This window comes from Mesorhizobium sp. Root695 (genome assembly GCF_001428185.1).
In the GTDB taxonomy this organism is placed as follows: Bacteria; Pseudomonadota; Alphaproteobacteria; order Rhizobiales; family Rhizobiaceae; genus Mesorhizobium.
In genome coordinates this window covers 449,215-563,625 of sequence record NZ_LMHO01000001.1, presented here as the reverse complement: position 1 = coordinate 563,625, position 114,411 = coordinate 449,215, and the positions used below count along the sequence as shown (strand labels likewise).

Genomic DNA, 114,411 nt, shown 5'->3' with positions numbered 1-114,411 from the left:
GAATCCTTGCCGAAGAGGGCGAGGACGAAGTCCATCAGCCCGAGATTCAAGGCGACGAAGGCAGTTACGACCAGCAGGCCGGCACCGATCAGGAAGATCACCCGGCGATAGCGCCGTGACAGAAGTTTGCTCATGGCAAGAAGCGCCACCAGCGCCAGAACCGCCGGTATCGAGGCCATCGAAGTGGCGGAATGCGAGACGACCAGCACATAGGCCGACAGCAGCACGACGGGCACCGCCAGGATGAGACTCAGCCGGCCGCGCCGGTAAAAGGCAAGGAAGACAAAGCAGAAATAGATGCCGAGAGAGCCGACAAAGCCGATCTGGTTCTTGGAGGCGAAGGCTCCGACGAAGTTGACGGTGCCGTCGAGAACATCCTCGGAATAGTTTCCGACCTTCAGCGAATAGATGAGGACGACGAATATCCCGACCAGGGCGCCTATGGTCAATGTGCGCACGCTGACGGTGCGCGCAGCTACGTAAGCGCAGGCGATATGGGAAAAATACTGGATCGAAGTCCTCGCGGTGACGCCGGGCGCCTGCGACCAGAAAACCGAGAAGCAGACATAGGCCGCAAACAGCAGCGGCAGCCAGGCGCTGGACAGCCGCCGCAGGAACCGCCGGTAATCGACCAGGATGAGCGGAAGCCAGACCGCATAATAGGCCAGGATCAGCACCTGGCCGAAAATGACCGAATAGGAAAACGCCCAGATCGAGACGGCTACGGCAAAGGCGCCATAGACCGAGTTCTTCTCGGGATCGATCAGCAGGGACTTTGGAATCTTCATCTCAGAGTCCCGCCGACACGACCCAGGGCCGGCAAGCCATGATCCGGCCGGAATTTTCGCAAACATGGGCGTGCAATAAACCGCGTCTCCATTGTGCAGTGCAATATAACCTATCGCGCCCGGCGCTCAATGGCAAATTCGGTCACCTTGTCTTACAGCGAGGCATCTGCGGAGAGATCAGCCACGTCCGAGACGCTACCACAGGGCTCCGCCGGTGATCTGTATGTTTTCCATAGTGATGCCCTTGGCCAGATCAGAGCACAGGAAGACCGCCAGAGCGGCGATCTCCTGAGGCTGCAGCATGCGCTGCTGCGGATTGCCCCTGGCGATCTCGGCCATCGCCTCCTCAGGCGTGCGCCCCTTGCCCTCGCGCTCGACGACCTGCGCCACATTGCGGCGCATCAGTTCGGTCTCGACCCAGGTCGGGCTGATCATGACGCAGGTGACGCCGTGCGCCGCCCCTTCCAGCGCCACGCAGCGTGTGAGGCCGAGAAGTCCGGCCTTGGACGCGCAGTAGGCAGGGTTGTCCTTCCAGCCGACCGAGGCGGCGGTTGAGCCGATATTGACGATGCGGCCCCAGCCGCGCTCGATCATGCTCGGCAGCACGGCACGCGTGACGCGGAAGGCGCCGGTCAGATTGGTGTCGACGATCTTGTCCCACAGCGCGTCGGAATGCCCGCAGACCGGCTGCTCGGCCGTGGTGCCGGCGGCGTTGACCAGAATGTCGGCGGGGCCGATGGCCGCTTCGGCGTCCGCCGCGAAACGGTTGGTGACGTCGCTGTCGCGCACGTCGAGGTGAGCGGCGTGGACCCTGGTTCCGTGGGCTGCAAGAGCCGCACGCACGCGCTCGATCTCGTCCGCACCGGGATAGTAGGCGGCATCTGATCTGTCGGAGCCGACCGGCGCGATGTAGGAGCCGACGGCAACGTTGGCGCCGGCCTCAGCCAGCGCAGTCGCAATGGCAAAGCCCATACCCGAGAAACCGCCGGTGACGATGGCACTGCGGCCGGAAAGGGTGTTCATGGCGCACGGTCTCCGCTTCGTTCCGGGCAGGCAATCAGGCCTTACCGGATTTGGCAATCACACCGGCGCAGGCTCGATCGACAGCGATTCATGGTTCCTAAAGCGGTTTGCCAAGCCATTCGCGATAGAAGCCTTCGAGGTCGGGCTCGAAATCGTGGACTATGGGATAGCCGGGTGCCGCCGCTTCCACCTCATGCAGCGTGCCGCACTGCGGACAGATGAATTCGCGGATTTCCATCCATTCGGGATCGGGGAGATCGCTGTTCGGATAGATCTCGCGCAAAGCCTCCTCGGTGTTGCGCACGTTAATCGCGGCGTTGAGCTTCCAGTTCTTGCGATAGTCGCCGAAGGAATGGCCGCATTCGCAACGGGTGATGCGCTCATCGCCGCTCTGGCAGATGAACAGATGGTCGGAGACCGGCAGCAGGATCGGGTCCTTCCAGGCGACACGGTCCTGATAGACGGCGACCATCTTGAAGAAGCGGTCATCGTCCTTGTAGGCGCTCATGATGCGCCTTGTCTGCGGCCAAGGCAGCTTGCCGGCGGCCAGATCGCCCAGGACTTCCTTGCTGTACGAGGTCATGGCTTTGCTCCCGGCATGAAGATCGATCTGGCGTCGACGTTCCAGAACTCGCTGAATTCCCTGGTGAAGCGCGACGACAGCTTGATTGCGCTGGCGTACATTTTCTTCACCTCTGGGGCGAAGTCGGCCTTTTCGACGCGGCCACGCTCCTTGGCGATCCAGTCCGCCACCGGTATCGCCTTGGCCAGGCGTTGCTTGCGCATCTCAGCGCGACGTTCGACCGTGGCGTCGATATCGGCAACGGGATAGCCGTCTTCATCGTCCTTCAGCACGATGCCGAAAACCTGGTCCGCCGCTTGCCGGGTGAGAAAACCGTTCTCGACATCCCAGGCCGTCTTGATCGGATCGCGCTCCAGCACGTCGCCATAGCCGCCGCCGCCATTGTAGGAATGGCTGAAGATATCGCCGGATTTGTGCGGCGAGGTGATGTAGGGGCCCTCGACCACAACATGGTCGCCGCCGATGTTCTTCTCGTAGTCGGAGACATGCGGGTCGATGCCGGGCGCATGCGCTAGCGGTTCGCCTTTTGCCGCCAGTTCGTGAATGTTGGAATTGCGCACCGCGCGATGCTTCTGGCAGGTCGGCGCGGGATAACCGCCGCACATGCCGCCATTGTCGAACACCCTGGAAGAGTGCTCCGAGGTATGGAGCCGCAGATGCGACGTGTTGTTGACCAGCCAGGTTGAGACGAAGGAACAGCCGCCGCGATATTTGCCGGCGCCGCCGGAATTGGGCATGATCGAGCGGCCGATATAGACCATCGGCATCGACTGTTCCCAGACCTCGATGTTGCCCATGTCGGATTCCGGGTTCCAGCCGACATAAGCGGTGTCGAGACCATCCTTGATGGCGAGCGCGCCGGAACCGGCGGCGGCGCATTCGAAATGCGCCATGCCGAACGGCGTGCCGTACTGGCTTTCGCCACCCATCTCGATCATCGGGCTGTTGACCTGGCCGACAAAGGCTTCCTCGACATAGCCGCGCGCCACGAAGCTGCGCGACAAAAGCCGCTGGAACACGCCATAGGCCGGCAGAAGCAGCGCCCATGAGGTGGCGGTGGCTACCATCTCGTTGTCGGGGTTGGTCCAGGTGCCGTGCGGCAGTTTCAGTTCGGTCGCCATCCAGGCACCGTCATTGACCAGCCCTTCGAAATTCATGTGCTGGGTCAGCGTCACGAACATGCCGCCATCCATGCCGGCCGGCGTGCAGTTCATCGAATGGTAGCCCCAGGGCTGCGTGCCCTCGAAGTCCATGGTGATCTTGCCGTCGGTGGTGATCTCCATCTCGATGGGGATGTTGTAGAGCCAGTCGGGATCGCCGAGCAGCTGGAAGCCGGGCTTTCCCGCCGTGACGTGGCCGTAGAAAGTGTGGCCGCGATAGATGCCGGGCACGGTGAGCTGGCGGGTGCGGGCGAGCTGGGCGCGGCGGCCTTCCTCGATGAACTCCTTCGACACCTTCATCCAGTAGTCGAGGCCGATCTCCGAGATCAGCTGCTTGACGCTTTCGCGCATATCGATGCAGGAGGCGACCTTGGCCTTCTCGTCGAGCACCCAATAGATCGGCATGCGCAGATTGCGCTCGCAGCGGATGACGTAGTCGCGGCGGATCTCATCGTTCTCGCCGATCTTCTCGGCACAGACGAACAGGCCTTCGGTGAAGCGCTCCTGTGCCAGGCACACGTCACCGCCCGGCGTGATGCCGCCGGCTTCCAGCTCGTGGCAGACAGCGCCGGCCCAGCCGACAAGTGTGTCCTCATGGAAGATCGGCACGACGTCCATCACGTCGGGCACCTGCACGGTGCCGATGAAGGCGTCGTTATTGGCGAAGATGTCGCCCTCGCGGATGCGCGGGTTGTCCTCGTAGCCGTTCTTGATCATCCATTTGATGAAGCGGCTCATCGTATGGACATGCACCATGATGCCGTTGGAGAGCGCGATGGCGTCGCCCTCGGGCGTATAGATGGCGACCACCATTTCGCCGACCTCGCGCACGCCGGGCGAGGCCGAGATGCGGCGGGCCATTTCGCGTGCCGAGACGCAATAGGCGCGCAGCTTGGTGTGCAGGGTCTCGAATTTCAGCGGATCCTGGTTGCGCAGCGTGAGTTCCGTGATGCCGTCATAGCAGCCGGTCTCTTCCATCAGCCGCTCGGAATCGAGCAGTCTTTCGCGAAGGCGCAGGGCCGAAGCAGGTTTGTCCAACATGGCGATCGCCCTCTCAAGCATGGGTGTAGTGCAGCAGCGTCCATTCATCGACATGGACGCGGTCCTGCGGATGAACGACGAGCGTGGTGGCGGGATGTTCGATGATGGCCGGGCCGATCACTTCGTGGCCGGGCTGCAGCAAATCCATCTCGTAGAGATTGGCCTTGTGCCAACGCCCACCAATATAGGCCTCGCGCACACCCTTGTGGGCGGCTGCCGGATTGGAGGCGCCGAGCGGCCGCTTGAGCAGCACCGGCTTGACCTTGTCGGCGGTGGCGATCAGCCCGAGTTCGGCGATGGTGAAGCCGGCCTCGCCATAACGCGACACGCGATGGTTGACTTTGGCATAAACCGCCTCGAATTCGTCGATGACTTTGCGCATGTCGTCGGCTGAGCTGACTTCGGCAAGCGGCGCCATGACTTCGACATCCTCGAGTTGGCCGGTGTAGCGCATCATCAGGAACGGCACCGTCTTGATCTTCTCACGCGCATGGCCGTCGGCGATCATCTCGTCGACCGCGGCCTTGGTCAGATCGTTCCACACTGTCGTCACCTTCGCGCCGAAAGCGGCCAGTGTGGTCTCGTCAGCGCGCGAGGGGATGTCGTGCTGCGTGGAGACGGAATGACGGCGCATGAAGTCCGCCGTGGTGCAGCCGAAGGCGGAGAAAGCAGCAGCGAACTGGAAGGTGATGATGTCCTTGAAGCCGATGCCCCTGGAGCAACCGGCCAGATGCAGCGGACCGGAACCGCCATAAGACAGCAGCGTGAATTCGGAGGGGTGGATGCCTTGGCCCGAGATGACGCGGCGCAGCGCGTTGTTGGCATCGGACTCCAGCATGTCGATCATGCCTTCTGCGGCTTCCTCCAGTCCGACGCCCAATATGTCGGAGCATTTCTCCTGGAAGGCGCGGCGCGCCTTTTCGATCTGCAGCACGACCTTGCCGCCCAGGAAATAATGCGGGTTCAGGCGACCGAGAATGGCGTCGCAGTCGGCGATGGTGGGTTCGGTGCCGCCACGATCGAAACAGATTGGGCCAGGATCAGAGCCGGCGCTTTCCGGTCCGAGGCTGACCTTCTTGGTCAACGGATCGACCTTGAGGATCATGCCGGCGCCGGCGCCAATGGTGTCGAGATGCAGCGTCGGCACGTTGAGCTTGAAACGGTCCATCAGCGGCTCGTTCTCGATCCGCGTCTGGCCGCGCGTGATGACCCCCATATCGAAGGAGGTGCCGCCCATGTCCGAGCAGATCAGCGAATCATTGCCGATCAGTTTGCCGACATACGCAGCACCCAGGATGCCGCCGATCGGGCCGGAGATCATGGTTTCATGCAGGCGCGGATGGTTGATCGAGGTCAGGCCGCCGAAGGAGAGCAGCGTCTGCACGCCATATTTGAAGCCGTACTTCTTCGAGACGTCCTCGATACCCCTAAGCTGCTTGCGGCCACGCGAGGTGGCGTAAGCTTCGATCAGCACCGAGTTCAGCCGCGACTGCTCGCGGATGACCGGCCGGACCTCATGGCTGGTGTAGACGATGATGTCGGCGCCGGCCTTCTCGACCTCCTCGCGGCAGATCTCGGCGATGCGCTTCTCGTGCACCGGATTGACGTGCGAGAAGATGGTCATGATGCAGATCGCCTCGACCTTGTCGGCGATCAGTTTTTTCGCGGCGGCGGAGACCTCGTGTTCGTAGAGCGGCAGCACGATGTCGCCGAACTGGTCGATGCGCTCGGTCACGCCATGGGTGCGGCGGCGCGGCACCAGCGGATCGGGATGATGGTGGGTGACCGCATGAAGCCGGTCGGCATAGGAATAGTCGGCCCAGGCCTGCAGGCCGCGGCCCATCAGGATCATGTCCTCGAGGCCCTTGGTGGTGATCAGGCCGAGCCGGCGGCCAGTGCGCGACAACAGCGTGTTGAGCATGCCGGTGCCCGAATAGAGCACGACGTTGACGCCTGAGAACAGCGATTCCAGCGAGATGCCCCAGGCATCCGCGGCATCCTCGGCCGAGGCCAGGAAACCCTCGGCTTCGTTCTTCGGCGTGGTCGCCGATTTGCCGATCTTGAAGTGGCCGTCCTGATCGACAAGGATCGTGTCGGTCATGGTGCCGCCGGCGTCGATACCGATGACGATTGGATTGCCAATGATTGGACTGGTCAGGTTTGGCTGGGTCACGGTCGCCTCGGATCTGGTCTAGGTTGACGCAAGGCTAGATTCATTGGGCGGCCTCGCGCCATATGCCTAAAGACACAATGACGGTTGGGCTGAGATCGCCGAGAAAAGGGAATGCGCATGGGGACCATCTGGGCGCCGCTCGCCAACGCGATCGCCGCAATCGGCACGGACAGGCATGTCGACTGCCTGATCGATCTGATCGGCGCCGACATCGAGCACGACCTCGTAACGGTGACGCGCTACTCGGCGACGCAAACGCCAGAGTTCATCAAGCACCGGCGCTTCTCTGACGAGATGGTCCGGCGCTATCTCGACAACTACTATGTCTTCGACCCGTTCTATGCCTCGTGGCGGCGCGAGCGAAGGCTGGGCATCATGCCGCTGAAACGGCTTGCCGACGACGAAGCCAAGCGCGGCCAGTACATTGCCGGCTTCCTGGCGCAGTCGGAGATTTGCGACGAAGTCGGCATCATGCTTGCCGACGGCGGCGACTGGTGCCTCGGCATCTTCCTCGACCGCTCGATCACTTCGTTCAAGGAGAGTGAGATCGCGCTGCTGGATGAGCGGCTGCCGGTGTTCGAGGCGTTGCATGCGCTCGACATCAAGGCGCGCGGAACCGAATTCTCCCGCACATCGGCGCCGACAGGCCCCGGCGCCTCGCCCCGGCAGGAGCCGACCATCCCAGCCAGCCTGTGGCCGGAGCTGTCGCTGCGCGAGCGGGAACTTGTCCAGCTGATCCTTGCCGGCCATCCGACGGCGAACATCGCCGAGCGTCTCGGCATTACAGTCGGCACCGTCAAGAACCATCGCCGGCGCATCTACGAGAAGCTCGACATCACCACGGAGCGGGAATTGTTTTTGCAGTTCTTCCAGCACCTGGTGGATCGCTAGCCGGGGTTCACGCGACCATCCGATTCACGACTCTTTCCCGTGGCAGATTACAGCTCGTCCTCCCAATTGGCCCCGCCATAGAACACGCGGAAAATCACCACTTGGTCGGATTCCACGGTAAAGGTCACCGTCACACGGCGCTCGAAACCGATGACCCGAAGCCCCGGCCGCAGATCGTCACGGCGTGTTCCTCGCTCCGATGCGTGGTCAAGCCCCCGGCAATGGGCTTCGATCCGCTCGATGTAGCGCATTGCCGTGGCGTTGCCGGCGGCCGACGCGATGGTGTCGTATATCCAACGCAAGTCCGCTAGCGCTTCCGGCGACAGAACAACATGCCGACGCTTCACACATCCCCCTTGAGACGGGCAGCGTGATGAGCGCGGATACTGTCAAAACCCTGGTCGGCTGGGATCACTCGGGAAGGATCCGCCTTCCATCTGTCATAGGTCGGCACGACTTCCTCGCGTAGCCAGCGCTCTACGGCAGCGTCGCGCTCTTGCAGGGCGCGAAGCCCGGCGCGGATCACTTCGCTGCTGGTCGCGTAGGTTCCCGTTTTCACGAGATGATCGATGAAAGCAGCCTGCTCTGCTGGCAGGCTGAAGGTGCGTTTTTCGGTAGCGGCCATGATTTCTCCTACAACGTCGGTGTGATTATATCATACCGACGCGGAGTCGCACCTGAAATCTGACGCCGTGATCCGGCGAGGATGCCGACATGCTTGCTTGAGGGTGTTGCTTTCACCGCAATCCGGCATTCGGCTCAAGAGTGAAATGACCTGAATGCAGGCTTCAAAATTCCTCTTGCGGAACGCCGCCGTCCCGGCTTAGTCTCGACTTCGCACTGAAAATGAAATTTAATTCCATTTGTGTGATGCCCGCAAGACAGTGCAGTGCCCCAGGAAAAACAACCCACCGCAATCGACTGAGAAAATATTTGATATATCATCTACCAGAATGGAAATAGCTGACATGGTCCAGCAGACATCGATCCAGCCATCGGCGCCCTGGTTGCGGCTCGACGTCGACGATTCGGACTGGAACGACGCCGAGGTTTCGAGCCTGGTGCGCTGGTATCACCAGATGCTGCTCATCCGCCGTTTCGAGGAAAAAGTGCTCGACCTCGCCAATGCCGGGCTGGTGCATGGTCCGGCACATGCCAGCATCGGCCAGGAGGCGACGGCGGTCGGGGCGATGTCCGTGCTCGGCACCGGCGACCGCATCAACGGCACCCACCGCGCCCATCACCAGGTGCTGGCCAAGCTGGTCAACGCACAGACGCCAGGCGGTTTCGATCCCCTTCACGACGCCTTCAACCCCGACATGCAGGGCTCGGTTCGCGGCCTGATGGCCGAGATCATGGGTCTCACCGCAGGCTACTGCGGTGGCCGTGGCGGCTCGATGCATATGCGCGACGACGCCTCGGGGATTCCTGGCACCAGCGCCATTATCGGCGGCAACCTGCCGCACGCGGCCGGCTACGCGCTCGCCGACAAGCTGCTCGGCACCGGTAACATCTCGGTCGCCTTCTTCGGCGACGGCACGATGATGGCGGGGCCGGCCTATGAGGCGATGAACATCGCCGCGCTCTACCGACTGCCGGTGATCTTTTTCGCCGAAAACAATCTCTATGCCGTCTCGACACACATCAACGAGCAGACGCGCGAGACGCGACTGGCCTCGCGTGGGCCGATGCTTGGCTTTCGCGGCATCGAATGCGACGGCATGGATGTGGTGGCGGTTCACCATGCCATGCGCGAGGCGCGCCGGACGATCGAGGAGGACGGAGGCCCGGTGCTGGTCGAGGCGCTCTGCTACCGGTTTTTACATCAGAGCGGCGCCCGCCCAGGCAGCGAATTCGGCTACCGCACGCGCGCCGAGGAAGACGCCTGGAAAGCGCGTGACCCGCTTACCACCATGGCGGCTCGCCTGAAGACGATGGGCATTTTGAACGCTTCCGACCTCGGCACACTCGACCAGCGCGTCATGGAGGTGGTCAACAGCGCCGCCGATTCCTTGACCGAGATGAGCGGCAACGCGCCGCGCATTCCGGACCATCTGTGGCCGAACCCAAGCGACGTCGACAACCAGATCCGCGGCGATCTTTCCGAACTCAGGGATAAGCGTTTCCTCGAGATCGAGGATGTTCCGCCGGCCGAGACCAAGCCGGTCAAATTCATGGTTGCCGCGTCCGAGGTGATTGCCCGCGCCATGGAGCAGGACCCGCGCATCATCATCATGGGCGAGGATGTGCATCGGTTGCGCGGCGGCGTTTCAGGCGCCACCAAGGGCGCGCTGGAGCGCTGGCCGGAGCGTGTGCTGGCGATGCCGATCGCCGAGAACGGTTTTGTCGGCGTGGCGCTGGGTGCAGCGCTTTGCGGTCTGCGGCCGATCGTCGAGATCATGTTCGGCGACTTCTGCCTGGTTGCCGCCGACCAGCTGTTCAACGCGGTCAGCAAGGTGCGCCACATGTTCGGCGGCGGTTTCCCGGTGCCGATCGTGGTCAGGGTCCGCGTCTCGCCGCACACCGGCTACGGTTCGCAGCATTCGGGCGATCCGTCCGGACTGTTTGCCCTATTTCCCGGCTGGCGCATCGTCGCACCGACGACGCCCTTCGACTATATCGGCCTGATGAATTCAGCGCTGAAATGCGACGATCCGGTCGTCGTTATCGAGCATGTCGAACTGTTCCCGAGCGAGGGGCCTGTGCCTGCGGATGACCGCGACTATTGCGTGCGGCTCGGCAAGGCGAAGATCGTCAGGGCGGGCAGCGCCTGCACCTTGCTCACCAGCGCCAGCATGGTTGCCAGCGCCAGCCAGGTGGTCGAGGAAACCGGCATCGACGCCGAGATCATCGACCTGCGCAGCCTTGACCCGACCGGGCTAGACTGGCCGCTGGTGGAAGCCTCTATCCGCAAGACCAACCGGGTGGCCGTCGTCGAACAGGTGCAGCGTGGACTGTCGCTTGGCGGACGACTGACACAGGAGATTCAGGATCGCGTGTTCGACTATCTCGATCACGAGATCCTGCATGTGACGGGAAGCCTCTCGGCTCCCGTCGTATCGGCCCCGCTCAACCGCGCCGCACTGGGCGGCGCTGAAAAGCTCAAGGCCGCGCTTCAATCCCTCACTGCCGTGGGTGGATAGAGCGAACGCATTGCCACAAAGATCCGACAAGAAAATGGGAGAACTGACATGACCATCCTACCGAGAAACAAGACCAGGGCGACGATGCTGGCTGCCGTGCTGCTGGCCACCAGCGCCTTCTGGGCGCCGGCCACGTTCGCGCAGGACAGCAAGCCGCTGGTCATCGCGCGCAATATCGACCTCAACTCGCTCGATCCGCACCGCGCCTTCTGCGACACCTGCCAGATCTACAATTCCAGCGTCTATGAATCGCTGCTGACGCTGGACAAGGACAACAAGCTGATCCCGCTGCTCGCCTCGAAGTGGGAAGGCAATGCCGACCAGACCAGCTTCACCTTCACGCTCGACCCGGCCGCCAAATTCTCGGACGGTTCGCCGGTCGAGGCCAAGGACGTCAAATGGTCCTGGGAGCGGCTGAAGAACCTCAAGGGCAGCGCCTCGTTCCTGATGGACAATGTGGCTTCGATCGAGACCCCGGACGCGCATACGGTCGTCGTCAAGATGGTCGCGCCGAGCTCCGAATTCCTCAACATCGCGGCGGCGCCCTACGCAGCGGTCGTCAACAGCAAGGTCGCTTCCGAAGCCGGCGCCAAGGCCGATGCGGACGCCTCGACCACGGACAATGCCGAGGCCTGGTTCCTGGCGCATTCGGCCGGTAGCGCGCCCTTCGTGCTGAAGTCCTATGAGCCCAATTCGGAACTGCGGCTGGCGCGAAATGACAAATACTGGCGCACGGCGCCGGCGCTGAGCGAAGTCGTCATCCGCCAGACCAAGGACGCGGTGGCGCAGGCGCAGATGCTGCAGAGCGGCACCGCCGACATCGCCATGCAGATCGACCCGGACACGGCCAAGACGATGACCGGCAGCGACGTCAAGATCGAGACCGTGCCGTCTTACAACTTCATCTATGTGGCGCTGTCGCCCGGCGCCAAGGCCAACAAGGTGCCCCTGACGCCCGAAGTGCGCGAGGCGATCTCGCTCGGCCTCGACCGTCCGAGTATCCTGGACTTCACCATTGGCTCCGAGGGCCAGTTGATCAGCGCGCCGATTCCGCTTGGCTTCCCCGGCGGCTCGGGCTTCGAGGCGCAGCCCTATGACGTCGCCAAGGCAAAGGAACTTCTGGCCAAGGCCGGCCATGCCGACGGTTTTGAGATGGAAGCTGCCTTCCCGGGCATGAACGTCTACGGCGTCGATCTCTCGCTGTTGATGCAGAAGGTCCAGCAGGATCTGGCCAAGATCAACATCAAGCTCGACCTGCAACCGATCCCCTTCGCCAACTGGCGCGAACGCGTCAATGGCGACGGCATCCCGATGACGGCGGTGTTCTACGCGCCGGACTATTACGGCACGTCGCAATACATCGATTATTTCGCCATGACCAAGGGCAGCCCGTGGTCGCGCCGCGCCGGCGCGGAGCGCGACCCGTCGGTGCTCAATCCGAAGGAAGCTGATATCTACAAGGCAGCCCTTGCGGCAAGCGGCGACGAGGCCGCCAAGCTGTGGCACCAGGCCGGCGAGGAGATGATCAAGGACAGGATCATCCTGCCGCTGATCAGCCCGAACCTGATCCTGGCCTACAAGTCGGACGTCAAGGGCGTGCGCTACAGCGCCTGCTGCAACCTGCCGCTGGCGGAGCTTAGCCACTGAGCGAAAAGATGCGGGAGGCGGCCAGCCGTCTCCCGCATCCTCATCCTGGACGATCAGCAAATCCTGTTCTTTCAGCACCAAAACAAATATATGATATATCAATACGGAGACCTCGCTATGCCTTCCCTGATCAACTCCAAGGACCAGTTGCTGCGCGAGCGTGCGGCCTCGGTCATTCCGGGCGGCATGTGGGGACACATGGCAACGCGCTATCTCGGCTCCGCCTATCCGCAGTTCTTCGAGCGCGCCGACGGCTGCCGGGTCTGGGACGTCGATGGGCGCGAATACATCGACCTGATGTGTAGCTGGGGTCCCAACATTCTCGGCCATCATCACCAGGCGGTCGAAGCCGCAGCCGAGCGGCAGCGTCGCCTCGGCGATGCGATGAACGGCCCGGGCGAGGTACTGGTCGAGCTTGCGGAGTTGCTGGTCAACACCGTCGCGCATGCCGACTGGGCGATGTTGCAGAAGAACGGCACCGACGCCACCACGGCCTGCGTGACGATCGCGCGTGCCGGTACCGGCCGGCGCAAGGTTCTGGTGGCGCGCGGCTCCTATCATGGCGCGGTGCCGTGGTGCACGCCATCACTGGCCGGCGTCACCGCCGAGGACCGCGCCCATCTGATCCATTTCGACTACAATGACGTTGCCGGCCTGGAGGCCGCCGTCGAGCAGGCCGGAGATGATCTTGCAGCGGTCGTCGTCACCGCCTTCCGGCACGACATCGCCCGCGACCAGGAATTGCCGACCGCCGCCTTCGCCAAACGGGCGCGCGAACTCACCACCGCCGCCGACGCAGCACTGATCGTCGACGATGTCAGGGCCGGTTTCCGCATCGATCTCGCCGGCAGCTGGGAGCCGCTCGGCGTACGGCCGGACCTGTCCGCCTTCTCGAAGGCGATCGCCAATGGCTATCCGCTTGCCGCGATCACCGGCACCGACCGGTTCCGCGAGGCCGCGACCAAGGTCTATTTGACGGGGTCGTTCTGGTATGGCGCCGTCGCCATGGCCGCCGCGATCGCCACCATCAACACGCTGCGCGATACCGATGCGATTGCCCGCATGACGCAGGCCGGCGACAGACTGCGCTCAGGCCTCGATGCGGCAGCGAAGAAGCATGGCCTGTCGCTGCGCCAGACCGGTCCGGCGTCGATGCCGATGGTGCTTTTCGATGGCGATACAGAGTTCAAGCTGGCGAGCGCCTTCTGCTCGGCGGCGTTGCGCGAAGGCGCCTATTTCCATCCCCGGCACAACATGTTCCTGAGCGCCGCGCACACCGAAAAAGACATCGATCTCGCCCTGCAGGCTGCCGATGCCGGCATGGTCGCAGCCGCGCAGGTGGCGTGACCGGCGCATGCGGAGGAGGGAAGAAATTCGCTCAGCCGGCGGCCGACACCAGTCGGCCGTTCTGCGCCGCGCGGCGCAGTTCCTCGGGCGTGACCGCACCGTCGTTCAACCGTTCGAGAACCTTGACCAGCAGGCGGCCGCCTTCGATCATGTCCTGCTGAATGCCCTTGCGCACGCCGTTCTCGTCGCGCGCCCGCAGCGCATCGAGGATGTCGAGGTGCCGGTGGCGGCCGTCATAGGTCGGCCTCGCATGCGGGTATTGATAGTTCACCAGCGGTCCGTTGCGCAGCCAGATGCCTTCGATGATCGCCAGCAGCTCCGGCATTTGCGCCGCCTGGTAAATCGAGTGATGGAATTCCCAATTGTCACGGACGGCTTCGAACCAGCGGCCATTGTCCTCGTCGGCGATCAGCCTGTCATGCACGGCCGCCAGGCGGTCGATCTCACGCGGCTCGATGCGGGTCGTCGCCGCGGCACCCGCCATGCCTTCGAGATGCAGCCGGATGCTGCGCAGCTCCAGATACTGGGCCAGCGACAGCTGGGCGACGGTGATCGAGCGGCCGGCCTCCATCTCCAGGCCTTTCTCGCGCACCAGCTGCATCAGCGCCTCGCGCACCGGCGTCTCAGACACCTGAAGGCTGGCGGCGAGGTCGCGGATCTTGAAGCGATGGCCCGGCCAGAAACGGCCTTCCATCATGGCGCGGCGAAGCTCCTCATAGACACGCGTCGTCAAATTGTCGCGCGCGATCGGCGCGATAGAAGCAGTCACATCCGCACTCCGTTCTTGCAACAGCGCAGGCGTCGCCTGCGTCGCGTGGGCTGTGTATATGATACCACGAATGGCCTGACCACCGACATGAGACGAGCAGCCCAGAAACGGCCAGCCATGAGACGGGCCGCATGACCGCGTCGATGCCTTCCCTGCTGTTCGGCGCCATTGCCGACGATCTGACCGGCGGCACCGAGCTGGCGTCGATGCTGGTGGCGCGCGGCATTCCGACGGGATGCACGGTCGGACTGAACGCCCCGATCCCATCAGGCAATCTTGCCCATGTGATCCTGCTGAAGACCCGCGTCATCGCGGCCAGCGATGCGGTGCGTCAGGTGCTCGAAGCGGCTGACCGGCTGGTCGAAGCGGGCGCGCGGCAGATCTTCTTCAAATACTGCGCCACCTTCGATTCGACACCCGCCGGCAATATCGGCCCCTGTGCCGAGGCGCTGCTCGAACGGCTCGGCGGCGGCGTGACGCTGTTCACACCGGCACTGTGTGAAACCGGCCGCACCGTCTATCAGGGGCATATGTTCGGTGGCGTCCAGTTGCTGGGTGAATCGCCCAAGCGCTTCGATCCGCTGACGCCGATGACCGATTCCAATCTGGTTCGTGTGCTGCAGGCGCAAAGCAAGGGCAAGGTCGGGCTGGTGCCGTACCTGGTCGTAGATTCCGGCGCTGAAACTATACGCAACGCCGTGCGCCAGCAGACCGCGCGAGGCGAGACGCTGCTGCTCACCGACACGATCCGCGAGCGCGACCTGGCGGCGATCGCGGAAGCCGCCTTCGACCTGCCGCTGATGACCGGCAATTCGTCAGTCGCAGCGCATCTGCCGCCGGCCTGGCTGATGCATGGATTGCTGAATTCAGGCGATCTCCTTGCCGCCAGCCTGCCGGCCATCGAAGGGCCAGCGGCGGTGCTGGCCGGCAGCGTCGCCGACCGCACCATCGAGCAGCTCGAACGCTTCGCTGAGAATAACCCATTGCTGACAATCGACCTTGCCAACGCCTTTGCTGGCGCCGATGTCGTGGCCGAAGCACGTGCCTTCGCCCGGAGGCATTTGCCCGGTGCGATGATCGCGATTGCCACGACCGCTCCACAGGCGACGGTCGAAGCCCTGCAGCAGGCACACGGTCGCGATGTGGTAGCGGCGAAGGCAGAAGAGATACTGGCCGGGATTGCAGAGATCCTGGTGCGCGAACTCGGCGTGCGCCGGCTGGTCGTCGCGGGCGGCGAGACCGCCGGTTCGGTGGTCAAGGCGCTCGGCATCGACCGGATCGCCATGGGCGCCTATGAAGGCCCCGGACTGTCGCGCGCCGTCGCCCACCTCCCCGGCCTGCCATCTGACCCACTGGCGCTGATGCTGAAATCGGGAAAGCTCGGCGGCCCCGACATCTTCACCGAAGTTTTGCAAGACATGAAACGCCCGAGCACTATTGCGCCGGCAATCGACACATGGCCCCCTTCAAGGGCCACGACAGGGAAAGTATCGTGATGGATACCGAGACCGCTCGCGCCCGGCTGATCGCCGCGACTGAGACGCTGGACGCCAGCGGGATGAATGTCGGCACCACCGGCAACATCAGCGTACGCACGACAAGCGGCATGCTGATCACGCCGACGGGAATAGCCACGAGCGCTTTGCGGCCGGAGCAGATGGTGGCGATGCAGTTCGATGGATCCTGGGGGGGCGCATTCCGGCCGTCGAGCGAATGGGAGATGCATGCCGAGATCTACAAGGCTTTTCCAGAGGCCGACGCCGTCGTGCATGCCCATCCCGACCATTGCGTGGCGCTGTCGTGCCTGCGCGAGCCGCTGCCGCTGTTCCACTACATGGTGGCGGGCTTCGGCGGCGATGATGTGCGCTGCTCGGACTATGCGCTGTTCGCGTCAAGCGAACTGGCCAGGGTTGCCGTCGTGGCGCTCAAGGGCCGCACGGCCTGCCTGCTCGCCAATCATGGCATGATCGCCTTCGGCGGCGATCTCGACACGGCGCTCGTCCGCACCGTCAAGCTGGAAACCCTGGCGCGGCAGTATCTTCTGGCGCGCAGCGCCGGCACGCCGGTGCTGATCGAGGGCACCGAGCTCGCCGCCATTCGCGGGCGCTACAAGAATTACGGCCAGCAGAAGTAGTGCATGTCGCCCAAAGATGCGCAGCGGTCTTGGGAGAACGATATGCACCGCAAACGACAGCGGCCTGCTCAGTCGACCTGCAGGTGCGACACGAACTTGCTGTTGAGGTAGCTCTCCAGCGCATCGGCGCCGCCCTCGGTGCCATTGCCGGAATCGTTGATGCCGCCGAACGGCACCTCCGGCAGGGCCAGGCCATAATGGTTGATCGACACCATGCCGCTGGCGATGCCGGACGACATCTTTGCCGCGCTCGCCGCCGAGCGGGTGAAGCCATAGGCGGCAAGGCCGTAGTTCAGCCGGTTGGCTTCGGCCAGCGCTTCATCCAGTCCATTGACCGGGGTCATCATCGCCAGCGGGCCGAACGGCTCCTCGTTCATGGCGCGGGCGTCGGTCGACACACCCGACAGGATGGTCGGCTCGAAGAAATAGCCTGAATTGCCGATGCGCTTGCCGCCGATGACGAGTTCCGCACCTTTCTGCACGGCGTCGTGGACCAGTTCCTCCATCGCCTGCACGCGGCGCGGGTTTGCGAGCGGTCCCATGGTCGTGCCTTTGGCAAGACCGTCACCGACCTTGATCTGGCGCGTCGCCTCGGCGAAGCGGCCGACGAAATCGTCATAGATCGCATGATCGACAAGAAAGCGCGTCGGCGCGACGCAAATCTGGCCAGCATTGCGGAATTTGGATGCAACCATCGAGCGCGCGGCGCGGTCGAGATCGGCGTCGGGCAGGACGATCACTGGTGCGTGGCCGCCGAGCTCCATCGTCGCCCGCTTCATGTGCAGTCCGGCCAGAGACGCCAGTTGCTTGCCGACCGGCGTGGAGCCGGTGAACGAGATCTTGCGGATCACCGGATGCGGAATGAGATAGGTGGAGATTTCGGACGGCGTGCCATAGACGAGGTTCAAGACACCGTCGGGCAGGCCGGCATCGACGAAGGCGCGCACCAGTTCGGCGGGCGAGGCCGGTGTTTCCTCCGGTCCCTTGATGATGATCGAGCAGCCGGCGGCAATTGCGGCCGACAATTTGCGCACCGCCTGGTTGAGTGGAAAGTTCCACGGTGTGAAGGCGGCCACAGGGCCGACAGGTTCCTTGACCACCGACTGGCTGACACCCTCAAGACGCGCCGGCACGATGCGGCCATAGGAACGTCGCGCCTCCTCGGCGAACCACTCGATGATGTCGGCGGCGGCAAAGGCCTCCATGCGCGATTCGGCGATCGGCTTGCCCTGTTCCAGCGTCATCAGCGTGGCGATGTGCTCGTTGCGCTCGCGCAGGATGATGGCGGCCTTGCGCATCAGCTTGGAGCGGTCGAAGGGCGAGACGCGCCGCCAGGCCTCGAACCCTTTGGCGGCGGCAGCGAGCGCCTCGTCGAGATCGTCGATACCAGCATGAGCGAGCGAGCCGAGTTCGGCCTCCGTGGACGGATTGACGATCGCCATGGTGCGGCCGTCTCGGGCCGGGCGCCACGCGCCGTGGATGTGCAGCAGCACGTTCTTGTACATGTCAGACTCCCTGTAGATCAGGCGGGGATAGGCTCGGCGGCCGGCGTATAGACGCCGACGGCCCCAGTGCCGATCAGTTGGTCGATGGTCTCGGCGCTGTAGCCGAGTACGTCGGCCAGCACGGATTGCGTGTCCTGTCCCAGCATCGGCGGCGCGGTGAAGTCGGCGGTCAACTGCGCGGCCAGCCCCTGTGCCGGGCGCACCATGGCGACGGAGCCGAGATGCGGATGCGGCAAGGTCTGGACGAGGCCACGCTCGCGCACGTTGGGGCTGTCGAAGACTTCCGGTATCGACTTGACCGTGCCGGCCGGCACGCTGGCGGCGGCACAGGCTGCCATCCAGTGGTCGCGCGTCCTGGCCTTGAAGACGGCGGCAAGCTGCGGGATCAGCGCCTCGCGGTTGGTGGCACGCGCCCCTGCCTTGATGAAGCGCGGATCCTTGGCCAGATCTGGCAAGTCCACAACCTGCACGCACAGCGCCGCGAACTGGCGGTCGTTGCCTACGGCCAGAGCGAAGCCGCCATCGGAGGCATCGAATATCTGATAGGGAACAACCGTCGGATGGGCATTGCCGTAGCGGGCGACCTCGCGCCCGGTGTTGAGGTAACCGCTGCCGACATTGATCAGCAGGCTGAGCGCGCAGTCGATCAGCGACAGGTCGAGGAACTGACCCTTGCCGGTCGTCGCGCGCTCGTATAGCGCTGCCAGGATCGACTGCGTGGCGACCATGCCGCAGACGATGTCGGTGATGGCGACGCCGACACGCATCGGTTCGCCATCGCTCTCGCCGGTGATGGCCATCAGGCCGCTTTCGGCCTGCATGACGAAATCATAGCCGGGCCGTCCGGCATCGGGGCCGGTCTGGCCGTAGCCGGAGATCGAGCAGTAGATCAGGCCCGGATTTGAGGCACTGAGTTCCTTAAAACCGACGCCAAGGCGATCGGCGGTGCCGGAGCGGAAATTCTCGACGACGATGTCGGCCTTGGCCGCAAGTTCGCGCACGATCGCCAACCCCTCAGAGCTCTTCATGTCGAGTGCAATGCTCTGCTTGCCGCGATTGGCGCAGAGATAGTAGGTCGAGACACCCTTGTAGCTCGGTACCGACCACGCCCTGGTGTCGTCGCCGCCGTCAATGTTCTCGATCTTCCAGACCTCGGCGCCGAGGTCAGCAAGGCTCATCGTCGCCCATGGACCGGCGAGCACACGCGAGAGATCGAGAACCTTGATGCCTTCGAGCGGCAGGCGCTCGTGGCCTGCCGCACCGGCATTTCTGGGTTGGTTTTCGGTCAAATCAGAATCCTTCACGGGTAATTCGGCTGTTGTCTCGCAGGGTTGTCAGACAGCCCTGAAAGTGTTGACCGGCTCCGGAAAATGACAGGCGACGCGATGCGGACCACCAGCCGGATCGAGCGGTGGTTCGACGGCAGCGCAGATCGCCTGGGCCTTGAAGCAGCGCGTGCGGAAGCGACAGCCGGATGGCGGGTTGAGCGGGCTCGGCACATCGCCAGTCAGCACGATCCGCTCGCGCTTGCGCTCCTTCTCGGGGTTGGCGAGCGGCACAGCCGACAGCAGCGCCTGGGTATAGGGGTGCAGCGGCCTGGAATAGAGTTCGGCCGCGGGCGCGATCTCGACGATCTTGCCGAGATACATCACCGCGACCTGATGCGAGATGTGACGCACGACCGAGAGGTCATGGGCGATGAACAGATAGGATGTGCCGAAGGACTGCTGGATATCCTTGAGCAAGTTGAGCACGCCGGCCTGCACCGAAACGTCGAGGGCCGAAACCGGCTCGTCGAGGATCACCACTTGCGGGTTCAGCGCAAGCGCCCGGGCGATAACCACCCGCTGGCGCTGGCCGCCGGACAGTTCGTGCGGATAGCGCTTGCCATGCTCAGGATTGAGCCGCACCAGTTCGAGCAGTTCGGCGACGCGCGCGCGGCGGTCGGCCGCCGACATTTCGCTCATGCGCAGCGGCTCGGCGATGTTGTCGGCAATGCACATGCGCGGATGCAGCGACCCGTACGGATCCTGGAAGACCAGCTGGATGTAGCGCCGCATCAGGCGCATGTCCTCGTGGTTGAGGGCGAGCAGGTTCCGGCCACGGAACCAGCTTTCGCCGCTGGTTGGCTCGATCAGCCGCATCAGGCAGCGCCCGAGGGTCGACTTGCCGCAACCGGATTCACCGACTAGGCCCAGCGTTTCGCCAGGTGCTACGTCGAACGAGACATCGGCGACCGCACGGACATGGGCAACGGCGCGGTCGAAGACGAGGCCGCCGCGAACTGGAAAGTCCTTGACGAGATGGCGAACCGACAATGCCGGCGCCGGTTTGGTTTCTGCCTGGAGTTGCTCCGCTGCGCTCATGGGGCCACGCTTGCACTGTCCAGACTTGCCGCCGCCATCGAGGCGCTGTGGAAGGGCGGCAAGGTCGTCGCGAAATGACAGGCCGAAAACCGGCCGCCTATATCGTGCAGCGGCGGATCCTCGGTCCGGCAGCGTGCCTCGGCATAGATGCAGCGCGGATGGAAGGCGCAGCCGCCCGGCAAGCGCCCAAGTGCGGGCGGCGAGCCGTCGATCGAAAACAGCCGCTCGCGGCTTTCCTCAAGGTTGGGGATCGAGGCGATGAGGCCACGCGTGTAGGGGTGGCGCGGATCGGCGAACAGCTCAGACACGCCAGCCTGTTCGACGACGCGGCCGGAATAGACGACCGCGACGCGGTCGGCATGACCGGCAACGACGCCGAGATCATGGGTGATCAGCACCAGGCCAAGGCCGAGCCGCTCCTGGAGCGAGCGCAACACCGACAGAATCTGCGCCTGCACGGTGACATCGAGCGCCGTGGTCGGCTCGTCGGCGATCAACAGGTCGGGATCGTTGGCGACGGCCATGGCGATCACGGCGCGCTGGCGCATGCCGCCGGAGAATTCATGCGGATACTGGTTGACCCGGCGCTCCGGCTGCGGGATCGCCACCAGATGGAGCAATTCCACGGCGCGCGCCATCGCCTGTTTGCGCGTCACGCGCTGATGCAGCCTGACCGCCTCGGCGATCTGCGCGCCGACGGTCATCACCGGGTTGAGTGAGGACAGCGGGTCCTGAAAAATCATAGCGATGCGCGCGCCCCTGATCTTGCGCATCTCGCGTGACGATTTGCCGACCAGTTCGTCGCCGTTGAAGCGGACCGAGCCGGTGACCACCGCGTTCTTGGAGGTTAGGCCGAGCGCGGCGAGCATGCCGACGGACTTGCCCGAGCCGGACTCGCCGACAATGCCGACCACCTCGCCCTTGGCGACATCGAGGTCGATGCCGCGCACCGCCTCGAACTGATCGCCCGCCCGCCGGAACCCGACCCGCAGGCCGCGTATGGACAGCAGCGGCTCGCGGTCAATGGCGCTGTTGATCGCGCCCGGTCGCGCCGAAGATATCTGTGCGCTCATCGCCTAGTCCGACCTTGGATCGAGAATGTCGCGCAAGCCGTCGCCGATGAAGTTGAAGCCGAGCACGATGGTGAGGATGGCGACGCCGGGACCGAAGGCGATCCACCACTGATAGAAATGGACGGCGCCATCGGAGATCATCGAGCCCCATTCGGGCGTCGGCGGCGTGGCGCCGAGACCGATGAAGCTGAGCGATGCGGCAAGCAGCACGACCTGGCCGAGATCCATGGTCGCGCTGATCAGCACGGGGGTCCAGCAAAGCGGCAATATGTGCGTGAACAGCACGCGGCGCGGCCTGGCGCCGGCGGCGATGGCCGCCTCGACATGCTCGCGCTCCTTCACCTCCAGCACCTGCGCCCGCATCAGGCGGGCATAGACCGGCCACCAGACCAGCACCATGGCGACGGCCGCGTTGCCGAGGCCCGGCCCGAGCGAGGCCGCGACGGCCATGGCCAGCAGCATCGGCGGGAACGACAGGGTCACGTCGACAAGCCGCATGATCGCTGCACCGGTCAGGCCGCCGACGAAGCCGGAGATCGCACCGAGCAGCGAGCCTATAACGACGGCCGAGACGACGACCAGAACCGCGATCGGCAGCGAATGCGCCGCCCCGTGCAAGGTGCGGGCCAGCACATCGCGGCCGAGCGCATCGGTGCCCAGCCAGTGCGCCCAGCTCGGCGGCTGCAGCCGGCGCGTCACCATTTCGAGCGGATCGAACTGCACGACCAGATTGGCGAACACGGTCATGAACAGCCAGAACAGGATGACGACCGTGCCGATGACCAAAGGCGCGGTCAGCCATTCGGGAACAGCGTCGGAACGGGATTTGGTTGCGACCGCCGACATCAGCTCAATCTCACGCGCGGATTGGCCACGACATAGAGTATGTCGGTGATGAGGTTGGTGACCAGGAAGGCCAGACCGCCGACGATGGTGACGCCGATGATTGCCGGGAAGTCGAGCGCGCGGGCCGCCTCGACGGCATAGGAGCCCATGCCGGGCCAGGAAAAGATGGTTTCGGTCAGCACCGCGCCGGTGATCAGATAGGCGAAGGAATAGCCGATGACGGTCAGGGTCGGCACCATCGTGTTGCGCAACGCGTGGACAATGACGACGCGAAATTCGCTCGCCCCCTTGGCGCGCGCGGTGAGCACGAACTCGCGGCTCATGACGTCCAGCATGTTGGCGCGCACCAGCCGCGATATGGTGCCCGAAACCGTCCAGCCGAGGACGAAAGCCGGCAGCAGCAGGTGCCAGAGTGCGTCCTTAAAGACGGTCCAGTCGCCAGCCAGCAGCGAATCGATGGTCAGGAAGCCGGTGATGCCGGGCGGCAATGCCAGCCGGGCATCAACCCTGCCCGGCCCCGGCAGCCAGTTCAGCATGACCGAGAAAATGAACAACAGGCTGAGCCCCGACCAGAACACCGGCAGCGACGAGCCGAACAGGGCGAACAGCCGCGCGCCGTGGTCGATCAGGCTGTTGCGGAAATAGGCGGCCAACACGCCAAGCACGATGCCAAGCGTGGTGCCGAAGATCATCGCGGCGAAAACCAGTTCGAGCGTTGCCGGCAAGCGGTAGAGAATGTCGGTGCCGACATTGCGCTTGGTGATGAAGGAGGTGCCGAGATCGCCGCTGAGCAGATTACTGAGATATATCATATAGCGTTCCGGCAAAGGGCGATCGAGACCCCAACGCGCCTTGGCCGCGGCGACCACCTCCGGGTTGCTCATCTGCTGTTCGGCGACAATGGCGGTCAACGGATCGCCCTTGGTCACCGTGGTGATCAGGAAGGCGATCGTGACGATGCCGAGCACCAGAAACGGCATTGCGATAAGCCGGCGCAAAATATAGCGAGACACGTGGCTACCTTCACAAGGAGGGGCTTCGTAAGATGGCACAAGGCGCTGGGACATGCCATCTATGCAAGCATATTGACAGTCCGCGAAAGCCGCTGTCAATATTAATGGAATTTAATTTCATTTTTCGACCAGACACGACAGACCGTGCCGGCGGCACCGGCCCGACAGGCGGACGACGACGCCAGAAAGACCCAGCGTGCGCAAGCGAGCGACCAGGGACGAGACGGAACTTGGAGGCGAAGGCGCGCAGCTTTCGTCGTCGCTGGTGCGCGGGCTCGACATCCTGCGCGCCTTCCGGCCGGGCGACGCCTCGCTCGGCAACCAGGACATCATTGCCCGCACCGGCCTGCCCAAAGCCACGGTTTCGCGCATCACCTATACTCTGAGCGCGCTCGGCTATCTCCTCTACGACAAGGATCTCGGCCGCTACAGCCTGGGGCCGGCCACCGTGGCGCTCGGCTATTCAGCGCTCAGCTCCAGCGCCGTCGTTCACGTCGCCAGGCCGCTGATGCAGCCGCTGGCCGACCTGACCGGTGCGGCGGTGGCGCTCGGCACGCGCGACAGCCTCAACATGGTCTATCTGGCCAATTGCCGGTCGGAGAGCCTTGTTACGCTGCGGCTCAATCCCGGCTCCTATCTGCCGATCTGGAAGACATCGATGGGGCTGGCCTATGCGGCGGCCCTTTCACCCCAGGAGCGCGCCGGCCTTGTGCGGGCTTTGCAGGAGGCGGAGCCGGACAAGGCAGCGATGATCCATGCTGCGATCGACGATGCGATCGCCCAATATGCGCGCCAGGGCTACGTGACGTCGTTCGGCGCCTGGCACAGCTACATCCATGCGGTCGGCGTGCCGTTTCGCCCGCGTGACGGCTCGCCGCTTGTTGCCGTCACCTGCGGCGGCATCGGCGAGATCATCACCGAGGACCGCGCGCATGCCGAAATCGGACCGGCGCTGGTGGCGATGGTGAAAGCGCTGGGCAGTGTGCTCGAGGGAAATCCCGTGTGATCCCGGCACGGGATTGGCCCAGACGATCGGCCTGCATGCCGGCTTGAACTTGCCTGGCGGTGACCGCACAGTCGCCGCCGATGGTATGGTGGCCGTGCGTCGCCATCGTCCATCGGGTTCAGGTGACGGGGGAAATCAGATGCCGATGAATTTTGCAGGACGATTCAGCGATCGGGCGGCGGTCATCACCGGCGGCGCATCGGGCATCGGTTTGGCGGTGGCTCAGAGGATTGTCGAAGAGGGCGGACGGGTTTCGGTCTGGGATCGCGATCCTGCCCAGATCGAACAGGCCAAGGCCGTCATTCCGGGACTGCACGGCGTGGCGGTGGACGTTGCCGATGCGGCGGGGGTTGAAAATGCCGCCGCACGGACGATCGAAGCGCTTGGCGGTGTCGATATCCTGGTCACCAGTGCGGCGATCACCGGCCCCAACATGACGACCTGGAACTATTCGAGCGAGGATTGGCAGAAGGTCATCGACATCAACATCAACGGCGTCTTCTACTGCAACAAGGCGCTCGTGCCGCACATGCTCGAGCGCAACTATGGCCGCATCGTCAACATCGCCTCGATTGCCGGCAAGGAAGGCAATCCCAACGCCTCCGCCTACAGCACGTCCAAGGCCGCGGTGATCGGCCTGACCAAGTCGCTCGGCAAGGAACTGGCCAAGACCAAGGTGACGGTCAATTGCGTCACACCTGCGGCGGTGCGCACCGCGATCTTCAAGCAGATGAGCCAGGAGCACATCGACTTCATGCTGTCCAAGATACCGATGGCGCGCTTTGGCGAGGTCGACGAGGTGGCGGCGCTGATCTGCTGGATCGCCTCGGAGGAGTGTTCGTTCACGACGGCCGCCGTGTTCGACGTTTCCGGCGGCCGCGCCACCTACTGACGCAGAGCGAATCTCAATTCCGCGTGACGATGCAACGGACCGGAGCGGGCGGGCGTATAGTCCCAGACGTCGAATCGATGATGACGCAACAAGGTAGCGGGAAACCATGACACGGGATGCAGCCATCCGGCGGGAGCTTGCTTCTTTTGCTTAGAGCCGAGCCTGCCGCACTGTCCGACGACGAGCTTCTGGAGCGCTATCAGCGCGCCGCGTTCGATTATTTCCTCGAGAATGTGAATCCGGAAAACGGACTGGTCGCCGATACGTCGCGGCCGAATTGGCCGGCCAGCATCGCCGTTGTCGGTTTCGCCCTGTCCTGCTATCCGATCGGCGTCGAGCGTGGGTGGATGGCCCGCGAAGCGGCGGTGAAGCTGACGCTTGCCGCGCTGCGCTTCTTCTCGACCAGCCGGCAGGGCAATGGCGACGACGTCACCGGCCACAAGGGTTTCTACTACCATTTCCTCGACATGCGGACCGGCCTGCGCGTCTGGCGCTGCGAACTGTCGATGGTGGATACTGCGTTGCTGATCGCCGGTGTGCTGGTGGCGGCATCCTATTTCTCCGGCGAGGATGAGGAGGAAGCCGAGATCCGGGAACGAGCCGAGGCGCTGTACCGGCGCGTCGACTGGCGGTGGGCGCAAGGCTCAGGCCCGACGCTCCGGCAGGGCTGGAAGCCGAAGAGCGGCTTTCTCCACTATGGCTGGGAAGGCTACAACGAAGCGACGATCCTCTACGTCCTGTCGATGGCCTCGCCCGACAGCCCGACCTCGGACGACAGCTACGAGGGCTGGACGGCGACCTACCAGTGGGAAAACATCTACGGCTACGACGTGCTCTATGGCGGTCCGCTGTTCATGCACCAGTTCTCGCATGCCTGGATCGACTTCGCCGGCATCCGCGACGCTTTCATGCGCGAGAAGAACTCGGATTATTTCGAAAACAGCCGCCGCTCGACCTACCTGCACCGCGACTATGCGCGCCACAATCCTTACGGCTATGGCGGCTACGACGAGAATTTGTGGGGACTTTCGGCGGGCGACGGCCCAGGCGGCTTTCGCACCAGCGTGGAGCGACACCGCCGCCGGTTTTCCGGCTATGCGGCGCGCGGCGCGCCGTTCGGGCCGGATGACGGGACGATCGCCCCATGGTCCTATCCGGCGTCGCTGCCTTTCGCGCCGGACATTTGCCTGGCGGCCTTGCGCCATCTTGGAGATCGCTATCCCGAGGTGATCGATAATTTCCGGCTGCCGAGCGGCTTCAATCCGACATTGGCGAACCGGCGGACATTCGGCCGGCACGGCTGGGTGTCGGAAGGCCACTACGGGCTGGACCAGGGCATCGTGGTGATGATGATCGAGAACCATCGGTCAGGGCTGATCTGGAAGCTGATGCGGTCCAATCAGCATATCCGCAACGGCCTGCGCAAGGCCGGATTCAGCGGCGGCTGGCTGTCTCAGCCGGTAAGCCCGGCGTCAGGTGGCGGCGATGGCGCGTGACCGAACCAGGGCTCGCGCCTTCCCCGTCGACAGCAACGACCTCGAACTGATCAAGAGCGCCCATCCGCCGCACTGGCAGAACCCAGAGCCGGACGGTCCCTACAACCTCGTCGTCATCGGTGCCGGGCCGGCCGGGCTGACCGCCGCCCACGAAGCGGCCGGCCTCGGTGCAAAGGTTGCGCTCATCGAGCGCAACCTGATCGGCGGGACCTGTATCAATGTCGGCTGCATCCCGTCGAAATCGATCATCCGCACGGCCAGGCTCTATGCAGATATGCGCGATGCCGAGAATCTCGGCGGTGACACGCCGGACCGTCTTCACGTCGACTTTCAGCGGGCAATGACACGTATGCGGCAAATCCGGCAGCGGATCAGCCGTGCCGATGCCGCCGCAACCATCGCGGCGAAAGGCATCGATGTCTTTTTCGGCGAAGCACAGTTTTCCAGATCGGACGCGGTCACGGTGGCGGGCAAGACGCTGCGTTTCAGGAAGGCGCTGATCGCGACAGGCGCGCGCCCGAGGCTGCCGACGATCCCGGGGCTCGCCGAAGCCGGCTATCTCAGCAACGAAACCATGTTCGATCTCACAGAGTGCCCGAAGCGGCTTCTGGTCATCGGCGGCGGACCGCTCGGTTGCGAGGCGGCGCAGGCCTTCCGTTTGCTGGGTGCGAAAGTCATCCTGGCGCAGCGGGAGCCGATGTTCCTGCCCGGCGAGGAACGCGACGCCGCCCAGATCCTTTCCGACGCGCTGGCGCGCGAGGGGATCGAGGTTTGCCTCAACACCGAGATGGTGGCGGTGCGGACAGCAGGCGGAAAGAAGCTCGCCGACCTGGTACACGACGAGATCACGACGACGATTTCCGTCGACGAGATAATCACCGGCATCGGCCGCTCGCCCAATGTCGACGGTCTCGACCTGGAGAACGCCGGGGTGGCATACGATGCCGACGGCATCAAAGTGGACGATTATCTCCGGACCACCAATCCGCGCATCTATGCGGCGGGCGACGTCTGCCTCGCCTACAAATTTACCCACACCGCCGAGGCGACGGCCCGCATGGTCGTGCACAACGCCTTGTTTCTTGGACGCAGTAAACTGAGCGAACTGGTCATTCCGTGGTGCACCTACACCGATCCGGAGATCGCCCATGTCGGGCTCTATCCGGCGGAGGCGCGCCAGAACGGCATTCCGGTCAAGACCTATACGGTGCTGATGCACGATGTCGCCCGTGCGGTGATGGACGGCGAAGAAGAGGGTTTTGTCAAAATCCACGTCCGGGAGGGGTCCGACCGCATCCTGGGTGCCACGGTCGTCGCCAGCCATGCCGGCGAGATGATCAATGCAGTGTCGCTGGCGATCAAGTCGGGCATGGGCCTGCTCGCGCTGGCCGACGTCATCCATCCCTTCCCGACGCAGGCACAAGGCATAAAGATGGCCGCCGACGCATACAGGCGAACGCGGTTCACATCATTCTGGAGACATGTCACGACGCGTTGGCTGGAGCGGTCCAGAAGATGACGTGTTTGAGACGGAGGCGCATCGCTTGAGCACGACCAAAGTGTTGCACTCGGCACTTGACGAGGACCCTGTTCGGCTAAAGAAGATTGGAATGACATTTTTCGGCCGCGGAACAGTCGATGCAGCCTGTAATATGGACCGAATATGCAATCGAGCTCTTGGCCAAGGGTTACATTTGCTTGCCGCTCCGGGCCGGCGGCAAACACCTTGATCTCCAGGCGATGGAATACGATCCGCTGCATTTGCAGACCCGGCGAAAAGATTTGAAGGAACTGGCATTCAGATCGATTGCCTTTCAGCTTTCACAAAAGCCGCCGACCTGCGATGACATTGAGCGCTGGTTTCAAAAATTCGTGGGGAATATCGGGATATTGGGCGGATTTTCCAATCTCCTCATCCTCGATTTCGATGACGTTGTCGGCTATCGAAGTTGGACGAGCATGCACATGGAACTCGCCGGCCGCACACCGGTTGCAAAGTCGCCGAACGGATTTCACGTCTATCTGAGGACGCGAGAGCCGATCGTTTCATCCAGTCTGCATTTTGGTCTGCGCCGGATCGGTCACGCCAAGGGGCTCGGTGGCTATGTGGTTGGCAGTCCTTCCGTTCTCAAGGACGGCTCATGCTACAGCTGGTTGAAGAACCAGTCGCCATTCGACATCGAACCCAAGCTGATCGATAGCCTCGCCAGTCTTTCACTCCGACCTGTATCGCCGTTAAAGGATTTCTATAACCGCATGCTGAACCGCGGTTCCTTCGAGCAGAAGTGATCATGGTCGTGCGGGACGTCACTGTCATCATTCCGGCACGGAACGCCGCCGCCACCATTGACGCCACCTTGCGAAGTCTGGTGCCCGACCGTTATCTGATCGGCGAAATTCTTGTCATCGATGACGGCTCCGACGATCAGACCGCGGCCATTGCACTCGACAGCGCCCGAAAATACGGGCTGCCGCTGGAGGTCGTGGTCGTCCGGCTCGGCAGCGCCGGCGCTGCACGCAACGCCGGCATCGCCCGCGCCAGCGGGAAATCCATATTCTTCCTTGATGCCGACGACGAGGTGATGGCTGGAGGGCTGACGCTGTTGCAGGATGCGCTCAAGCGCAATCCCGACGCCGGGCTGTCGATAGGAGCTTGTATTCGCCGGACCAGAGGGCGGCCGGACAAACTCAAGGTGCCGCATGGATACACCGATGACCGGGCCCTGAACGCGCGGCGATACCTTCTCAACGATGTATGGCCTATCGCCATGGGCAGCGCATTGGTCGCAACCTCGGCAACGGCCACCGTCCGCTTTCCGCAGACGACCGGTCTCGACGAGGACACATGCTATTGGGCGGCCCTGCTTGCGCGCTCGAATGTGGCAACCGTCTCCACCCCGGTTCTGCTCTACCATCACGACGAGGCAAGGATGGCCAAGCGTTTCGTCCAGGCGCCGCGCCGCACATTTCTGGCTATAGCGCTCGAACTGGACACGCTTGCCGCTTGCGGGGTGGCGAGGGACGTTCTCCAATGGAGAAAATCCTGGATAGCGCAACGGATTTCAAGGCAACTGATCAAACATAGGATGTTCATGGATGCGGCTGGCATGATGCGTGCCGTTCGTGCACACAACACGATCGGTCGAAGCTGGAAGGCACTGCAATATGACGCCCGGATTCGTGTCGGAACCATGATTGAGAGACCCGCCAGAGTCCCCGTCCCGATCCTTGGGGTAGGGCGCACGCTGGTGTTGTGCCACGATCCAGCCTTCCCCGCTGTCTCGGGCGCTGATCTCAGAAACTTACGCAACGCTGAGGCGGCAGCGGAATTCGGCCCGGTCTGCCTGGTGTCGGTGCGGCCGCAGGCTGCGAAAGCAGCAGATCCGTCGATCCGTATTGAAGCCTTGTCGATCGAGGGGGAGGCCCGATCCGGCTCGATCGGCTGGTGGCGCATAAGGGCGGAGCATCGCATTTCGCGCTCTGCGTTGACGCGGCTGGAGACACTGGTTCGAGACTTCCGCCCGGACACCGTGCTGGTCGAGGGCATCGGCCTGTTCAAGCTGCTGCGGCCTTTGCGGGCGCTTACGGAACAGCTGATCCTCGACATGCACAATGTCGAGTCCGACCTGGCGGAACAGTTGCGGCGCGTCGATGCGAAGCGACCTGCCGTGGCGACGATCACCGCGGGCCTTGGCATCAGGCGCCTGGAGCGAAAGGCGCTTGCCCTTGTCGACAGGGTCTGGGTCTGCTCGGACCAGGATCGCGAAAGGCTGATGGCGCTTTCCCGGCACACCGTGCCGATCGATGTCGTTCCGAACGGAATTCCCCACGCCGGGTACAGTCCCGAAACGCCGCCTGCCGAGCCGGGGACCGGCAACGGCTTTCCGGTGATCCTGTTTATCGGCCATCTCGGCTATCCGCCAAACGTCGATGCCGTCGGGCGGTTGGCCGGCTCCATATTGCCGCGCATCCGACGGGCCTTGCCGGCCGCGACACTGGTTCTCGCCGGACGCAACCCGAAGCCCGCCGTGCGGGCGCTGGCTGGATTGCCTGGCGTGGAGCTCGTCGAAGACCCCGAAAGCGTGGCGCCGCTCCTGTCCAGGGCGCATCTCAGCATCGTGCCGCTTGCGGCAGGCGGCGGCACGCGCATCAAGATCCTAGAGGCGATGGCCTGGGGCGTGCCGGTGATCGCGACGCCGCTGGCGGCCGAGGGTCTGGACCTGATCGACAAGGAGGAGCTGCTGCTGTCGGATACCGATGAGGGGCTTGCCGACCTGGCTGTCGGACTATGCCTGGACACCGACCGCAGGGCACGCCAGCGCATCCGCGCGCATCAAGCGGTATGGGCAAGGTTCGGCGCGCGCGCCATCCGCAATGCCGTCCGCGACGGGTTGGGACTGGACGAGGCTGGCGCATGATCCCACCGATCCTTCACCAGACGTGGAAGAACGACGTCGTTCCGGCCCGTTTCCAAGCCTATGTCGAGAGCTGGAAGCGGCACAACCCGGACTGGACATTCCTATTCTGGAACGATCGGAAGCTGCTGGAATTCATCGCCGAGCACTATCCGGATTTCCTGCCGACCTTCTGCGGCTACCCGAGCGGCGTGCTGCGCGCCGACGCGGCGCGCTACCTGCTTCTCTATCATTTCGGTGGGGTCTATGCCGACATCGACTGTGAATGCGTCGCCCCTTTCGATCCGATTATGGGCGAGGACCGCATCGTGCTGTGCAAGGAACCCGCTTCGCACACAAGCGTCCAGGCGGAATTCCGCGGCCTGCCTTATCTGCTCTTCAACGGAACGATTGCGAGCCCGCCCAGGCATCCCTTCTGGCTGCATGTACTGTCGCTGTTGCCCGGACTGGCTCAGGCCAAGGACGTGCTCGACGCGACCGGCCCTTGCCTGCTGACATCGGCCCAGCGCGGCTATGGCGACCAGAAGGCCTTCGTCATACATCCCCCGACGCTGTTCTCCCCGGTGGATTCGGCCGGATCGAGAGAGCCAGACAGGGGAACAACGCTGTCCATTCATCATTGGGCGGGCACTTGGTGGACACCGGAACCAGCGCCGGGGTGGGGCACCAGGCTGCGCAATCATCTCTACCGTGGCTGGTATCATGTGACGCGAGGCGCCCATCTGGATGAGGCCACGGCAAGGGCAAGTGTCAGCCAGTCGGCGCTTCTGGCATCGTCGCCATCTGGCCAGAACATTGCCGTCCTGGTGCCGCTTCGCGACGCGGCCGAGCATATCCAGCCGTTCCTCGACCTCCTGCAGACGCTGGACTATCCCAAGGACCGGATCAAGCTGGTGTTCTGCGAAGGCGACAGCGTCGACGGAAGCTGGGATAGGCTGCAGGAGGCAACGGCTCGATTGTCCGGCCAATATCGGAGCATTGTCCTGCTGCAGAAACATGTCGGCACCAGCCTCGACAGGACAAAGCGGGCAAAGCCGCGCATGCAGCGCGTCAGGCGCGGCACCATTGCCAAGGTGCGCAACCACCTGATCGATCATGGGCTGGACGCCGACGACGACTGGGCGCTGTGGATTGATGCCGATGTCTGGCGTTTTCCCGGCGATGCCTTGAACCGCCTGATCGCCACCGGACATCGCATCGCGGTCCCCAACTGCGTGAAGATCGCCGGCGGCGCCAGCTTCGATCACAACAGTTTCATCACGACGCGGTCGACAAGGGACTACCGGTACTATCGCCATATGCGCGGCGGGCTTTACCAGCCACCCCTGCAATCGCAGGGCCGCCTCCATCTCAGCGATGTCAGGCATCTCGACATCATCGGTCTCGATGCGGTCGGCGGAACCATGCTTCTCGTCGATGCCGCTTTGCATCGTGGCGGCCTTCGTTTCCCCGAACTTCCCTACCGCGATCTTATCGAGACCGAAGGCTTCGGCGCCCTTGCCAACGACCTCGGCATCAGGCCGGTCGGCCTGCCCAAGCTGGAAATACTGCATGTCCCCTGGTGAGCTTTGGCCTGCCGACCGTTCGCTCCCGGCCGGCAAGGACGCAGTCAGCCGGCGCTCTCGCTGCGCCGCAACTGGCTGACGATCTCGCCGGCCGCGTCGGCGATGTGTTTTCTCAACAAGCGCGCGGTCTCGGCGATGTCCCTCCCGCGATAGGCTTCGAAGAGCTGGCGATGCTCCTGCAGGGCTTTGGCCTGTGCCTTGGCGGGCTCGATCTGCAGACGCAAATAGCGGTCGGCGGAGTTGTAGAGCGTCTGGACGACCGCCATCGACCGCGGCCGCATCGACGGTTCGAGCAATGCGGTGTGGAACGCCCAGTTGAGACGGCTGAGATCCTTGGGATCATCGCCTCGGGCGATGGCAGCCTCATAGGCGCGCATCGATTTTTCGATGGCGGCAATGTCCTGGTCCGAGGCGTGCGCGATCGCCTTTTCGACCAGGAAAGGCTCAAGCAACAGGCGCGCATCGAAAAGGTCGATCGCATCGTCGGCGGACAACTCCGACACGACCGCACCGCGATGCGTCCTGATGACGACCAGGCCGTCCGCCTCCAGTTGCAGAAGCGCCTCGCGCACCGGGATCCGGCTCACGCCAAGCTCGGCGGCGATGGCTTCCTGGCGGATCTGATGTCCGCCCGGGTAATCGCCGCCGATGATCCTGGCGGCGATGTACTGGGCGACCATTGCCGTCACGGTCTGGCGTTGCAGCAGCGGCTTGTCGGTGGTGGCCATGGGCGTCCCGTGTTCAGTCCTGCTGCCTGAGCTTTTCGATCGCCGCCTCGATGACGGCGGTGACGCGCGCGCGCTCTTCGCCAACCAGAGGCAAGCGTGGCGCGCGGGTCCACTCCGGCGCGCCATAGACGAGATGCTCGGCCATCTTGATGTACTGGACCAGCTTGACATGCGTGTCGAGATGAAAGGACGGCGTCATGATGCGGTAGAGATCGCGCGCGGCGGCGAAATCGCCGGCCGCGCACAAATTGAAAATGCGGACGCATTGCTCCGGCCACGCATTGGTCATGCCGGACACCCAGCCGGTGGCGCCGAGCGCCATGCTCTCGACGATCTGGTCGTCGACGCCGCAGAAGATATCGAAGCGATCGTCGAGTTCGATGATCATGTCGGTGACCCGGCGCACATCGCCGGTCTCTTCCTTCACGGCAACAATCGTCGGGCAGTCCGCCAGCACCTTCAGGATGGCGGGGGTGACGTCGACGCCATAGGCGATCGGGTTGTTGTAGATCATTATCGGCAGGTCGCTGGCATTGGCGATCGCCTTGTACCACTCAGCGGTCTCGCGCGGGTCGGTCTTGTAGCCAAGGCTGGGGAACACCATCAGGCCTTCGGCGCCGAAATCCTGGTACTTGCGCGCGGCTGCGGTTGCGTTTGCCGTCGAAATCTCGGCAAGGCCGGACAGAAGCGGGACACGTCCGGCCACCACGTCTTTCGCGGCCCGGATGACCGCTTCCCGCTCCTGCGGCTGCAGTGACGCATTCTCGCCAAGCATCGGCAGGACGATGACGCCCGACACGCCATTGGCGATCAGGCGATCGATGCTTGCCTGCGTCGCCTCGATGTCGATCGAACCATCCTGGTTCAGCTTGGTCGTGACCGCCGGGAACACCCCTTGCCAACGCGTCATCGTTCGGTCTCCTCTTTGAATCCATATTGTATGATTGGATCCAATCCAACAATATGTGAACGAGCAAGGTCCAGGGCAATTGCCGCGCCCCATTCACGGCGCGGTCGGATAACCCGACGGCGCGCGTGGCAAGTCTTCAAACAGCGACTGTCGTAAAGGTCGAAGTGCTCGCGGTTCAGCGCAAGACCGCACGCCTCAATCGTGCAATTCCCGCGATATTGGCGGCTCCACCGAAAAGCCGGAGAATGTAACCTCGAACCCCTCGCGCTGCGGGGAACAGCACATCATGCCGACATCGACTGCTTTCGAGATCGGGAAATAGGCAAGCCGCACCGGCTTCCAGTGGCCTTCGGAAGCATCGAGATACTGGACCCGGATCGCCTCGGCGTGACGGGTCAGACGGATGCTGATGCCGTTCGGGTCGGCAGGGATGGCGACCAGCGACCAGTCGGACGTGTCGTTGGTGACGACGACGGAGAAATAGGAAAGGCCGTCGGTGTATTCGATACCGGCCTTGATCCAGTGCGTTTCGCTGAGCCGAACCATCAGCCCGGCTTGATCGTAAAGCACCTTGTAGTCGCCTTTGACCGTGACTTCGGCGGTGAAATCGCCCTCGACCGGCCGGTAAAGGAAGTGACCGTTGTCACGCCAGAAACCGTAGAAGGTCTCGCGCCAGAAATCGGTCTCCTTGCCGGTGCGCACACGAACGCTATCGCCGTCGATGGCGTGGTGCGCCGGCGGGTTAAGCCAGGTCAGATTCTGCACTGTCATCCCTTCGCGCCGCTCCAATCCAGATGTGTGACGGGTTGCCAGCCAATCAGCCGGCGCCCGATCAGCCCGGCATGATCGGCCGACGGCCGATCAGCCAGCGAATGTATAGGCGGTCTTTACCGTGGTGTAGAATTCCGCCGCGTAGCGGCCCTGTTCGCGCGGGCCGTAGCTCGAGCCCTTGCGGCCGCCGAAGGGAACGTGGAAGTCGACACCCGCCGTCGGCAGGTTGACCATTACCATGCCGGCTTCCGAATTGCGCTTGAAGTGGGTGGCGTGCTTTAGGCTCGAGGTGCAGATGCCCGAGGTCAAGCCGAAGGGCGTGTCGTTGGCGACGGAAAGCGCTTCGTCATAGTCCTTGACGCGTATGACGCTGGCGACAGGTCCGAAAATCTCCTCGCGCGAACTGCGCATGGCGTTGGTGGCCTCAGTCAGCAATGCCGGCTGCAAGTAGAAGCCCGGCGTCTTGCGATCGAGCCGCTCGCCACCGAAGGCGAGCGTGGCGCCCTCCCTGACGCCGATGGCGATGTAATCCTCGTCCTGCTTCAGCTGCGTCGCATCGACGACCGGGCCGATCTGAGTCTGCGCGTCGAGCGCATCGCCGATGACCAGCTTGCTCATGCGATCCTTGAGGGCATCGACGAAACGATCGTGGATGCCGTCGGTCACGATCAGCCTGGACGAGGCGGTGCAGCGCTGGCCGGTCGAGAAGAAGGCGCCATTGAGCGCGCAATCGACGGCGACCGCGAGATCGGCGTCGTCGAGCACGACCAGCGGGTTCTTGCCGCCCATTTCAAGCTGGAACTTGCGCATGTGCTCGATGCTTGCCGCGGCGACGCGCTTGCCTGTGCCGACCGAGCCGGTGAAGCTGATGGCGTTGACATCGGGGCTGTCGAGCATCGCCTGACCGACGACCGAGCCCTTGCCCATGACGAGATTGAGCACGCCCTTGGGCAGGCCGGCGCGATGCAGGATGTCGATGATGGTCCAGGCGCTCTCGGGAACCAGTTCAGCCGGCTTGAAGACGACGGTGTTGCCGTGGGCCAGTGCCGGGGCGATCTTCCAGGCCGGGATGGCGATCGGAAAATTCCACGGCGTGATGATGCCGACCACGCCGACCGCCTCGCGCGTGATCTCGACGCCGACGCCCGGCCGCACGCTCGGCACGACATCTCCGGTCAAACGCAACGTTTCGCCGGCAAAGAAATCGAATATCTGGGCGGCGCGAATGGTCTCGCCGATGCCCTCGGCCAGCGTCTTGCCTTCCTCACGGGCCAAATTGCGGCCGATCTCGTCCTTGCGCGCCAGGATCTCATCGGAGGCTTTTTTCAGGACCGCGTGGCGCGCCAACGGACCGGAGCGAGACCATGCCGGAAACGCCGCCTTGGCTGCGGCGATCGCCTGCCCCGCCTGCTCGGCTCCCGCCGAGGCATAGTCGCCGACGATATCGCCGGTATCCGAGGGGTTGATGTTGCGCGAACCGGCCTCGCCGACCCATTCGCCATCGATAAGATTCTGTCGAAACAGCGTCATGTCGTTTGTTCCTGCTGGTTGGCCGCGCGGGCATCTGTCTGAACTTGTATTTGCCAGACAATTGCCTTGCGGGAAAGCAAACACTGAACCAGCAGCCGCGACAAAAATCCCCTCGCTTGCGACCGCGCTGATGGCGTGGCGGCGACAGCGCCCGATCGAGCCTCAATCCGGCTAACATCCGAGATGCATCATTCGGTCAGGGTTGAATTGCCCTGTACAGTCATGTCCATAGCCTTGATTTGCCTGAGGCAGCATGTCATGCGTCGTGTTGATGGCAGCTCTCGAAACGACGATTCAGCGCGCCGGCGCCACCGGCAACATCAAGGCCACGCGCGAAGATTGGCTGAAGCTAGCGCTTGAAACGTTGATCTCGGACGGTGTCGAACGCGTCCGCGTGCTGACGCTGGGCCAGAAGCTCGATGTGTCGCGTTCCAGCTTCTACTGGTATTTCAAGAGCCGGCAGGATCTGCTCGACCAGTTGCTGGATTATTGGCGGCAGACCAACACCAGGTTCATCGTCGAACGCGCCAGGCGGCCTTCCGCGACCGTCATCCGCGGGGTGATGAGCATTTTCGAATGCTGGGTGGACGAAAGGCTATTCGATCCCCAGCTGGATTTCGCGATCAGGGCCTGGGCCCGTCGTTCGCCTACCATCCGGCGCGCGCTCGACGAGGCTGACGAGGAGCGCGTCAACGCCATTCGCGACATGTTCATGCGTCATGGCTATGATGAGGTGGATGCGTTCGTACGGGCCCGCGTGCTCTATTTCATGCAGATCGGCTATTACTCGCTCGAACTCAACGAGCCGATGAGCAGCCGCCTGGCTCAAGTTGCCTCGTATCTGCGCAGTTTTACCGGCCAGGAGCCGTCGCCCCAGGACGTCGAGGATTTCTCGCGCTACGTCGAGGAGACGATTTCGCGAAAGCACTGACGCCATCAACCGTACGCAAGACTGCATCCATTACTAGACATACGTGTACAACAGGAATACGCTTTGCCTCGAAAAATCAGGCCTGTCCGGCACGCCATGACCACACGCTATTCCGCTTTATCGCTGTTTAGAGAAGGCCTGGCCGGCCAGACCGGCTGGCAGCCGGCATGGCGCTCGCCCGAGCCGAAGCCGTCCTATGACGCGATCGTCATTGGCGGCGGCGGCCATGGGCTGGCGACAGCTTACTACCTTGCCAAGAACCACAACATCGCCCGAGTTGCTGTGCTGGAAAAAGGCTGGATCGGGGGCGGCAACACAGGCCGCAACACGACCGTGGTGCGCTCCAACTATTATTATCCGGAAAGCGTCGAGCTCTACGGGTTGGCACACCGGCTCTATGAGGGGCTGTCCAAGGATTTGAACTACAATGTGATGCTGTCGCAGCGTGGCATGGTCAATCTGTGCCACTCGACCGCCGAGATGGAGATCGGCGCGCGCACCGTCAACGCCATGCAGATCAACGGCATTGATGCCGAGCTGTTTTCACCTGAAGATGTGCGCCGGGTGGCGCCGATCTACAATTTTTCGCCGGATGCGCGCTTCCCGGTGTTTGGCGGCATCTGGCAAGGCAGGGCCGGAACGGCGCGCCATGACGCGGTCGCCTGGGGCTATGCGCGCGCGGCAAGCCGGCTCGGCGTCGACATCATCCAGAACTGCGAGATCACCGATTTCATCATCGAGGGCGGCCGCTGCCGTGGCGTCCAGACTTCGCGGGGCGCGATCCGGGCCGAGCGCATCGGCATGGCGGTGGCCGGGCACTCCTCGGTGCTGGCGGCCAAGGCCGGCTTCCGGCTGCCGATCAATTCCTATGCGCTGCAGGCCTGCGTTTCCGAGCCGGTCAAGCCGATCCTCGATACGGTGGTGCTGTCGCCGGGCTGCGGCGTCTATGTCAGCCAGTCGGACAAGGGCGAGATCGTCATCGGCGGCGGGCTCGACCGCATCCCCTCCTATGCGCAGCGCGGCAATCTGCCGACGCTGGAGATGGTGATTGCCGGGGTGCTGGAGATGTTCCCGATCTTCGGCCAGCTCAAGCTGATGCGGCAATGGGCGGGTATTGTCGATGTCGTGCCGGACTCCTCGCCGATCATCGGCGAATCGCCCCTACCGGGACTGTTCCTCAATTGCGGCTGGGGCACGGGCGGCTTCAAGGCCATTCCCGCCGGCGGCACGCTGCTGGCAAACTTGCTGGCGACCGGCAAGCACAACGACATCAGCCGCCCCTTCGACCTCGATCGCTTCGCCACCGGGCGGCTGATCGACGAAGCGGCCGGCTCCGGCATCGCGCACTAGAGGCAATCATGCAGTTGTTCCCTTGCCCATTCTGCGGCTCGCGCGGCGAGACCGAATTCCACTATGGCGGCGATGCCGGCAACATCAGGCCTGATGGCGCCGAGGTGCCGATCGATCGCTGGGCTGATTACCTCTATTTGCGCACCAACCCGAAAGGCACGGCGCGCGAAATCTGGGTTCACATGAACTGCGGCGAGTTCTTCGTCATGGAACGTGACACGGTCACGCACAAGGTGCTGTCCTCGGCTGCTCTCGGCGGGGAGCACGCGGCGTGACCGCCTCGCGTCTTGCCACCGGCGGCAGCGCCATCGACCGCTCCCGCCCGATCCGCTTCAGCTTCGACGGCGCTACGGTGCACGGCTATGCCGGCGACACCATCGCCTCGGCGCTGCTGGCAGGCGATGTCGCGGTCGTCGGCCGCAGCTTCAAATATCATCGGCCTCGCGGCATCTGGAGCGCCGGCGTCGAGGAACCGAACGCGCTGGTCGATGTCGGCGGTAGTGTGCCGGCGACGCCGAATACGCGGGCCACGACCGAGCCGGCGCGCGACGGGCTGGTGGCGAGAAGCGTCAACGCCGCGCCCAGTGCACTGGCCGACCGCAACGCCTTCCTCGACCGTTTTGCGCGCTTCATTCCGGCGGCGTTCTACTACAAGACCTTCATGTGGCCGGACTGGCACAGGTTCGAGCCACGCATCCGCGCCATGGCGGGGCTGGGCAAGGTCGATGCGGGCTGGACCTCGGCGGGCACAGCCGACCAGATCAACCATCATTGCGACGTGCTGGTGGTGGGCGCGGGACCGGCAGGACTGGCGGCGGCACGGCTGGCGTCTGGTGCTGGTCTTTCTGTCATGCTGGTCGACGACCAGCCTAAGCCAGGCGCATCGCTGGGCCATCGCGCCGGTGAGATCGACGGCAAGCCGGCGGCCGCCTGGATCGCGGAGACGGTTGCAGAGCTTGCCGCTGCCGGTCAGCTGATCCTGCCTTCGACCACCGCCTTCGGTATCTACGACCACAATCTGGTCGGGCTGAACCAGCGCCATTGCGACGGCCGGCCGGATACGCTGTGGCGGGTCAGGCCGCGCCAGATCGTGCTGGCGACCGGCGCCATTGAGCGGCCGCTGCCCTTTGCCAACAACGACCTGCCGGGCATCATGTCGGCGGATGCAGCGCTCGCCTATCTCAGGCGCCACGCGGTCCTGGTCGGCCGCCGCATCGTCCTCGCCACCAACAATGACAGTGCCTACGAAGTTGCCACGGCGCTGGCCGAGGTGGGGGCCGATGTTACCCTTGTGGACATTCGCCGTGATGGCACGCCCCCCACGCCGGCCAATGTGGGGCTGGTCAAAGGCCGAGCCCTCACCTCCGCCACCGGCAAGCTGCGCGTCGACGGCGTGACGCTCGACGACGGCACGAGGTTGGGTACCGATTGCGTGCTGATCTCCGGCGGCTGGACGCCGACCATTCATCTCTTCGGCCAGGCCAAGGGCAAGCTCGCCTGGAGCGAGGCGCGCGCCGCCTTTCTGCCCGGCGACCCGGTTGATGGCATCGCTGTTGCCGGTGCGGCTGCTGGCGCGGTTTCCTTGTCGGAGGTGTTCGCAGGTGCCGGCAACGCCGTTACATCTTCTGGTCAAAAGAAAGCGGCGATACCGCACAGCACCGGACCGGAAGCGACAGGAGGCATAACGGCCGCTTGGCCGGTGCCGGGCTCGAAGGGGCGAATCTGGATCGACTATCAAAACGACGTGACGGTGAAGGATGTCGAACTGGCGGCGCGCGAAAACTTCGTCTCGGTCGAACATCTGAAGCGCTACACCACGCTCGGCATGGCGACCGATCAGGGCAAGACCTCCAACCTGCCCGGCCTGGCGCTGATGGCCGGCATCACCGGCCGCACGGTGCCGGAGGTCGGCACCACCACCTACCGCCCGCCGTTCACGCCGGTGCCGTTGGCAAGCTTTGCCGGCGCGCGCGTCGGCGAATTGATGGCGCCGGTGCGGCGGCTGCCGCTGGAGACTATCCATCGCGCCAATGGCGCGGTCTTCCAGGAATATGGCGGCTGGCTGCGCCCGGCCCACTATGGCGGCAACGCGGACGCGGAGCGTTCGATCGCGGACGAGGCGCGGCGCGCCCGTCAATCTGTGGCGCTGTTCGATGGTTCGACGCTCGGCAAGATCGAGGTGATCGGACCGCAGGCGGCCGCATTTGTCGATTTCCTCTATTACAACACTATGTCGACGCTGAAACCGGGCCGCTGCCGCTACGGCTTCATGCTGTCGGAGAATGGCGTGGTCTTCGACGACGGCGTTCTGGTGCGGCTCGACGAGCAGCGCTTCGTCGTGTCGTGCTCCTCCTCGCACGTCGCTGCCGTGCACGCCCGGCTGGAGGAATGGCGCCAGGACCGCTTCGGACGCGGTGCGGTCTACATCCACAACGCCACATCAGACATGGCGACACTGACCGTGTCCGGACCGAACGCCCGAAAACTGCTCGAAACTCTGGATCTCGGCCTCTCGCTCGACGATTCCGACCTGCCGCATATGGCGGTTGGTCATGGCACCTATGCCGGCGACGAGGTCCGCGTCGCCCGCGTCAGCTTCACCGGCGACAGGAGCTATGAAATCTCGATCCGGGCCGATCGCGCCGAGCCGCTATGGGCGCAACTGCGCCGGGCCGGCCAGGCGTTCGATGTCGTCGTCATCGGCTTGGAAGCGCTGATGATCCTGCGCGCCGAGAAAGGCTTTATCGTCATCGGCAAGGACACTGACGGCACCACGCTGCCGCACGATCTCGGCGTCGACGGCCCGCGCGCCAAGCGCCAGAGCGAGTTCGTCGGCCGCCGCTCGCTGTTTACCGAAGAGGCCGCGCGTGACAACCGCATGCAGCTTGTCGGATTGGCGGTGCCACAAGGCGAAGCGCCGCTGGCCACCGGTGCGCATGGCATCAAACGGATTGACGGCGGATTGCGCAGCCAGGGCTTTGTCACATCGAGCTACCAGAGCCCGACGCTCGGCCGCCCGGTTGCGCTTGGCCTGATCGAGCGCGGCGCGGCCCGCCACGGCGAGACGATCGAAATCCAGCATCTCGGCAAGATCCGGACGGCGACAATCGCCCCACCTTGCGCCTTCGACCCAGCAGGAGACCGGCTGCATGCGTGATCTCGCGGAGAAATGGTCCGTTGCGCCGGACTGGCAAAGTGCGGTTATCACCGCGCCCGGCCTTGCGGTGCGCGCGATCTCGGGTCTTACCCAGTTGATGGTCAGCGGCGATCTCGACGCGTGGGCGCGAGTATCTGGCGTGGACCGCACTGGTGTTGGAGCCTTTGGTACCGCGCAGGGCGACCGCTATGCGGCGCGGCTGGCGCGCGACCGGCTGCTTGTCGTTTCGAACAGCCCGCTTGCCATCGCCATGGGCTGGCATGCAGACGGGTTCGCGGTGACGGCGATCAGCGCCGGGCTGCAGGTGTTCGAGGCCGAGGGCACGGCGCTCGACGCTTTCATCGCGCGCGGGACAGCGCTCGATCCCAGCCAAGCGAGTGCCAGCGCAGCGCTTTCCTTCGCCAGCATCAGCGCCATCGTCTATCGCCATGACGGCAAGCTGCGCGTCCATGTCGATCGCGGTCTTGCGGCCTATCTCTGGACATGGATGGAAACAGCCGCCTGCAACATCGCCGCCGAATCAGCCGATTAGCCGGCGACACGTCAGAGCGTGAACGACCAGAACAGGCAGGCCAGTGTCGCGGCGGCAAAGACCACGAAGAACAGGCTGCGCAGCAGGACGTTGCGGCGCAGCTCATTCATGACGAAGTGACAACCGACGATCGCCGCGGCAAAAAGGAACCGCCAGTTCAGCAATGCCCACACGGCGCTGCCCTGGCCGAAAGCCCATCTGGCTACCAGACAGCCGACAATGGTCGCAAACAGCGCGATCACCGTCCAGAAGAGGGCGTCGGCGGCATGGGTCAGGACAATGCCGGCCGCCCTGATCGGCAGGATCATCATCAGCATCGCGCTGAAGAAATAGACCGCGGCAATCGGGATGAACACGCCAGCGTCGGCAATGCCGTCGAGGCGCCTGACGCCGATCGCGCCATAGGGATAGCCGTGCCTGGCCACAGCCAGGCTCAACGCCATGAGCAAGGCGGTCAGCACGGCGACCAGTGCGAAGGATGTAAGGGCTTTGCTCATGACGTTCCTGTCCCAGACGAATCAGACAGGAACGTTTTTAGCGGGCGGTCGTAAATTGCGCGTAAGCGAGATTGCCCGCCACGCTGATTTGGACCTTGGCGCAACAAGCGCGCCGAACGCGGCGCTCGTCGAGATGGCGGAAGGCCGTGCCGATCGGCGACATCGGTCATGCCCGGCTTAGGTACTTTCTGATTTACATTCCAATGTAATCTGACCATTTCTGGTGAACGAAGACGCGGATTTTCCCATGGACCTCGATCCTTCGACTCTCAATCGGGCTCTGCCGCTCCGCGATCAGATCTATCACCAGATTCGCAACCTTATCGTCGTCGGACAGATGAGGCCCGGGGAAGTGATCAACGAGGTGGCCATCGCGGAAGCGCTCGGTGTTTCGCGTACCCCGGTGCGCGAAGCGGTCAAGCGCATCAGCGACGAGGGTCTGGTCACCATCCTGGCGCAAACCGGCACCTATGTCGCCCCGATCAGCCGGGCCGACCTGGAGGAAGCCTATGTCATCCGCCGGGCGCTGGAAATGGAAAGCGCCAGGCGCGCGGCCGACAAGTTCTCACCGGCAGCCGGCGAATTGCTGAAGGACAATGTGGCGGCGCACCGGCTTGCCATATCGCAGGGCAGATATGCCATCGCGATACAGCTCGACGATGTCTTTCACCGCACCATCGCCGAAATCTGTGGCCTGCCGATGATCTGGAGAGCCGTCGACATCTCGAAGGCGCAGATGGATCGCGGCCGCCATCTCGTCATCCCGAAGCCCGGCTATGGCGAACAGACGATCGAGCAGCATGAAGCCATCTTCGAGGCTTTGAAACATCACGACGCCGAGGGCGCCGCGCAGGCGATGGAACGCCATCTCGAGACGTCGTTGCGCAACACGCTCGAAGTCGCGGCCGACCTTCTCGGCTGAAGCCGCCAGGGCCCGCTGCCAGGGTCGCGTGTCGGGCGGACGACCTATTAGCGGGAATTGCCGTTCAGCCCGGCAACCGGCCGAGGCCAGCCGCAAAGCGCGCCACCATCGCCAGGCCAACCTCGCTTGGCCGCATCGCCGGAGCCCGGTCGTGTATCGGGATGCCGGTGCGAGCGCCGAACAGCCGCTTGCCGTAACAGATCAGGTTTTCGATGCCCTGCATGACGAAGACCGCTGCCGGCAGCATTCTTGCATACTCGGCCTCGACCGTTGCTTCGTCACCGGCCCGGAACGCATTGTAGGCGCGCACGGCGAGGTCGATGCTATCCGGCGCCAGGATCATGCCGCGGCAGCCGATGCGGAAATTGTCGATCAGCTCCAGGCCGCCACGTCCGTTGAAAACCGGTATCCGGCCTTCCGTGCGCTCGATCAATCCGGCAATGTCGGTGACCGGCCCTTCGCCCTTGATCAGCCTTATGCTGGGATGAAGCGTGACGAGTTCGCGGATTTCGTCTGAGGACAGGCCGCGCCCGAAAAAGGCCGGCGCGTTCTGGATCGCCACCGGCAGGTCGGTCGCCTCGGCGACGCGGCCGAAGAACTTGATGTATTCCGGCGCGCCATAGGACCCGACCGGCGGCGGCTGCAGGATCACCCAATCCGCTCCCACGCTTTCAGCATGGCGAATCTGGGCCACCTGTTCGGCCACCGAAGCGCCGAAGATGGTGAAGGCGAGCGGCACTTTTCCGGCGGTGTCTTCCGCCGTCCAGTCCATGATCGTCTGGCGCTCGGCCTCTGTCAGCTTGGCGACTTCCGTCGCCAGGCCGAGTGCGGCCATGCCGTGCACGCCGGTCGCCAGGCAGATCTCGACCTGCTTGCGCATCGCCGCGCGGTCTAGCCGTTCGTTCTCGTCAAAGAGCGCGTAGAGGATGGCGTGAATGCCATGGAAATCATTGGGCCGGAAACTGGGCATGCTGATCGGCCTCAATGGCTTTCGCGCGGAATGGCGTGGCCACGGCTGCCGACGAGAAAGTCGAGGTCGGCGCCACGATCCGCCTGCAGCACATGGTCGACGTAAAGCCCCTGATAGCCGCCGCGCATCACCGGCTGCGGCGGAACCCAGGATGTCCGCCGCTTTGCGAGTTCCTGTTCCGACACGTCGAGATGCAGCTTCCGCGCTTCGACATCGAGCTCGATGAAGTCGCCGCTCCTGACCAGCGTCAGCGGGCCACCAATGGCGGCTTCGGGTGCGGCATGCAGAACGACGGTGCCGAAAGCAGTGCCGGACATGCGGGCATCGGAAATGCGGATCATGTCGCGGACGCCTTGCTTGAGCAGCTTCCGAGGCAGCGCCATGTTGCCGACCTCGGCCATCCCCGGATAGCCCTTGGGGCCACAATTCTTCAGCACCATGATCGAGCCCTCGTCGATGTCGAGCAAGGGATCGTCGACGCGCGCCTTGTAGTCGTCGATGTCCTCGAAGACGACGGCACGGCCGCGATGCTTCATCAACTGTGGTGAGGCGGCTGATGGTTTGATGATGGCGCCGTCGGGCGCCAGGTTGCCGCGCAGCACCGCAATGCCGCCCTGCGGCGTGAGCGCCTTGTCGCGCGGGCGAATAACCTCGGGATTATAGTTTTGGGCATCCGCGATGTTGTCGCGCACGGTCTTGCCGGTGACAGTCAACGCGTCGAGATCGAGCAGATCGGCGATCTCTTTCATGACAGCCGGAATGCCGCCGGCATAACAGAAATCCTCCATCAGGAAGCGGCCGGACGGCATCAGGTTGAGGATGGTCGGCACATCGCGGCCATGACGGTCCCAGTCGTCCAGCTTCAGTTCGGTGCCTATACGGCCAGCAATCGCCAGCATATGCACGGCCGCATTGGTCGAGCCGCCGATGGCGCCGTTGACGCGGATGGCGTTGGCGAAAGCTTCTTTCTTGAGGATGGCCGACGGGCGCAGATCCTCGTTAACCATCTCGACGATGCGTCGCCCCGTCATGCGGGCGATTCGGCTGCGGCGCGCATCGACCGCGGGATAGGCGGCGTTGCCTGGCAGCGCCAGGCCGAGCGCTTCGACCATCGAGGCCATGGGAATGTCAGGCAATCCGAAAGGACGACCGAAAGGCAAAAAGAACATGAACACTATTGTACGCGAGACGCTCTTTGGGCCGATCCGAATCCAGCAGAATGGCAGGACGACGACGGTGACGGCGCTGGAGGCCATCCTCCTCAAAATGCGCAACAGTGCGCTTTCAGGCGACTTCCGGTCGGCAGCCCACGCGCTTCAGCTCGCATCCCGTTGTGCCGAACTTGAGGAAAGCCGGCAACCCGATGCGGAGGTCGACGTGTTCGATCCGCAAACAGTGGTCGAGATGATGCGGGATTATCTCGACCACAAGGACTCGCCAGAGAACGATAACGAGGCTCGTTCCAAAACCGGCGACGAGGGAGACGAGGAATGAACGCCCCACTCCCCCTACCGGGCCGACCATCATCCTCGCCGGTTGCACCGACTGCCCTTCAGATGCTGTTGGGCGCGGCCCGTGATGACCTGGCGACCTTCGTGGCGCTGGCTTTCTCCGCTGTCGATCCAGATGCCAAGTATTTGCCCAACTGGCACATCCGGGCGATTGCTCATCAGCTCGAGCGCGTGTCCGCAGGCAAGTGCAAGCGCCTGATCATAACGATGCCGCCGCGATCGCTGAAGTCGGTCACCACCTCAGTCGCGTTCCCGGCATGGATTCTTGGCCGCGATCCGTCGAAGAAAATGATCTGCGTCTCTTATGCTCAACCACTTGCGGTCAAGCACGCCAACGACTTTCGAACGGTCGTCAACACCGCCTGGTATCGATCGATGTTTCCGACGTTCAAGGTTAGCCCGCGCAAGAACACTGAAAATGAACTGCAGACGACACTCGGCGGTGGGCGCCTGGCGACCTCGACCGGTGGTCAGCTAACCGGCCGCGGTGGCGACATCATCATTATCGATGACCCCTTGAAGGCAGATGACGCGCATTCGGAGTCGGCTCGCAATAGATGCGCCGAATGGGTTCGCACGACGTTGATGTCGCGCTTTGACAATCCCGCAGCCGGTGTCGTTGTCCTTGTTATGCAAAGATTGCATGTCGACGACCTTGCAGGCGTGCTTCTGGAGACTGGCGGCTGGGAGCATTTAAACCTGTCGGCGATTGCCGAGCAGGACGAGCGCGTGCAGACCAGCGAAGATCGCTGGTACGAGCGAAAGTTTGGCGACTTGCTGCACCCGGCCCGTCTCGGACACGCCGAACTGGAAAGACTGAAGCGAGATTTGGGATCGCTCACCTTTTCCGCGCAATACCAACAGTCCCCTGCCCCGCCAGACGGCAACATGGTCGAGAGGGTGTGGTTTCAGGACTACAATCCGCATCAGTTCGACCGTCGGTCGATGACGATCGTTCAAAGCTGGGACACCGCCCTTAAGGGCGACCCCTCCAGTGATTACTCCGTCGGAACGACATGGGCCAAAGACGACAACAACTATTATCTCCTTGATCTCGTCCGCGTCCGGGCAGCTTACCCAGACCTCATCAAGGCGGTAAAAACCTCCCTTCTGGTGCACTCCCCCGACATCATCCTCATTGAGGATGCGGGCTCCGGCTCAAGCCTCATCGCCGACTTGGAAAGCCAGGACATCAGCACCACGCCAGTAAAAGCCAGAACCGACAAGGAAAGCCGGCTGTCACGTGTTGCCGCAATGATCGAAAACGGCAACGTCAATCTTCCTAAAGACGCACATTGGAGAGATGACTTCCTGCTTGAGGTGCTCGCGTTCCCGCACGGAAAGCACGACGACCAGGTCGACTCCATGACCCAGGCTCTGATCTGGATGAAAGACGATAGGCCAACGGGCCGATTCCACATCGGGAGGTGTTGAGGCTCGGCCAATAGTCAGTGTGACCAGTAGTCTGAAACGGGGCCGGTGAACGAACCCGCTGCGCGGGAGGGGCGCCTGCGGTTGAGGTAGAGATCACGAACCGGTCGTCGCGCTCGCGTTGAGCGTCGTGCGGCGGGGGCAGAGCATGACAGGCTTCTTCAATAAGGAGCCTGACCATGCAGTACCTCGTTCTCGATGCACCCGTCAGCCCGCTGCGCCAGCGGCTGATCGACGACATGAACATGCGGCGCTTCTCACGCGAGACTCAGCGCAACTATCTCCGCGACATCGGACGCCTGGCGACATTCCTCGGGCGTTCACCTGACACCGCTACCGCCGACGACCTGCGCCGGTTCCAGATCGAGCAGCAGGAGGACGGCGTTCCCGTGCCAACGATGAACAGCATCGTGTCGGCGCCGCGCTTCTTCTTCACCCAAACGCTCGACCGCCCGGACCTGGCGCGCCGGCTCGTCCGGCTGTCGCATCCGCGCAACCTGCCCGTGGTGCTCAGTCGCGACGAGGTGGCCCGGCTGCTCAACGCCACCACCTGCCTCAAGCACCAGGCCGCACTGTCGGTTGCCTATGGCGCGGGCCTGCGCGTCGCCGAGGTGTCGATACTGAAGGTCACCCACGTCGACAGCGAGCGCATGCTGCTGCGCGTGGAGCGTGGCAAGGGCGGGCGCTATCGCAACGCCATGCTCTCGGAGGACCTGCTCACTCTCCTGCGGCAATGGTGGAAGGTCGGACGTCAGCAGGGCGTGATGCACCGCGACGGCTGGTTGTTTCCCGGACAGCACGCGATGAAGCCGATCAGCACGCGGCAGCTCTATCGCATCGTCGTCGAGGCAGCGCAGGCCGCCGACATCGCCAAGCGGGTCGGGCCGCACACGCTGCGCCACAGCTTCGCCACCCACCTGCTGGAGGACGGCACCGACATCCGGATCATCCAGGTCCTGCTCGGGCACGCCAAGCTCAACAACACCTCAACACCGGGCGATGTCACGGTAACTTCTTGTGAGGAGTCGCAGGGGAGACGCCGGTTGATGAATGACGCGCTCATCAGCTACAAAGGCCACCGCTTTCCCGCCGAGATCATCGCCCATGCGGTGTGGCTATATTACCGGTTCCCATTGAGCCTGCGCCTGGTCGAGGAAATGCTGCTGGAGCGCGGCATCGTCGTCTCGTATGAAACGATCCGCCGTTGGGGGAAGAAGTTCGGGCCCGAGTACGTTCGCCGACTGCGCAGGAAGCGGTCCAGCCCTAACGATGTTTGGCACCTGGACGAAGTCCTCATCACCATCGCCGGCAAGAAACATTGGTTGTGGCGGGCTGTCGACCAGGATGGGATATGTTCTCGATGAAATCGTCCGGAGCCGCCGCAATACCAAGGCCGCGAGGCGCCTGCTCGCCAGGCTGCTGAAGAAACAGGGCCTCGCAGAAAAGCGCATGATCCCCGACAAGCTGCGTTCCTATGGAGCGGCGAAACGGCAGGTCATGCCGGATGTCGAGCACCGCGCGTACAAGGGCCTCAACAACAGGGCGGAGAATTCCCACGTGCCGCTGCGAAAGCGGGAGCGAACGATGCAGGGCTTCCGTTCGCCGGGAAGCCTGCAGCGCTTCGTATCGATCTTCTCAGCCTTCCGTAATCTCTTCGTCCCAGTCCGCTCAAAACGCTCCGCATTTCAGATCCATCTCCATCGCCTCAACGCTATGGCGGAATGGACCGCTGTGACCCGAGCCCTCGCCTGATATGCCTGTCAGCGGGCCCTTCACGTCCAACATCAGATAACGTGACAGCGCCCGCCGATCGCCTCCCATGGCACCCTGACACCGCGTCCGGTCACGCGACGCATGCTGTCGGCTACGTCCTCACCAACGAAGCCGAACCGCTTGTCGATCCAGCCTTCCGCCTTGACCGCAGCGAAAGCGTCCTTGCGGGTGAAGCCATTTTTCGCGGCAAGTCCGAACTGGAATGCTACGAATGACTTCCATTCCTGTTCACGTACGAGGAACCCGATAGCGACGCCATCGGCGGCGACAACCGATTTGAGACCGTGCGCAACCGCCCCTTCTTCCCAAGGACCGATCTCACGGTCACCCGATGCGATTTCCGCCGCGGCGACCAGCAACTTCCGCGCCTCGGCATCGATCCGCTCGACACGCTTTCGTTCCATGTCGGCGAGCTTCAATTGGGCAGCTGAAATCTTTGGATTGTGCAGCCATATACGTGGGGCTTCTGAGAGGATCTGCTCGGCCAGCATATCGAGCGGCATGTCCCGATAGCCTGGGCGTTATTGTCCAACTGCGAACGTATCCGAGACGGGCAATGACTGGGCCGTTTTACGCACGGCAACTTCCGGCCTGAGCGCTTCGAATAGAGACCGACGTCAGTGCGGCGCGTTGCCGCCGGCAGCCTTGGGGACTGGCGGCTTTCGCACCCGGAGCGACTGAAACGACCCTCATAGGGCCGAAAAATTTGCACATCTCAATTTCGCGACGCACTTGCACGTGCAGCGGCCTCGCCTAACAGCTCAATAGCATCGCTTTGATCCGGAAGGAACTTTGGGCCAACGACCCTGACGCTCTGACGGGAAGGCGGAATTGGCTGCGGTGTGATCCCTATCGTAGATCGGCTCGTCGGCCGGCGCTCAACCCCAATTGGAGCAGATTCCGTCGGGGATAGTTCCGCAACCCCAGGTCTAGCTGAAGGGACCGCCACTGCTTCAGGAAGCTGGATCATTTTCGCTTGCGCTGAACCCACGTGAAGAATGGCTAGGGCGACTAGAACCGGCACTATACATCCCGATGATCGCGCCATGACTGATCACGCCTAATTCGTTACCGCCGTGCGTTGTTCTCCTGCTGAATTGATGAGAACACGCAACGTTCATGGCTGATCCTGCCAGTGGCTTCCATCAGGAGATAACCTGAATCAAGGCGGATATTTGCCTGGGTCAGTTCGGAACAACCTGTAATCTTGCGGGTACCTGAGGGCTGGCCACCAGGCCGAGGCCTTTGCGTCGATCGCCTATTCTCGGATGCCTGCCTTCGACGGTTCCCCGGGTTCGGGTTGGCAACGACCTAATTGCAGTTCTCGGGAGCAAAGGAGGACTAAGCAATCGCCTCAAGGTTGTCGGATAATCCACATCGCGGCAGCACCTTGGAGGCGGCCGATGGGAAGATGCGCTATCGGGTATTCACCCAATGGCAGACCTGCCGCTCCTCGTTTATTTCCGGGAGGCATTTCATCGGCCGGATTTCACCTCTGCGCCGATTCGAATTCTGGTTCTGCAAACCCTTCGACCCAACGAAGCGCACAAAATGAAAGATAGATCAACAGGTTCCAGCATCGAAGCCGCCGCATTGACAATTACGAGCAGTTCGCAGATCGACAACTACACTCTGTGGCGGATGTCAAAGGATGTGGGATACGAGTACTATCGAGCGATACGGGCTGGCGGGGTGCTGCCAATCGAGTTGGCACGCCTTCATTTGATGCTTAACCAGGCACAAGATCTGCGGTGGCCAGTCGAAGGGTAGAGAATTGGTGTAGCATCGCTTCCTACATTTATTCAAGCTGCGACGTACTTGGACCTGCTGCCCGGCGCTATAGCCGACCCACCATAAAAATGAACCCGTGGTTTCGGGGCGGGAAACCACGGGCAATTTGCGTTGCCTGAGAGCCTGCTCTGCGGCAGGTTGAATAAACGTATTATTATTTGCGGCTTCGGATCTTGAGCTTGGCTGCATCTGCTTAAATCACTTGTTGTCGGGCAAGTGCGGGAAGATCAAATCAAGGGGTACACCGAGTACATTGCCGATGGCCTTGAAGGTCCTGGGCGACCCGGTTTTTCCAGTTCGTTCTATTTGGGAAAGCATGCTCGGCGTTATGCCCGCCAAGGTCGATAACTGCCTACCGTTCAAGCCGCGCCAGAGCCGCACTGCCCGTACGGGATTTTCCCCTCCAGCTATTTTGTCCAGCAATAGTTTGGGCAGCAGGAAAGGTTCCGTCTCACCTCGTTTCAAACATGCACGCGCAGCTCTCTCCAGCAGATGAAAATGGGATTCTGGCAAAACCACGAGACGTTCTTTGCCGTTCGGATGTTTGATGAACTGCAAATCGAGTTTCATTTGGACATCAGCCGGAATTTCCCTGCCTTCTCGTGCCTCCACGGAATCAGTGGCGATCATTGCATTAGAATGTGGTAATTCGCGTCTGGGCGGCGCACTATGGGGTAAACACCTGATGCGCGCTATTTTTCTGCTGGGGTATGCATGGCGTGAGGGATCTGAGAGGTTTTCCTGCGACGTCTTTTGACCGCGTTTCTTCGAGGGAGAAAACAATAGACCGGGAACGCGACGGCACGGCTAAGCATCCTGGTCCTTTGACGGGGACTGCGCCTCTATCGCGGGGGGCCCTAAGGCGGTTCGCGGTCTTGTCGCCCGCCCCTCTGCTGATCTTTTGCTTGGCGAGTTTGCTGACGTTCGAACTGTGGCGGAGCTATCAAGCCGCTCGGGAAGAAGCGGAGCGATCCGTGCAGAATCTCACTCGTCTGCTTTCCGAACAGACGGCACGGACCTTGCAGTCGGTGGATCTAACCCTGCAGGATATTGTCACGGACCTCGAGAATAATCCGGCACTTCCAGACAACGACCCTACTTTTCGCGCCCAATTGACCGCGCGATTGAGGGAATTACCCTATGTCCGCGCGCTCTTTGTGATTGGAGCCGATGGGTTCATCACGCATGATACGGATTACCCGTCCACGCCGCATGTGAGCCTCGCGGACCGTTCGTATTTCTTGGCGCATCGCGACAATCCTTCGCTCGGTGTGCATGTAGGACATCCACTGCGGAGCCGCTCGGTCGGCGTCTGGTTTATCAGCCTGAGCCGGCGCATCGAGAAGTCGGGTGGCGGTTTCAGCGGTGTGGCGGTTGCGGCCGTGGAGCCCCTCTATTTTGAGGATTTCTACCGACAGATATTGGTGGGCCGCGGCACGATTGCACTCCTCCTCAACGACGGCACATTGCTTGCTCGCTCGCCCCAGGATGACGTAGCGATGGGAAAGTCCTTCGCATCGGCAGAGTTGTTCCGCAGCCTGCGATCAGGCAGCCAAGGCTACAATTGGTCGAACAGTCCGATCGATGGAATCCGCCGGCTTGGCGGATTCCGGTCGTTGGACGGATTTCCGGTCGTCGTCCTGGCCACGTTGAACGAGGCGGACGTGATGCGGGCCTGGCGCTCCCACGCGACGGTTCTGATCGTTGGTGCAGCAATCCTTCTGGCCGTTCTGCTGGCGTTCGAGTGGTTGTCGCGACGGTATCGCAGGCGGGAAGATATCGCGCGAAAGCGACTTGAAGAAGCAAACAGGCTAGAAACGGTAGGACGTTTTGCGGGCTGGATCGCTCACGACATCGGTAACCTTACCAGAATCGTTCGTTCGGCCGTATCGCTTTTGCGCCCTATGATAAGCGACAAGCCAGAGGCTGGAAGACTGCTTGATGAGATCGATCTGTCGCTGGCATCAGGCCGGGAACTGGTAACCCAGTTGCTCTCCTATTCCGGGAACCGGGAAATGCAGCCCCAGAAGGTCGATATTGGCACACTTCTCACCAATGCACTCCCGCATCTCAGACAGGCCGCAGGCCCGAGCGTAGAAATTAAGTTCGAACGTGATGGGACGAAAATAGTTTGCCTGATGGACTCCGTACAATTCCAGGCCGCTATCGTCAATCTGGTCCTGAATTCGCGTGATGCAATGCCAACTGGCGGGCTCATCACCATCAGGCTGCGGATCGCCGGCGGCGGCGCCGAAAGCCGCTGGGCTCAGATCGACGTTCATGACGATGGACAAGGGATGTATCAGGACGTCCTCGCGCAGGCATTCGATCCATTCTTCACGACGAAGGTGCCAGGCCAAGGTAACGGAATCGGGCTCGACCAGGTGCTCTACTTTGTTAATCGCAGCGGTGGCCAAATCATTGTCTCCAGCGACAAAGGGCTGGGCACGACGATGAGCTTGCGGTTTCCTGTCCATGATTCAGGCGAGGGAAAGAAAAATATGTCGGTATTTTGAGTTGCTGGACAACGTCGCAATCGTCGATCTACGGTCACTTGCCACCCCATTTGCCGAGAGGCCATGACCATGCGGACGCTTAAAATACTGATCGCCGACGATCACAGTATTGTTCGTGCGGGCATAAGGGCTGTCCTGGAAAAGCGAGCAGAGTGGAAAGTATGGGCAGAGGCTGACAATGGCGAGCAGGCTGTGAATCTGGCGATTGCGGGTATGCCCGACGTCGCAATCCTCGATTATTCGCTACCCATTCTTAACGGGCTGGAAGCGGCCCGAAAGATCGGTGCCGCCAGTCGGCGAACCGCTGTTCTGATGTATACGATGCACGATGACGAGGCGCTGATAAAGGATGCTCTGCAGGCCAATGTTCGCGGCTATCTGCTGAAGACCGGAGAAGACGCCGAACTTGTTGCCGCCGTTGAGGCGCTAGGAAAAGGTAAGACCTATTTCTCGCAGAAGGTGGCAGAATGCCTGCTGGAGGATTTTCTCAGCGGCGGCAAGGTCGTCGCGTCGCAGACGCTCACACAACGGGAGCGAGAGGTCGTCCAGCTTGTCGCCGAGGGTCAATCAAACAAGAACATCGCCTCGCGGTGGGGCGTCAGCATAAAGACAGTCGACTCGCACCGGACTTCTGCGATGAGAAAACTGAGCCTCCGCTCGGCCGTTGACCTGGCCCGATATGCGATCCGGAATCGCCTGATCGAACCATGAAACGAGGGGGCGTGTCGTTTCGGCTGCCCAAGACAGCAATCGCGCTGCCTCTGACTTGCTGCCCGCAGGTCCAACTTATCTGGAAGTCCCAGCGGCCTACGGACCGACTTGGGCGGTAATCTCAGGTGTTGACCTTATGGACTCCGCAGGATTGCGCTGGCTTACGATGGCACCCAATCAAGACAACTGTACTCGTTCGTCGAGACGGTATCCAAGCGGAAGTTCAGAAGTCGTTCAATGGCTGGGGAGTTTGATGCCGCGTTTTCAGCAATGGGAGAGGGAGCCTTGGACATGGTGGCGTTTCCGCCAGCTTCCCGTGGGTTTTCAGGTCTTTGCCGCGATCGGCATTCTCGGGAGTGCGTCGGCAGCCTTGATGCTTGTCGCGCTATTAGTTGTTCAACCATGACTTCGCTCTTTCCGATTCGAGGCACCGAGACGCAAATTGAAACTCGTAGGCCCCTTGGCAGCGGTCGACAAGGAATATGAGCGCTGCGGAGCGTTCTTGGAAAGAGGAGAACATTGTCGTGAGTAAACGGGACGAGCTCATTAAAAAATACGCAGCGGATCTTAAAAGTAAGTGCGGTCTGTCGGCCGACATGGACCTTCTTACGAAGGTGACGAAGGGGTGCGGCCCCACCATATACAGCGACGACGCGTCGACAGTCTCTGCGTCGGACAGCGCCGAAATGGAGCGAGTGAAGAAGAATTTTCTGATCAAGAAACTGGGACTTGGCGCAAGCGACAATCTCGATGAGGGGATCAAGACTGTCATAGATCAGTATGGACGATCCAACCGCAACAAATATCGTGCCGCTTTCTACTACCTGCTGGTCAAGCACTTCCGGCGCGAAAGTGCCTTCTCTTGACGACCTAAGACTTCAATTCAGAGGAGATGGATATGCTGAAGGAATTCCAGGAGTTCATTTCCAAGGGCAATGTAATGGACTTGGCGGTCGGCGTCATCATCGGTGCGGCCTTCGGCAAGATCGTCGATTCCCTCGTCAACGACATCATCATGCCGATCATCGGCGCGATCTTGGGTGGACTGGACTTCAACAACTATTTCTTCGCCCTGTCTTCGGCGGTGACGGCGCCGGCGCTGGCCGATGCCAAGAAGCAGGGTGCGGTGTTCGCTTACGGTAGCTTCATCACGGTCGTGCTTAACTTCCTGATCCTCGCCTTCATCATCTTCCTGATGGTCAAGGCGGTGAACAACATGCGCAAGCGGGTGGAGGCTGAAAAGCCCGCAACCCCAGTGGCGCCGCCGCCAGCCGATGTGCGACTCCTGACGGAAATCCGCGACTTGCTGAAGAGATAGATGGAGCCTTGTGGCTGCGTGCTGGGCTATACATCATCCGCACGCAGACAGCAGACCATGTGACACAACGGCGATGTCACTTTAACTTCCGTCCGGGCGGGCCGAGGGAATTCGGCCCTACGGATTGATTTCAGGCCATGCCTCCCGTCAAAGCTTTCTACTCCGCGATCGCGAGGAGGTGATGCAGGTGAATTTGGAATGGTAACCCCGCCGCCAGGGTTACAGCGGACCAGGTCGGCGAATTGCGGGCGGGGCCAGGGCAGTCGGTGCTCATGACGCTTGCTCAGATAGGCTCGCCATAGGCGTGCTGGTGATAATCTCGCTCATTGTCCTCCTGTTGCGGCGGCGGTCACGAAAAGAAAGTTGACGACGCAGCATTGAGTGCGGGGGAACGATGCAAACAATGGTGCTCAGTCGGACGGTCCCGCACCGGGGCTTCCGACATAGATGAGCGAGTCATACAGGTTTCGCATCTCCGAGCTCAGAAACTCCGGGAGCTGCGAAAGTGGCTCGGGCTTCCTTCCTGTGCGAACGGCATCGGCTAGCAGCGCCAGTGCGAGGTTGATCTCTTTTTCACCGTCCGGGCCAAACAGCTTGCGAGCCTTTTCAGGGGCCGCATCGGCTCCCGCATTCTCCAGCGACCAGCAGGTGGCGAGCACTCGATAGGCGAGGCGTTGAGCGGCGACGACCGCAGGCCATGCCCGCTCGGCCGCATGGCGGTGCCATGGTGAGGCGCCAACACTGGCATCGTAGGCCTGGAGCAGTACGATGGTGCGGTGCTGAAGATCGCGGCGCATCCGGCGGGGGACGGCAGTCCGGCCATCAATACCACGCCGCCACCGCACGCCGCTGTGGCTGCGGCGACGACGAGGCCGGCAGTCGGGGTGGTCTCCTCATTGACGCCCCGAGGAAGCGATGCAGCCAGCCGATACGATGCACCAAATGCATTTCTGAGTGGGATAGCCCGATCATTCAGCACCATGGTCTTCGACTGATGTGTGATCTTGCCCCCAGGCCGGCCCGTTCCTTGGCGATATTCGAAGCGCGCGCAGCGCGTTCAGGATGACCGCGACATCGATTGCCTCCTGCAGGAGTGCACCCTGTACTGGCGTGAGATAGCCAAGTGCAGCCGCAATCATACCGGCCACCGAAAGGCCAATTCCCGCCACGACACTTTCCAGGGCGATCCGGCGCGATCGGCTGGCCACTTCCAGTCCCGAAAGCAGCCGACCAAGATCGTCAACCAGCAGAACGACGTCGGCAGCCTCGGCGGAAGCGGCCGCCCCACGGGCTCCCATAGCCACGCCGATATCGGCAGCGGCCAGTGCCGGAGCATCGTTCACGCCGTCGCCGACCATCATTACCAGCCCGTTCTTGCGCTCCGTCAGCACCAGAAGCACCTTCTGGTCTGGCGTCAGTTCGGCCCGAACGCCATCGAGGCCGAGCCCGTCGGTCACCGCCTCGGCGACGGCACGCCGATCCCCGGTGGCAAGCAGTATCCGCCCGATGCCATGGCGGCGAATGCCGGCAAGGAACTCAGCGGTCTCCGAACGCAAGGCGTCCGCAAGGACCAGATTTCCGACAAGTCGGCCGTCCACCGCGACGGCGACAAGCACAAAACCGGCTTCCGCCCCATGATCGCGCATGCTGCCCCTTCCGATGTGGCGCGTAACGAAGCCTGTCCCGCCCACGACAACGGAACGGCCATCCACCCGCGCCGCGACACCCTCCCCCGGGATCTCTTCGATATCGGTCGGCACCGGCAATGCGATGTCTCGCGCGCGTGCCGAGGCGACGATCGCTTGCGCCATGGGATGCTTCGAACCCTGGTCGGCTGCCGCGGCCAGGTAAAGCACCTCATCAGGCGGCACGTCCGCGCACGTATCTATCGACACGATCTGTGGGCGTCCGTCCGTCAGCGTGCCGGTCTTGTCGAGGATCAGCGTTCGCACTTGCGCAAGCGCCTCAAGTGGTTTCGCGCCCTTGATCAGTACCCCGAAATGCGCCGCTCGCGACAGCCCTGCGACAAGAGCGACAGGAACTGCGAGGATGAGCGGACACGGCGTGGCCACGACGAGTACGGCCACGGCCCGAATTGGGTCGCCGGTTAGCCACCACGCCGCCGTCGCAAGTGCGACGGTGATTATGAGGAACAGGACCGAGTAGCGGTCCGCCAATCGCGACATCGGGGCCTTCGAGCGCTGCGCCTCGGCCACCAGACGGACAATCCCGGCATAGGTGCTTTCCGCGGCACGGCGGGTGGCTCGCAGGTCAAAGACTTCGCCTGCATTGGTCGAGCCGCTCATAACCTCTTGGCCGCGCATCAGTTTCACAGGCATCGATTCACCCGTCATGGCCGACTGGTCGAGCACGGCGCGCTCGCTTTCGATGTCTCCGTCGACGGGCGCGACATCTCCCTGCCGAATCAGGAGAAGATCGCCAGGTACGATTTGATCGAGTGGAACCTCATCCAATGCGCCGTCACGGTGCCGGGTCGCCGTACGCGGGACGCGCGCGAGGAGGTCGCGCATCTCGCGGCGGGCGCGGCCTTCGGCAAAGCTCTCGAGGAATGTGCCTCCCGAATACATGAGAGCGACGACGGCCGCTGCGAGCGTCTCGCCGAAGACGAGCGCGGCCGACATGGACAGGGCCGCCACAATGTCGAGGCCGACCTCGCCCCTCCACAGGCTTCGAACAATCTCGACGATGAGCGCCGCCAGGACAGGAATGACGCCCGCGACCCACACCATGTCGGCGAGTTCAATCTTCCCGGCGACCCTCAGACAAATACCCGCAGCCAGGCCAGCGAGTGCAACCGCCAGAATGGCTATCTTTAACCTCTCGCTGCCTTCCCCGCTCATCTGCCCTTCAGTTCCCCTAGTTCATGTTGCACAACCTCGACAGGCGGCTGCTATCCGAAAAGCCGTCCCACGGCCGTCGGTCGCAATCCTCCTTCATCGCGGTCGAGGAAAAGCGCGTCCAATCCCATCCTACGGGCCATCGCCGCGCCTTCCAAGCTGCCCTTGACCATCAATGCGGTCGCCCATGCATCGGCTTCCATGCAGGTTGCAGCCACCACGGTTACCGAAGCCGGGGAGGCAACCAGCGGCCCGCCGCGTCGGGGATCCATCGTATGCGATAGTCGCTGGCCGGCGACCTCGACCCAGTGACGATAGTCGCCAGAAGTGGCAACCGCGGCACCTTCCAACGCGAGGATTGAAGATGGCGCGCGGCGGACATGGTCTGGGCGTTCCACGGCAACTGTCCAAGGGCTGCCGTCTGGCTGCAGGCCGAGCGCGCGCAGGTCGCCGTCGATGCCGACAAGCGCGCCGGGGATGCCAAAGGCTTCGATGACCTCGGCCATCTTGTCGACGGCATAGCCTTTCGCGATGCCCGACAGATCAAGGGCCATCCGCGCATGCTTGCGAACGCGGCGACCCACGGCGTCGACCTCCAGCACCTCGTGCGCGGGCTGGCGATGGGCTGCGAGTGCGGTACGGATACGCGTCGGGTCGGCCGGGGCAGGCCCAAATCCCCATGCAGCAACCGCGTCGCCCATGCCGATGTCGAAGGCGCCGCCGGAAAGACTTCCTATCCGCAGACCGAAGGAGAGCACCTTCGCCAACTCGTCAGGCACTTCAACCCAGACTCTTTGCCCAGCGACGTTGAGACTCATCAGGTCGCTGTCCGGCTTCCAGGTCGACATCTGCCCATCCACCTTAGCCGCCGCCGCTGCCAGCGCCACTGCCACCGGCCGCGCATCAAAACCCCTCGGCATGTTGAACAGGGCCGACCACCGGGTACCCATGGTTGGTCCGTTCAGCGCGTGGCGGGTAAGATCAGTAAACGTCTTCGACATAACACCCCTCGGCTTTCAGCAGTTCGGGGGTCAAGCCAGCCGGGGCAAGGATGTCGGCCAGTGCGCGGGCGACCCCGGTGGCCATCTCGCGACCTCCGCACACCATCACCTGCGCCCCCTCGGCGATCAGCCTCGTCAGGCGCGTGCTGTCGCGGCGCAGCGCGTCCTGGACATAGGCCCTGGCAGCTGTACGCGAGAAAGCAGTCGTGACCGAGGCCAGCCGTCCCTCGGCCTGCCATCGCGCCAGTTCCTCGCCGTAGAGGAGGTCGCTGTCGGGATGGCGGGCCCCGAAGTAGAGGTGCATTGCCCGACCTTTGCGGTTGGCCCGCGCAAACCCCGCCAGTGGCCCGATGCCCGTGCCCGCTCCAATCAGCACCACCGGAGTTTTCCCGCGCCCGAGGCGGAATTCCAGATTGCGACGGACGAAGGCATCGACAGCCTGTCCGGGCAGAAGGTCCATCAGCTGGCCCGAGCAGAGGCCGCCCGGATGTTTCCGCACGCAGATTTCGATGAAGCCGTCGCGGCTGCCCGACGCAAGCGAATAGAAGCGCGGAAGCGTCGAGCCTTGCGGCAAAATGCCGAGCAGATCTCCCGCGGCAAAGTGCGGCATGCCGCGCCTGGTCAGCCGTTGCCAGAGCCTCGCGCGAGGCAGTGCAAAACGCAGGATCGTAGTCGGTGCTTGCACCTCTGCTCCATAGTCGCGTCGCGAGACCAGGGTGAACGCTCGCGACCGGGGCGGTTTGGGTTGGTGGTTGAGCATCAATGCAATCCCCAGCACCCGGCCGAAGGCATGGCCCCAGCGAGCGAAGTCCTGGGGGGATTGGCGGTCGACCACATCCAGGGGCAGAAGCTGAACCCAGCCCTTTGCTTCGGCCGCACGCACGACGTTGTGTGCATAGCCACAGAAGTCGCGAAACTGCCGGTCGCCGAATCCGACGACGGCGAGCGGAAAGCCGGGCGACGTGGGCAACGAGGCGAGACGATCGAGGAACCCCTTCGCCGATCCGGGCGCTGCGCCGTCGCCATAGGTTGCGGCGAGCACGACGACCCGCGCCGCGCGGCTGTAGCAGGAGGGTGAGAAAGCCGACATCGGCGCCACATGAACCTTCTGCCCGGCCGCGGTGAGCGCGGCATGCAGCGTGGCGGCGAAGCCCCAGGTGCTCCCGCCCTCGCCGCCAACCAGAAGGACCGTATCAGCCTGTCCGGGCGCTGCATTGGCCTTGATGCACGGCCGCCCGCGCCGTCCGATGGTCCACAGGAAAACGCCAGTCCCCGCCATGACGGGCACGCCTAGCGCCATGAAGCCCAGAACGATGCCGAGCGCAGCAGCCCCGCGGCCGGTGTGGAGCATGTAAATCGTCTCGGTGACCCAGTCCCAGACGCCCAGGTCGGCCCAGGCAAGGAGGGCGCCAGTTCCCTGGTCGATATAGCCTTGGCCTTCACCCGTCTTCAGCGTGAAGACATCCTTTGCGTCGCCCGGGTAAGGGAAAGTCAGTTCGCGCAAGCCAGACGCCGGCGTCTGGCGCAGCACAGCCATCTCCGCAGCCGGATAGTCGGTCCGCCCGGAGACGGAGGTCGTCATCGGCGGTGCGCCCGGTCCTTCGGGGAGGAGCCCGAAGGTGGAAGCTGTCATCCAGAGTGCGGTCACTGAGGACAGCAAGAGCCCAGCGGCGGAAATGCGCGCGATCTCCACGTGCAGCCTCCCCCAGAATGGTCCCCTCAGCGGCGAGAAGAATCGCCGCCAGCCGCCTGTGCGGCGCGCCGCCAGCAGGAGGCCGGAAACCGTGAGGGCAAGCATCGCCGCCGCCCCGGCTGCCGCCACAAACCGACCGGCATCACCGAGGAAGAGCGACCGGTGGAGGTTCGTCAACCAGCGTTCGAACGCAGACTTTTCGGCAGCTCCGATCCCTCGGCCGGTGGCGGGGTCGATAATGGCTGCGCCGGCACTATCGCCTTCTCGATACCAGGCGGTAATCCTGCCCGAGGGTGCCCGCTTGATCTGTTCAACCCTGGGGTAAGCGGCCGCAACTCGGGCGGCGAGCTCGGCGACGCTGAGGTCAGCCTCTTGCTGGGCGGGCGTTGCCACAACTTCGACTGCCGGCAGGACCGACAACGCCGCGCCGCTCAAAGCGAGCACCACGATCAGAACTGCGGCGACAAGGCCCGGCAGCCTGTGCAAAGAGCGGATCATGTCGTTCTCCTTCGCTCAATCTCACATGTCGTAGGTAAAGTTCGCTATGTAGCGACGGCCGGCGGTAGCTTTGCCCGCACCCGCGGCAGTAAGCGGCACGACAATTTCCGAGGGGCTGTCGCGCATGTCCTCTGCGGCGGCGTCAATGTGCAGCGCATAGCCGGCATCGAAGAGCGTGTCGGCTAGGTCAAGGGTGATGGAGAGCGCCCGCCCCGCGCCGACGCTTGCCCCCGTGATCCCGTTGATCTCGGCCGAATTGCCTCCGGTGGCGCGGTACCAGTCACTCAGGTGCTGATGATACTTCGACTTGCCGCCGGCCATCCACAAACTGCCGGCATAGGCTCCATTTGCATCCGTGACGTAGAGGGCGAGGTAGGCACCGTTGCCGCCGTAATTCGTCAGATTGGTCGTCAGCGTCACGGGGCGTGCGAGAGCCATGCTGGGAAGGGTGAGCGCCGTGGTGAGGGCAAGGGCGACCAGAAGAGATTTCATGATGAGTTCTCCATCAAGGATTGCGACGAGGGGAAAATGCCGCTTCCAGCTGATGCTTTCCTGATGGTGCGAGCCTTTTCGCTTCAGCTTGCCGTCAGCTTCACAACTGGCAGAAGGTCCCTGAAAGCGCGACCCCGCCACCGGGCATCGGGGCAGGGTCGCAAGCAGATCAATCAGGCCGGTATATGCGTCAGTTGACCTTGACTCGCGGAACCGGACCGTCGCCGAACAACCCGTTCACAGGCGGCGCAACGGTGCCTGCTGGTGCCGGGTTCGAGGCCGTCCCGGTAGCGTCGTCGTCATCGTCTTCACCATCGTCGTCGGTACGGCCGTGCTTTCGGTACTCATGATCTTCATCATCGTCATCGCTGGCCAGGATGGTCGCGCCGCGATCAGCAACTTCCGCAACCTTGTCAGCGACGTGGCTGAACGTGTTGCCGGCGAACGGTCCAACGGTCGCGGCCGCCGCGATGGTTACAACCGCGCCGATGGCGGTCGCGGCAAGAAGGGCAAGTGTGAGTTTCATGCTAGGTCTCCCATGTTGTGGATGGGAAAAGAATTGCCGCCTATCCTGAGCGCTTGCTGAAGAATGCGAGAAATTCGCTTCAGCTACATGTAAGGAAAGTACGCAGCCTCAGCCCTAGACCATCAATCTTCCGTCGGCGTCGCCACCGGGCCCGGCACCGCGACACCATTCTTCGGAACGGCTCCATTCGGCGCGCTGGGGCCTGACCCACCGCGATCGTCGTCCTGGTATTCGAGGGAAACGACCTTGAGCGTAGCAGGATCGACGATGGCTTCGACAGGCCGCCCGGAGGCGTCCAGACCGCGGATTTCGTAGCAGCCGTCGTCGATCTTGATCCGACGGACGGTCCATCCCTGCTTCTCGGCCATCCGCTGGACGGATTCGGGAGGCTGCCAGTCCGTCATCGGCACGCTGCAGCCTTCATCGGCCATTGCCGCGCCGACTCCGCCGAGTGAGGCTAGAAGCGTCAGCATTGTCAGGCCATGCGTCATGGCTCAAACTCCTAAAAGGGGCGCGCGGCCATTTCCTGCACCCTAAAGCTGACGGTCGCCTGAAGCCAGCGCGCCCTTTGCTTCAGGTTTCCTTCAGCCTGGAATGAAAAGACGGATGGCACAGACAGGGGCGGAACCAACAGGCATGCGCATCCTCCTTATCGAAGACGATACCGTGTTAGGCGCTGCCGTCCGCGATCAAGTCCGAGCAGACGGTCATTCGATCGACTGGTTCACGCGCCTCGATGAGGCGCGCGAGGCGCTGGCCGTCGCCGCCTATGACCTCGTCCTTCTGGACCTGATGCTGCCCGATGGTCGCGGCATCCCCTTTCTTCGGTCCTTGCGAGCGAAGGGAGACGCCAGCCCCGTCATCGTACTGACGGCGCTTGACCAGGTGTCGGACCGGATCGAGGGGCTCAATGCCGGAGCCGACGACTACATCGTCAAGCCCTTCGACCTGGCGGAACTGTCGGCGCGCATCGGCTCGGTGGCACGGCGCTATACCGGCAATCCAAACCCGATCGTGACGCTAGGCCCGCTGGACATCGACCTTGCCGCCCGCTCCGTGCACAAGGATGGTCGTGCCGTACCACTTACAGCTCGCGAATGGGCGCTTTTTGAAGCCTTCGTGCAGCGGCCGGGGCAGCTTCTCGCCAAAGCGCAGCTGGAAGAGCGACTTTATTCTTTTGGCACCGAGGTGGAGAGCAACACCATCGAAGTGCATGTAAGCCGGCTCCGCAAGAAGCTCGGCCACAACATCATCAAGACAGAGCGCGGCCTTGGCTATCGGTTGGGAACGGCATGAAGGCTCCCCGCTCGCTCGAGGTCCGGCTCGCGCTCGCCATCGGACTAGGCGTAACGCTTTTCTGGATAACCGCTGCGACCATCACCGCGAACATCCTTCGCAATGAAATGAACGAGGTTTTCGACTCGGCGCTGGAGGAGACGGCGCAACGCATCCTGCCGCTCGCGGTACTCGATATTGTTGGTCGCGAGGAACAGGGGCTTACGCAGCGGATCGCGACGCTGCGCCGGCACAATGAGTATTTCACCTACGTCGTTCGCGACGCCCAAGGCCGCGTGCTTCTCAAATCACACGACGCCGACGAGTCCGTCTTTCCGCCCTATCAGGGCATGGGCTTCCGCGACTCCGCCACGCATCGGCTTTATTACGATGCGGCTTTGCAGGAGACGGTCACGATCGCGGTAGCCGAACCCCTCGAGCACCGAGCGGCGGTCGCGCGTAAAATGCAGGGCGCACTCGCATTGCCGCTGCTGATCATGATCCCGCTCAGCCTTGTCGCCATTTTCGGCGCCGTTCGGCTGAGCTTCCGGTCGGTACGAAGATTGAGAACTGACCTCGCCGCGCGCAGCGCTCAGGACTTGTCGGCGGTGGCGGAGACCGGTCTTCCTGGCGAAGTCGCACCCATTGCGGCAGCGGCTAACCAGTTGCTGCTTCGTTTGAAGGAAGCGTTCGAAGCCGAACGCAGTTTCACGGCGAACGCCGCGCATGAGCTTCGAAACCCCATCGCCGGGGCTATCGCCCAGGCCCAGCGGCTGCAGGTCGAGACGACCGATCGACAGGCGGCGCAGCGGGCCGCCGATATCGAGGTAACACTCAAACGGCTGGCCAGGCTTTCGGAGAAGCTGATGCAACTCGCCCGTGCTGAAGGCGGCAGGCTCAGGGGCGACAGGCCTGCCGACCTGTGCCCAATCCTGCGGCTGATCGTGGCCGATTTCGAGCGAGCCGGAGCGACAAACCGACTGGATCTCAACCTGCCATCGGAGCCTGTGTTGTCGGATATCGACCCTGATGCCTTCGGAATACTTTGTCGCAACCTGATCGAAAATGCGCTGAGACATGGCAAACCCGATACCCCGGTCGCAATCACGCTGGGGGCGGACGGACGGCTTCTCGTCACCAACGAGGGACCAGTGATCCCGGCCGAAATACTCGCGCGGCTGACGTCACGTTTCGAGCGTGCGGCAATCTCGGGTGAAGGCAGTGGACTGGGTCTCGCCATCGTGAGGACCATAGCCGAGCGTGCTGGCGGATCGCTCGTGCTGCGCTCGCCGAGCACCGGGCATGGGACCGGGTTTGAGGCTGTGGTAACTTTGCCAACGGGAGCGTAACGGCGCGTCGGGCGATAATGTATCGAAGTTTCGTCCATCGGGATGCATGCGGCCCAACCGCAGAAAGGCGTTGATGTTATTCTGACCGCCGGACACATCCTCGTCGCACTTCAGCAGATTTCCGCGCGAAATACCGACCCGCTGGATGCAATCGTGGTAAGCGCCACGCAAATTCATGGTGGTGATGCCTACCATGTCTTACCGAACAAGGTCACCATCCGGGGTACTGTGCGGGCATTCTCTCCCGACGCGCGCGCGGCAGCCGAGCCGGCGGTGCGGCGCATCGTGGAAGGCATCGGGCTATCGACCGGCGCGCAGTGCAAGGTTTCCTATGTCCAGCAATATCCGACGCTCATCAATTCGCAATCCGCTGCCCGATCGGCAGAGGCCGCGGGATCGTCGGTGTTCAACAAGATCGAGACAAACCCGCCGCAGACGATGATCGTCGAAGACTTTGCCTTCATGCTCCAAGACCGACCCAGATGCTATGGCTGGATCGGCAATGAACCGGACGATATTGGCCGCATACTTCACAGCGCGTGGTTCGATTTTAACGACGAAGCACTGCCCTTCGGGGCTTCCTACTTTGCCTCACTGGTTGAAGCAAGGCGGAACATTTGATTGGCGGGTCCGGTCACATCGGCCCGCGCCTGCGCATCGGTAGAACAAGCAGGCTGTTAGGCCAGTGATTGGAGATGCGATTGAGGAGGTTCTGTCGCAAACTTTTTTGAAGGCTCCAGGATGCAGAAAATTATTCCATCCAACGGACGCATTCGCTCCTGGCTCGCCCACTATCGCTGCTCGTTCAACGGTCAAACAACCGCTTGAGCCATCGGCAGCCCGACGCGGCTTCAGCCTTCCCACATCCTCGTCAGAGGGCGCGAAGGCCTCCGTCCGGGTGTGTCCAGGAACCGCCGGAGTCGCCGCCTCGACGCTCTCGGTTGATCTTTGACCGGGTCGTCAGCGTCAGTAGATATTAGTCTGGAAATGGATGGGGGGTCGACTTGGCAACGTGCAGGGTCCAGTGTTTGTCAGGCGCGGCGGCTTCATGATGGTGGTAACTGTGACCCAAACGATGGGCAAACCTTACGATCCGATCGCAGCGCTTGCGTTCATCTTCGGCGTGATCGTTGTAGTCGCTAGCCTCGGCTCGCTACTGCTGACCCTTCTCGCGGTTGTCGGCGTGCCGCTGTAGCCGCGACGGCTCGATGAAGTCTGCACGGCCGCAACTTGGGCGCTCCCGGCAACGCCAGCCAAGCGCCGTGGCTTTTATAATTGCCCTCGTTTGCGGTGAGCCGAAGCGGTGTCTCGTGACGTTCGTTTCTTGCGGAAGGCTTTGATCGATCGTAAAGTGGTATTTCAGATGCCAATTGATGGTTATTCCCGAATGCCTGCTCAACCTCTCGACAGAGTCCAGCCCGCTGCAGAGCAATCCCTGATGCACCCGCAAGTAGACAGGATGTCCATAAGTCGGCTGGTCCGCTCCTTCTACGTGCGGGCTGAAGCTCGCCTCGGCCGGATCTTGGCCCGGCACATTGTCAGCGATTGGAAGCCCCATCTGGAGAAAATGCTCGACTTATGGTGCTCGGTCATACTCAAGGCCGACGCCCCTCAAGCTGAAGGACGTCTTCGTAGACGACTCCGAGATATGGCTCGGGCACGAGAGACGGCGCTCAAACTTTGCGAGCCTGAGGTAGCGACTGTGTTCATCGACCGCGCCGAACGCAACGCGCAGAGACTGAAGGTCGGCATGTTCGTTCACCTGCCGCGAGGCGACCCCGCGTCGAGGCAACCGACATGCGGATGACGCTACAAACCGATTATGCACTGAGAATGCTAATCTATCTTGCGATCCATGATCGGCGGCTGAGCACCGTGAACGACGTCGCCGAGAGCTACGGCATATCGCGCAATCATCTTCTCAAGATCGCCCTGAGGCTGCGGAACATGGGACTCCTGTCGACAGCCCGCGGCCGCTCGGGAGGCATCCGTCTGGCGATGACGCCGGACAAGATCAATGTCGGGACAGTGGTGCGCAACCTCGGTGATGACTTTCCGATCGTCGAGTGTATGAAAGCCGACGCGGGCCGTTGTGTCCTATCGCCGACTTGTCGCCTGAAAGGTGTCATCAGGGACGCGCTCGGCTCATACCTATCTGTTTTTGACAAGTTCACGCTGGCGGATCTGGTTGCGAACCGATCGCAACTTGCGGTCGTGCTTGACGCACATAAGCTGGCCGGCGATCCTGCAGGTCAAGCGGCATGAACCGAGCGTTGCAAGGGAAAAGCATGGTCGCGCAACTTACTTCGAGTGAAAGACAATATTGTGCCGTCATCCTGATTCTGATGGTGATCGTGGGCGTCGCCATGGCAGCGCTTGGCAAGTCCGATCCGCTCGGCGTGCACGGCGTCATCGTGATTGTCTACAGCGGCGTCCTGCTTTACCTGGTCCTGTCGGCATTCTACGGCCCCGAACCGCAAGAGGACCGGCAGGCCAGCTATTACGACGACCCGATCAAGGTCGGCATCGCGCTTTCCATGGCCTGGGCCGTGTTTGGCATGTTCATGGGCGTCTGGGTTGCCTCCCAGCTCGCCTGGCCGAACCTCGCCTTCGATGCCGCCTGGTCGACATTTGGCCGGTTGCGGCCCACCCACACCACGGGCGTTATCTTCGGCTTCGGCGGCAACGCGCTGATTGCCACCTCCTTCCATGTCGTGCAGCGAACCTCGCGGGCGCGACTCGCCGGGCAGATCAGCCCCTGGTTCGTGCTGTTCGGTTTCAACCTGTTCTGTCTGCTGGCGGTGAGCGGCTACCTGATCGGCGTCACCCAGTCGAAGGAGTACGCCGAAGCCGAATGGTATGCCGACCTCTGGCTGGTGATTGTCTGGGTCTCTTATTTCATCCTCTACATCCGTACGCTGGCGCGCCGCAAGGAACCACATATCTACGTCGCCAACTGGTACTATCTCGCCTTCATCCTGGTGGTCGCGATTCTGCACATCGTCAACAATCTCGCCATTCCGGTGTCTTGGGGGCACGCCAAGAGCTACACCATCTGGGCCGGCGTGCAGGATGCGATGGTGCAATGGTGGTACGGCCACAATGCGGTCGCCTTCTTCCTCACATCGGGCTTCCTGGGGATGCTTTACTACTACCTGCCGGTGCGTGCAGGGCGGCCGATCTTCTCCTACCGGCTGTCGATCCTCAGTTTCTGGGGCATCACCTTCTTCTACATCTGGGTCGGCTCTCATCATCTCCATTATACGGCCCTGCCGCATTGGGTGCAGAACCTCGGCATGACTTTCTCGGTGATGCTTCTGGTGCCTTCATGGGCGTCCGCCGGCAACGCGTTGCTGACGCTTAACGGCGCATGGCACAAGGTGCGCGACGACGCGACGCTGCGCTTCATGTTTGTGGCCGCCGTCTTCTATGGCCTGGCGACTTTCGAAGGCTCGTTCCTTGCCATCCGGCCGGTCAATTCTCTCTCCCATTACACCGACTGGACGATCGGTCATGTCCACGCCGGCGCACTCGGCTGGGTGGCGCTGATCACCTTCGGCTCGCTCTACACGCTTGTTCCCGCACTGTGGAAACGCCCGGCCATGTATTCGGCGACGCTTGTCGAGGTCCATTTCTGGCTCGCGCTCGCAGGGACCCTGATCTACGTTTTTGCGATGTGGAATTCCGGCATCATCCAAGGTCTGATGTGGCGGACCTACACTGAAGACGGAACGCTCACCTATTCCTTCGTCGACACGCTCGTGGCGATGTATCCCTATTATATCGCGCGCGCCTTCGGCGGCCTGCTGTTCCTGCTCGGCGCGATTGTGGCCTGCTACAATATCTGGATGACGGCGCGCGGCGCGCCGGCCGCCGCCGTCGTCGGCGATGGACCGGCCCAGTCCGGCGTCGCGCCTGCCCCTGCGGAGTGAACCGATGCCTGAACTGTTCCACCGCAAGCTCGAACGAACGGCAATCGGCTTCGTGCTGGCGATCATTGCCGCGGCCAGCGTCGGCGGTATCGTCGAGATCGCGCCACTCTTTACCATTCACCAGACGGTCGAGGACGCGCCGGACATGCGTGTCTACACGCCGCTCGAACTGGCCGGCCGTAACATCTACGAGCGCGAAGGCTGCTATGCCTGTCACAGCCAGATGATCCGCACGCTGCGCGACGATGTCGAGCGCTACGGTCCCTATTCGCTCGCGGTCGAATCCAAATACGACCATCCGATGCTGTGGGGATCGAAACGCACCGGCCCCGATCTCGCTCGCGTTGGCGGCAAGTATTCCGACTTCTGGCAAGTCGCGCACCTGACCAACCCGCGCAGCGTGGTGCCCGAATCCAACATGCCGGCCTATGCGTTTCTGGAGCGCACACCCCTTGAGATGGACGATCTGGGCCAACATCTGGCGGTGCTGCGCGAACTGGGCGTGCCCTACACCGATGATATGATCGCCAATGCCGCGCGCGACGCTTACGGACAGGCGACGCCGGACAGCGATTTCGCCACGGGCGTCGTCAAGCGCTATGGCGAAGCGACCGATGTGAGTGCATTCGACGGCGTAACGACGGAAGTCACGGAGATGGACGCGCTGGTGGCATATCTGCAGGTACTCGGACGTCTGACGGATGCGGCAAGCCGCGAGCAGGCGGCTGGCGCGCCCCAAGTCGGCGGCAACGGGGGTTGAGGAGCGAACCATGGATGTGAGCCACGATACGCTTGTCGCGCTCGCCAAGAGCTGGGGGCTGTTTTATCTGATCGCCTTCGCGGTGGCGGTTGTCATCTATGCTTACCGGCCCGCCAATCGCGCGCGCTTCGACGCGGCCAAGAAGGATATTCTCGAGCAGGATGACAGGCCATGGCGGTAGAGGAGATCGATCCGGTAAGCGGGCGCGAAACCACCGGACACGAATGGAACGGCATCAAGGAGCTCGACACACCCGTGCCGCGGGGTGTGCTGATCTTCCTGATCGTCACCCACGTCTTTGCCGTGCTCTGGTGGTTCCTGATGCCCACCTGGCCGCTCGGCACCACCTACACGCAAGGGCTGCTCGATACCGACCAGCACAAGATGGTCGCCGAAAGGCTGGTCGAGGCGAACGCGGCGCGCGCGCCGTGGGTCGAGGCGATTGAGAAGAAGAACTATGATGAGATCCAAGCCGATCCGAAACTGATGAAAATCGTCCAGGAGACCGGCCACCGCCTGTTCGGCGACAACTGTGCCGCCTGCCACGGACGAGACGGACGCGGCGGCAGCAATTATCCCGACCTGGCCGACCACGACTGGATCTGGGGCGGTGGACCGGAAACGATTGCCCAGACGATCAGCGTGGGCGTCAACAGCGCGCATGCCGACAGCCGTGTCTCGCAAATGCCCGCCTTCGGCCGTGACGAGATGCTGGATCCAATGCAACTGAACAATGTCGCCGTCTACGTCCATTCACTGAGCAATCCGGACGACGCCACGCCCGAAAACGTCGATACTATCGATGCCGGGCGCCAGGTATTCCTGACAACCTGCGCGGCCTGCCATGGTGAGAACGCTAAAGGAAACGCCGATGTCGGTGCGCCGAACCTGACCGACAAATACTGGATCTACGGCGGAGATATCGAGACTATCGTGGCAACCATTCACGGCGGACGTCAGGGACATATGCCGACCTGGGGCAAGCGTCTATCATCCACCGACATTAAGATTCTCGCCCTGTACGTGCATTCGTTAGGCGTGGAAAATCCGTGAGTGCGGCGTTGCTATGAGTGATCGAGCGGGCGGCAGAAAGCCGGTTTACTGGATCGTATGGGTGCTGGTCGGCGCAGGCGTCGCGATCTTCTGTGGCGCCAACGCTCATCTCGTCTATGTGGCTATGACCTCCCAGCCCGGCTGCGTGGCGCATCTGAAGGAACCGCTGCACGGAAGCGGGGTCTATCGCGCGGCGCAGTCGGACTGCTGAGGTTTCAGGAGTGAATTATGAGTGACACGGAACGCCCCTATGGCCTGCTGACGCAACTTTCCGGTATCGAGGAAACGCGCAATCCGGCCCGCCAGCGCAACCTGCCAGCAGGCGCCTGTCTGTCATGGCTGGCGGCCGGCTGGAGCGATCTTTGGATGCGACCGGGCCCGAGCCTCGCCTACGGCTTTGTCGTCTTTGCCGTCTCGGCGGTATTTGTCTGGACGCTGTTCGCTTTCGGATGGGACTATATCCTGTTCCCGGCGCTCGCCGGGTTTATGATCGTCGGGCCGGTAGCGGCGGTTGGGCTGTACGAGAAGAGTCGCGTTCTCGAGGCCGGCGGAACACCGAGCCTTGGATCGATGCTGCATGGATGGCGGCGGGCCGGCGCCCAGATCTTTTTCACCGGGTTGCTGCTTTGCCTGCTCATGCTCTTGTGGATGCGGGCCGCCGTGCTGATATATGCGCTTTTCTTCGGCTTGCGGCCGTTTCCAGGCCTCGACCATATAACGCAGTTGATCGTCACCACGCCAACGGGGGTTGCCATGCTGGTGGTCGGCGGCGCGATCGGCGGCCTGTTTGCCGCCTTCGGCTTCGCCATCAGCGTCTTTTCCATCCCGATGCTGCTTGACCGGCCAATCGACGCACTGACCGCCATGGCAACCAGCATGGCGATGGTGTGGAACAACATCCTGCCGATGCTCGTTTGGGGCCTGGTGGTGCTGGTGCTGTTCGGGCTGAGCGTGGGGACCGGCTTCCTCGCTCTGATCGTCATCTTCCCGTTACTCGGCCATGCCACTTGGCACGCGTACAAGGCAATGCGTTGACAAGGCGACAGTAATGTCCTGCTGCTCGCCCGCCGAGGCCAGGCTCGAATTCGAACCGCCGCCACCGATCGCGCCCGAGGAAATTCTCCTGTCGAGCCGCGATCTCGGCGACGGTATCCGCCAGACCGATCTTTCTGTTCCTGGCATCCATTGTGGCGCCTGCATCACTGCCGTGGAGAAGACGCTTTCCGCCCTGGAGGGCGTGACCAGCGCGCGCGTCAACCTGTCCACCAGGCGGGTTGTGGTCCGCTGGCGGGCGGTTGCGGATGTCGCGCCCGACATGTCGGGCGCGTTGGAGAGGATCGGTTATCCGGCGCATCTTCATTCCTTCGAGGCCGACAGGACCGATCGCCAGTTGTCGCGTCTTCTCAAAGCTCTGGCGCTCTCCGGCTTCTGCGCCATGAACATCATGCTGCTTTCCGTATCCGTCTGGCTTGGCGCCGACGAGGGGACCCGGCAGGCGTTCCACATAATTTCCGCCATGCTGGCGCTGCCCGCCATCCTTTTCAGTGGCAGCATTTTCTATGCTTCGGCCTGGAGAGCTTTGCGCCATGGTCGCACCAACATGGACGTCCCCATCTCGATCGGCGTGACGCTGGCTTTTGGCCTCAGCCTCTACGACACCGTGCAGGGCGCCAAGCACGCTTATTTCGACGCCGCCACAACCCTGTTGTTTTTCCTGCTGATCGGTCGCACGCTTGACCATCTGATGCGGGAAAGAGCGCGGTCTGCCGTCGCCGGGCTCGCGCGTCTCGTCCCTGCCGGCGCGACGCTGATCGAGACGGACGGAACGCGCCGTTACATGCCGTTGGACGAAATCGAGCCAGGCGCCCTTCTGTTCGTCGCCCCGGGCGACCGTATTCCGCTCGACGGCGTGGTGGAAACGGGATGCTCCGACCTCGACCGGTCGCTGGTTTCTGGCGAAAGCGTGTCGAGCCCGGCAACGCCGGGGAGCGAAGTTCAGGCAGGCGTCATGAATCTTACCGGTCCACTCACCGTCAGAACCACAGCGCGCACTGAGAATTCTTTTCTTGCTGAAATGGTCCGGCTGATGGAGGTCGCCGAAGGCGGCCGGGCGCGCTATCGGCGGCTGGCCGATCGCGCCGCCGCGCTCTATTCGCCGGTCGTGCACACGATCGCCGCGCTTTCGTTCGCCGGCTGGCTCTTTTCGACCGGCGACTGGCACATGTCCGTTACGGTGGCGATCTCGGTTCTCATCATCACCTGTCCATGCGCGCTCGGCCTCGCGGTGCCGATCGTCCAGGTGATGGCGGCGCGGCGGCTGTTCGAGCTAGGTGTCATGGTCAAGGACGGTTCGGGGCTGGAGCGTCTAGCCGAGATCGACACCGTCCTGTTCGACAAGACCGGCGTGCTTACTCTGGGCAGGCCGCGCGTCGTTAATTCCGGCACGATCCCGCAAGCGGCACTGTCAATCGCGGCCGCCCTTGCGGCCGGGTCGAGGCATCCTGCCGCCCGTGCGATCGCCGCTGCCGGAACGGCAGGGAGCGCGGCTCTCTTCGAGGAAGTTCGCGAGACAGCTGGTTTGGGGATCGAGGGCCGTATGGAAGGCAGGCTCTTTCGCCTCGGCCGGCCCGCCTGGGCACTCGCCGACGGACGCTTGGAATATACGGTTGCGGAAGGCAGGTCTGTCGTCGTGCTGACCAGCGACGGCTCCATGCTCGCAACGTTCGAGATAGAAGACCGCGTTCGCCCAGGCGCCAAGGAGGTTGTGCGGCATCTGCACCGGCTGGATCTTCCAGTCGAGATACACTCAGGTGACCGCGCCGAAACAGTCGAGAGGCTGGCAGCGGAACTCGACGTCAGCCAATCGGCAGGCGAACTGCTGCCGTCGGAAAAACTTGCCCGTATCCGAGAATTCGCCGCAGCGGGCCGTAAGGTGCTCATGGTCGGTGACGGGCTTAACGATGTCCCGGCGTTGGCGGCCGCTCATGTTTCGATGGCGCCCGCCGCCGCCGCAGACATCGGCCGTAGCGCCGCCGACTTCGTGTTCCTGCACGAGAACCTTTCGGCTGTTGCGACGGCGCTCGACATCGCCCGGAAGGCAAGAAGCTTGGTGCGCGAGAACTTTGTGCTCGCGGTCGCCTACAATGCGCTTGCCGTGCCATTCGCCGTCAGTGGCTTGGTTACGCCGCTCCTGGCGGCAGTTGCGATGTCCCTCTCGTCAGTGCTCGTCGTGGCGAACGCCATGCGGCTTCATCAGGCTTCGATTTCTCGATCTAACGACAACCCTCACGCGCCGGTTTTGACGCGGGCGGCAGCGGTCGCCGGTCGATGAACTATCTTGTTGTCCTCGTCCCCGTCGCTATCCTGCTCGGGCTGGTCGGTCTCGCGGCTTTCATGTGGTCGCTCCGAGCAGGCCAATACGAAGATCTCGACGGCGCGGCGGAGCGCATCTTGCTCGATGAGGAGGACAAACCCTAGGAAGGGTAGACACTTATCTGAGCCATAGGATTGTTGCGGCGAGCGTGACGATAGTAGGGTAATGTTTGGCTGTTTTCTCGAAGCGGGTCGTCGCGCACCGGAACTGCTTGAGTTTTGAGAAATATCGTTCGATCAGATGGCGTTGCGCGTAGCGGTGCCCGCCTGGCGATGCTTGAGTGCGCGGGGCGGGTTTGCACCGGGTCGCGGCGACGGCTCCCTTTCGCATGCGCGTCCGCAGTTGATTGCAGCCAGGGAAGTTCGACGAAGATCCTCATTCGACACCGGCATTCCCAGCGCCTCCGGCCCAAGCCTTCAACTTCGAGACGTCGCGGACACAGACACGGCTACGCTGGAGCGAGATGGCGCCGTCTCGCTCCAGTTGCTTGAGCGCGCGCTGCGCGACCTCCCGCACAGAGCCTACCATCGAAGCGATCTCCTGATGCGTTATGTGCTCGCATGCGGTCTCGGCACTTTCGATAATATGCCCATGATGGCCTACGCATCCCAGCAGCAAACGGGCGACTCGGACGGTAACGTCGCGTAGCGCGAGATCCTCGACCATTGATCCAAGGGATCTCTGGCGGGAGGATAGAATCTTCAGTGCCGCCCGCGCGACCTCGGGATGTTGGTCAAGGAGCCGTATCATGTCGCTCTTTGGCAGGAAGCCGAGAAAAGCAGCGCCTACGGAGACGGCACCGAAAGGATTCGGACCGCCGTCAAAAACCGCAATCTCATTAAAGGTGGCTCCGGGACCAAGGATCCCAAGCACCTGATCGCGGCCCTCCGCAGTGCTTTTGATTAGCCGGATTTGCCCCTCGACTACCAAGAATAGGCCCGTGCACGGCTCTCCTTCAACAAGAACCTGCCTGCCAGCCCCGATGCGCTGTGGACGCATGATCCGGGCGATCCGGGCCAGAACGTGCTTGTCCAGACCGAGAAAGATGGGCGCCCGCTCGATGGCTGCACTCAGATCCTGCATTCCTGCCATCTGAAACTCACTCCTGCTCGGTGACGTTCGAAAAATCCATCCTGTGCGACTTACGTCGCTGAACGCGACCGGGTTCAGACCATATATTCGCGGAAATCGTGAACTGAATAAGGAGACTAGACTATGATCAGGATCAAACTGCTTGCAGCCACCACCCTCGCGGCTGGATTGCTGTTCGGGACACAGAGTGCATTTGCCCATTGCGATTCCATCGATGGGCCGGTGGCGCAGGCAGCCCTCAAGGCGCTCGACACCGGCAATGTCGGGCTCATTCTGCCCTATGCGCCAGCGGCGGCCGAGGCAGAGATCGAAGCGCACTTCGGACAGGCGCTAAAGGTCCGAGGGCTCGGATCAGAGGCGAAAGGGTTTGCCGACAGGACATTCATGGAAACGGCGGTCCGTTTGCACCGCGCAGGAGAAGGCGCCGCTTACACCGGCCTGAAGCCCGCGGGAATGGATTTTGGTCCCGCGATTCCCGTGGCCGAGAAGGCGATTGCGAGTGGCGACATGGGTAACGTGAGGAGCATTCTGGTCGACGAGCTACAGCATGGCCTGAATGCCCGGTTCGAGCACGTTTTGCATACGAGGAGCTCGGCACTGGAACCGAAAACTCCTGCCGAGGTGGCCGCCGCGCGCGAGCGCGTCAGCGCCGAGCTGGGGTTTGTGACATTCGTCGAAGGTATGCGTCAGGCGGCAGCCGGTGCTCTGGGAAACGAACACAGGGAATGAATACAATCAGAAAAAGGGGCGCGCTTGCGGGCGCGTCCGCCCTTGCCAAAGGAGGACAGTGAAATGCTGCCGGAAATCCCCAGGACGCTGAAGATCGAGCACGATGAACTGCATGCGGAGCTGGTCGAGGCGACCAAGGCGGGCGGCCGCACGGGCGAGGCGGCAAATGCCGTCGCCCGAGTTCTGCACGACCATTTTGTCAAGGAAGAGCAATACGCGCTTCCGCCGTTGGGCATCCTGAAAAGGCTAGCGCGCGGCACGGTTCAACCGGATATGGCGGAAGTGCTCCAGATGACTGACCGGCTGGAGGCCGAACTCGGCACCATGCTCGTCGAACATGAGAGCATTGTCGCCGAACTGGCTAAGTTGAAAGATGCCGCGAGCGCCGAAGGACACCCAGATGTGGTTCGGTTCGCCGACAAGCTGATGCTGCATGCCCGAACCGAGGAGGACGTCCTTTATCCCACGACGATCCTCATCGGCCGCTATCTGAAGCTTATGCTTGCCGGGTGAGCTGAGACCAGGGAATCTCCTCCGGTTTCCCAAAGCGCCCGACTAGGTGTCGTATCGAAGCGCGCTCGAACCCGGTGCCGACAGTCGCGGTGAACTGTTCATGTCAATCCATGCATTCTACGGGCCAGGAGGATGCATCTTGACCTTGATGGCTAGGATGCGCGTCTGGCCCAATTGCCGCAATGCGGGTGATGCGGTCCCGCTGAAACGCGGTCGTGATTTGTCGCAGATCAAAGAGGTAGCCTCGCCTGACGGATATAAAGGCAACGTTCGAATCGTTGGCTGACCGGTTACGTGGTTTTCTCAGACGCCCTCCGCTCGGGCTTTTTGGCAATCACGTCGCGAACGAGTGAGCGGAGCCGTTATCGGACGATTGTCCTGTTGAGACCTGCCTGAGGCTGCAACATGCAAGGAAATCGAACATCGGCGGCAACCTTGTTGCGCAGGCCCGCGATCCTGTACCCGCTGGTCGCGGCCATAGTTATTTTGGCCGGCTTTGGAGCGTATGCCTTCTATAACAACCGCCCGGTCGCCGTTGAGGTTGTGGCGGAGGAACACGATGTCCCCGTCCGTGTCTTCGGGCTTGGCACTGTCGAGGCCCGGATCCGTTCCGATATCGGCTTCGAGGTCGGCGCGACCCTGGTGGAGCTGAAGGCCGACGAGGGTGATCGCGTCAAACAGGGCGACCTGCTTGCAAGCCTGACGCTGGGCGAGCAACAGGCAAAGTTGGAGAAGGCCAATGCTGCCTTGCTCGTCGCCGATGCTACCGTCGAGAAGGCGAATGCCAACTTGGGAAAGACGCGAGCCATCCTGGCGCAGAAGAAGGACGCAAATGCACGCAGACAGGCGCTTGCTGGGCAGAGCGTGGTGTCTCGGCAGTCCGCAGAGGAGGCGCTTAAGGATGAGGCCGTCGCTGAAGCCGACGTCGCCGTAGCTTCGAGCGAAGTCGACGTCGCGCAAGCGCAACTTGCCGATGCGGGCGCCCAACTGCGGTTCGAGGAAACCATGCTGCGTCACCGCAGGCTGACTGCGCCCTTCGACGCCATAGTCGTTAGCCGCCACAAGGAGATTGGTACCGTGGTTAAAGCCGGCGATCCGATCTTCACGTTGATAGCTGCCGACACCTACTGGGGCCTTGCCCATGTCGACGAAGCGCGAGCAGGCTTCATCGAGGAAGGTCAGCGCGTGGACGCGCGGCTGCGCTCGCGTCCACAGAACGCGTTCACGGGACGCGTGGTCCGAATCGGACTTGAAAGCGACAGGGTTACCGAGGAACGGCGCGTCTTCATCAAGGGGGATAACCCGCCGCCGCGGGTCTATCTCGGGGAGCAGGTCGAGTTCTGGATTACGGTTGCGAAGATCGACACGGCACTGCTCGTACCCGAGGCGGCCGTGCAAGGTTTCGACGGCCGGCAGGGCACTGTCTGGACGGTCGAATCTGGGCGTCTGCGATCCCGCGTCGTCAGCTTCGGCCATCGGACTGAAGATGCAAGACTGGAGATCGTCGCGGGACTTCCCCAAGGCGCCAGCGTCGTCGCGCGGATCGCAAGTGGCTTTCGGGAAGGTCGTTCTGCACGCGTGGCGGAGGCAGTTGGAAATTGAACCTCGCTTATCGCGATATCCGGCACGGTCTTGGCCGGTTCCTGCTTACCTGCGTCGGGCTCGGCCTCCTTCTCGGCGTGGTCCTCGCAATGATTGGCATATATAGGGGCCTTGTCGTCGAGGCGCTCACCATCGCGCGCGCGCCAGCTGTCGATCTTTGGGTTGTCGAAGCCAACACACGCGGTCCGTTCGCCGAGGCCTCCCGTATACCAGCCGACACACGCGAGGCGATCGCCCGGATCGCCGGCGTGGTCGCCGCCGGCAGCATCACCTACCAGACCGTCGAGGCAGAATACCAGGACCGAAAGCTCAGGCTCTATGTTATCGGCTATGAGCCGACGCGTCCGGGCGGTCCACCCGAGATCGAGGAAGGACACACGATCGCCCGCAGTCATTTCGAGATGGTCGCCGACCGCTCTTCAGGGCTTGTACCAAGGGATCGAGTTCGCCTCGGACGTGACACCTTCACCGTCGTCGGATCGACCCGCCAGCAAGTCAGTTCCGGCGGCGATCCGGTAGTCTACATAGCCCTGCAGGACGCGCAAAAACTCCAGTTCGACCTTGCCCCGCCCGCAGCTCGCGTCCAACTGGCGCGCGGCACTGGGGGCACGGGCCGCGATACGGTCAACGCCGTCATCGCCCGCCTCCATCCCAACGCTTCGCCCGATGCCGTGGCCGAGACTGTACGGCGGTGGAAGCATCTGGCGGCGGTGACGCAGGAGGCACAGGAACTGATCCTTACGCGCTCGCTAGTCGACCGGGCGCGTCGGCAGATCGGTCTTTTCACATCGCTTCTGCTCGCAGTCTCCGCAGTCGTCATAGCGCTCATCATCTACACGATGACGATGGAGAAGCTTAAGCAGATCGCAACCCTGAAGCTCATCGGGGCACCAGACCGAACCATCATCGGCATGATCGTGCAGCAGGCGCTGGCCCTCGGTTTGATCGGGTTTGCAATCGGCGCCACGCTCATCGCCAGCATCAAGGACTATTTCCCACGTCGGGTGGTCCTCGAGCCTGACAACGTCCTGGCACTCGGCGTGGTCGTCGTCGTTGTCTGTCTGCTGGCCAGCGCACTCGGCGTTCGCGCGGCCCTCAGGATAGATCCCGCCACGGCGCTCGGAGGTTAGCGTGCCGGACGAGAAAGCAAACCAGCCCCCACTTGTCCGGTTAAGGAACCTGTCGAAGCATTTTGGCGAGGGGGAAACACGCGTCGATGCGTTGCGCGATGTATCACTCGACGTCCAGGCAGGCGAAGTCATTGCCCTGCTGGGACCCTCGGGATCCGGCAAGACAACCCTGCTCAACATCATCGGCTGCATCCTCGATCCGTCCTCGGGGTCCATGGAACTAGACGGCGAAGTGGTGCTAAGGGATGGCCGATGGGTTCGGCCAAACCTGAGACGTCTGCGGCTCGACAAGATCGGATTCATCTTCCAGTTCCACAATCTGATGCCCTTTCTCGACGCGACCGACAACGTGGCCCTGGTTCTGCAAATGGCCGGGGTCGACCCGCGTGAGGCTAGGTTGCGGGCACTGGAGCTGCTCGACTATCTCGAAGTAGGGAACCGTCGGGGTTCGATGCCGGCACAACTCTCGGGTGGCGAAGCGCAGCGTGTGGCGATCGCTCGGGCCCTCGCCAATAAACCGCGCATCATTTTGGCTGATGAGCCGACAGCGGCGCTCGATTCGAAGAGGGCCGGCATCGTCATGGATCTTTTGCGCAAAGTGGCCGTCGAACGCGACGCCGCAATCATCGCCGTCACCCACGATGAGAAGATCTTCGATCGCTTTGACAGGATTTTCAACCTTCGGGACGGCAGACTAGATGTTTGATCTTAGCGAAGGTTGCGCGAGAACATCGCGCTCGCTTACCCGGCACAGTCCAGCCCCGCCTGGCTCATCCGAGAGCGAACCGCAACGAATGGTCCAACTTCTCCTTAGAATACGGTTTGGCTATAATGGCGGATCCTCTCGCGAAGTCTGCCGCGCCCTGTCCGTATCCGGTGGCACACACAATCGGAATGTCCCGCAGCCGTAGGGCGTCAGCAACGCGGTCGCTCCGCTCCCCACGTATATTTAGGTCCAAGACAGCCGCGTCGATTTCTTGAGTTGCTATCAACGCAATTGCATCGTCGATGGAGGTGGCAGGGCCGATAACAGTGGCCCCAAGCTCGATCAGAAAATCCTCGGCCAGCATGGCAATCAGGGATTCGTCTTCGACGATTAGAACGCGCTTGCCGGACAGTGTTGTCATTGGGGGAGTATTCCTTCTGGCAGGGGGGCATCGATCCTGCAGACGAGGCCCTGAGGTTGGAACTCCATCGCGACCTCGGCCTCGAGATCTGCCGCCAAGCCCCGCTCGATAAGGCGGGAGCCAAAGCCTCGCCGGGTCGGAGACGAAACTGTGGGCCCACCGAGTTCGCTCCAGACCAGCTTGAGCCTTGGCTTGGGTTCGTCGGTGCGAAACCACTCGACGGAAATTGTGCCGGCATCGTTTGAAAGAGCGCCGTACTTCACTGCGTTGGTCAGCAATTCATGGAAGGCGAGCGCTAGGGAAAGAGCCTGGTTGGGCTGCAACAGAATTGCAGGCCCAGTTGTCGAAACCCGGTTCGAGAACGCACCTCGAATCTGAAGGCTGTCGCAAACAATTTGGTCCAATGATGCATGCTCCCAACTGGTCTGCGTGAGGATGTTGTGCGCTGCCGAAAGGGCCATGAGACGGCCTTCGAACGCGGCATGAGCATCAGTGGCCTGCGTTCCTCTGAACGTCTGATGAGCAATACCCTGGACTACCGCCAGAGTGTTCTTCACACGATGGTTGAGCTCGGCCATCAGCAGTTCTCTTTGTGCCTCCGACCGCCGTCGTTCGCTGATATCCACCACAGAGGCGAGCGCCATCATTCCTTCGCTCGTCTGAATTGGGCTGAGTCCAATCTCAACCGGCACCTCTTTTCCATCTTTCCGTCGCGCATAGAGATCCCTGCCCGCACCCATTGGGCGTGCCTGCGGGAAACTCCCATACCCTTGGCGAAAAACCGGGTGGGAGCTACGAGAGCGGTCGGGGACCAGCATCTCGATGCCTTGCCCCACCATCTCCTCTCGCCCATAGCCAAACAGAGTTTCGGCATGAAGATTGACGAGAACGATGCGCCCGTCCTCGTCTGTCATCACCATGCCGCTTGGGGCCGCCTCTACGGCTGATCGAAACCGTTCCTCACTGTGGCGCATCGCCATGTCTGCCTGGTCACGTTCCGTGACGTCGACATTTACCCCGATCAACCCGCGGAATATGCCACTTGCGGAGAAGTGGGGACGAGCAGTTGTGAGCAGAACGCGGTACTCCCCCTTGCGATTTCTGTAGCGACCCTGGACCGAGGCGGCTGTCTGCGTAGACAAAGCTTGCATCATCCGGGCCCCAATTTCGGCAGCATCATCTGGATGAATGGTTGGGTGCCAATTGAACGTCGGGACATCCTCGGTCTCGACGCCCCAGAACTCCCGAAGCATCATGTTCAGATTTGTGCATTTGCCCAAAGCGTCGCATGTCCAGATCATCACCGGAGCGTGTTCCGACATAAGGCGAAACTGTTGCTCGGATCCTCGCAACTCTTCTTCGGCAATTTTTCGGGCCTGTTCTGCCCGCGTCCGCTCAAGATAAAAACCAATCTGTCTGGCAATTGTCGTAGCGAGATCGATCTCGTGGCTGGCAAACGCATGCCTGCGTTCATAGTAGGTCATGAATTTCCCCACCACTTCGCCTTGCACTGTCAATGGAATGAACGCCAAACCAACGATGCCTTCGCGGGCAATCATCTCTTTGACGGCGGCAGGTTCATCCGTTTCAGCGATGTCCGAAACAAAGATGGCATCGGCGTTGCGTTCGCCCACGGCCCAAGGCGAGTGCCCTTCAAGGGCCTTTCTGTAACTTTCGGATAAGCCCCGCCAGGCTACGAAGCGCATCACTCCGGCTTCATCGAAGAGCAACATGGAAGCGCGACGGCACCCTAGGCCGTCACGAATGGCATCCAAACCGGCTTCAGAAGCTTCGTGGCTCGACTTTGCCCGGTACAGTCGATCCGTCAGCACGTAAAGTGCGCTGAGTTCGTCTAGACGCTCTGCGAGCTTGTCGCTACCCCCGCCTAACTGCAACGCCGACCCCTCCCATGACGATTGGTTCTTGGCACCGCCGCTTAGAACGCTGGTAATTCATCTTCGTTCCAATCGCTGAACTCGGCAGTTCGTCGTAGGCGACCATGAAACAGATACCAAAAGCCGCTTATCCCTCGCAGGTGAGCATGGCCGATCCCTTCCTGGCGCACTTCATGGTTCTAGCCGGCAGCCATAGAGCAGCGGGTCGCGTCACAATCGAAGAACATTCTCGACCGTGCTTTGGACAATCATGGACGACGCCGAGCCCGACGTGCTGGCCTACATGACCTTCCCGAAGGAACATCGCGCCAAGCTCCACATCTTCCCGAACGACGATGCGATCGTGCGCCTCGTCGGCGCAATCCTGCTCGAACAGAACGATGAATGGGCAGTGCAGCGGGCCAGATATATGACTCTTGTGTGGATGCCAGCCGTTTTGCAAGGAAGATTTTGAACCTTTGAACGTGATCGAGTGCGGTCTTGTGTCAGGCCTTGAATTGCGGCCATGACATGCCGCGGGCCGGTATGGTGATGCGCGGATCAGGTCCAAATCTAGAAAGCGAGCGCGAGGCTCGGTGCGTCATTCTGGTTTCCTAATCCCGATCTGATCGATCATTTGCCCATGCGGTTCAGGCCTTCCTCACATCTCCGACGGACCGGCTTCAGGTGTCCTGCTGAATGCTCATGCAGGCACCGTTGTCGGATTCCGGTAATCCTCTTCCTTCGTCAGCATGGCCCAAATGCCACGCGCCATCTTGTTGGCCAGCGCAATGGCCACGAGCATGCGCGGCTTCTTCGCCATCATGCGCGCCAGCCAGGAGCTCTCGGGCGCGCCCTTCCGGGACGCCCATCGAACCACAGCCATCGCTCCAATGATGAGCAGGCGTCGAATATCGCATTGGCCCATCTTCGAGGTTTTTCCTAGTCGTTGCTTGCCGCCGGTCGATTTCTGCAACGGAACGAGCCCGAGCCAGGCGGCGAAGTCACGGCCGCTTCTGAACGTCTCCATCGGCGGCGCGAAGGTTTCGATCGCCAGTGCGGCGATGGGGCCAACGCCGGGCATGGTTTGCAAGCGCCGAGATCCCTCAGCTTCCCTCGATAGAGCATCGATCTTCTTCTTCAGTGCGTCGATCCGGCCAGTCATCTGGTAGATCCGGTCCAGCAGAACAAACTCCTCAAGCGATTATCCGCAAAATCGAAGTTGGCGCGATGAAGGTTAGCTTCAAGATCGACCGCCGGGCCCTCGTCGCAATGCTGCTCGGCGGTTCGCCGCCAATCAGCAACATTGGATTGAGCAGCGAAGGTGCAGATGGTCGCCAATCGCTATTCGAGATCGATCTCCCAATCTCCATCAAGCGCCGCGGCGTCGAGACCCGCTTGGTAATCGACAATCATGTGCAGGTTCGAACACCAGATTCGAACCTGGTCGACCTCATCGCGAAAGCGCATTTTTATCTGGGCAAGCTGACCGACGGTGCGGATCGAAGCATCGCGGAGGTCGCCAGACAATGCGGTGTGCATCGTGCCGACATCAGCCGCATCCTGCCGCTGGCGTTCCTGTCGCCAACGATTGTCGAGGCGATTCTCACAGGCAGTCAGCCAATCGATTTATCGGCGCAACGATTGGCACGCTCGATCGATCTGCCGCTTGCATGGTCAGAGCAGAAATCGGCTCTGAGCCACTAGCGTCCAGAAGTTCCATCTCTCGTTTTACCCGAGCACTTGTCGTTCGAGTTCGCGGGCACTCACGCTGACACACAACATAAATCACTGGCCCCTGGTGTTTCCGTCGGCGAGTAGTCGTCGCCTCGGGCGCTCGGTTTCCCTGCATCGGCCAAGCATCAGCGCGATGCACCAACCATCATCTTGGAATTTAAGTGGACGCGGAAAGCGGGCCACAGAGACGGCCCTCCTAAAATCGCGGGAATGAAGCGGAAACGACCGTCTCACGTCCACGCAATTTGAAAACAAGCGCGCTAACCGACGGAAATGTCGCAGTATTATCGGGCGTCCACAGACGTGCCGCGATGCGGAAGACTGTTTGGTGGAGCCAATCGGGATCGAACCGACGACCTCTTGAATGCCATTCAAGCGCTCTCCCAACTGAGCTATGGCCCCACTTCCGGCAGTCAGCCGGCGCCGTTTCCGGCGAAGAGATCCGGCGCGGGTTAGAGACCGTGCCGTTAGTGCAGGCGGCTTCTAACCCCGCCTTTCTCAGATATCAAGCCTTCGAGAGCCGCTTTTTCTTCACGGGCCACGAAAGCCTGCAAACGCCCGCTTTCAAGGCCGATCAGACCTCGTCGTCATCGTCGCCAACGCCGATCATGTCGGCGACGTCGTCATCTTCTTCCTCTTCCTCGGCAAGGAAAGTGTCATCCTCGTCGTCGCCGAGGTCGACATCGTCCTCGTCATCGCCGAGATCGGGAAGATCGTCGGCCTTGACGTCCTCGTCCGCCTCTTCGAGCGAGACGACCTCAACGCCCTCTTCGTCCTCGGCGTCCACTTCCTTCTCGGCCACTTCCTCTTCCTCCTCGAGGGCGGCAATCTTGCCTTCCTCGAAATAGGAACGCGGATAGGTCTTGCCGGTGTAGGGCGAGACGATCGGGTCCTTGTTCAGGTCGTAGAATTTTCGGCCCGTCTCCGGGTCGATACGTTTTGTGCCAAGTTCGGTTTTTGCCACGGCAAGCCTCGTCAATAAAAGAGTGGTCCCCTTAACCACAGTTTGCAGCGCTGTCAAAGCGAAAAGCCGGCGTCACAAAACCATGCATTGGAAGGCCTCGCGTCAAGTGACGACCATGGGGATGACCATTTCGGCCCGCCGTGATACGAGACCGCCGCAACAAATGAAAAGCGCCGGCCCGCCGGCATTCCGTCTAGGGAAATTCCATGTCTCACGCCGCCGCCCCCAAGCCGGCCACCGCCCGCAGATCCCAGGCCCTTTCCGGCACCGCTCGCGTGCCGGGCGACAAGTCGATCTCGCACCGCTCCTTCATGTTCGGCGGCCTCGCCTCCGGCGAGACCCGCATCACCGGCCTGCTCGAAGGCGAGGACGTGATGCGCACGGGTGCCGCCATGAAGGCGATGGGTGCGCATATAGAAAAACGCGGTGCGGAATGGGTGATCCGCGGCACCGGCAATGGCGCGCTGCTGCAGCCGGAAGGTCCGCTCGATTTCGGCAATGCCGGCACCGGCTCGCGGCTGACCATGGGCCTGGTCGGCACCTATGACATGCAAACCACCTTCATCGGCGACGCCTCGCTGTCGGGCCGGCCGATGGGCCGCGTGCTGGAACCCTTGCGCCAGATGGGCGTGCAGGTGCTGAAGACGACGCCGGGCGACCGCATGCCGATCACGCTGCGTGGACCGAAGCATGCCGCCCCGATCACCTATCGTGTGCCGATGGCCTCGGCGCAGGTGAAGTCGGCGGTGCTGCTCGCCGGGCTGAACACGCCGGGCATCACCACCGTGATCGAACCTGTCATGACGCGCGACCATACCGAAAAGATGTTGAAAGGCTTCGGCGCCAATCTGTCGGTCGAGACTGACGAGCGCGGCGTGCGCCACATCTTCATCGAAGGCCAGGGCAAGCTGATCGGCCAGACGATCGCGGTACCGGGCGACCCGTCCTCGGCCGGCTTCCCGCTGGTGGCGGCACTGATCGTGCCGGGTTCGGACATTGTCATCGAAAACGTGCTGATGAACCCGACCCGCACCGGCCTGCTTTTGACGCTGCAGGAGATGGGCGGCAAGATCGACATCCTCAACCCGCGCTATGCCGGCGGCGAGGATGTCGCCGACCTGCGCGTGCGCTACTCAGAACTCAAGGGCGTCACCGTGCCGCCCGAGCGGGCGCCGTCGATGATCGACGAGTACCCCGTGCTCGCCGTCGCCGCCAGCTTCGCCGAGGGCGAAACGCTGATGCAGGGGCTGGAGGAGCTGCGGGTGAAAGAATCCGACCGGCTGTCGGCCGTCGCCAACGGACTGAATCTCAACGGCGTCGACTGCACCGAGGGCGAGGCTTCGCTTGCCGTGCGCGGCAGACCGGGCGGCAAGGGCCTCGGCGGCCATCCCAACGGCCAGGACACGACCGTGCAGACCCATCTCGACCACCGCATCGCCATGAGCTTTCTGGTCATGGGGCTGGCCACGGAAAAGCCTGTTACCATCGACGACCAGGCCATGATAGCGACGAGTTTTCCCGAGTTCATGGGCCTGATGACGGGGCTGGGCGCGGAGATCGGGTGATAGTCGTGGCAATCGCAGCCCTGGGAAATTGGCGCCTACCATCTCTCGCTTCGTCATCCTGGAGCGAAGCGACGGCGCGGGGGCCTGTGGCCTGCAAATGACACACGTCTTCACCATCGCCATCGACGGACCCGCCGGCGCGGGCAAGGGCACCCTTGCCCGGCGGCTCGCCGACCATTACCGGCTGAACCTGCTCGACACCGGCCTCACCTATCGCGCCGTCGCCTATGCGCTGATCCAGCACGCACTGCCGCTCGACAATGTCTCGGCGGCCGAGACCGCGGCCCGCCAGGTTGACATGGCAAAGCTCGACCGGGCGGTGCTGTCAGCGCATGCGGTCGGCGAGGCAGCCTCGAAGGTCGCCGTGTATCCGACCGTGCGGCGCATCCTCGTTGAAAAGCAGCGCGATTTTGCCAAGACGCCGCCGGGTGCGGTGCTCGACGGGCGCGATATCGGCACCGTCGTCTGCCCCGACGCCGACATAAAACTCTATGTGACGGCGAGCGCCGAGGTGCGCGCGCGGCGCCGGCTGGCGGAGATCGAAAGCATCGGCGGCACCGCTGATTTCGCCGAGATCCTCGCCGATATCGTGCGCCGCGACGAGCGCGACATGGGCCGTGCCGACTCCCCTTTGAAGCCGGCGACCGACGCGCACTTGCTTGATACCAGCGAAATGGCTATAGAAGCCGCGTTTCTCGCAGCCATGGCGATCATCGACGACGTCTTGGCCAAGAGAGACAAGGCCTGATCCGGGTTTTCCCTCGTGTTTCCGTTGTCGGAGGCGAAGAAAATACCCATATCGGGCACGAACCAGCCTGCCAGCATTCTTCATGCGCCGGAAATTGCCGCTTAAGAGCGGCCCAGGGCTTTTGTAGCCCGGAACGCCGGCAGGCCAACGCAACGCTAACCCACGGCGCCCGTCCCGCTTGAGATGCGGGGCACTCCAGGAGAAACAATGTCAGCTGCAAATCCCACTCGCGATGATTTCGCGAGCCTGCTCGAAGAATCTTTTACCGCCGGCCATTCCGGCGAAGGCCAGGTCGTCAAGGGCATCATCACCGCCATTGAAAAAGACATGGCCATCATCGACGTCGGCCTCAAGGTCGAAGGCCGCGTGCCGCTGAAGGAATTCGGCGTCAAGGGCAAGGACACGACGCTGAAGGTTGGTGACACGGTCGAAGTCTATGTCGAGCGCATCGAAAACGCGCTTGGCGAAGCGATGCTCAGCCGTGAGAAGGCCCGCCGCGAAGAGAGCTGGGTCCGTCTCGAAGAGAAGTTCACCAAGGGTGAGCGCGTCGAAGGCGTCATCTTCAACCAGGTCAAGGGCGGCTTCACGGTCGACCTCGACGGCGCCGTGGCCTTCCTGCCGCGCAGCCAGGTCGATATCCGCCCGATCCGCGATGTCTCCCCGCTGATGCACAACCCGCAGCCCTTCGAGATCCTCAAGATGGATCGCCGTCGCGGCAACATCGTGGTGTCGCGCCGTACCGTGCTCGAGGAGAGCCGCGCCGAACAGCGTTCGGAAATCGTGCAGAACCTCGAAGAAGGCCAGGTTGTCGAAGGCGTCGTCAAGAACATCACCGATTACGGTGCGTTCGTCGACCTCGGCGGCATCGACGGCCTGCTGCATGTCACCGACATGGCATGGCGCCGCGTCAACCATCCGACCGAAATCCTCAACATCGGTCAGACGGTCAAGGTGCAGATCATCCGCATCAACCAGGAAACCCACCGCATCTCGCTCGGCATGAAGCAGCTCGAGAGCGATCCGTGGTCCGAGATCGGCACCAAGTTCCCGATCGGCAAGAAGATCAAGGGCACCGTCACCAACATCACCGACTACGGCGCGTTCGTCGAGCTGGAGCCGGGCATCGAGGGTCTCATCCACGTTTCGGAAATGTCGTGGACGAAGAAGAACGTGCATCCCGGCAAGATCCTGTCGACGACCCAGGAAGTCGACGTGGTGGTGCTCGAGGTCGATCCGGCCAAGCGCCGCATCTCGCTCGGCCTCAAGCAGACGCTCGAGAATCCGTGGCAGGCTTTCGCCTCGAGCCATCCGGTCGGCAGCCAGGTCGAGGGCGAGGTCAAGAACAAGACCGAGTTCGGCCTGTTCATCGGCCTCGAAGGCGACGTGGACGGCATGGTGCACCTTTCCGACCTCGACTGGACCCGTCCGGGCGAGCAGGTCATCGAAGAGTACAATCGCGGCGACATGGTCAAGGCGCAGGTGCTCGACGTCGACATCGACAAGGAGCGCATCTCGCTCGGCATCAAGCAGCTGGCCAAGGATTCGGTCGGCGAAGCGGCGACTTCGGGCGAACTGCGCAAGAACGCGGTCGTCACCTGTGAAGTCATCGGCGTCAAAGATGGCGGTCTGGAAGTGCGGCTGGTCGACAGCGGCATCGAAACCTTCATCAAGCGCTCCGATCTGAGCCGTGACCGCGACGAGCAGCGCCCCGAGCGCTTCAGCGTCGGCCAGAAGGTCGATGCTCGCGTCATCGCCTTCGACAAGAAGACCCGCAAGCTGCAGGTCTCGATCAAGGCGCTGGAAATCGCCGAAGAGAAGGAAGCCGTCGCTCAGTACGGTTCGACCGACTCCGGCGCTTCGCTGGGCGATATCCTGGGTGCCGCGCTGAAGAAGCAGGGCAGCTAAGCCCTTTGCACCGCGAAGCCCTTCGCATAGCGAAGTCCTTCGCACAGGCTCGAAAACAAAACCCCGCCGGAGCGATCCGGCGGGGTTTTTCTTTGACCGACGTGAAAGGTTGGAAGGTTACGCCCGCCCGTAAAGCGGCACCAGCGTGCCGCTCATCGCCTGATTGGCCGGCGAGGCAAGGTAGGCGATGGCCTCGGCGGCGGCCTCGAGGCTGACCCATTTGGTGGCATCGGCATCCGGCATATCGGCGCGGTTTGCCGGCGTGTCGAGCGTCGACGGGGCCACGGCATTGACCAGGATGCCCTTGTGCTTCAGTTCCTCGGCCATCGCCACCGTCATGGCCGCGACCGCCGCCTTGCTGGCCGCGTAGGCGACCGAACCGGCGCCCCTGCGCGGTTCCAGCGCCGCCCGTGCAGCGATGTTGACGATGCGGCCTGCCGTGCCTGACGACAGCATCGAACGGACCGCGGCGCGGCAGCACAGGAAGGCAGTGCGTGCATTGGTGTCCATCATCTCGGCAAAGGACGCCGACTCGATCTTTTCCACAGGTGCCGAGGTGAAGCCACCGGCCAGGTGGATCGAGCCCCACAAGCCTGGCACCTGGCTGTAAAACGCCTCGACCTTGGCGGAGTCCGAGAGATCGACATTGTGCACCAGCTTGACACGGTCATGCGCGGTGAAGGGGAAATGCGCTGGTGCGGCGGCATGGGCATTGGGCACATGGCAGATCGCGCCGTCACTCAGCAGTTTGCCGACAACCGCACCGCCGAGCGCACCGGTTCCGCCGGTCACGACGATATGCTTGCCTTCAAGTGTTTCCGTCATCTTGGACGCTCCTGTCATTTTTTTATCGTTAGGTCGTTTCTTATGCCACGCCGACGCGAAGCGTCGCGCCTTTCGCACCTTCACTCAATTGAAATCTCGACATGGCAGTTGTCGCGTCTTTGCATGCATCCGCCTACCCGCCAGCCGTGGCTCAGGCCCAGCGAGGCGGGAAATACGCAGCACCGATCTTCAGTCAACCGTGATTTCGATGACGCGCGGCAGGCCGGTCGCCCGCGCGCGTTTCAGCGCGTCCGCCAGACCATCGATATCGGCAAGCCGTTCTGCGCCGATGCCATAGGCTTGCGCCAGCTTGCAGAAATCCGGCGGCGCCGGTGATACGCCGACTGGCTCGACGCCAACATCGAGCATCGAGGTTTCGATCTCGCGGTAGCCTCTGTTGTTCCAGACGACGAAGATAACCGGTGCCTGGGCATCGAGTGCGGCGCCCAGTTCCGGCAGCGTGAACTGGAAGCCGCCGTCGCCGGTCAGGCAGACGACCGGCGCATCTGGCATTGCAAGGGCGGCGCCGACCGCCGCCGGCGGGCCATAGCCGAGGGCGCCGAAGCCGGTGGCGGCATTGAACCAGCCGCCCGGCCGGTCATGGTCGTAGTAGAGGTTGGCGGCATAGATCGGCTGCGTCGAATCGCCGACAATGAGCGCGCCCGGCAAAGCGTCGCGAATCATCTCGACGGCGCGGACCTGCGCCTGCAGTGTCGGATTGAGCTCGGCAAAAGCTGCTTTTCGTGTGGCAGCGGCGCGCGACGGGCCGCCCTCGCTTGCCGGGACATGGCCGGTTTCCAGAAGCAGCGCTTCGAGCGCCTCCGCGCAATCGGCCTGGATCGAAACCGCCGCCGGGCGGCGGGCAAGCTGGTCGGCGCCGATATCGATGCGGATCAGATTGGCGGGCAGGACGAAGCCGCCATCGCTGTAGCCGTCGTAATCGGTCGGGCCGAATTCGGTGCCGGCGGCAATGACCAGATCGGCGTCGGCCATCAGCGCCCGCACTGCCTTCAGGCTGGGACTGGCCGGCACGCAAAGCGGATGCCCATGCAGCAGGCCGCGCGCATTGGCGGTCTGGACGACCGGTGCTCCCAGCCGTTCTGCCAGACGCCGCAATGGCGCTTCGGCGCGTTTGGCGCCGCCGCCGACCAGGATCAGCGGGCGGCGCGCGGCACTGATGAGTTTGGCAGCGCTGGCAATTGCAGCAGCTCCCGGCGCGGGTGGCGTCACATTGCTCAGCATGGCAGCGATGCCGTCCGCCGGCTTGACCATGACGTCGGTCGGGATCTCGATATGCACCGGGCCGGGCCGGGCCGATGAAAACAGGGCGAAGGCCTGCGCCAGGGCACCGGGCAATTCGCTGGCTTCGGTAACGCGCTGCGAAAACAGCGCCACCTTCTCCATCATGCCGCGCTGGTCGGGGAGTTCGTGAAGAAAACCCAGCCCCTTGCCCAGCGTCGGCATCGCGTTGACGCCGGAGATGACAAGCATCGGCACCGAATCGGCGCGGGCCTGCCCCATGGCGGTGATGGTGTTGGTCAGCCCCGGTCCGGTGATGACAAACGCGACGCCTGGTCTGCCGCTGGCGCGCGCATAGCCATCGGCCATGAAGCCGGCCCCCTGTTCGTGGCGGGGCGTGACATGGCGGATTTTGGAGCGCGCCAGCCCGCGGTAGAGTTCGACCGTGTGCACGCCGGGAATGCCGAAGACCGTGTCGACGCCATGAGCTTCGAGCAGCGAAATGAGCGCCTCGCCGACGGTGGTTCCAATGGTGGTCCCAGTGATGGTCATTGGCGCAGCATCGGCCGCGTCAGGCAGGTCGGGCCGCCCTCGCAGGCGATGCAGAGCGCATCCGCCTCGAAGGTGGAAACCGCGCAGCCGGCCGCCTGCATGGCAGCCGCCGTCCTGCGAAAGCCGGCGACGGCGATGACCTGGCGCGGCGCGGTCGGCAGCACGTTGAGGCTAAGCCCGTTGGAAGCGAAGAACTCGTCGGCATCGCCCTCGACCAGCTTGATGCCGCGCGCCCGCAGCAACTGGTAGAAGGCAGCCGGCAGCAAGGGCGCGTAGACCAGCGCCAGATCGTCGGCGAGCGGACTGATCACCGACATCAGATGCAGGCAGGCTTCCTCTCCGTGCCAGAGCGGCAGATCGAAGCCAAAAACCGAAATGCCCTTGGGCGAAAGCAGGTTTGAAAGCTGCTGGATGCCGTCCTGATTGGTGCGCACGCCGCGGCCGACGGCCAGCGTGTTTGCATCGACCCAGACGCAGTCGCCGCCTTCCACCTGGCCAGGGCTTTCGAGGCGGCCAAGGATGGGAATGCCCATGCGTTTGTAGGCTGCTTCGTGCAGGCCAGGCTCGGCCCGGCGCAGCGCCTTGCCCATCGAGAGAATGATCGCGCCAAGATCGGTCATCAGCGACGGATCATGGGTGAAGACGGAATCGGCCAGCCCGTCATCGGCATCCGTCAACCATTCGATCTCTGCGCCGGAAGCCGCGACCATGCCGGTCAACTGCTCATGCTGGTCTGCGGCCTTTTGCGGATCGAAACCCGGACCATAGTGCCATTCCTGTGCCCTGGCATGACGCATGGCGCTGGCGGCGGACCGCATCAGCACGCGTTTCAGGGGTCCGGCCATGGACTGCGACCCGTATGATTTGCCCACTAAATTCTCCCGAACCGTCCGTTGCCGCCACTAACCACTACAGCAAGCTGTGATCAATAGTCCAAAAACCATGGTTGACGGAGGCAAGCGGAACGGTCCATCTTGAGAATGGGAACTCTGTCCAGTGACGGTTAATGGGTAAAAGATACCAGCAGCGACGGGCTCGACCGCTCCGCGGAGCATCAAAGGGATGATGGCGCAAGGCGCCGTACCCGCATTGAAACACACGGCGCAGAACGGCGCCGCCGAAGCCATCCATGTCGAGAACCTGCACAAGAGATTCGGTGAATTGCATGTGCTGAAGGGCGTCTCGCTGTCGGCGCGCGACGGCGAGGTCATCGCCATCATCGGCGGCTCAGGCTCGGGCAAATCGACACTGCTGCGTTGCATCAACTGCCTGGAAAACCCGACCAGCGGCATCATCCGCGTCAATGGCGAGGAGATCAAGCTCAAGGCCGACAGCCATGGCCACACGGTTCCGGCCGACCGCAAGCAGATCGAGCGCATCCGCTCCAAGCTCGGCATGGTGTTTCAGAACTTCAATCTATGGAGCCACATGACGCTGATCGAAAACGTCATCGAGGTTCCCGTGCATGTGCTTGGCATCAACCGCGATGTGGCGATCAGCGAGGCGGAAAAGCTGCTCGCCCGCGTGGGGCTGGCCGAAAAACGCGACGTCTATCCGGCCTATCTGTCGGGCGGCCAGCAGCAGCGCGCCGCGATCGCCCGGGCACTGGCCATCAATCCGCGCGTCATGCTGTTCGACGAGCCGACCTCGGCGCTCGATCCCGAGCTGGTCGGCGAGGTGTTGAAAGTGATCGGCGACCTGGCGCGCGAAGGCCGCACCATGGTGCTGGTGACGCACGAGATGAAGTTCGCCCGCGAGGTCGCGACGCATGTCGTCTATCTCTACAATGGATTGGTCGAGGAAGAAGGACCGCCCGAGCAGATCTTCGGCGCGCCCAGATCCGAAAGGCTGAAGCAGTTCATCCGCAACATCGGCTAGGACAGGCCGGGACGGAAGAAAACCGGGAACCAACAACAAACTGGGAGTCGTGAAATGAAGACTGTTCTGAAGACATTCGCCGCAGCGCTGCTGCTCGGCGTCGCCGCCATGGGTGTGGCCAAGGCCGATCCGGTCAAGATCGGCGTCGCCGCCGAGCCCTATCCGCCCTTCACCTCGCCGGACGCTTCCGGCAAATGGGTCGGCTGGGAGATCGATTTCATCGACGCGGTGTGCGCCGAAGAGAAGCTTGATTGCGTCATCACCCCGGTTGCCTGGGACGGCATCATTCCGGCGCTGACGACCAAGAAGATCGACCTCATCGTCTCCTCTATGTCGATCACCGCCGAACGCGAGAAGACGATCGACTTCTCGGACAAGTACTATAACACCCCGACCGCGATCATCGGCCCGAAGGACCAGAAATTCGGCTCCGCGCCGGACGACCTCAAGGGCAAGATCGTCGGCGTGCAGGTTTCGACAGTGCATGCCGTCTACGCCAAGAAGCACTTTGGCAGCACAGCCTCCGAGATCAAGGAATACCAGACCCAGGACGAAGCCAACAACGATCTTGCCGCCGGCCGCCTCGATGCGGTGCAGGCCGATTCCATCGCGCTTGGCGAATTCCTCAAGTCGGACCAGGGCAAGGCCTGCTGCGACCTGAAGGGCATGGTCGCTCCGGACGACGAGGTGCTCGGGCCGGGCGTTGGCGCCGGTGTACGCAAGGAGGACACCGAGCTGAAGGGCAAAATCAACGCCGGCATCAAGGCCATCCGCGCCAACGGCAAATATGACGAAATCTCGAAGAAGTATTTTGACTTCGACATTTACGGCGGCGGCGGCGCGCAGTCGAACTGACGATCCTCGCATGAGCTGTGGGGCATGGCGCCGATGCCATGCCTCTCCTGCCCGATCTTTCCCAGGCATGTTTGCCGCCGACGCAGCCGTCGGCGGTTAGAGCCAGCAATCCGGGGGCGACGCTGATCGACGCACTTCTTTCGGCCTCGGCGGCCGGCATCATCGAACTTCTCTCGCCCAATCCGCCGGGCTGGGGCGGGACCCTTATGGTTGGGCTGCTCCACTCGATCGAGATCGCGCTGGGCGCCACCTGCCTCGGTCTTCTGATCGGCACCGGCGGCGCCTATGGCAAGCTCTATGGCGGCCCGGTGGTGCGCGATCTGCTGGCGGTCTACACCACCATCGTGCGCGCCGTGCCCGAACTGGTGCTGATCCTGCTGCTCTATTATGCCGGGACCGACCTGATCAACCAGGCGCTGACGGCAATGGGTTACCAGCGTGTCGACATCAGCGGCCTTGCCGCCGGCATCGCCGTGCTCGGCTTTGTCCAGGGCGCCTATTCGACCGAGGTGATACGCGGCGCGATCCTGGCCATTCCGCAAGGCCAGATCGAAGCGGCCCGCGCCTATGGCATGTCTCCCGGCCTGCTTTTGCGGCGCATCACCTTGCCGGCAATGCTGCCCTTCGCCATACCGGGCCTCGCTAATCTCTGGCTGATCGCCACCAAGGACACCGCGCTGCTGGCGGTCGTCGGTTTCTACGAACTGGCGCTGGCAACGCGGCAGGCCGCCGGTGTCACCAAAGCCTATTTCACCTTCTTTTTCGCAGCAGGCGTGCTCTACCTGCTGCTCTCGCTGTTTTCCAATCTCATCATCGGCCGGGTCGAGGCCTGGTCGCGGCGCGGCATGCCTTCGCTCAAGGATGCGCGCTGATGGCCAATGAGGCGGCCATCATCAACGCCGTCGCGCGAACGTCGCTGTGGCTGCAGCCGCACCGCATCGTGCTGATCCTGATCGCACTCGGCCTGGTTCTGTCGGCGGCCTTTTTCATGCGCTGGGACTGGCTGCCGCAATATTATGAAATGGGATTGATCGGCATCTGGCGCTCGCTGTGGATCCTGGCCGTCACCTGCGTGCTGGGCTTCCTGCTGGCCGTGCCGCTGGGGTTGGCGCAGGCCACCGGCTCCTTCTGGTTCGCCGCGCCCGCCAAGGTGTTCTGCACGGTGATCCGGGGCACGCCGCTGCTGATCCAGCTGTGGCTGCTCTATTACGGCCTGGGCTCGCTGTTTCCGCAATATCCGTGGATCCGCGAATCCTGGATGTGGCCGTATCTCAGGCAAGCCTGGCCCTATGGCGTGCTGGCGTTGACCTTGTCTTTCGCCGGCTATGAGGGCGAGGTGATGCGCGGTGCCTTCGCCGGCGTGCCCAAGGGGCAACTGGAGGCCGCCCGCGCGTTCGGCATGAGCCGATGGAAGACGTTCCGGCGCATCTGGCTGCCGCAAGCCATCTACCGGGCGCTGCCGACGCTGACCGGCGAGACCGTGCTGCAATTGAAGTCGACGCCGCTGGTGGCGACGATCAGCGTCATCGACATCTTCGCCGTTTCGTCCAAGGTGCGGCAGGACACCTACCTCACCTACGAGCCCTTGCTGCTGCTGGCGCTAATCTACATGACGATCACCGGTATTCTGGTCCTCGCCCTCGGCAGGATCGAAGCCCGGATCCCCAACAAGATCGGCTAGTGAGTTAGGGAATAGCGAATAGTAAGCGCCCGCTATTTCCGCTACTCCCTACTCGCTATTCGCTATTCGCTTAGGAACTCATTGCGATGCAACTCAGTCTCGACCAGGCAAAAGGACTGTGCCGGATGGCGGCACTTGGCGCCGGCGCCAATGAGGAAGCGGCGCAATCGCTCACTGCTTCGATCGTCGCCGCCGAGGCAGAAGGGCTTTCCTCCGTCGGACTGTCGCATTTCATCGATTATCTCGAGGCGCTGGAAGCCGGACGCATCGACGGCAATGCCGACCCGGTGATCACCCGGCCGGCGCTGGCGGTCTATCTCTCCGATGCGCGCGGCGGGCTGGCGCATACCGGCTTCGACCGCACCATCGACGACCTCGCCAAGGCGGCAAAACTTTTCGGCGTCGCCATCTTCTCGCAAAAGAACGCCTATACATGCGGCGCACTCGGCTATTTCACCGGGCGGCTGGCGGCACTGGGACTGGTGTCTTTCGCAGCCACCAACGGCCCGGCCGTGCTTGCCGGCTCGGGCTCGATCAAGCCGGTCTACTGCACCAATCCGATGTCGTTTGCGGCACCCGCGGCCGACGGCGCGCCGCTGGTCATCGACCAGTCGTCGAGCGCCACCGCTTTCGTCAACATCCGCAAGGCGGCCGAGGACGGCAAGACAATCCCAGAGGGCTGGGCGCTGGACGCCAGCGGCAACCCGACCACCGATCCGGCCGCCGCCATGAAGGGCGCGATGCTTGCCTTCGGCGGCCAGCGCGGCGCCAACATCGCGTTGATGGTCGAGGTGCTGGCGGCGGGCCTGTCGGGCGCCAACTGGTCGCTCGACGCGCCATGGTTCAGCGGCGGGCCGGACAGCCCCGGCACTGGGCTGTTCGTGCTTGCCGTCGAGCCCAAGCTGCTCGACCCAGATTTCGAGCAGCGGATGAAGGACCAGCTCGACCGGCTGCGGCGGCGCTTCGGCGTGCATGTACCTGGCCGGGCTCGCGCAGAGGCCGCCGAGAAGGCGCAAGCGCGCGGCATCACCGCATCCAAGGCGGTGGTGCAGCGCATTTCCGAATTTGCCGCCCGCTATTCTTCCTGATTATTCCGTTAGACATCATATAGTTATCTGGAACCTGCCCGCCTGAGGCGCGGCGCGGTGCGATTTTCTTTGCGCGCCGCTGAACCTTTCCGCGCCTTGCTGCGACACAGCTTTGTCCAGGGCAAGGCGAGCTTGCCCGATCCACACCGAGGGAAGCAGCAAACCGAAAAGCGAAAGCCTGTTTCACGCAAAGGATGGTCCTTTGCACCTCGGAAAACTCAACCCAAATCAAAAGGAAATTGTCATGACCAACACCAAGATCACCATGCTGACCGCCGTCCTTCTGCTCGGCTCGTTCATGGGTGCCACACAGGCAGCCAGTCTGAAGGCCGCACCGGTCAAGCCGTCCAGCCCGGGCGTCATCACCGCCCCGAGCGGCGGCGCCACCGAGGATCATTACTGCAAGAACGGCCACGCGAAATTCGCCAGCTGCAGCGCCGATTTCATCGCGGCCTGCAAGAAGGTTGGCGGCACCATGTCGGATGTTCAGGGCTGGGGTGGGCGTACTTGCTTCACGCCCTCCTGATACCGTCTCAGGTCAGGCCGCTCCGTCGGCCCCTGACTTCGCATGGATGTCACCCGGAAAACCCCGCTTCGGCGGGGTTTTCTGCGTTTCGTCTTCGCAACGATAAAACATTCGAATTTTGTCAACTTTTGTTTATTTGACTTCGCCCGACCTGACCGGCCGTCTGCGCTGATTGAGCAAACAGAGGAGCTATAATGTCGGCAAGCACGGACAATCCCCGCAACAGCCTTGTCATCCCGGCCCTTGGCAGGTTCTACGCAGCCTTGCATGATGGTGCGGAAACCGTTCTTCGCGTCGTCGCCGGTGCGTTTCTCACCATCCATGGCTCGCAGAAGATCACCAATCCTTTCGGCGCCGCCGAGATGGTCGAGGGTCTCGGCTTTTATCCGGGCGCCTTGTGGTCTTTGCTGCTGGCCTGCACAGAATTCTTCGGCGGTATTTTCATCGCCATCGGGTTTTTGACGCGGCCGGCTGCCTTTGCCGGCCTGTTCGTGCTGCTGGTCACGGTCTGGTTCCACCTGATAACCATGGGCCAGGGCTTTTCGGGCGCGGAAAAGTCGCTGCTGTGGGCGGCAATCCTGCTCTTCTTTGTCATTCGCGGCGGCAACCGCCATTCGATCGACGCCCGCATGGGCAAGGCGTTCTGACAAGGCCAAACAAGGGCGGCAGCGACGACGCGTCGCCCTTTGCCTTTGGCGCGAAACGGATTATGAAACGGCTTCAGCCAAGCTTGCGAGCGCCGGAGCCAGCCATGACCGAAATCCTGCAGACCCCAAAGCTCGTCGTCGTCTTTGGCGGATCGGGCTTTGTCGGCCGCCATGTCGTGCGCGCACTGGCCAAGCGCGGCTATCGCATCCGCGTCGCCTGCCGGCGGCCCGACCTCGCCGGGCATCTGCAGCCGCTTGGCAATGTCGGCCAGATCCAGCCGGTGCAGGCCAATGTGCGCGTGCGCTGGTCGGTCGACCGCGCCGTTCAGGGCGCCGACCATGTCGTCAATCTGGTCGCCATCCTGCATGAGAGCGGCCGGCAGAAATTCCCCGCCGTCCACGAGTTCGGCGCCCGCGCCGTGGCCGAAGCGGCCCGTTCTGTCGGCGCCGGCCTCACCCATGTCTCGGCGCTAGGCGCGGATGCGGACTCCGAATCGGACTACGCGCGCACCAAGGCGCTTGGCGAAAAGGCCGTACTGGAGACGATCAAGGACGCGGTCATCTTTCGTCCGTCGGTCAACTTTGGGCCAGAGGACGAATTCTTCAACCGCTTCGCCAACATGGCGCGCTATTCGCCGGTGCTGCCGCTGATCGGTGGCGGCCAAACCAAGTTCCAGCCGGTCTATGTCGGCGACGTCGCCGAAGCGGTGGCGCGCTCGGTCGACGGCAAGGTCGATGGCGGCCAGATCTATGAACTCGGCGGGCCGAAGGTGCTTACCTTCAAGGAATGCATGGAAGAGCTGCTTGAGGTGATCGAGCGCAAGCGCCTGCTGGTGCCGGTGCCGTGGTGGGTGGCCAACATCCAGGCCTCGATCCTCGGCCTCTTGCCCAATCCGCTGCTGACCAAGGACCAAGTGATGCAGCTGCGCGAGCACAACATCGTCTCGGACGCGGCCGCCAAGGCCAACAGGACGCTTGCCGGCCTCGGCATCCAGCCGCAATCGATCGCGACGATCCTGCCCAGCTACCTCTGGCGCTACCGCGCCGCCGGCCAGTTCCAGCAACGCAAGCCTGCTGCCTGAGTCTGTGCAAACGCCCAAGGGCGTGGTGAGATTCGGGTCAGGCCGAGTAGAGAATGGTGGCTTCCGAGAACCGGAACGGAGTGTACTTTTGGTACGTGAGTACCGGAAGCTCAGGAAGCCATCGTTCGCAGGCCGGCATCACCTGAATATCAGCGTACCTGACGGGGCGTGACCTGCATCGGCAGACCGCCTTGCGGCTGCGTGGTCAGTTTCTGCACCGGCCAGGGCTTCGTTTCGGCGGTGGTGTCGAAGCGGAAGCGCGACAGCATGATCGCCAGCGCGATGATCGCCTCCTGCATGGCGAAACTGGCGCCGATGCAGACGCGCGGGCCCGCGCCAAACGGCAGATACTGGAAGCGATCGATCTTTTCGCGATTTCCCGGATGGAACCGCTCCGGCAGGAAGGCATCCGGCCGATCCCAAAGCTTCCTGTGGCGATGGACGACCCAAGGCATCACCAGAACCGCCGCGTGCTTCGGGATATAAAGATCCTTCCACATTTCCGGCTCGATCGGCTCGCGGTTGATCGACGGTGCCGGCGGATAGAGCCTGAGCGCTTCGTCGAAAGCCGCACGCGTGAACGGCATGGCGTCCAGCCATTTCGTCGGATCGGACTCACGCGCCAGCACCTGGTCGATCTCCTGTTCGACCCGGTTGCGCTCCCACGGCGATTCCGCAAGGCAATACAGCGTCCAGCCCAGCGCGCGCGCCGTCGTCTCATGGCCGGCGCCGATGAAGGTGATGATGTTGTCCTCGACCTCGGCCCGCGTCAGTCCCTCCGGCCCCTCGGCCTTCAGCAGCAGCGTCAGGAAATCCTGCGGCACGGCATCGGGATCGCGTTTGAATTTCCCTTCGCGCATCTTGACCGTGTCGGTGACGATCTTGCGAAAATAGGCCATGGTCTTGCGGCCGCGGATGCGGGTCAGTCGCGGCAGCCAGTCGGGCGCGCGCAACAGGTCGAGCGGGTCGACGCGGCCCATGGTCTCGAACAGGCGATCGATTTCGTTGGCGAAACTGCCGGGCTGTCCAGCGATCTCATCGGAGAACAGCGTCTCGGCCAGGATGTCGTAGGTGAGCAGCGTCATGTCATGGGCGATATCAGACGTGCCGCCGTCTTCGTAACGGGTGACGAATTCCAGCGTGCGCCGGAGCATCGGCTGGGCAAAGCCGAAGATGTGGCGCGGCGTGAACACAGGAGCCATCGCCTTGCGCGACCGCTTCCAGACCTCGCCCTCGGCGGTCAGCAGACCGTCGCGCAGGATCGGCCGCAGGATCTTCTGGCGCACCGTCGCCATCTTGTAGTTCTTGGCGTTATCGACCAGCACGTGGCGGATCAGGCCGGGATCGTTGGCAACGATCAGATGTCCACCGACGCCACTCGCCGAAACCCAGGGCTCGTTGTAGGTATGCTCGCCCCACAGTTCGAGCGGGTTGCGGTAGACGATTCGGATCATCTCCAGCGTGGAGGGCGGCGTCGTGCGCGGCTTCGGCGCCGGGGGGACGAAGGGGGCGGGCTGGATGTCCATGGGCTGCTCCGCTGATACACCAATGTAGTGGCTCGCAATCCCGGCGTCCATGTGACCGTACGGCAAGGCCCCTGCTCCCCGGAATGTGACCGGTTACCGCCAAGTGCCTTCTTGTTGCCCCGGGCGGGATGCCTTAGGTGGCAGTCACCAATAGATACCGCCACCGCAGGAGCCCACCTTGAAGCACCAGTTGAACATCATCATCGGCAGCACGCGGCCAGGCCGCGCAGGACCGGTTTTTGCCGAGTGGCTGGAGAGGTTCGCGCGCGAGCATGGGAAATTCGAGCCGGTACTGACCGACATCGATACGTTCAAGCTTCCGGTGCTGGACGAACCGCATCATCCAAGGCTTGGCAACTACCAGAACGACCACACCAAAGCCTGGTCCAAGGCGATCGATGCCGCCGATGCCTTCGTGTTCGTGGCGCCGGAATACAATTATTTCGTGGCGCCGGCGATCGTCAACGCGATCGACTATCTGTCGCGCGAATGGAAGTACAAGGCAGCCGCTATCTTCAGCTATGGCGGCGTCTCCGGCGGCTTGCGTGCGGCGCAAGCGCTGAAGCCGCTGCTGACCTCGGTGGGTGTCATGCCGATCTCGGAAGGCGTCGCGCTGCCGATGTATCAGAAACTGCTCGACGAGAACGGCGCTTTCACCGCCAGCGAACAGGTGCAGGGCGGAGCCAAAACCATGCTCGACGAGCTGTTGCGCTGGAGCGAGGCCCTGAAGCCGATGCGGGCTGCCTGAAAGCGCTGGTTTTCCGCCAAAAGCCCGGCTTGCTCATGCCATAAAGAGGTGGAATGTTCGCGCAAATGAACAAGCCGGGGGGCGGTTCGACTTGCGTTTGCTTTTTGCCTTGCTGCTGACGCTCATGACCGCCGCCACGGCGATGGCTGAGCGGCGCGTAGCCTTGGTCATCGCCGCCGACGACTACCGTCTGATCCGACCACTTGCCAATCCGGTTCATGACGGCGAGGCGATGGAAGCGGTGCTGAAGAAGCTCGGCTTCGAGGTCATTCTCGAAACCAATCGCGACCTGCGGCGCATGCGCCGCGCGGTCGACGATTTTCGCGAGAATGCCAAGGGCGCCGATGTGGCGTTGGTCTATTTCTCCGGCCACGGCGTGGAAATCTCGGGCGACAACCGGCTGCTGCCGGTCGACGCCGACGCCTCCTCGTTCGACGCCCTGGAGAAGACCAGCCTGCCGCTGGAGGAGGTGCGCGACGCTGTTGCCGCCACGGCCAAGGTCGGCCTGATCATGCTCGACGCCTGCCGCAGCGATCCGTTTTCGGGCACGGTGCGCGAAGGGCGCGGCGCGACCTCGCTGGCCAAGGATGTCGCCGACAAGGTGAAGCCGGGTCTCGGCCGGACCGGCCGTGCGGAAAACATCCTGTTCGCCTTTTCCGCCGCACCCGGCGAGACGGCCGCCGACGGAAACGGCCAGAACTCGCCGTTCACGACAGCGCTGACCAAATATCTCGGCACCGACGGGCTCGAGATCCGCTCGGTGCTGACACTGGTGCAGCAGGAGGTCTACGACCTGTCGCGCGGCAAGCAGCTGCCTTACGTTGAAAGCGGCCTGCCGCAGCTCTTTTTTGCCGCGAAGGCCAGGCAGGACTTGCCCGAGCGCGAGCGCCTGTTGCTCGCCATGGCCGATGTGACGCCCGAAATGCGCGGCCAGGTCGAGCAGATCGCCAGCGATGCCGACATGCCGCTGGCGCCGCTTTATGGCGCGCTGATCGGTCTCGACACCAAGCACCTTTCCGCCGAGAGCCTGGATGCCAGCCTGCGCGAGGCGGCGGACGCCTTCGTCAAGGTGCGCGGCGAGATGAAGACGCTGGCCGCCGACGATCCGCGTGTGACGGAACTGCGTCGGCAGGCCGAGGAGCAGCTGGCCCTGGGCGCCTTCGGCGCGGCACAGGCAAAACTGGCAGAAGCGGTCGATATCGACGAAGTGTCGCGCAAGGCGCTGAAGGTGAATTTCATCGACCGCACGCTGTCGCAAGCCGCAACGCTGTTCCTGTCGGCGGGCGCGGCTCGCGCCGACCTCAACTATGCGGCGGCCATCGAGGGCTATGAAGCCGTGCTGTCACTGTATGGCGAGGCCGGGCAAACCTCGCTCAGCCTGGAACAGGCCGACCGTCAGAGCCGCACGCTGGAGGAACTCGGTCTGCTCTATACGACGGTCGGCAATGTCGAGGCGGCCAGCCGCGCCTTCACCGCGTTGTTGGCCAATCTCGAGCAGCGCTCGCGTCAGGAAACCGACCCCAGCGTCAAGCGCGATCTCGCCATCAGCCATATCAAGCTCGCCAACATAAGGATGGCGCAAGGCGACCTGCCAACCGCCCTGGAAAACTACGAGGCCGCCAGGGACATGCTGCAGGGTCTGACCGCAAGCCTGCCGGACGAGAAAGGCTGGCTTGGCGATCTGGCCATGGCCAATGACAAGATCGGCAACGTGCTGGCGACGCAAGGCGATGTTGGCGCGGCCGCCCAAGCCTATCAGCAAAGCCTGTCGATCAAGCAGCAATTGGCCGATGCCGAGCCGGACCGCGCCTATCTGCTGCGCGATCTGACCATCACCCATGATGAAATCGGCGACCTTGCCCGTACCGCCGGCCGGTTGGACGGCGCCCAGACGGCTTTTGAAGAGAGCCTGAGAATTCGGCTGGCACTGGCCGAGAACAAGCCCGATGACCCCGAGCGCCAGCGCGCTGTCTCCGTCAGCCATGAAAAGATCGGTGACGTGCTGCGCGAGCGCGGCGACCCCGCCGGTGCACTCGTGGCCTACAACCAGAGCCAGGCGATCGCCGAAGAGCTGGTGCGCCGCGACCCCAACGATACCGACTTGAAGCGCGACCTGTCGATCAGTTACGCCAAGGCCGGCAATGCCCTGAGCGACCAGAAGAGCTGGTCTCCAGCACTGGCTTCCTATCAGCAAGCGCTTGATATAGCGCGTGAACTCGCCGCCACCGATCCTGGCAACACGAACTGGCAGCGGGACCTGTCGGTCTGTCTGGAAAAGGTCGCCGGTGTGCTTGACGTCCAGGGCGATATCGGCGGCGCACTGCAAAACTATCAGGACAGTCTTGCCATTGCCGACCGCCTGGCCAAGCTCGACCCAGCCAATTCCGACTGGCAACGCGATCTGTCGATTACGCTCTCGGAGATCGGCATGCTGGAGACCAAGCAGCGCCATTTCGAGGGCTCCAGGAAAGCCTTCGAAGCCAGCCTCGGCATCCGCCAGCAACTAGCCCGGTCCGATCCGGACAATGCGATCTGGCAATTTGATCTGGTACAGGCCTACATCAACTACGCCTATGTGGCGAAGGATCCGAAGGCGGTGCTGACCAAGGCGCTTAACCTGACGCTGGAGCTCGACCGCACGGGTCGGCTGGCGCCGAGAGACAGATCCACGATCAAGTATTTGCGCGGCCTTCTCGCCAAATTCGGCGCCCGAAAGAAATAGCCGGCTGCCGGCCGGGAGTTCGCCCCCGAAATGCTCGCAAACCTTGGAAAAACCGCCTTTAGCGCCTATATCTAGTCCATATCAGAGGCGCGATTCGGGGCCGATTTTTAGCGCCGTGCAAGCGGCATCCAGACAACAGGTTTTCATGAGCGATCAGATCGACAACAACAACGGCGCTGAAGCCGAATACGGCGCCGATTCCATCAAGGTTTTGAAGGGGTTGGATGCTGTCCGCAAACGCCCCGGCATGTATATCGGCGATACTGACGACGGTTCGGGCCTGCATCACATGGTCTATGAGGTGGTCGACAACGCCATCGACGAGGCGCTGGCGGGCCACGCCGACCTCGTCACCGTGACGCTCAACCCCGATGGTTCGGTCACCGTGATCGACAATGGCCGCGGCATTCCGACCGATATCCACACCGGAGAAGGCATTTCGGCGGCCGAAGTGATCATGACGCAGCTGCATGCCGGCGGCAAGTTCGACCAGAACTCCTACAAAGTCTCGGGCGGCTTGCATGGCGTCGGCGTCTCGGTGGTCAATGCGCTTTCGGCCTGGCTGAAGCTCAGGATTCGCCGCAATGGCCAGATCTTCGAGATGAGCTTCACCCATGGCAATGCCGACGCTCCGCTGAAGGCTACCGGCAGCTATGAGCAGGACAAGCAGCCCGGCACCTATGAAGGGCGCAGCGGCAGCGAGATCACCTTCTTCCCGTCGTCCGAGACCTTCACCATGGTCGAGTTCGATTTCGGCACGCTGGAACACCGGCTGCGCGAGCTCGCCTTCCTGAATTCCGGCGTGCGAATCATTTTGACCGACGCCCGCCATGCCGACATCGTGCGCCATGAACTGCACTATGATGGCGGGCTGGAAGAGTTCGTCAAATATCTCGACCGCGTGAAGAAACCGCTGATCGACAAACCGATCGCCATCAAGGCCGAGCGCGACGGCATCACCGTCGAAGTGGCGATGTGGTGGAACGACAGCTACCACGAGAACGTGCTGGCCTTCACCAACAACATCCCGCAGCGCGACGGCGGTACCCATCTGGCCGGTTTCCGCGGCGCGCTCACACGCCAGATCACCGGCTATGGCGAATCCTCGGGGCTGACCAAGAGGGAAAAGGTGGGGCTGATCGGCGACGATTGCCGCGAGGGCCTGACGGCGGTGCTGTCGGTCAAGGTTCCCGATCCGAAATTCTCCTCGCAGACCAAGGACAAGCTGGTCTCTTCCGAAGTCCGCCCTGTGGTTGAAGGACTAGTCAACGAAGCTCTCGGCACCTGGCTCGAGGAACACCCGGCCGAAGGCAAGGTGGTGATCGACAAGGTGATCCAGGCTGCCGCGGCGCGCGAGGCGGCACGCAAGGCCCGCGACATCACCCGCAAGAGTTCGCTCGGCATCACCTCGCTGCCCGGCAAGCTGGCCGATTGCCAGGAACGCGACCCGGCGAAATCCGAAATCTTCATCGTCGAGGGTGACTCCGCCGGCGGCTCGGCCAAGGGCGGCCGTTCACGTCAGAACCAGGCCATCCTTCCGCTGCGCGGCAAGATCCTCAATGTCGAGCGGGCCCGTTTCGACCGTATGCTCGGCTCCGAGATGATCGGCACGCTGATCACCGCGCTCGGCACCTCGATCGGCAAGGACGAGTTCAACGCCGACAAATTGCGCTACCACAAGATCATCCTGATGACCGACGCCGACGTCGACGGCGCCCATATCAGAACCTTGCTGCTCACCTTCTTCTTCCGGCAGATGCCGGAGCTGATCGAACGCGGCCATCTCTACATCGCCCAGCCGCCGCTCTACAAAGTGACGCGTGGCAAGAGCTCGCAATACATCAAGGACGAGAACGCCTTCGAGGAATTCCTGATCGGCTCGGGTCTGGAGGAAGCATCGCTTACGCTCGGCTCGGGCGAGGTTCGCATCGGACAGGACCTGCGCGGCGCCATCGACGACGCGCTGGCGGTGCGCCAGCTCATCAACGGCCTGCACACGCGCTACAACAGGGGCGTGGTCGAGCAGGCGGCGATCGCCGGCGGCCTCAACCCGGACGTCTTCACCGATCTCGCCCAAGCCAACGCCATGGCCGAGCGCATCGCCAAGCGTCTCGACATCATTGCCGAGGACACCGAACGCGGCTGGACCGGTCGTATGTCGACCTCGAACGAGGGCATCGGCGGCTATGTGTTCGAGCGCACGGTGCGCAGCGTCAAGGAATACGCGCATCTGGACCTGGGGCTGATCAATTCGGCCGATGCACGCCAGCTCGACCGCTATGCGCCGCGCCTTACGGAAGTATATGGCGAGCCACCGGTGCTGCGCCGCAAGGATGTCTCCGAGACCATATCGGGGCCGCTGGCGCTGCTCAACGCAGTCTTCGCGACCGGGCGCAAGGGCTTGACCATGCAGCGCTACAAGGGTCTCGGCGAGATGAACGCCGAACAACTCTGGGAAACCACGCTCGATCCGAACGTGCGCTCGCTGCTGCAGGTCAAGGTCAATGACGCGACGGACGCGGATAGTCTGTTCTCGCGACTGATGGGCGACGAGGTCGAACCCAGGCGTGAGTTCATCCAGGACAACGCGCTGTCGGTCGCCAATCTGGATATCTGATCTCGATGTTCTCTGAGATTGGCGCGCCGCGGCGCGCCAATTGTTTCACCTGTGGCAAACAAAATCATTTTTTAACCCGCCGGAACGGAAGTCCCCTCGGGACATTGTGACAACATCGATCACAATTTCTCACAGGAGGCCATCATGGGACGCGGAATTTTGCTCTGGTTGCTCGGTATTCCGATTCCGATCATCATTCTGATCATGCTTTTCGTACGATAGGGGGAACTCATGCAGTCCACCCTATCGGCTGTCGACGTTTCAACTTCAACAGAATCATCCACCACGGCCGTCAGTTGGGGACCGATCATCGCCGGCGCCTTGGCGGCCTCGACGCTGACTTTCATCCTCATGTTGGTCGGCTCGGGGCTGGGGCTAAGCATGGTGTCACCCTGGTCTGGCTCCGGCGCGTCGGTCACGACCTTCGCGGTCTCCACCGCGATCTGGCTGGTCATCGTGCAATGGCTGTCCTCCGGTGTCGGAGGCTACCTTGCCGGACGCCTGCGCACCAAATGGGTCGGCATCCACACCGACGAGGTCTATTTCCGTGACACCGCCCACGGCTTCCTCGCTTGGGCGCTGGCCACCTTGCTCGTCGTCGGCGTTTTGGGCTCGGCGCTTTCCGCCGCGGTGGGTTCAGGCGTGCAGGCAGCCTCGACCGTGGCGTCGGGCGCCGCCATCGGTGCATCCGCCAATGCCGGTGGCGCTGCTGCTGACAATGCGACATCCTACCTGGCGGACTCGCTGTTGCGTCCGGCTGATCCGAGCAAGCTCGCGGCAGCCGGTCCCGACGGCGATGCGGTTGCGGTAGGCCAAGCCTCGCGCATCCTGGTCGCCAGTGCCGCGGCAGGCGAAATCTCGGCCGATGACAAGACCTACCTGTCGCAACTGGTCGTCGCCCGCACCGGCCTCTCCGAGGCCGATGCCAAGGCGCGTGTCGATGCCCTGGTCGCCAAGGTTCAGGACGCCAAGGTCAAGGCACAGCAGGCCGCCGACACCGCCAGGAAGGCCAGCGCGACCTTTGCGCTGCTTGGTGCGCTGTCGCTGGTGATCGGCGCCTTCATCGCCAGTGCGGCGGCCGCTCTCGGTGGCCGGCAGCGCGATGACGAAGAAGCGGTGTTCCTGACCAGCCGCTGATCTGGACCTGAAGCAAATCGATCCACTCCGGGCCAAACCCCGGGGTGGATTTCTGTTTGAATTGCCAGGCGCCGCGTGGAGTACCGATCCCGTTCGCCGTTCTCATTTTTCGGGAGGTATCGCCCGCGCTTCCGCCTGGCTCGGCTCCAGCTTGCGGCCGAGGTCGACAGCGTCGCGCAGCACGACAAGGTGCGAGCGAGGCTGGTCGCCGGCAGCGACCTCGACACCGGTCGCCGCCAACGACCAGTACAACGTGTGGGTGAAGACGCGACCAAGTGAGCCGCGCAGCTCGACCTGAATATTCTGCACACCCGGGCCGAAATTTTCCGCCATCGGCCCGGAGATCGGATCGCCCGTCAGCCAGCCATTGCCGCAGTCGAAGATGTTGGTCCAGCGCGTCGCCGCAAACACCGCGCCATGATGCACGGCGCGCTGCGGCTTGCCCGAACGGTTGCGGCCTTCCTGATAGAGCACTGTGCCGCCGGTCGCGCTCTCGGCGATCGGGGGGCATGCCGAGAACAGCCGCTCGGCAATGCCGCGCCTGAATTCGGCGAGATTGTACGTCACCAGAAATTCGCTGTGGGTCAGCGGGCTGCCAAGCGTGACGAAATCGCTGATCTTCCAGGCCCGATGGTCGGCATCGCCAGTGCGCAGCCGCCGGTAAAGCTCCCACTGATCGCGCCGGAAGCCGGCAAGATCGTCCAGGCTGCCGGGCCATGCCGAACCGTCGGCAACAAGCGTCGCCTTGTCGATGGCGTGGATCGCCTTCAGTTTCGCCTTGTCGCGGATGGCCTCCAGTTTTTGGGGCCTGAAATCGGCCCACAAGATCTGCAACAGGTCATAGGCGATCATCGACCCAAGGCTGTGCGAGACCAGCACGATCCGGTCGTAGCCATCGTCCATCATCAGACGCTTCAGCAGCTTCAGGCCGCGGTCGCGGATCAGCGCGCGCTTCTCGACCGTCGCCGCTTCGGCGCGCACATAGGCCGCGACATCGCCGAAATAGGGAAGGCCAAACCGGTCCACCGACCAGATGATGAACGAGGCCAGGATGGTGACGAACAGGCCGGCGGCCAAGGAAATATACTGCTGCCAGAGCGAGGTCGCGAGCGCGAGCATCGCGCACAGGACGACGATGACGGCCAGAAGAGTGACGAGATAGAGCTTGCGGGCATCGCGCGGAATGTCGGCGGGCTTGCGCCACAGCAGGTTTGTCACCCACGCGGCAAGCCGCCCCCGCGTCGTGCCCTGCGTGATGTCGGCCCAGTAAAGCTCGTAGAAATCGGTGCGGCGGCCATCGACATCGTAAGGCGTGGTGATGCGGCGAAGTTCGTATGAATTTGTCCGGCTGTCGGGGGTGATCCAGCTCTGGTTGATCTTCGCGCCGGTCGGGTCGGCCGGATCGGCGACATGGGCATAAAACGGCGCTCGGCTGGGATCATGGCTCCAGACGGCCTGGACAAAGCCGCGCAGCGTATCCATCGGCCGCTGTTCGCCCATGCCATGCACGATCACCACCGCCTGGCTCGGCTTGTGGGGCGCTTTTCCGGTGACCGGCGATGCGACGGGATCGGGCACCAGCGTCTCCGTTGACGACAATCCCGCCGGTGAGACGGGAAGTCGTCATCGTAGCCCTGAAACCGCTGTCAGCCAAGAAAAAGCCCGGCGCGAAGCCGGGCATTTCTCGGTGTGTCTCAGTGCTGATTGCCGATCAGTGATCCATCGCCTTGACGATTTCCTCGGTCATCTTCTTGGCGTCGCCGAGCAGCATCATGGTGCCGTCCTTGTAGAACAGCGTGTTGTCGATGCCGGCATAGCCGGAGCCGAGCGAGCGCTTGACGAACAGGCAGGTGCGCGCCTTGTCGACGTCGAGGATCGGCATGCCGTAGATCGGCGAGGACTTGTCGTCGCGGGCCGAAGGGTTGGTGACGTCGTTGGCACCGATGACATAGGCGACATCGGCCTGCGCGAATTCGGAGTTAATGTCCTCGAGCTCGAACACTTCGTCATAGGGCACGTTGGCTTCGGCCAGCAGCACGTTCATGTGGCCGGGCATGCGGCCGGCGACCGGGTGGATGGCGTATTTGACGTCGACGCCGTTGGCCTTGAGCTTGTCGGCCATTTCGCGCAGCGCGTGCTGCGCCTGGGCAACCGCCATGCCGTAGCCCGGCACGATGATGACCTTTTGCGCGTTCATCATCAGATAGGCGGCGTCGTCGGCCGAGCCCTGCTTGACCGTGCGCTCGATGCCGTCATCGGCCGCGGCCGTGGTCTCACCGCCGAAGCCGCCGAGGATGACCGAGATAAAGCTGCGGTTCATGCCCTTGCACATGATGTAGGACAGGATCGCGCCGGATGAGCCGACCAGCGCGCCGGTGATGATCAGCGCCAGATTGCCGAGCGTGAAGCCGAGGGCAGCCGCTGCCCAGCCCGAGTAGGAATTCAGCATCGAGACGACGACCGGCATGTCGGCGCCGCCGATCGGGATGATCAGCAGGATACCGAGCACCAGCGAGGCAGCAACGATTAGCCAGAACACCAGCTTGGACTCGGTGGTGACCAGCAGCACGATCAAGACGATGAGTGCGATGGCAAGCGCTGCGTTGATGAAGTGACGGCCGCCAATCATGATCGGCTTGCCGGACATGCGGCCGTCGAGCTTGAGGAAGGCGATGACCGAGCCGGTGAAGGTGATGGCGCCGATGGCGACGCCAAGGCTCATCTCGATCAGCGCTTGGGCATGAATGTCGCCATCCGTGCCGATGCCGAAGCTTTCCGGGGCATAGATGGCCGCGGCCGCCACCATGACGGCAGCGAGACCAACCAGCGAGTGGAAGGCAGCGACCAGCTGCGGCATCGAGGTCATGGCGATGCGGCGCGCGGTGACGGCGCCGGCGCCGCCACCGATGGCGAGGCCGAGCACGATCAGGCCGAAACGGCCGGCGGACGGGGTGGCAAGTGCCAGTGTGGTGGCAATGGCAATGCCCATGCCGATCATGCCGTAGAGATTGCCCTGGCGGCTGGTGGTCGGATGCGACAGGCCGCGCAACGCCATGATGAACAGGACGCCGGAGACAAGATAGAGGAAGGACGCGAAGTTGGCGTTCATGGCGCTCTACTTGTCCTTCTTCTTGTACATGGCCAGCATGCGCTGGGTGACGAGAAAGCCGCCGAAGATGTTGACCGAGACCAGCATCAGCGCGACGAAGCCGAAGCCGGCGGCGATGCCGGAAGCCGCTATGCCGACGGCAAGCAGCGCGCCGACGACGATGACCGAGGAGATGGCGTTGGTGACGGCCATCAGCGGCGTGTGCAGTGCCGGCGTCACCGACCAGACGACATAATAGCCGACGAAGATCGCCAGGATGAAAATGGCGAAGCGGAAGACGAAGGGGTCGATGGCGCCACCGGAAAGCGCATGCGCGGCGTCACCCGCCGCATCGGCGCCACCGGGCGCGGTCGCCATATTGTGCACCGCCAGCCGAACAGCGGCGGAGGCCTGGTCGAGCTGGTCGAGGGCTTTTTGCAGGGTCTGGTCCATCACGCGATTCCTTTCGGCTTCGACGAGGGCGACTTTGGCACGGCCGCCTTCTTGGCCGCGGCTTTCTTAGACGCAGCCGGTTTGGCCGAAGCGTCAGCGACCATGGTGGTGGCCGGGATCGCGGCCGGCTCGACATAAGGCTGCTGGTCGGCCTTGGCGAAGGCCGGATGAACCACCTTGCCACCATCGGTCAGCATCGTCGCCTTGACCAGATCGTCGTCGCGATTGATGGCAAGCGTCTTGGTCTTCTTGTCGACCAGCGTTTCGAGGAAGGCAAACAGGTTCCTGGCGTAAAGCAGCGATGCTGACGCGGCGATGCGGCCCGGCACATTGAGATGGCCGACGATCTTGACGTTGTTGGCTGTGGTGACGACCTTGCCGGCTTCCGCACCCTCGACATTGCCGCCACGTTCGACGGCGAGGTCGACGAGCACCGAGCCCGGCTTCATCGAAGCGACCATGGCCGCCGACACCAGCTTCGGCGCCGGCCGGCCGGGGATCAGCGCCGTGGTGATGACGATATCCTGCTTGGCGATATGCTCGGCGGTGAGTGCCGCTTGCTTGGCCTGGTATTCCTTCGACATTTCCTTGGCGTAGCCGCCGGCCGTTTCCGCAGCCTTGAATTCCTCGTCCTCGACCGCGAGGAACTTTGCACCGAGCGACGCAACCTGTTCCTTGGCGGCGGGGCGAACGTCGGTGGCGGTGACGACCGCACCAAGCCGGCGCGCGGTGGCGATCGCCTGCAGGCCGGCGACACCGACGCCCATGATGAAGACCTTTGCCGCCGGCACCGTGCCCGCCGCCGTCATCATCATCGGCAGTGCGCGATCATATTCCGAAGCGCCGTCGATCACCGCCTGGTAGCCGGCAAGATTGGCCTGCGAAGACAGCACGTCCATCGACTGCGCCCGGGTGATGCGCGGCATGAATTCCATCGAAAAGGCGGTGACGCCGGCCTTGGCAAGGGCTGCCACGGCGGCATCGTTGCCGTAGGGATCCATGATGGCGATGACCGCCGTACCGGGCTTGTAGCTCTTCAGTTCGGCATCACCGGGCCGACGCACCTTCAGTACGACATCGGCCTTGGCGACATCTGAAGCCTTGCCGATCGTGGCACCGGCGCTCGCATAGTCGGCATCGACGATGCGCGAATTCAGACCGGCACCGGCCTCGACAACGACATCGAAGCCCAGCGCCGCCAGCCGTTTCACCGTGTCAGGCGAGGCCGCGACGCGCGGCTCGTTGGCATCGAGTTCACGAGGGATGAAAACCGTCTGTCCCACCGCATGATCCTTTCGGCCGGAAGCTGTTTCCCGCAAGACGCCGGCCGGCCTCGCGGCGGCGCCATGGACAAGGTGTCGGAAAAATCTATCGGAGGATAAAGGCGCCGACGGCCAGAATCAGCACGAACAGGATGGTCGCCGAGAAGAAGCCGCCCGCGAAGAAACCAAAAGCCATCGCCAGAAGCAGGGCTCCGCAGAAAAGCGAACCGTATTTGGCCAGCATGAGGAAGCCCGCATAGGTGCGGTCATGCTCAGCATAGTCCATCTTCGCGCCCAGTTCGACAGGACCGGTCGGCGAGTGATCAGCCATAGGAATACCCCTTCGAAGACATCATTCAGGCACATAGCGAAAAGCCGGGCCGAGAGCAATGGCGCTATTGCCGCATCGCAGCCGACAACTGCCTCAAAGGAAAATTGAAGCCGGCTGCCGACGCGCGCCGAAG

Annotated in this window: 102 protein-coding genes, 1 tRNA gene and 6 pseudogenes (1 of these 109 only partly in view); 63 read left to right on the top strand and 46 right to left on the bottom strand. The window is 62.7% G+C overall.

Translation table 11 applies throughout. From position 1 onward, the window contains the following. The 5 genes from ASD99_RS02730 to ASD99_RS02710 form a co-directional block, all read right to left on the bottom strand. A protein-coding gene (locus tag ASD99_RS02730; RefSeq protein WP_056589887.1) for an O-antigen ligase family protein crosses the window boundary here: on the bottom strand, positions 1-788 show its 5' portion. It extends 526 nt beyond the left edge of the window; the window shows 788 of its 1,314 coding nt (coding positions 1-788); it begins with the start codon at positions 786-788; its stop codon lies off the left edge, out of view. 195 nt (positions 789-983) lie between these two features. Continuing rightward, the gene (locus ASD99_RS02725) at positions 984-1,811 is read right to left on the bottom strand and encodes an SDR family NAD(P)-dependent oxidoreductase (RefSeq protein ID WP_057142613.1); all 828 of its coding nucleotides are present in this window, start codon (positions 1,809-1,811) and stop codon (positions 984-986) included. A 97-nt stretch (positions 1,812-1,908) separates the two neighbouring features. Then, positions 1,909-2,394 (bottom strand): acetone carboxylase subunit gamma, encoded by a 486-nt coding sequence (locus ASD99_RS02720; RefSeq protein WP_057142612.1) that lies wholly within the window; start codon positions 2,392-2,394, stop codon positions 1,909-1,911. Next, the gene (locus tag ASD99_RS02715; protein WP_057142701.1) at positions 2,391-4,595 is read right to left on the bottom strand and encodes a hydantoinase B/oxoprolinase family protein; all 2,205 of its coding nucleotides are present in this window, start codon (positions 4,593-4,595) and stop codon (positions 2,391-2,393) included. Before ASD99_RS02715 ends, ASD99_RS02720 begins: the two co-directional genes overlap by 4 nt. Positions 4,596-4,608: 13 nt before the next feature. Continuing rightward, positions 4,609-6,738, bottom strand: a complete 2,130-nt coding sequence (locus tag ASD99_RS02710; RefSeq protein ID WP_156388916.1) for a hydantoinase/oxoprolinase family protein — start codon at positions 6,736-6,738, stop codon at positions 4,609-4,611. A 141-nt stretch (positions 6,739-6,879) separates the two neighbouring features. Between ASD99_RS02710 and ASD99_RS02705 the strand changes: the two genes are divergently transcribed. Continuing rightward, positions 6,880-7,659: a helix-turn-helix transcriptional regulator gene (locus ASD99_RS02705; protein WP_056589874.1), complete on the top strand. Its 780-nt coding sequence runs from the start codon at positions 6,880-6,882 to the stop codon at positions 7,657-7,659. A gap of 47 nt (positions 7,660-7,706) precedes the next feature. Here the strand turns inward: ASD99_RS02705 and ASD99_RS02700 are convergent, their stop codons facing one another. Then, positions 7,707-8,006, bottom strand: coding sequence for a type II toxin-antitoxin system RelE/ParE family toxin (locus ASD99_RS02700; RefSeq protein WP_056589871.1), 300 nt, complete (start codon positions 8,004-8,006; stop codon positions 7,707-7,709). After that, positions 8,003-8,284, bottom strand: coding sequence for a type II toxin-antitoxin system ParD family antitoxin (locus ASD99_RS02695; RefSeq protein WP_056589867.1), 282 nt, complete (start codon positions 8,282-8,284; stop codon positions 8,003-8,005). The genes ASD99_RS02700 and ASD99_RS02695 overlap by 4 nt, the downstream gene beginning before the upstream one ends. A 343-nt stretch (positions 8,285-8,627) precedes the next feature. Between ASD99_RS02695 and ASD99_RS02690 the strand changes: the two genes are divergently transcribed. From ASD99_RS02690 to ASD99_RS02680, 3 genes are all read left to right on the top strand, one after another. Continuing rightward, positions 8,628-10,802, top strand: coding sequence for a dehydrogenase E1 component subunit alpha/beta (locus ASD99_RS02690; protein ID WP_057142699.1), 2,175 nt, complete (start codon positions 8,628-8,630; stop codon positions 10,800-10,802). An 84-nt stretch (positions 10,803-10,886) separates the two neighbouring features. Beyond that, positions 10,887-12,449 carry an ABC transporter substrate-binding protein gene (locus tag ASD99_RS02685; RefSeq protein WP_162256677.1) on the top strand — a complete coding sequence of 521 codons (1,563 nt, stop codon included), beginning with the start codon at positions 10,887-10,889 and terminating at the stop codon, positions 12,447-12,449. Positions 12,450-12,566: 117 nt separating this feature from the next. Next, the gene (locus tag ASD99_RS02680; RefSeq protein WP_082583125.1) at positions 12,567-13,796 is read left to right on the top strand and encodes an aminotransferase class III-fold pyridoxal phosphate-dependent enzyme; all 1,230 of its coding nucleotides are present in this window, start codon (positions 12,567-12,569) and stop codon (positions 13,794-13,796) included. A gap of 31 nt (positions 13,797-13,827) precedes the next feature. Here the strand turns inward: ASD99_RS02680 and ASD99_RS02675 are convergent, their stop codons facing one another. Continuing rightward, positions 13,828-14,565, bottom strand: coding sequence for a GntR family transcriptional regulator (locus ASD99_RS02675; protein ID WP_082525546.1), 738 nt, complete (start codon positions 14,563-14,565; stop codon positions 13,828-13,830). A 131-nt stretch (positions 14,566-14,696) separates the two neighbouring features. Here ASD99_RS02675 and otnK point away from each other — a divergent pair, with 131 nt between their 5' ends. After that, the gene (gene otnK, locus ASD99_RS02670; RefSeq protein ID WP_082583124.1) at positions 14,697-16,061 is read left to right on the top strand and encodes a 3-oxo-tetronate kinase; all 1,365 of its coding nucleotides are present in this window, start codon (positions 14,697-14,699) and stop codon (positions 16,059-16,061) included. Beyond that, the gene (locus tag ASD99_RS02665) at positions 16,061-16,699 is read left to right on the top strand and encodes a class II aldolase/adducin family protein (protein ID WP_057142609.1); all 639 of its coding nucleotides are present in this window, start codon (positions 16,061-16,063) and stop codon (positions 16,697-16,699) included. The genes otnK and ASD99_RS02665 overlap by 1 nt, the downstream gene beginning before the upstream one ends. A 68-nt stretch (positions 16,700-16,767) precedes the next feature. On the opposite strand, the gene ASD99_RS02660 is transcribed toward ASD99_RS02665, so the two are convergent. The 6 genes from ASD99_RS02660 to ASD99_RS02635 are packed head-to-tail and all read right to left on the bottom strand — an operon-like array spanning position 16,768 to position 23,502. Beyond that, entirely contained in the window at positions 16,768-18,204 is a 1,437-nt protein-coding gene (locus tag ASD99_RS02660; RefSeq protein WP_057142608.1) for an NAD-dependent succinate-semialdehyde dehydrogenase, read from the bottom strand. Positions 18,205-18,221: 17 nt separating this feature from the next. Next, positions 18,222-19,493, bottom strand: coding sequence for a CaiB/BaiF CoA transferase family protein (locus ASD99_RS02655; RefSeq protein ID WP_056589849.1), 1,272 nt, complete (start codon positions 19,491-19,493; stop codon positions 18,222-18,224). Positions 19,494-19,538: 45 nt separating this feature from the next. Beyond that, positions 19,539-20,570 (bottom strand): ABC transporter ATP-binding protein, encoded by a 1,032-nt coding sequence (locus ASD99_RS02650; protein WP_057142607.1) that lies wholly within the window; start codon positions 20,568-20,570, stop codon positions 19,539-19,541. Further along, entirely contained in the window at positions 20,567-21,643 is a 1,077-nt protein-coding gene (locus ASD99_RS02645) for an ABC transporter ATP-binding protein (protein ID WP_082583123.1), read from the bottom strand. Before ASD99_RS02645 ends, ASD99_RS02650 begins: the two co-directional genes overlap by 4 nt. Positions 21,644-21,646: 3 nt before the next feature. Next, positions 21,647-22,489, bottom strand: coding sequence for an ABC transporter permease (locus ASD99_RS02640; protein WP_082583122.1), 843 nt, complete (start codon positions 22,487-22,489; stop codon positions 21,647-21,649). Then, complete coding sequence (locus ASD99_RS02635; protein ID WP_057142605.1) at positions 22,489-23,502, bottom strand: ABC transporter permease; 1,014 nt, start codon at positions 23,500-23,502, stop codon at positions 22,489-22,491. Before ASD99_RS02635 ends, ASD99_RS02640 begins: the two co-directional genes overlap by 1 nt. Before the next feature lie 196 nt (positions 23,503-23,698). On the opposite strand from ASD99_RS02635, the gene ASD99_RS02630 reads away from it, so the two are divergent. The 7 genes from ASD99_RS02630 (at position 23,699) to ASD99_RS02600 (ending at position 32,876) form a co-directional block, all read left to right on the top strand. Beyond that, on the top strand, positions 23,699-24,508 hold the full coding sequence (locus ASD99_RS02630) for an IclR family transcriptional regulator (RefSeq protein WP_056589837.1): 810 nt from the start codon (positions 23,699-23,701) through the stop codon (positions 24,506-24,508). 139 nt (positions 24,509-24,647) lie between these two features. After that, complete coding sequence (locus tag ASD99_RS02625) at positions 24,648-25,400, top strand: SDR family NAD(P)-dependent oxidoreductase (RefSeq protein ID WP_056590162.1); 753 nt, start codon at positions 24,648-24,650, stop codon at positions 25,398-25,400. A 146-nt stretch (positions 25,401-25,546) separates the two neighbouring features. After that, positions 25,547-26,896 carry a glucoamylase family protein gene (locus ASD99_RS02620; protein ID WP_082583138.1) on the top strand — a complete coding sequence of 450 codons (1,350 nt, stop codon included), beginning with the start codon at positions 25,547-25,549 and terminating at the stop codon, positions 26,894-26,896. Then, the gene (locus tag ASD99_RS02615) at positions 26,886-28,415 is read left to right on the top strand and encodes a mercuric reductase (protein WP_056589831.1); all 1,530 of its coding nucleotides are present in this window, start codon (positions 26,886-26,888) and stop codon (positions 28,413-28,415) included. The genes ASD99_RS02620 and ASD99_RS02615 overlap by 11 nt, the downstream gene beginning before the upstream one ends. A gap of 158 nt (positions 28,416-28,573) precedes the next feature. Then, a complete protein-coding gene (locus ASD99_RS02610) occupies positions 28,574-29,185 on the top strand; it encodes a bifunctional DNA primase/polymerase (protein ID WP_244482905.1) in 612 nt (203 codons plus the stop codon). 2 nt (positions 29,186-29,187) lie between these two features. Next, positions 29,188-31,314, top strand: coding sequence for a glycosyltransferase (locus tag ASD99_RS02605; protein WP_056589825.1), 2,127 nt, complete (start codon positions 29,188-29,190; stop codon positions 31,312-31,314). Further along, a complete protein-coding gene (locus ASD99_RS02600) occupies positions 31,311-32,876 on the top strand; it encodes a glycosyltransferase (protein ID WP_057142602.1) in 1,566 nt (521 codons plus the stop codon). The genes ASD99_RS02605 and ASD99_RS02600 overlap by 4 nt, the downstream gene beginning before the upstream one ends. A gap of 44 nt (positions 32,877-32,920) precedes the next feature. On the opposite strand, the gene ASD99_RS02595 is transcribed toward ASD99_RS02600, so the two are convergent. The 4 genes from ASD99_RS02595 to ASD99_RS02580 form a co-directional block, all read right to left on the bottom strand. Further along, entirely contained in the window at positions 32,921-33,604 is a 684-nt protein-coding gene (locus ASD99_RS02595) for a GntR family transcriptional regulator (RefSeq protein ID WP_056589819.1), read from the bottom strand. 13 nt (positions 33,605-33,617) lie between these two features. Beyond that, positions 33,618-34,514, bottom strand: coding sequence for a dihydrodipicolinate synthase family protein (locus ASD99_RS02590; RefSeq protein WP_056589816.1), 897 nt, complete (start codon positions 34,512-34,514; stop codon positions 33,618-33,620). A 195-nt stretch (positions 34,515-34,709) separates the two neighbouring features. Continuing rightward, positions 34,710-35,285 carry a DUF1349 domain-containing protein gene (locus ASD99_RS02585; RefSeq protein ID WP_057142601.1) on the bottom strand — a complete coding sequence of 192 codons (576 nt, stop codon included), beginning with the start codon at positions 35,283-35,285 and terminating at the stop codon, positions 34,710-34,712. Positions 35,286-35,375: 90 nt separating this feature from the next. Further along, the gene (locus tag ASD99_RS02580; protein ID WP_056589810.1) at positions 35,376-36,815 is read right to left on the bottom strand and encodes an aldehyde dehydrogenase family protein; all 1,440 of its coding nucleotides are present in this window, start codon (positions 36,813-36,815) and stop codon (positions 35,376-35,378) included. 271 nt (positions 36,816-37,086) lie between these two features. Between ASD99_RS02580 and ASD99_RS02575 the strand changes: the two genes are divergently transcribed. The 5 genes from ASD99_RS02575 (at position 37,087) to ASD99_RS02555 (ending at position 42,785) form a co-directional block, all read left to right on the top strand. Beyond that, complete coding sequence (locus tag ASD99_RS02575; RefSeq protein WP_057142600.1) at positions 37,087-37,746, top strand: TetR/AcrR family transcriptional regulator; 660 nt, start codon at positions 37,087-37,089, stop codon at positions 37,744-37,746. Between the two features lie 96 nt (positions 37,747-37,842). Next, positions 37,843-39,096, top strand: coding sequence for a sarcosine oxidase subunit beta (locus ASD99_RS02570; RefSeq protein WP_057142599.1), 1,254 nt, complete (start codon positions 37,843-37,845; stop codon positions 39,094-39,096). Between the two features lie 8 nt (positions 39,097-39,104). After that, positions 39,105-39,371 (top strand): sarcosine oxidase subunit delta, encoded by a 267-nt coding sequence (locus tag ASD99_RS02565; protein WP_057142598.1) that lies wholly within the window; start codon positions 39,105-39,107, stop codon positions 39,369-39,371. Continuing rightward, a complete protein-coding gene (locus ASD99_RS02560) occupies positions 39,368-42,253 on the top strand; it encodes a sarcosine oxidase subunit alpha family protein (RefSeq protein ID WP_057142597.1) in 2,886 nt (961 codons plus the stop codon). Before ASD99_RS02565 ends, ASD99_RS02560 begins: the two co-directional genes overlap by 4 nt. Beyond that, complete coding sequence (locus ASD99_RS02555; protein ID WP_057142596.1) at positions 42,246-42,785, top strand: hypothetical protein; 540 nt, start codon at positions 42,246-42,248, stop codon at positions 42,783-42,785. Before ASD99_RS02560 ends, ASD99_RS02555 begins: the two co-directional genes overlap by 8 nt. Before the next feature lie 11 nt (positions 42,786-42,796). On the opposite strand, the gene ASD99_RS02550 is transcribed toward ASD99_RS02555, so the two are convergent. Further along, positions 42,797-43,282, bottom strand: coding sequence for a hypothetical protein (locus ASD99_RS02550; RefSeq protein ID WP_023811545.1), 486 nt, complete (start codon positions 43,280-43,282; stop codon positions 42,797-42,799). Between the two features lie 247 nt (positions 43,283-43,529). Between ASD99_RS02550 and ASD99_RS02545 the strand changes: the two genes are divergently transcribed. Next, the gene (locus ASD99_RS02545) at positions 43,530-44,204 is read left to right on the top strand and encodes a GntR family transcriptional regulator (protein WP_056589796.1); all 675 of its coding nucleotides are present in this window, start codon (positions 43,530-43,532) and stop codon (positions 44,202-44,204) included. A gap of 64 nt (positions 44,205-44,268) precedes the next feature. On the opposite strand, the gene ASD99_RS02540 is transcribed toward ASD99_RS02545, so the two are convergent. Beyond that, positions 44,269-45,174: a dihydrodipicolinate synthase family protein gene (locus tag ASD99_RS02540; protein ID WP_057142696.1), complete on the bottom strand. Its 906-nt coding sequence runs from the start codon at positions 45,172-45,174 to the stop codon at positions 44,269-44,271. 11 nt (positions 45,175-45,185) lie between these two features. After that, positions 45,186-46,295, bottom strand: a pseudogene (locus ASD99_RS02535) (dihydroxy-acid dehydratase); the annotation flags it as partial. Between the two features lie 4 nt (positions 46,296-46,299). Between ASD99_RS02535 and ASD99_RS02530 the strand changes: the two are divergent. The 4 genes and pseudogenes from ASD99_RS02530 (at position 46,300) to ASD99_RS02515 (ending at position 49,868) form a co-directional block, all read left to right on the top strand. Next, positions 46,300-46,668 (top strand): DUF5681 domain-containing protein, encoded by a 369-nt coding sequence (locus tag ASD99_RS02530; RefSeq protein WP_156388910.1) that lies wholly within the window; start codon positions 46,300-46,302, stop codon positions 46,666-46,668. After that, positions 46,665-48,119, top strand: a complete 1,455-nt coding sequence (gene terL, locus ASD99_RS02525) for a phage terminase large subunit (protein ID WP_082583120.1) — start codon at positions 46,665-46,667, stop codon at positions 48,117-48,119. The genes ASD99_RS02530 and terL overlap by 4 nt, the downstream gene beginning before the upstream one ends. A 176-nt stretch (positions 48,120-48,295) precedes the next feature. Beyond that, positions 48,296-49,105, top strand: a pseudogene (locus ASD99_RS02520) (tyrosine-type recombinase/integrase); the annotation flags it as partial. Positions 49,106-49,162: 57 nt separating this feature from the next. Next, a pseudogene (locus tag ASD99_RS02515) lies at positions 49,163-49,868 on the top strand (IS6 family transposase). A gap of 32 nt (positions 49,869-49,900) precedes the next feature. On the opposite strand, the gene ASD99_RS02510 reads toward ASD99_RS02515, so the two are convergent. Beyond that, positions 49,901-50,380, bottom strand: a complete 480-nt coding sequence (locus ASD99_RS02510; RefSeq protein ID WP_156388909.1) for a hypothetical protein — start codon at positions 50,378-50,380, stop codon at positions 49,901-49,903. Positions 50,381-51,323: 943 nt separating this feature from the next. Between ASD99_RS02510 and ASD99_RS02505 the strand changes: the two genes are divergently transcribed. After that, positions 51,324-51,659 (top strand): hypothetical protein, encoded by a 336-nt coding sequence (locus ASD99_RS02505; protein ID WP_056589787.1) that lies wholly within the window; start codon positions 51,324-51,326, stop codon positions 51,657-51,659. Between the two features lie 219 nt (positions 51,660-51,878). Here the strand turns inward: ASD99_RS02505 and ASD99_RS02500 are convergent, their stop codons facing one another. Next, complete coding sequence (locus ASD99_RS02500) at positions 51,879-52,250, bottom strand: helix-turn-helix domain-containing protein (RefSeq protein WP_162256675.1); 372 nt, start codon at positions 52,248-52,250, stop codon at positions 51,879-51,881. Positions 52,251-52,390: 140 nt separating this feature from the next. Between ASD99_RS02500 and ASD99_RS02495 the strand changes: the two genes are divergently transcribed. The 4 genes from ASD99_RS02495 (at position 52,391) to mscL (ending at position 56,225) form a co-directional block, all read left to right on the top strand. Next, on the top strand, positions 52,391-54,196 hold the full coding sequence (locus tag ASD99_RS02495) for a hybrid sensor histidine kinase/response regulator (protein WP_057142592.1): 1,806 nt from the start codon (positions 52,391-52,393) through the stop codon (positions 54,194-54,196). A gap of 63 nt (positions 54,197-54,259) precedes the next feature. Then, positions 54,260-54,907: a response regulator gene (locus ASD99_RS02490; protein WP_056589781.1), complete on the top strand. Its 648-nt coding sequence runs from the start codon at positions 54,260-54,262 to the stop codon at positions 54,905-54,907. 524 nt (positions 54,908-55,431) lie between these two features. After that, on the top strand, positions 55,432-55,773 hold the full coding sequence (locus ASD99_RS02485; protein WP_057142695.1) for a DUF2853 family protein: 342 nt from the start codon (positions 55,432-55,434) through the stop codon (positions 55,771-55,773). Between the two features lie 32 nt (positions 55,774-55,805). Continuing rightward, on the top strand, positions 55,806-56,225 hold the full coding sequence (gene mscL, locus ASD99_RS02480; protein WP_056590153.1) for a large conductance mechanosensitive channel protein MscL: 420 nt from the start codon (positions 55,806-55,808) through the stop codon (positions 56,223-56,225). A gap of 410 nt (positions 56,226-56,635) precedes the next feature. Here the strand turns inward: mscL and ASD99_RS02475 are convergent, their stop codons facing one another. From ASD99_RS02475 to ASD99_RS02445, 7 genes are all read right to left on the bottom strand, one after another. Next, positions 56,636-57,022, bottom strand: a complete 387-nt coding sequence (locus ASD99_RS02475) for a hypothetical protein (RefSeq protein ID WP_057142591.1) — start codon at positions 57,020-57,022, stop codon at positions 56,636-56,638. 171 nt (positions 57,023-57,193) lie between these two features. Next, positions 57,194-59,086, bottom strand: a complete 1,893-nt coding sequence (locus tag ASD99_RS02470; RefSeq protein WP_057142590.1) for a heavy metal translocating P-type ATPase — start codon at positions 59,084-59,086, stop codon at positions 57,194-57,196. A 50-nt stretch (positions 59,087-59,136) separates the two neighbouring features. Further along, positions 59,137-60,084 (bottom strand): FAD:protein FMN transferase, encoded by a 948-nt coding sequence (locus ASD99_RS02465; protein ID WP_057142589.1) that lies wholly within the window; start codon positions 60,082-60,084, stop codon positions 59,137-59,139. Next, positions 60,065-62,275: a PepSY domain-containing protein gene (locus ASD99_RS02460; RefSeq protein WP_057142588.1), complete on the bottom strand. Its 2,211-nt coding sequence runs from the start codon at positions 62,273-62,275 to the stop codon at positions 60,065-60,067. The genes ASD99_RS02465 and ASD99_RS02460 overlap by 20 nt, the downstream gene beginning before the upstream one ends. 21 nt (positions 62,276-62,296) lie before the next feature. Further along, a complete protein-coding gene (locus ASD99_RS02455; RefSeq protein WP_057142587.1) occupies positions 62,297-62,767 on the bottom strand; it encodes a DUF2271 domain-containing protein in 471 nt (156 codons plus the stop codon). 190 nt (positions 62,768-62,957) lie between these two features. Next, positions 62,958-63,293, bottom strand: a complete 336-nt coding sequence (locus ASD99_RS02450; RefSeq protein WP_057142586.1) for a hypothetical protein — start codon at positions 63,291-63,293, stop codon at positions 62,958-62,960. 122 nt (positions 63,294-63,415) lie between these two features. Further along, a complete protein-coding gene (locus ASD99_RS02445) occupies positions 63,416-63,784 on the bottom strand; it encodes a PepSY domain-containing protein (protein WP_057142585.1) in 369 nt (122 codons plus the stop codon). A 145-nt stretch (positions 63,785-63,929) separates the two neighbouring features. On the opposite strand from ASD99_RS02445, the gene ASD99_RS02440 reads away from it, so the two are divergent. The 13 genes from ASD99_RS02440 to ccoS all read left to right on the top strand — a co-directional run bounded on the left by ASD99_RS02440 (position 63,930) and on the right by ccoS (position 75,139). Beyond that, positions 63,930-64,589 (top strand): response regulator transcription factor, encoded by a 660-nt coding sequence (locus ASD99_RS02440; protein ID WP_056590150.1) that lies wholly within the window; start codon positions 63,930-63,932, stop codon positions 64,587-64,589. After that, positions 64,586-65,917, top strand: a complete 1,332-nt coding sequence (locus ASD99_RS02435) for an ATP-binding protein (RefSeq protein WP_057142584.1) — start codon at positions 64,586-64,588, stop codon at positions 65,915-65,917. Before ASD99_RS02440 ends, ASD99_RS02435 begins: the two co-directional genes overlap by 4 nt. A 21-nt stretch (positions 65,918-65,938) precedes the next feature. Continuing rightward, positions 65,939-66,538 carry a M20/M25/M40 family metallo-hydrolase gene (locus ASD99_RS02430; protein ID WP_320410752.1) on the top strand — a complete coding sequence of 200 codons (600 nt, stop codon included), beginning with the start codon at positions 65,939-65,941 and terminating at the stop codon, positions 66,536-66,538. 403 nt (positions 66,539-66,941) lie between these two features. Next, positions 66,942-67,112 (top strand): hypothetical protein, encoded by a 171-nt coding sequence (locus tag ASD99_RS33060; RefSeq protein ID WP_162256673.1) that lies wholly within the window; start codon positions 66,942-66,944, stop codon positions 67,110-67,112. Between the two features lie 602 nt (positions 67,113-67,714). Further along, positions 67,715-68,182: an RrF2 family transcriptional regulator gene (locus tag ASD99_RS02420; RefSeq protein ID WP_056589746.1), complete on the top strand. Its 468-nt coding sequence runs from the start codon at positions 67,715-67,717 to the stop codon at positions 68,180-68,182. 23 nt (positions 68,183-68,205) lie between these two features. Next, positions 68,206-69,849: a cytochrome-c oxidase, cbb3-type subunit I gene (gene ccoN / locus ASD99_RS02415; protein WP_057142581.1), complete on the top strand. Its 1,644-nt coding sequence runs from the start codon at positions 68,206-68,208 to the stop codon at positions 69,847-69,849. A gap of 4 nt (positions 69,850-69,853) precedes the next feature. Next, positions 69,854-70,609, top strand: a complete 756-nt coding sequence (gene ccoO, locus ASD99_RS02410; protein WP_057142580.1) for a cytochrome-c oxidase, cbb3-type subunit II — start codon at positions 69,854-69,856, stop codon at positions 70,607-70,609. A gap of 10 nt (positions 70,610-70,619) precedes the next feature. After that, complete coding sequence (locus ASD99_RS02405; RefSeq protein ID WP_057142579.1) at positions 70,620-70,790, top strand: CcoQ/FixQ family Cbb3-type cytochrome c oxidase assembly chaperone; 171 nt, start codon at positions 70,620-70,622, stop codon at positions 70,788-70,790. Next, on the top strand, positions 70,781-71,662 hold the full coding sequence (gene ccoP / locus ASD99_RS02400) for a cytochrome-c oxidase, cbb3-type subunit III (RefSeq protein WP_057142578.1): 882 nt from the start codon (positions 70,781-70,783) through the stop codon (positions 71,660-71,662). Before ASD99_RS02405 ends, ccoP begins: the two co-directional genes overlap by 10 nt. Before the next feature lie 13 nt (positions 71,663-71,675). After that, on the top strand, positions 71,676-71,873 hold the full coding sequence (locus ASD99_RS02395; protein WP_056589732.1) for a hypothetical protein: 198 nt from the start codon (positions 71,676-71,678) through the stop codon (positions 71,871-71,873). 17 nt (positions 71,874-71,890) lie between these two features. Further along, the gene (locus tag ASD99_RS02390) at positions 71,891-72,697 is read left to right on the top strand and encodes a DUF2189 domain-containing protein (protein WP_056589729.1); all 807 of its coding nucleotides are present in this window, start codon (positions 71,891-71,893) and stop codon (positions 72,695-72,697) included. A 13-nt stretch (positions 72,698-72,710) separates the two neighbouring features. Beyond that, entirely contained in the window at positions 72,711-74,993 is a 2,283-nt protein-coding gene (locus ASD99_RS02385) for a heavy metal translocating P-type ATPase (protein WP_057142577.1), read from the top strand. Then, on the top strand, positions 74,990-75,139 hold the full coding sequence (gene ccoS / locus ASD99_RS02380) for a cbb3-type cytochrome oxidase assembly protein CcoS (RefSeq protein WP_056589723.1): 150 nt from the start codon (positions 74,990-74,992) through the stop codon (positions 75,137-75,139). The genes ASD99_RS02385 and ccoS overlap by 4 nt, the downstream gene beginning before the upstream one ends. 13 nt (positions 75,140-75,152) lie before the next feature. Here ccoS and ASD99_RS31720 read toward each other — a convergent pair. Together ASD99_RS31720 and ASD99_RS33055 are read right to left on the bottom strand one after the other, a co-directional pair. Then, positions 75,153-75,331: pseudogene (locus ASD99_RS31720) on the bottom strand (IS5/IS1182 family transposase); the annotation flags it as partial. A gap of 79 nt (positions 75,332-75,410) precedes the next feature. Further along, the gene (locus ASD99_RS33055; protein ID WP_057142576.1) at positions 75,411-76,127 is read right to left on the bottom strand and encodes a Crp/Fnr family transcriptional regulator; all 717 of its coding nucleotides are present in this window, start codon (positions 76,125-76,127) and stop codon (positions 75,411-75,413) included. Between the two features lie 123 nt (positions 76,128-76,250). On the opposite strand from ASD99_RS33055, the gene ASD99_RS02370 reads away from it, so the two are divergent. The 5 genes from ASD99_RS02370 (at position 76,251) to ASD99_RS02350 (ending at position 80,807) form a co-directional block, all read left to right on the top strand. After that, entirely contained in the window at positions 76,251-76,856 is a 606-nt protein-coding gene (locus tag ASD99_RS02370; RefSeq protein ID WP_244497582.1) for a DUF6448 family protein, read from the top strand. A gap of 63 nt (positions 76,857-76,919) precedes the next feature. Continuing rightward, a complete protein-coding gene (locus ASD99_RS02365; protein WP_056589719.1) occupies positions 76,920-77,369 on the top strand; it encodes a hemerythrin domain-containing protein in 450 nt (149 codons plus the stop codon). Between the two features lie 405 nt (positions 77,370-77,774). Then, positions 77,775-78,971, top strand: a complete 1,197-nt coding sequence (locus tag ASD99_RS02360; protein WP_056589717.1) for an efflux RND transporter periplasmic adaptor subunit — start codon at positions 77,775-77,777, stop codon at positions 78,969-78,971. After that, positions 78,968-80,101: an ABC transporter permease gene (locus ASD99_RS02355; RefSeq protein ID WP_056589715.1), complete on the top strand. Its 1,134-nt coding sequence runs from the start codon at positions 78,968-78,970 to the stop codon at positions 80,099-80,101. Before ASD99_RS02360 ends, ASD99_RS02355 begins: the two co-directional genes overlap by 4 nt. Position 80,102: 1 nt before the next feature. Then, a complete protein-coding gene (locus ASD99_RS02350) occupies positions 80,103-80,807 on the top strand; it encodes an ABC transporter ATP-binding protein (protein WP_056589712.1) in 705 nt (234 codons plus the stop codon). A 64-nt stretch (positions 80,808-80,871) separates the two neighbouring features. Here ASD99_RS02350 and ASD99_RS02345 read toward each other — a convergent pair whose 3' ends face one another. After that, positions 80,872-81,228: a response regulator gene (locus ASD99_RS02345; RefSeq protein WP_056589709.1), complete on the bottom strand. Its 357-nt coding sequence runs from the start codon at positions 81,226-81,228 to the stop codon at positions 80,872-80,874. Further along, the gene (locus ASD99_RS02340; RefSeq protein WP_057142575.1) at positions 81,225-83,123 is read right to left on the bottom strand and encodes a PAS domain S-box protein; all 1,899 of its coding nucleotides are present in this window, start codon (positions 83,121-83,123) and stop codon (positions 81,225-81,227) included. Before ASD99_RS02340 ends, ASD99_RS02345 begins: the two co-directional genes overlap by 4 nt. A gap of 238 nt (positions 83,124-83,361) precedes the next feature. Here ASD99_RS02340 and ASD99_RS02335 point away from each other — a divergent pair. Continuing rightward, positions 83,362-83,577 (top strand): annotated as a pseudogene (locus ASD99_RS02335) (IS256 family transposase); the annotation flags it as partial. 228 nt (positions 83,578-83,805) lie between these two features. Here ASD99_RS02335 and ASD99_RS02330 read toward each other — a convergent pair. Continuing rightward, a pseudogene (locus ASD99_RS02330) lies at positions 83,806-84,282 on the bottom strand (transposase); the annotation flags it as partial. 50 nt (positions 84,283-84,332) lie between these two features. Here ASD99_RS02330 and ASD99_RS02325 point away from each other — a divergent pair. Next, positions 84,333-84,809 (top strand): hypothetical protein, encoded by a 477-nt coding sequence (locus ASD99_RS02325; protein WP_056589700.1) that lies wholly within the window; start codon positions 84,333-84,335, stop codon positions 84,807-84,809. A 356-nt stretch (positions 84,810-85,165) separates the two neighbouring features. Here the strand turns inward: ASD99_RS02325 and ASD99_RS02320 are convergent. Together ASD99_RS02320 and ASD99_RS02315 are read right to left on the bottom strand one after the other, a co-directional pair. After that, positions 85,166-85,241 (bottom strand) — tRNA-Ala (locus tag ASD99_RS02320). Between the two features lie 172 nt (positions 85,242-85,413). Further along, on the bottom strand, positions 85,414-85,803 hold the full coding sequence (locus tag ASD99_RS02315; protein ID WP_056590146.1) for a TIGR02300 family protein: 390 nt from the start codon (positions 85,801-85,803) through the stop codon (positions 85,414-85,416). Between the two features lie 206 nt (positions 85,804-86,009). Between ASD99_RS02315 and aroA the strand changes: the two genes are divergently transcribed. The 3 genes from aroA to rpsA all read left to right on the top strand — a co-directional run bounded on the left by aroA (position 86,010) and on the right by rpsA (position 90,021). Further along, a complete protein-coding gene (aroA, locus tag ASD99_RS02310) occupies positions 86,010-87,368 on the top strand; it encodes a 3-phosphoshikimate 1-carboxyvinyltransferase (RefSeq protein ID WP_057142573.1) in 1,359 nt (452 codons plus the stop codon). 97 nt (positions 87,369-87,465) lie between these two features. Continuing rightward, the gene (gene cmk / locus ASD99_RS02305; protein WP_057142693.1) at positions 87,466-88,116 is read left to right on the top strand and encodes a (d)CMP kinase; all 651 of its coding nucleotides are present in this window, start codon (positions 87,466-87,468) and stop codon (positions 88,114-88,116) included. 207 nt (positions 88,117-88,323) lie between these two features. Continuing rightward, a complete protein-coding gene (gene rpsA / locus ASD99_RS02300) occupies positions 88,324-90,021 on the top strand; it encodes a 30S ribosomal protein S1 (protein ID WP_056589690.1) in 1,698 nt (565 codons plus the stop codon). A gap of 117 nt (positions 90,022-90,138) precedes the next feature. Here rpsA and ASD99_RS02295 read toward each other — a convergent pair whose 3' ends face one another. The 3 genes from ASD99_RS02295 to ASD99_RS02285 all read right to left on the bottom strand — a co-directional run bounded on the left by ASD99_RS02295 (position 90,139) and on the right by ASD99_RS02285 (position 93,482). Then, positions 90,139-90,846: an SDR family NAD(P)-dependent oxidoreductase gene (locus ASD99_RS02295; protein ID WP_056589688.1), complete on the bottom strand. Its 708-nt coding sequence runs from the start codon at positions 90,844-90,846 to the stop codon at positions 90,139-90,141. Between the two features lie 189 nt (positions 90,847-91,035). Further along, positions 91,036-92,637 carry a 5-guanidino-2-oxopentanoate decarboxylase gene (locus ASD99_RS02290; protein ID WP_057142572.1) on the bottom strand — a complete coding sequence of 534 codons (1,602 nt, stop codon included), beginning with the start codon at positions 92,635-92,637 and terminating at the stop codon, positions 91,036-91,038. Next, entirely contained in the window at positions 92,634-93,482 is an 849-nt protein-coding gene (locus tag ASD99_RS02285; protein ID WP_057142571.1) for a dimethylarginine dimethylaminohydrolase family protein, read from the bottom strand. Before ASD99_RS02285 ends, ASD99_RS02290 begins: the two co-directional genes overlap by 4 nt. Positions 93,483-93,702: 220 nt before the next feature. Between ASD99_RS02285 and ASD99_RS02280 the strand changes: the two genes are divergently transcribed. From ASD99_RS02280 to ASD99_RS02245, 8 genes are all read left to right on the top strand, one after another. Further along, positions 93,703-94,515, top strand: coding sequence for an ABC transporter ATP-binding protein (locus ASD99_RS02280; RefSeq protein ID WP_057142692.1), 813 nt, complete (start codon positions 93,703-93,705; stop codon positions 94,513-94,515). 54 nt (positions 94,516-94,569) lie between these two features. After that, complete coding sequence (locus tag ASD99_RS02275) at positions 94,570-95,370, top strand: transporter substrate-binding domain-containing protein (RefSeq protein ID WP_056589677.1); 801 nt, start codon at positions 94,570-94,572, stop codon at positions 95,368-95,370. Between the two features lie 206 nt (positions 95,371-95,576). After that, positions 95,577-96,242, top strand: coding sequence for an ABC transporter permease (locus ASD99_RS02270; protein ID WP_056590140.1), 666 nt, complete (start codon positions 95,577-95,579; stop codon positions 96,240-96,242). Then, positions 96,242-97,051, top strand: coding sequence for an ABC transporter permease (locus ASD99_RS02265; RefSeq protein ID WP_056589674.1), 810 nt, complete (start codon positions 96,242-96,244; stop codon positions 97,049-97,051). Before ASD99_RS02270 ends, ASD99_RS02265 begins: the two co-directional genes overlap by 1 nt. Before the next feature lie 86 nt (positions 97,052-97,137). Beyond that, positions 97,138-98,139 (top strand): Ldh family oxidoreductase, encoded by a 1,002-nt coding sequence (locus tag ASD99_RS02260; protein WP_056589671.1) that lies wholly within the window; start codon positions 97,138-97,140, stop codon positions 98,137-98,139. Between the two features lie 244 nt (positions 98,140-98,383). Beyond that, positions 98,384-98,665, top strand: coding sequence for a hypothetical protein (locus ASD99_RS02255; protein ID WP_057142570.1), 282 nt, complete (start codon positions 98,384-98,386; stop codon positions 98,663-98,665). A gap of 194 nt (positions 98,666-98,859) precedes the next feature. Beyond that, complete coding sequence (locus ASD99_RS02250; RefSeq protein WP_057142569.1) at positions 98,860-99,312, top strand: DoxX family protein; 453 nt, start codon at positions 98,860-98,862, stop codon at positions 99,310-99,312. Positions 99,313-99,416: 104 nt separating this feature from the next. Continuing rightward, positions 99,417-100,394: a complex I NDUFA9 subunit family protein gene (locus ASD99_RS02245; RefSeq protein WP_056589662.1), complete on the top strand. Its 978-nt coding sequence runs from the start codon at positions 99,417-99,419 to the stop codon at positions 100,392-100,394. Between the two features lie 149 nt (positions 100,395-100,543). Here the strand turns inward: ASD99_RS02245 and ASD99_RS02240 are convergent, their stop codons facing one another. Then, positions 100,544-101,920, bottom strand: coding sequence for a cytochrome P450 (locus ASD99_RS02240; RefSeq protein WP_057142568.1), 1,377 nt, complete (start codon positions 101,918-101,920; stop codon positions 100,544-100,546). Positions 101,921-102,098: 178 nt separating this feature from the next. Here ASD99_RS02240 and ASD99_RS02235 point away from each other — a divergent pair, with 178 nt between their 5' ends. The 4 genes from ASD99_RS02235 to ASD99_RS02220 all read left to right on the top strand — a co-directional run bounded on the left by ASD99_RS02235 (position 102,099) and on the right by ASD99_RS02220 (position 109,144). Next, a complete protein-coding gene (locus ASD99_RS02235; RefSeq protein WP_057142567.1) occupies positions 102,099-102,668 on the top strand; it encodes an NADPH-dependent FMN reductase in 570 nt (189 codons plus the stop codon). A 91-nt stretch (positions 102,669-102,759) separates the two neighbouring features. Then, a complete protein-coding gene (locus tag ASD99_RS02230) occupies positions 102,760-105,390 on the top strand; it encodes a caspase family protein (protein WP_244497580.1) in 2,631 nt (876 codons plus the stop codon). A 145-nt stretch (positions 105,391-105,535) separates the two neighbouring features. Next, on the top strand, positions 105,536-108,007 hold the full coding sequence (gyrB, locus tag ASD99_RS02225) for a DNA topoisomerase (ATP-hydrolyzing) subunit B (RefSeq protein ID WP_057142566.1): 2,472 nt from the start codon (positions 105,536-105,538) through the stop codon (positions 108,005-108,007). Between the two features lie 231 nt (positions 108,008-108,238). After that, complete coding sequence (locus tag ASD99_RS02220) at positions 108,239-109,144, top strand: hypothetical protein (protein ID WP_057142565.1); 906 nt, start codon at positions 108,239-108,241, stop codon at positions 109,142-109,144. Between the two features lie 102 nt (positions 109,145-109,246). On the opposite strand, the gene ASD99_RS02215 is transcribed toward ASD99_RS02220, so the two are convergent. From ASD99_RS02215 to ASD99_RS02195, 5 genes are all read right to left on the bottom strand, one after another. Then, positions 109,247-110,722 (bottom strand): hypothetical protein, encoded by a 1,476-nt coding sequence (locus ASD99_RS02215; protein WP_057142690.1) that lies wholly within the window; start codon positions 110,720-110,722, stop codon positions 109,247-109,249. 133 nt (positions 110,723-110,855) lie between these two features. Further along, entirely contained in the window at positions 110,856-112,253 is a 1,398-nt protein-coding gene (locus ASD99_RS02210; protein WP_056589643.1) for an NAD(P)(+) transhydrogenase (Re/Si-specific) subunit beta, read from the bottom strand. Positions 112,254-112,259: 6 nt separating this feature from the next. Next, complete coding sequence (locus ASD99_RS02205) at positions 112,260-112,685, bottom strand: proton-translocating transhydrogenase family protein (RefSeq protein ID WP_032901432.1); 426 nt, start codon at positions 112,683-112,685, stop codon at positions 112,260-112,262. Further along, on the bottom strand, positions 112,685-113,968 hold the full coding sequence (locus tag ASD99_RS02200) for a Re/Si-specific NAD(P)(+) transhydrogenase subunit alpha (protein WP_057142564.1): 1,284 nt from the start codon (positions 113,966-113,968) through the stop codon (positions 112,685-112,687). Before ASD99_RS02200 ends, ASD99_RS02205 begins: the two co-directional genes overlap by 1 nt. A gap of 85 nt (positions 113,969-114,053) precedes the next feature. Beyond that, positions 114,054-114,278 (bottom strand): aa3-type cytochrome c oxidase subunit IV, encoded by a 225-nt coding sequence (locus ASD99_RS02195; RefSeq protein ID WP_056589634.1) that lies wholly within the window; start codon positions 114,276-114,278, stop codon positions 114,054-114,056. Positions 114,279-114,411 lie beyond the last annotated feature (133 nt).

What these genes read in the sequence shown, in the direction of transcription:
- ASD99_RS02725 (WP_057142613.1), bottom strand. Translation starts at nt 1,811, where the DNA reads ATGAACACCCTTTCCGGCCGCAGTGCCATCGTCACCGGCGGTTTCTCG.
- ASD99_RS02720 (WP_057142612.1), bottom strand. Translation starts at nt 2,394, where the DNA reads ATGACCTCGTACAGCAAGGAAGTCCTGGGCGATCTGGCCGCCGGCAAG.
- ASD99_RS02715 (WP_057142701.1), bottom strand. Translation starts at nt 4,595, where the DNA reads ATGTTGGACAAACCTGCTTCGGCCCTGCGCCTTCGCGAAAGACTGCTC.
- ASD99_RS02705 (WP_056589874.1), top strand. Translation starts at nt 6,880, where the DNA reads ATGCGCATGGGGACCATCTGGGCGCCGCTCGCCAACGCGATCGCCGCA.
- ASD99_RS02695 (WP_056589867.1), bottom strand. Translation starts at nt 8,284, where the DNA reads ATGGCCGCTACCGAAAAACGCACCTTCAGCCTGCCAGCAGAGCAGGCT.
- ASD99_RS02690 (WP_057142699.1), top strand. Translation starts at nt 8,628, where the DNA reads ATGGTCCAGCAGACATCGATCCAGCCATCGGCGCCCTGGTTGCGGCTC.
- ASD99_RS02685 (WP_162256677.1), top strand. Translation starts at nt 10,887, where the DNA reads ATGCTGGCTGCCGTGCTGCTGGCCACCAGCGCCTTCTGGGCGCCGGCC.
- ASD99_RS02680 (WP_082583125.1), top strand. Translation starts at nt 12,567, where the DNA reads ATGCCTTCCCTGATCAACTCCAAGGACCAGTTGCTGCGCGAGCGTGCG.
- otnK (WP_082583124.1), top strand. Translation starts at nt 14,697, where the DNA reads ATGACCGCGTCGATGCCTTCCCTGCTGTTCGGCGCCATTGCCGACGAT.
- ASD99_RS02665 (WP_057142609.1), top strand. Translation starts at nt 16,061, where the DNA reads ATGGATACCGAGACCGCTCGCGCCCGGCTGATCGCCGCGACTGAGACG.
- ASD99_RS02660 (WP_057142608.1), bottom strand. Translation starts at nt 18,204, where the DNA reads ATGTACAAGAACGTGCTGCTGCACATCCACGGCGCGTGGCGCCCGGCC.
- ASD99_RS02650 (WP_057142607.1), bottom strand. Translation starts at nt 20,570, where the DNA reads ATGAGCGCAGCGGAGCAACTCCAGGCAGAAACCAAACCGGCGCCGGCA.
- ASD99_RS02645 (WP_082583123.1), bottom strand. Translation starts at nt 21,643, where the DNA reads ATGAGCGCACAGATATCTTCGGCGCGACCGGGCGCGATCAACAGCGCC.
- ASD99_RS02640 (WP_082583122.1), bottom strand. Translation starts at nt 22,489, where the DNA reads ATGTCGGCGGTCGCAACCAAATCCCGTTCCGACGCTGTTCCCGAATGG.
- ASD99_RS02625 (WP_056590162.1), top strand. Translation starts at nt 24,648, where the DNA reads ATGCCGATGAATTTTGCAGGACGATTCAGCGATCGGGCGGCGGTCATC.
- ASD99_RS02615 (WP_056589831.1), top strand. Translation starts at nt 26,886, where the DNA reads ATGGCGCGTGACCGAACCAGGGCTCGCGCCTTCCCCGTCGACAGCAAC.
- ASD99_RS02605 (WP_056589825.1), top strand. Translation starts at nt 29,188, where the DNA reads ATGGTCGTGCGGGACGTCACTGTCATCATTCCGGCACGGAACGCCGCC.
- ASD99_RS02600 (WP_057142602.1), top strand. Translation starts at nt 31,311, where the DNA reads ATGATCCCACCGATCCTTCACCAGACGTGGAAGAACGACGTCGTTCCG.
- ASD99_RS02595 (WP_056589819.1), bottom strand. Translation starts at nt 33,604, where the DNA reads ATGGCCACCACCGACAAGCCGCTGCTGCAACGCCAGACCGTGACGGCA.
- ASD99_RS02590 (WP_056589816.1), bottom strand. Translation starts at nt 34,514, where the DNA reads ATGACGCGTTGGCAAGGGGTGTTCCCGGCGGTCACGACCAAGCTGAAC.
- ASD99_RS02585 (WP_057142601.1), bottom strand. Translation starts at nt 35,285, where the DNA reads ATGACAGTGCAGAATCTGACCTGGCTTAACCCGCCGGCGCACCACGCC.
- ASD99_RS02580 (WP_056589810.1), bottom strand. Translation starts at nt 36,815, where the DNA reads ATGACGCTGTTTCGACAGAATCTTATCGATGGCGAATGGGTCGGCGAG.
- ASD99_RS02575 (WP_057142600.1), top strand. Translation starts at nt 37,087, where the DNA reads ATGGCAGCTCTCGAAACGACGATTCAGCGCGCCGGCGCCACCGGCAAC.
- ASD99_RS02570 (WP_057142599.1), top strand. Translation starts at nt 37,843, where the DNA reads ATGACCACACGCTATTCCGCTTTATCGCTGTTTAGAGAAGGCCTGGCC.
- ASD99_RS02565 (WP_057142598.1), top strand. Translation starts at nt 39,105, where the DNA reads ATGCAGTTGTTCCCTTGCCCATTCTGCGGCTCGCGCGGCGAGACCGAA.
- ASD99_RS02555 (WP_057142596.1), top strand. Translation starts at nt 42,246, where the DNA reads ATGCGTGATCTCGCGGAGAAATGGTCCGTTGCGCCGGACTGGCAAAGT.
- ASD99_RS02550 (WP_023811545.1), bottom strand. Translation starts at nt 43,282, where the DNA reads ATGAGCAAAGCCCTTACATCCTTCGCACTGGTCGCCGTGCTGACCGCC.
- ASD99_RS02545 (WP_056589796.1), top strand. Translation starts at nt 43,530, where the DNA reads ATGGACCTCGATCCTTCGACTCTCAATCGGGCTCTGCCGCTCCGCGAT.
- ASD99_RS02540 (WP_057142696.1), bottom strand. Translation starts at nt 45,174, where the DNA reads ATGCCCAGTTTCCGGCCCAATGATTTCCATGGCATTCACGCCATCCTC.
- ASD99_RS02530 (WP_156388910.1), top strand. Translation starts at nt 46,300, where the DNA reads ATGTCAGGCAATCCGAAAGGACGACCGAAAGGCAAAAAGAACATGAAC.
- terL (WP_082583120.1), top strand. Translation starts at nt 46,665, where the DNA reads ATGAACGCCCCACTCCCCCTACCGGGCCGACCATCATCCTCGCCGGTT.
- ASD99_RS02510 (WP_156388909.1), bottom strand. Translation starts at nt 50,380, where the DNA reads ATGCTGGCCGAGCAGATCCTCTCAGAAGCCCCACGTATATGGCTGCAC.
- ASD99_RS02505 (WP_056589787.1), top strand. Translation starts at nt 51,324, where the DNA reads ATGGCAGACCTGCCGCTCCTCGTTTATTTCCGGGAGGCATTTCATCGG.
- ASD99_RS02500 (WP_162256675.1), bottom strand. Translation starts at nt 52,250, where the DNA reads ATGAAACTCGATTTGCAGTTCATCAAACATCCGAACGGCAAAGAACGT.
- ASD99_RS02495 (WP_057142592.1), top strand. Translation starts at nt 52,391, where the DNA reads ATGCATGGCGTGAGGGATCTGAGAGGTTTTCCTGCGACGTCTTTTGAC.
- ASD99_RS02490 (WP_056589781.1), top strand. Translation starts at nt 54,260, where the DNA reads ATGACCATGCGGACGCTTAAAATACTGATCGCCGACGATCACAGTATT.
- mscL (WP_056590153.1), top strand. Translation starts at nt 55,806, where the DNA reads ATGCTGAAGGAATTCCAGGAGTTCATTTCCAAGGGCAATGTAATGGAC.
- ASD99_RS02475 (WP_057142591.1), bottom strand. Translation starts at nt 57,022, where the DNA reads ATGCGCCGCGATCTTCAGCACCGCACCATCGTACTGCTCCAGGCCTAC.
- ASD99_RS02470 (WP_057142590.1), bottom strand. Translation starts at nt 59,086, where the DNA reads ATGAGCGGGGAAGGCAGCGAGAGGTTAAAGATAGCCATTCTGGCGGTT.
- ASD99_RS02465 (WP_057142589.1), bottom strand. Translation starts at nt 60,084, where the DNA reads ATGTCGAAGACGTTTACTGATCTTACCCGCCACGCGCTGAACGGACCA.
- ASD99_RS02460 (WP_057142588.1), bottom strand. Translation starts at nt 62,275, where the DNA reads ATGATCCGCTCTTTGCACAGGCTGCCGGGCCTTGTCGCCGCAGTTCTG.
- ASD99_RS02455 (WP_057142587.1), bottom strand. Translation starts at nt 62,767, where the DNA reads ATGAAATCTCTTCTGGTCGCCCTTGCCCTCACCACGGCGCTCACCCTT.
- ASD99_RS02450 (WP_057142586.1), bottom strand. Translation starts at nt 63,293, where the DNA reads ATGAAACTCACACTTGCCCTTCTTGCCGCGACCGCCATCGGCGCGGTT.
- ASD99_RS02445 (WP_057142585.1), bottom strand. Translation starts at nt 63,784, where the DNA reads ATGACGCATGGCCTGACAATGCTGACGCTTCTAGCCTCACTCGGCGGA.
- ASD99_RS02440 (WP_056590150.1), top strand. Translation starts at nt 63,930, where the DNA reads ATGCGCATCCTCCTTATCGAAGACGATACCGTGTTAGGCGCTGCCGTC.
- ASD99_RS02435 (WP_057142584.1), top strand. Translation starts at nt 64,586, where the DNA reads ATGAAGGCTCCCCGCTCGCTCGAGGTCCGGCTCGCGCTCGCCATCGGA.
- ASD99_RS02420 (WP_056589746.1), top strand. Translation starts at nt 67,715, where the DNA reads ATGCGGATGACGCTACAAACCGATTATGCACTGAGAATGCTAATCTAT.
- ccoN (WP_057142581.1), top strand. Translation starts at nt 68,206, where the DNA reads ATGGTCGCGCAACTTACTTCGAGTGAAAGACAATATTGTGCCGTCATC.
- ccoO (WP_057142580.1), top strand. Translation starts at nt 69,854, where the DNA reads ATGCCTGAACTGTTCCACCGCAAGCTCGAACGAACGGCAATCGGCTTC.
- ASD99_RS02405 (WP_057142579.1), top strand. Translation starts at nt 70,620, where the DNA reads ATGGATGTGAGCCACGATACGCTTGTCGCGCTCGCCAAGAGCTGGGGG.
- ccoP (WP_057142578.1), top strand. Translation starts at nt 70,781, where the DNA reads ATGGCGGTAGAGGAGATCGATCCGGTAAGCGGGCGCGAAACCACCGGA.
- ASD99_RS02395 (WP_056589732.1), top strand. Translation starts at nt 71,676, where the DNA reads ATGAGTGATCGAGCGGGCGGCAGAAAGCCGGTTTACTGGATCGTATGG.
- ASD99_RS02390 (WP_056589729.1), top strand. Translation starts at nt 71,891, where the DNA reads ATGAGTGACACGGAACGCCCCTATGGCCTGCTGACGCAACTTTCCGGT.
- ASD99_RS02385 (WP_057142577.1), top strand. Translation starts at nt 72,711, where the DNA reads ATGTCCTGCTGCTCGCCCGCCGAGGCCAGGCTCGAATTCGAACCGCCG.
- ccoS (WP_056589723.1), top strand. Translation starts at nt 74,990, where the DNA reads ATGAACTATCTTGTTGTCCTCGTCCCCGTCGCTATCCTGCTCGGGCTG.
- ASD99_RS33055 (WP_057142576.1), bottom strand. Translation starts at nt 76,127, where the DNA reads ATGGCAGGAATGCAGGATCTGAGTGCAGCCATCGAGCGGGCGCCCATC.
- ASD99_RS02370 (WP_244497582.1), top strand. Translation starts at nt 76,251, where the DNA reads ATGATCAGGATCAAACTGCTTGCAGCCACCACCCTCGCGGCTGGATTG.
- ASD99_RS02365 (WP_056589719.1), top strand. Translation starts at nt 76,920, where the DNA reads ATGCTGCCGGAAATCCCCAGGACGCTGAAGATCGAGCACGATGAACTG.
- ASD99_RS02360 (WP_056589717.1), top strand. Translation starts at nt 77,775, where the DNA reads ATGCAAGGAAATCGAACATCGGCGGCAACCTTGTTGCGCAGGCCCGCG.
- ASD99_RS02345 (WP_056589709.1), bottom strand. Translation starts at nt 81,228, where the DNA reads ATGACAACACTGTCCGGCAAGCGCGTTCTAATCGTCGAAGACGAATCC.
- ASD99_RS02325 (WP_056589700.1), top strand. Translation starts at nt 84,333, where the DNA reads ATGAAGGTTAGCTTCAAGATCGACCGCCGGGCCCTCGTCGCAATGCTG.
- aroA (WP_057142573.1), top strand. Translation starts at nt 86,010, where the DNA reads ATGTCTCACGCCGCCGCCCCCAAGCCGGCCACCGCCCGCAGATCCCAG.
- cmk (WP_057142693.1), top strand. Translation starts at nt 87,466, where the DNA reads ATGACACACGTCTTCACCATCGCCATCGACGGACCCGCCGGCGCGGGC.
- rpsA (WP_056589690.1), top strand. Translation starts at nt 88,324, where the DNA reads ATGTCAGCTGCAAATCCCACTCGCGATGATTTCGCGAGCCTGCTCGAA.
- ASD99_RS02295 (WP_056589688.1), bottom strand. Translation starts at nt 90,846, where the DNA reads ATGACGGAAACACTTGAAGGCAAGCATATCGTCGTGACCGGCGGAACC.
- ASD99_RS02290 (WP_057142572.1), bottom strand. Translation starts at nt 92,637, where the DNA reads ATGACCATCACTGGGACCACCATTGGAACCACCGTCGGCGAGGCGCTC.
- ASD99_RS02285 (WP_057142571.1), bottom strand. Translation starts at nt 93,482, where the DNA reads ATGGCCGGACCCCTGAAACGCGTGCTGATGCGGTCCGCCGCCAGCGCC.
- ASD99_RS02280 (WP_057142692.1), top strand. Translation starts at nt 93,703, where the DNA reads ATGGCGCAAGGCGCCGTACCCGCATTGAAACACACGGCGCAGAACGGC.
- ASD99_RS02275 (WP_056589677.1), top strand. Translation starts at nt 94,570, where the DNA reads ATGAAGACTGTTCTGAAGACATTCGCCGCAGCGCTGCTGCTCGGCGTC.
- ASD99_RS02270 (WP_056590140.1), top strand. Translation starts at nt 95,577, where the DNA reads ATGGTTGGGCTGCTCCACTCGATCGAGATCGCGCTGGGCGCCACCTGC.
- ASD99_RS02265 (WP_056589674.1), top strand. Translation starts at nt 96,242, where the DNA reads ATGGCCAATGAGGCGGCCATCATCAACGCCGTCGCGCGAACGTCGCTG.
- ASD99_RS02260 (WP_056589671.1), top strand. Translation starts at nt 97,138, where the DNA reads ATGCAACTCAGTCTCGACCAGGCAAAAGGACTGTGCCGGATGGCGGCA.
- ASD99_RS02255 (WP_057142570.1), top strand. Translation starts at nt 98,384, where the DNA reads ATGACCAACACCAAGATCACCATGCTGACCGCCGTCCTTCTGCTCGGC.
- ASD99_RS02250 (WP_057142569.1), top strand. Translation starts at nt 98,860, where the DNA reads ATGTCGGCAAGCACGGACAATCCCCGCAACAGCCTTGTCATCCCGGCC.
- ASD99_RS02245 (WP_056589662.1), top strand. Translation starts at nt 99,417, where the DNA reads ATGACCGAAATCCTGCAGACCCCAAAGCTCGTCGTCGTCTTTGGCGGA.
- ASD99_RS02240 (WP_057142568.1), bottom strand. Translation starts at nt 101,920, where the DNA reads ATGGACATCCAGCCCGCCCCCTTCGTCCCCCCGGCGCCGAAGCCGCGC.
- gyrB (WP_057142566.1), top strand. Translation starts at nt 105,536, where the DNA reads ATGAGCGATCAGATCGACAACAACAACGGCGCTGAAGCCGAATACGGC.
- ASD99_RS02220 (WP_057142565.1), top strand. Translation starts at nt 108,239, where the DNA reads ATGCAGTCCACCCTATCGGCTGTCGACGTTTCAACTTCAACAGAATCA.
- ASD99_RS02210 (WP_056589643.1), bottom strand. Translation starts at nt 112,253, where the DNA reads ATGAACGCCAACTTCGCGTCCTTCCTCTATCTTGTCTCCGGCGTCCTG.
- ASD99_RS02205 (WP_032901432.1), bottom strand. Translation starts at nt 112,685, where the DNA reads ATGGACCAGACCCTGCAAAAAGCCCTCGACCAGCTCGACCAGGCCTCC.
- ASD99_RS02195 (WP_056589634.1), bottom strand. Translation starts at nt 114,278, where the DNA reads ATGGCTGATCACTCGCCGACCGGTCCTGTCGAACTGGGCGCGAAGATG.